Here is a 113,576-nt window from a genome sequence, read left to right as displayed (position 1 = left end):
TGGCTGCCAGGTCCAATCGCATAGTCAACTCGGTTCGATTTGGTGGGCTGTCCCGAAGCACAGCGTAATCACGTCAAACGAACCGCTCCTTTTTCAGCCTTCAAACCGGCTTAGAAGCTACGCGTGAAGCGCAGGAAGCCGGTCGTGATCTCGCCAATCTGATCAGCGTCGAAGTACTGAATGTAAGCACGAACTTCAAAGTCCGTGACCGGGGTCCAGACCAGTTCGAGTTCTGCCTGCCAGGCGTCGATGCCAGTGCTGATATTCTGGTAGGCAGCTCCGGCAGGGTAATAGAAATCACCAAAATACTGTCCGCCGATCGACGCCGAGAATTCAGGTGTGAACTGCCAACGGAACGAACCGAGGACCGACCATTCGGGCGTTACTGAACAACTTGCAAAGGAAAGTACTCCAAACAGACATTCACCGGTAGCCGTATCGGTTTTGAAGCTCTTGTTGCCGCCATATGCCGTGGCGCCATCGGGAGCATAGTAGCCGTACAGGATGAAGTTACCCGCAGAACCCACGTCCGTCACGAGACCGGCGCCGTAACCGGCGTTGCCTGTGTCGTCGTCATATCCGCCTTTGACAAATACGTTGACCGGGCCGAATGCGCCGCCGATCTTGCCAACGAAGTTCGGCGTCCAGTCGGAATTGTCATTATTCTCAACAGAACCAGCGATATAGAATTTGCCGGTGTTGAAGGTGTAACCGATCTGCTGGCGCTGCTGGTAGCCGTAGCCCATGCCGTCCCAGGAGTGCGAACCGAAGTTCGTCGGGCCGGTGTTGTAGGCGTTCACCCAGTAGGATTCCGAGTAACCCATGAACAGGCCGCCGAGACGGATCCAGCCCTGGTCAACGCTGACAGGACCATCGTCATTGGATCCAAAAGTGCCCTGAAAACGGATACGGGAAGCCAGTTCGCCCCATTCCGTGTCCGAGCGAGCGTCGAAGTTCATGCGAGCGCGCGTGCTGTTTTCCCAGCTGTCGTCATAGCTGGAATCGTAGCTCACATTGGTTGCGCCAACCTGGAACCAGACATAACCACTGATGCGAAGGCAGGTTTCGGTGCCCGGGATGTAGAAGTAGCCGTTGCCGAACGCGTCGCAGACGCGGACATATTCAACGGGCTCAGGCTCGGCAGCGATGATGGCATCGGCTGCGGATGCGCCAGAGGCTGCAAACAGTGCTGCAGCGGAGCCGAGAAGCAGGCTCTTGATTTTCATTTTCTGACCTCCAGTCAGAAAATGGACGCCTGTTTCGATATTTGAATAAACTATTGTTTTTCAATAATTTATCTAATTTCTGGATTCGAAAGAGTAATCTTCTGGCGCATTTTCACACCTGAAACAGGCCCGCCAGGGAACGAAATTGCGCGCGTTCGGGACTGGAATCAGTCGCCAAACGTGTCCTGAAGCCTCAATTGACTTGCGAAATCTCCGAATTCGGTGTCGCCGCGGCTGTCGAACTGAAGGCGCGCGCGGCTGCCTGTCTCGTCCCCGCCAGACCGGCTGGACGTCCCGAACTGGGTCCATACATAACCGCTGACGCGCAGGCACGTGTTCGTCCCCGGAACAGGCGCGTAGCCTTCGCCATAGGATGCGCAGATCCCGTTATCTTCTTCATATTCGAGCGAATCGAGGGAATCGAAGGTCAATTCCTCCTCCGCGAAGGCGCCGGCGCCGTTCAGAAGACCGTACGCCAGAACGGCCGCAGAAAGAGATTTCGCAAACATACCACGCCTTTCGCCGATACCGCCCGTCCGGCAAGACGGGCCTGGTTCCTTGTGAAAGACAATGCGCGGAGATTCTGGTGATTTCAAGTCCAGCAGCCGGATTGGAGGCGTGCGCAACTTAGTGCATCGTCATCCATTCGCGAGCAGAACGCAGCGCGGAAGCGAGTTCGCCCTTGCTCATGGTCTTGGCCAGATCGGCGCGCAATTCCGCAGCTCTCTCCGAGCCCTTGATGGCTGCGATGTTGAACCATTTGTGGGCTGCGACGTAGTCCAGCGGACAGTCGCGACCGATCGCATACATCATTCCCATTTCACAGAAAATATCGGCTTCCGCCTTGCCGCCTGCCACTGCCAGCTGCTGATCGAGCATTTCGTAACGCGCCATCTTCTTATCCCCGTTGGTCCGTTTGTCTTGCCTGTTAAACTTCCGAGAGAGCCCCGGTTTTCGCCGGTTTGTCCGGCGTTTTGTTGATGAGGCGAGTGTGCACGCAGCCGCTGAATCCGGTGTTAAGCAGCATGATTAACCGGGAGAAAACAAAACTCAAACGATTGGTAAATTTGGGTTTTTGTTAAACATCGCAGCGCCCGGCTTTGCGAGGTTTCGCAATGAATTTAATAAAAATGCAGGAATTCGGATCGAAACCCTTTGCTAACCACAGCGAAAGGCGATGTCGTAAAAACTCTTCGTCCCGCTTCCCGATTTGACCGATTGGCAGCCGCCTGAAATCCCGATATCGTCGTCCGCAAGACCGTTAATGTGGAGGAAAAATGATATGTTCAGACGGCTTCTCGTGTGCCTGCTGCTTCCCGGATTGCTGATCGCGTCTTCGGCCATGGCCGCCGATGCGATACAAGGAAACTGGACGACAGAGTCCGGAGAGACGGCGTCGATCGCGCCTTGCGGCGGCGGGAATTTCTGCATCACGCTGAAAACCGGCTCCTATGCAGGCAAGAAGATCGGTACGCTCGCCAACAGCGGCGGCGTCTACAAGGGCAAGATCACGGATCCTTCGGACGACAAGACCTATAGCGGCAAGGCGTCGATTTCCGGCGCCACGCTCAAGATGAGCGGCTGCGTGCTTGCCGGCCTGATTTGCCGCTCCCAGAACTGGAAAAAGCAGTAGACAGAAACCCTCAAGGCAAGGCGCGTCAGCGCCGAGCCCGCTGTCCGAAGAGTACTTTCTGGACTTCCTTGTCATCGGCTAGGTTCGCCTGGCGGCGCTTGTCCTTGCCGACTTCCGTTCCCCTGATCACGGCCGGACGCGCCCGCATTGTCTCGAACCAGCGCTTGAGATTCGGGAACTCGTCGAGATCCTGCCCCTGGCGCTCATAGGGCATGACCCAGCCGATACACGCCATGTCGGCGATCGAGTAGTCGCCGGCCAGGAACTCATGTTCCTTCAGCCGCGTATCCATGACGCCATAGAGACGGTTCACCTCGTTGGTGTATCTGTCGATAGCGTAAGGCACCTTTTCGGGCGCATATTGTCTGAAATGATGAGCCTGGCCGGCCATCGGGCCGAGACCGCCCATCTGCCAGAAAAGCCATTCATCGACGGCGACCCGCGCGCGCTCGTCCGACGGATAGAAGCGGCCGAACTTGCGACCGAGATATTGCAGGATTGCGCCGGATTCGAACACAGATATCGGTTCGCCGCCCGGACCTTCAGGGTCAATGATCGCCGGCATTCTGTTGTTTGGAGCGATCTTCAGGAACTCCGGCTCGAACTGCTCTCCCTTGCCGATATGCACATATTTCACATCGTAGGGACATTCGAGTTCCTCGAGCATGATGGAAATCTTCCAGCCATTCGGAGTAGGCCAGTAATACAGTTCGATCGGACTGGTTTGCTTGGTCATGGGAAGCTCCGCAAATTCTGATGCCAATCACTTAGTGCACCGGAGTGGCTTCGTGAAGCAAGGGGGCGTTACGATCAGAAAAATGAGATGAACGGCGGATGAACGCAATCGTCAGACCGTGTTCATCCGCCGCGTGGAACTTTTGCAACGCTGCAATGATCCGGGGCTGGCCATGGGAACTCTTCTTTCGCGTCATCTTATCGGGCTTGCGGCGGTCTGCCACCTCATCGTCGCGTTGGCGTTCCATTCCGTGCACCGTCCGCCGCAGGAGCGCCACTGGGTTGCGGCTGCACAGCCGTCCCTCGCCATTCCGGTCGCCCGCTCCGGCCCCTTGAAATGCTGCTTAAAAACTGGTCACTGAGACGGTGTTTGTCGTTTAAATGCCATGCCGACCCGACTATATTGGAGCATGGACAAGAGAATCAAACATCACGAACATATCTCGATCATATCGCCTCCGGAGATCCCGGGCGCCTCGTATTCCAATGCGCGGGAAGCGGTCAACGCGATCGAGGCCATCTATAACAGAAACGTCAATTTCCTACGCAAGAAATTCCTCTCGCTGGGCGCCGGCAAGGATTTCGAACTGTGTCGGCATCGCGCCTATTATCCGCAGGTTTCCCTTTCGACCTCGACATTTTCGCAGATCGATTCCCGACTGGCTTTCGGCCATGTTCCGGCTCCGGGAAATTACACCGCGACCATAACCCGTCCCGATCTGTTCAGAACCTATCTGGAAAACCAGCTCGATCTGTTGATCCGAAACCACAACGTTCAGCTGCAGGTTGGCGAATCGGATACGCCGATCCCGCTGCATTTCGCCATGGGCGACGACACCATTGCGGAAGCCGCCATGGCCAATCCGATCACAACGCCGCTGCGTGATCTCTTCGACACGCCGGACCTGACCATCACCAACGACGCCATCGTCAACGGCACCTATGATATAGACAATGCGGACCAGCTTCCGCTTGCCGCCTTCACCGCCCAGCGGGTCGACTATTCGCTGGCGCGCCTGTCGCATTACACAGCCACGCGCGCCGAGCATTTCCAGAACTTCGTTCTGTTCACCAACTACCAGTTCTATATCGATGAATTCCGCGAGCACGCGCGCGAACTGATGCGCAATGGCGGCGGCGGTTACTCGGCGTTCGTGGAACCCGGCAATGTGGAGACCCTCGCCGGCCAGGATTCGTCGACAGATCCGGAAACCGCCGTGCGCATGCCGCAAATGCCCGCCTACCATCTCAAGAAGGAAGGCCATGGCGGCATAACCATGGTCAATATCGGCATCGGTCCGTCTAACGCGAAAACCATTACAGATCATGTCGCGGTGCTGCGGCCCCATGCCTGGCTGATGCTCGGCCATTGCGCCGGACTGCGCAACACCCAGCGGCTCGGCGACTATGTGCTCGCCCACGCCTATGTCCGCGAAGATCACGTTCTGGACGATGATCTGCCGGTCTGGGTGCCGATACCGGCGCTGGCCGAAATTCAGGTGGCGCTGCAGGAAGCCGTCGCAGACGTCACCGGCTTCGAAGGTTACGACCTGAAACGCATCATGCGCACCGGCACCGTGGCCACCATCGACAACAGAAACTGGGAGCTTGTCGACCAGAGCGGTCCGGTGAAACGCCTCTCGCAGTCGCGCGCCATTGCGCTCGACATGGAATCGGCGACCATCGCCGCAAACGGCTTCCGTTTCAGGGTGCCCTACGGCACGCTCCTGTGCATCTCGGACAAGCCGCTGCACGGCGAACTCAAACTGCCAGGCATGGCGACCGAGTTCTACCGAAAGCAGGTCAACCAGCATCTGAAAATCGGAATTCTGGCGCTGGAGAAACTTGCGGAAATGCCGCCGGAGCGTCTGCATTCCCGCAAGCTCAGAAGCTTCTTCGAACCGGCTTTCCAGTAGTTCAGGCTGGCGCGGCGTTGTCCCGCCAGTTCGGATCCAGCCGGCTGATATTGCGGTGACGCCGCCACAGCAGTGCGATCAATATGAGCGCTATGGCGCAGGCGCCTATGCCGATCATCAGCGGGAAACCCGGGTTGATCGACATTGTCGCGCCGCCAATAAAAGACGTTGACCCGGAGCCGATTGTGTAGAGGGCGATCGCCACGCCCATGACCCACCCCTGTTCCGTCCCGTCCACGCTTTGCGAGAACATCGACAGCAACGTCGGGTAGGTGAACGAAAACGCACCAATCAACGGGATAACGAGCACATAGGCGAGCAGCGGCCAGGCATTGACGAGAAGCGCCGCCATCGCGGCGATCATGACGATCGTGGTGATCACGATCACCTGGACCTGGGTTGCCCGCGCGGCGACAGGGCCCACAAGAAACGCACTGACAAATCCCATGGTCACGCCCATGACGATCATGACGGCGCTGTTCTGCACGGTGTCGAAATGGAAGCGCGTAAACAGGAAGTCGCTCATGAAGATGAAGCAGGCGTTGAAGCCCATCACCACAAAGAAGAACACCGGCGCCAGACGTAGCGTGACCGGATGTTTGAGAATTCGCCAGAGCGTTAAAAACACCTCCGAAAGACCGAAATCGATTGCGCGCCGCCTGGCCAGCGTTTCAGAGAAAAACACCGAAATCAGCACTATATTGACCGTAATCAGAAAAATCGCGGTATAGAGCGGCCATTGTAACGAAGCGTATGCGCCCATCACCGCCTTGTCGCTGAAAACGCCGGTAAAGAGCGGGCCTGTCACCATACCGAGCGCGACTGCGCCGCCGATATATCCCATCAACCGCGCCTTCTGCCTGTCGTCATCGCACTGATCGATCAGCGCAGCTTGCGCAATCGGCTGGTTGCCGGCCGTGAAGCCTCCGACAGCTCGACCGATAATGAGAAGCGTCAGGCTGGCGGTCTCAAGCGCCATAACGGTGCAGGCGTAGGCGGCCAATGCGCCGACAAGACAAATCAGGATGCAGATCTTGCGGCCGATATAGTCCGAGAGTTTGGAGATAAAGGCCGCCCCGAAGAACCAGGCTGTAAAAAACAGGCCCAGAACGATGCCGAAACGCATTTCGCGCGAGGCCGCGGACATCGATTTCGGCAGGAAATCCTGGGCCGGATCGAGCAAGATCGAGCTCAGAAGAGGGAACAGAAGCCCCTGCCCCAGAATGTCGATATAGACAACGAACAGGAGCGCCAGTCTCGCCATCAGGTTACGCGGTCCCCTGAAGAGCCTCATCACATCTCGGTGTAGACAGGCCCCTCGCCCCCCTGCGGCGGAACCCAGTTTATGTTCTGGTTGGGATCCTTGATATCACAGGTCTTGCAGTGAACACAGTTCTGCGCGTTGATGACGAAACGCGGTTCTTCCTCGCCTTCCGTGACCCATTCATAGACCGCCGCCGGGCAGTAACGCGATGACGGCCCCGCATAGACTTCGAATTCGGAGTCTTTCTGCAGTTCGGGGTTCTTGACCTGCAGGTGAACCGGTTCGTCTTCCTCGTGATTTGTGTTCGACAGGAAGACTGAAGAGAGCCGGTCGAAGGTCAGCACGCCGTCGGGCTTGGGATAGTCGATCTTCTTGCAGTCCTTCGCAGGCTTCAGGCAGGCATAGTCCGGCTTGCCGTGCTTGAGAGTGCCAAGGAAGGAAAAGCCGCCGAGAAGCGTGTTGACCCACATGTCCAGACCACCCAGCACGACCCCGCCAATGGTGCCGAGTTTCGACCACAACGGCTTGACATTGCGCACGAGTTTCAGGTCCTTGCCGATGTCGCTGTCGCGCCACTCTTCTTCATAGGCCGTGATTTCATCGGATGCGCGGCCGTCCTTCAGCGCCGCTGCGACATGCTCCGCAGCCATCATGCCCGAGAGCACTGCGTTGTGCGATCCCTTGATCCGCGGCACATTGACGAAGCCCGCCGAACAACCGATCAGCGCCCCGCCCGGGAAAGTCAGTTTCGGAACGGATTGCCATCCCCCTTCGGTGATGGCGCGGCCGCCATAGGAGATCCGCTTCGCGCCTTCAAAGGTGGGCGCGATCGCCGGATGCGTCTTGAAGCGCTGGAACTCGCCAAAGGGCGAGAGATACGGATTCTGATAGTTCAAGTGCATCACAAAGCCGACGGCGACCTTGTTGTCTTCGAGATGATACAGGAACGACCCGCCCCCGGTCTTCATGTCGAGCGGCCAGCCGAAACTGTGCTGGACAAGGCCCGGATGATGCTTGTCCTGCGCGACTTCCCAGAGCTCCTTGATGCCGATGCCGAATTTCTGCGGCTCCCGGCCCTTCGCCAGATCGAACCGGCTGATCAACTGCTTGGCGAGCGACCCGCGCACGCCTTCGCCGATCAGAACGTATTTGCCATGCAGCTCCATGCCGCGCGCATAGTTCGGTCCGGGCTTGCCCTCGCGATCCAGCCCCATGTCGCCGGTTGCGACGCCCATCACCGCGCCGTCGTCATTATAGAGCACCTCAGTCGCCGCGAATCCGGGATAGACCTCGACGCCCGCCTCCTCGGCCTTGGCTCCCAGCCAGCGGCATACATTGCCGAGCGAGACGATGTAGTTTCCGTGATTGTTCATCAGCGGCGGCATCATGAAATTCGGCAGGGTGATCGAGCCGGCGGGACCCAGAAACAGAAACTTGTCTTGTTTAACGGGGGTTTTGAAAGGGTGTTCGGGATCGTCGCGCCAGTCCGGCAGAAGCCGGTCCACGCCGACGGGATCGACCACGGCGCCCGACAGGATATGCGCGCCGACCTCGGCGCCCTTTTCCAGGACGACCACCGACATTTCGGGATCCAGTTGCTTGAGACGGATTGCCGCGGACAGGCCCGCGGGACCGGCGCCGACGATGACAACGTCGAACTCCATGCTCTCGCGTTCGGGCAGTTCCATCTCTTCGCTCATATCAGATCCCTCCAAACCACTTTAATCTCGGCCGTCGCCTTACAGGGAATAACCTGCGCGCAAAGCCAGTGCAATTGTTTAGAACCATTCCGTTCTTCAGACATCGATTTACCTTGACGTAAAGGTAAGTCAACATCGACCGCCTGAAAACAGCGCGTTTCCATTGTTCTTCGACAGGCCTCCACCGGAACCCGCGCGCATTCTGTCCACAGTTGGTTCCAATGACACAGTTTGCTTTTCACCGTCCGGTCGCTGCGATAGGATCGCGACATGACGACAAGCAACGAAAAAGCGGCGCAGGCGGGACCAGAGGCCAATCTGGCGACTTTGCTGCGTTTCTACGCCGAATCCGGCGTGGATGCGCTTGTCGGAGGTGAGCCAGTCGACCGTTTTGCAGAATCGGAGAAACCGGAACCGGCTCCGGCGCCCGCCCGCGCGCTGCCGAAAAAGTCCCCGCCTCCCGCTCGCAGCGACCAGCGCGGATCGCAATCGCCGCCGCCGGCGGCGCCCGCGGCCGCAGCCATTCCGGATCAGGCCGCGGTGAACAATGCGCGGGAAACCGCCGCGAAAGCAGCCTCCATCGATGCGCTTCGCGAGGCGCTTCTGGACTTCAACGGCTGCAATCTGCGCTCCGGCGCCCGCAACACCGTTTTTGCGGACGGCAATCCCGCAGCAGACATCATGTTTGTGGGCGAGGCTCCGGGACGCGACGAGGACAGGCAGGGGCTGCCCTTCGTCGGACGCGCCGGACAATTGCTCGACCGTATGCTCGCTGCGATCGACCTGGACCGCGAAAGCGTCTACATCACCAACATGATCCCCTGGCGTCCGCCCGGAAACAGAACGCCTACGCCCTTCGAGATCGAATTGTGCCGGCCGTTCATCGAGCGACATATCGCGCTTGCGAACCCGAAAATCATTGTTTTTCTCGGCAATGTCTCGACCAAGTCGATGCTCAACACCACGCGCGGCATTCTTTCGATCCGCGGCTCCTGGTCGCGCTACAAACCGGGCGACACGCTGGACATACCGGCGCTGCCCACGCTGCACCCCGCCTATCTCCTGCGTAATCCCGCGCACAAGCGCCTGTCCTGGATGGATTTCCTGGCGCTTAAAAAACGCGCTGACGAAATCGCATCACAGCCGGACGAAAGCTGACTCCTGCGGGTCGGAATTTTGCGCGCCTGTCGCAAATTGGGGCGCATGTCGTTTCCAGATGTGAAAGCGTCAGAGGCATCCGCCCGATTCGTCGACAGGGATCCATAATCGACCCGCTGCGAAACCGGAACCTCCACCCGATTTGAACTCAGTTGTTGGCAAGGACTGATCTGATATGGCCCGCAATCTGTTGCCCGTAGCAAGCCTGCTATTGTCCGTATTCTTCATGATGATCGGCGGCGGTCTGGCCGGCTATCTCCTGCCGCTTCGCGCGGTGGGCGAAGGCTGGTCCACATTCCACATCTCGATGATCGCGACGAGCTACTCGCTCTTCTTCACGCTGGGATGCATCGTGGTCCCGCGCATGGTGCTGCGGGTCGGGCATGTGCGCGTCTTCGCGGTGCTGGCGGCGCTCATGTCGATATCGCTGCTCATGCACGCGCTTGTCGTCGAAATTCCCGCCTGGATTCTCATTCGCGGCATCGCAGGGTTTTCGATCGCCGGCGGCTACATGGTGATCGAAAGCTGGCTCAACGAACGGGTGACCAACGACACGCGCGGCGCCGTTTTTTCGGTCTATATGGTCGTGTCCATGATCGGATTGATGGCTGGCCAATACATGGTTCCGCTCGGCAATCCCATGTTGCCGACCCTTTTCATGGTCTGCGCCGTGATCTATGCCATGGCGCTGATCCCGACCGGCCTGTCCAACGCGCAGTCCCCACAGCCGCTGACCCAGGTGTCAATCGATCTGAAGCAGCTCTACCTGACGTCGCCCGCCGCGGTGATCGGCTGTCTGCTTGCAGGCGTCATCGGCGGCAGCTGGCTCAACCTGGCGCCCGTCTATGCGCAACTGAGCGGCCTTTCCACTGCTTCGGGCGCAACCATGCTGGCGCTCGCCATGTTCGGCGGGGCGCTGCTCCAGATTCCGCTCGGCAGGATGTCGGACCGTATGGATCGTCGCTTCGTCATGGCCTTCGCCGGGGGCGTCGGCGCTTTCATGTGCGTTCTCGCGATGCTGTTCGGAACCAGCAACCTTTACGTCTTCTTCGCGATCATGTTCCTGCTCGGAACCGTGCTGTTTCCAATCTACGCCCTGAGCGTCGCCCACGCCAACGATCATGCCGAAGCACATGAATTCGTCATCGTCTCGAGCGGCCTGCTCATCGTTTACGGCGTAGGGACGGTGGTCGGCCCGATGATCTCCGGCGCCCTGATGGATCAGGTGGGCCCCTTCGCGATGTTCATCGTCATAGGCTTGGGCTTCCTGGCCTATGCTCTGCATTCGCTTTATCGCAGCTATCGCAGGGAGCGCGCGACCGAAGAGGAAAGGGTCGAGTTCCAGCCCATACCGGTCACGCGCAACCAGACGCCGCAAACCTACGAACTCGACCCGCGCGTCGACTTCGAGGCGGAGGAGAACGCGGACACGGCGTGAGTGCGCCGCCGAAATCTGTCTCAGCCGTTCGGCGTGTGGAACTTGCGTTCGTTCCTGCGCTCGATGCCGAGCCGGTGTTCGCGAAGGATGATGAATATGCCGGCGGCGACGACGATGCTGGTGCCGACAAGCATCGAAATCTCCGGAATATCCCCGAACAGGAAATAGCCGACGATGATTGCGCCGATGATTGAGGTGTATTCGAACGGCGCGATGGTCGACACTTCCGCGAACCGGTAACTCTGCGTCAGCAATATCTGGCCGATGCCGCCGAAAACGCCGGAGGCAATCAGCAGCCACAGGGTGGTCATGTCCAGCGCCACCCAGCCGAAGGGAAGCGTGGCCAGCGACAACAGCGACGCCGACAGGGAGAAATAAAGCACGATCGTCGGCGTTCTTTCGGTCTGGATCAACCTGCGCACGAGAATTGAAACGAAACCGGCGAGAACCGCCGAAACAAGCGTGACAATAACGCCGAGCGCCTGTCCGTCCTCCCAATCGCCGTCGAACAGGGTCAGTTTCGACCAGGAAATGACCACGACCCCGACCAGGCCGACTGCAACCGCCGACCAGCGATAGACCCTGATGGTCTCGCCCAGAAAGATCGCGGCCAGCACCACCATGATCAGGGGCCTGGCGTAGCCGAGCGCCACGGCGTCAGGCAACGGCAGAAGCACGATGCCGATGAAACTCAGAGCCATGGCGCTGACGCCGATGAGGCCTCGCCAGAAATGTGAAAACAGGTGTTTTGTGTAGAACGCCGTATGGAGCTGTCCGCGCAAGGCAAGATAGACGAGGATCGGGATCATGGCGACCGAAGACCGGAAGAAGACGACCTGCCCGGCCGGCGCCCGGTCACCAACTTCCTTGATGCAGGTCACCATCCCGAGAAAGACCAGAATCGAGGCGATTTTCAGCGCAATTCCCAGAAGAGGATTGGTGTGTGTGGCGTCGTCGAAGACGACCGGCTTCTTGTCCAACAGTGCGAGTCCCGCGAACTCCGGCCCGGCTTCGGCCGGGCGCGGCGAATTGCATTATGCGCCAAAACGAATGTTCCGGGAGGCCAGGCGCGGCTTTCGCGCAGGGAGCTGGCGGATACGCTACCCGAAATCAGCAGGATCGCGACGTGCGCTTTATCCGCCGGCCTGCTGGATCGCCGTCCAGACCCGCAAGGGCGTCGTCGGCATCTCGATATGCCTTATATTGTAGGCGCGGTCCAGCGCGTCGACAACGGCGTTGAGAACAGCCGGACAGGAGCCGATGGTGGCGGCTTCGCCGGCGCCCTTGATGCCCATCGCATTGGTGGTCGACGGGACGTTGCGGGTGGAAAAATCGAAGGACGGCATGTTGTCCGCACGCGGCATCGCGTAATCCATGAAGGACGCCGTCAGAAGCTGTCCGTCCTCGGAATAGATCGCGTGCTCGAAGAGGCACTGGCCAATGCCCTGCACCGCGCCGCCATGGATCTGGCCGAGCAGCAGGACAGGATTCACGATCACGCCGAAATCATCGACAATCGTGTAGTTCACGATTTCGGTGACGCCCGTTTCCGGATCGATTTCCAGTTCGCAGACATGGGTGCCGTTCGGATAGGTGGCCTCGTCCTGCTTGACGTCGCTCATCGCCTTCAGGTCTTCGGGATCCCTGGCCTTGTCCGCGATGTCTTCATAGGACATGCGCCGGTCGGTGCCGACGATGCGGGCCTCGCCGTCGACGAGTTCGATGTCGTCGGGCGCGGCTTCCAGTTCCTCGGCCGCGATCTTGCGCATCTTTTCCGACAGGACTTCGCTTGCGCGGTTCACCGATACGCCGCCCAGCGGAATGGAGCGCGATCCGCCCGTGCCGCCGCCGGCGGCGAGATCCTTCGTGTCGCCCTGCTTGACCTTGATCTTGTCGAAATCGATGCCGATCTTTTCGGCGATGAACTGGCTGTAGGCGGTGATGTGCCCCTGCCCGTTCGCCTGCGTGCCGATATGCAGGGTGATCGTACCGTCCTTGCCGAGCTCCATGAAGGCCGGTTCCGAGCCCGCGAAGGCGCAAGCCTCCACATAGGTGGAAAAGCCAAACCCGCGGATACGGCCGCGGCTCTTCGCCTCCTCGGCGCGCGCCTCGAAGCCCGCCCGGTCGGCGCGCTCCATCGCGGCGTCCATATGGCCCGCGAATTCGCCGACGTCATAGAGACGGCCGGCGGCTGTGCGATAGGGAAACTGTTCCGGCTTGATGAAGTTGCGCCGCCTGATTTCCGTCGGATCCATTCCGATTTCGCGCGCGCAGGCGTCTACGAGCCGCTCGAGCAGGAGCGCGGCCTCCGGCCGTCCCGCTCCGCGGTAGGCGTCCACCGATACGGTGTTCGTGTAGACCGCCTCGATTGTCATGTCGTGGGTCTGGATATCGTAGACGCCGGTCGCCATGATCGCGCCCAGCGTCGGCACGAACGGGCCGAATCCGCTGAGATAGGCGCCGAGATTGGCCTTGACGTCGATCTTCAGCGCCTTGAAGCGACCTTCGGAATCAAGGGCCATCGAGGCCTTGACCAGATTGTCGCGGCCATGAAAATCGACCGCGAAGTGTTCCGAGCGATCCGACACCCATTTTACCGGCTTGCCGAGTTTTTTGGACGCTTCCAGAACAAGCGGATATTCCCGGAACACATGAACGCGCGTGCCGAAACCGCCGCCCACGTCACCGGTGACCACCCGCAAGTGGTCCTTTTCCATGGGAAACGTGAAGGAGGAAAGCGAGTTCTGAATATGATGGACGCCCTGGGTGCCGGTCCACAACGTGGCGTTTTCCTTCGCTTCGTCCCATTCGGCGACGGCCGCGCGCGGCTCCATATAGTTCGCCACGAGGCGCGTGTTTTCGAATTCGATTTCAGTGACGTGATCGGCCTCTGCAAAAGCCTTCTCCGTCGCTTCCGCATCGCCCTGGTGATAGAGATAGACGCGGTTCGTTCCAAGCTCCGGCCACACCAGCGCAGCGTCTTCCTTTAGCGCTTCGCCAGTCGTTGCAACAGCTTCCTCATCCTGCCAGTCGATTTCTATCAGTTCGGCGGCGTCCTGCGCCTGCTGATGGCTGTCAGCGACCACGAACGCAACGGCGTCGCCGACGAAGCGCACCCGGTCCTCGCAAAGCACCGGACATTCCCGCACTTCATGCGCGGTGCCGTCGGCCTGGGTGACGCCGGCGTGACATTTGAGCGGGCCGAGATGGCCGAGATCGGCTGCGGTCAGGATCAGACGCACGCCCTCGGACGCAGCGGCTTCCTCCATGGATTCTATTGTAAAGGTCGCGCTCGCATATGGAGAGCGCACCACATAGCCGAACAACTGGCCGTCGGGATTGACGTCGTCGCTGTAGTTTCCAATTCCCCGAACCAGGGAATCGTCTTCCTTCCGAAGCGCAGAAGCGCCTACGCCGAATTTCGGTGTGACAGCATTCATGGAGAAACCTGTATCTGATTGTGGCGAGCCGACTGGTCGCAGATTGCATGGACAGAGTATAGGACGCAATCGCCGCCTTGTCATCTTTGCAGATAATCAATAACCAGACTGCGAAACAGTCGAGGCGCCGGACGCATCTCCAGAGCGCCTCTTGATGACAGGCGTACAAGGACGGAACGACCATGACCATAGCAATTCCTCAAAACGAAATCCGCCTTGAAGATTATCGGCCGACCGACTTCGTCCTGTTGACCGTGGACCTGGCTTTCGATCTGGACCCGCAAAGGACAATTGTCACGAGCACGATCGCGATGGCGCGTCGTGAGGGCGTCGACCGCGAGGCGCCGCTGACGCTCGACGGCGACGAACTCGAGTTCGTTTCGCTGAAGATCAACGGCGTTGACGCCGAACCGCACGCTGTCACGCCGGACCGGCTGGAAATACGCGGCCTGCCGGCAACAGGTGAATTCACCCTCGAAATCGTCACGGCCATCGCGCCGGCCTCGAACACCAAGCTCATGGGCCTCTATAGCACCAATGGCGTCTACTGCACCCAGTGCGAAGCGGAAGGCTTCCGCCGAATCACCTATTTCCTGGACCGGCCGGACGCGCTTGCCGTCTACACGACGACGATCCGCGCCGACGCCAAGGCTGCGCCGCTGCTTCTGTCCAACGGCAATCCGGTCGACAGCGGCGTGCTTGGCGATGGCCGCCATTTCGTCGCCTGGAATGATCCGCATCCGAAGCCAAGCTACCTCTTCGCCCTGGTCGCCGGCGATCTCGGCGTTGTCGAAGACGATTTCACCACCGCATCGGGCCGCAAGGTCAAGCTCGCCATCTATGTCGAACACGGCAAGGAAGAGCGCGCCGCCTACGCCATGGACGCGCTGAAGCGCTCCATGCGGTGGGACGAGGAGCGCTTCGGCCGCGAATACGACCTCGACATCTTCATGATTGTCGCCGTGTCGGATTTCAACATGGGCGCGATGGAGAACAAGGGGCTGAACGTCTTCAACGACAAATACGTCCTTGCCGATCCTGACACGGCGACCGACGCCGACTACGCCAATATCGAGGCGATCATCGCCCACGAATATTTCCACAACTGGACCGGCAACCGCATCACCTGCCGCGACTGGTTCCAGCTCTGCCTGAAGGAAGGGCTGACAGTCTACCGGGATCACGAATTCTCCGCCGACATGCGCTCGCGCGCCGTCAAGCGCATCGCCGAAGTCCGGCTGCTGAAGGCGCACCAGTTTCCCGAGGACAACGGCCCCCTCGCCCATCCTGTGCGACCGCGCAAATACAGCGAGATCAACAATTTCTACACGGCGACCGTCTACGAGAAGGGATCGGAAGTCGTTCGCATGATCGAAACCCTGCTCGGCCGGGACGACTTCAAGAAGGGGATGGATCTCTATTTCGAGCGCCATGACGGCGACGCCGCGACCATCGAGGATTTCGTCGCCTGCTTCGCCGAGGTCTCCGGCAAGAACCTCGACCAGTTTTTCCTCTGGTATGAACAGGCCGGAACGCCCGAAATCACAGTCGCCTCGCAATACGAGCCGTCGACGCAGACCCTGCGGCTGGAACTGGAACAATCGATACCGCCGACGCCAGGCCAGTCATCGAAGCAGCCGATGCACATTCCGTTGCGCGTCGGCCTTTTCGAAAGCAACGGCGAGCCGGCCAGCCCCAGGGCGATCGAGGGCATCGAGGCCGACGGCGATGTTCTGAATTTGCGCGAGCGCACTCACACGGTGCGCATCACGGGCGTCAAAAGCCGGCCGGCGATTTCCGTCAACCGCAGCTTTTCGGCGCCGGTCAATGTCAGGCAGCAGCAATCCGACCGCGAGCTCGCCCAACTCGCCCGCATCGAAACCGACCTGTTTTCGCGCTGGCAGGCGCTCAATGACCTGGCGATGCGCCATCTCGTCAGCGCGACGCAAAAGGCGGAATCCGGCGAGGCCGCGTCGGCGAACCGCGAACTGACGGATTGCCTCTGCGCCGTGCTCGCCGACCGCACTCTGGAGCCGGCTTTCCGGGCTCACGCGATCACGCTGCCCGGCGAAACCGATATCGCCCGCGAAATCGGCAATGACATCAACCCGGACGCCATCCACGAAGCGCGCGAGGCGCTCGTCGCGCAGATCGCGTCACATGGTCGGGACCTCTTCGAAGAGATCGCCGCCGAAACCCGGCCCGCCGGAGACTATTCGCCCGATGCGGCAAGCGCCGGAGACCGCGCGCTTTATCTCGCCTGCATGTCACATCTGGCTGTCGCGTCCGGCGATCCGTCAGGCCCCCTTTCGCTGTATCGATCGGCCGACAACATGACGCTGCTGAGCGGAGCGCTGGCGATGCTGGCGCATCGCTTTCCGCGGTCGCCGGAGGCGGAGGAAGCGCTCGCCGATTTTGAGGCGCGCTACCGCGACAATCCCCTCGTCATCGACAAGTGGCTGACCGTTCAGGCGACAATTCCCGGAGCCGACGCCCTGTCGCGCGTGAAGACGCTTATGGACAAGCCGCATTTCCAGCTGTCCAATCCGAACCGCGTGCGGTCGCTGATCGGCACCTATGCAAGCGGCAATCCGACCGGCTTCAATCGCGCCGACGGCGCGGGATACGATTTCCTCGCCGGGATCGTCATCGATCTCGATCCGCTCAATCCCCAGGTGGCGGCGCGGCTGTTGACGGCGATGCGTTCCTGGCGGTCGCTGGAAGCGGCCCGGCGTGAAAAGGCGCTTGACACGCTGCGAAAGATCGCTCGCGTCGAAAAACTTTCGACCGACGTGCGCGACATCGTCGACCGGATGATCGGCGACGACTAGAGGCGTTTTCTCAAGCCGGCGGAACCTCCCGATTGTGGATTTCCACCCAAATGGAACTGCCTAGAGTCCTGAGACTCCACGCGGAATCCGAATTTCGCGTGCAAAAATATATGGTTAAAAAAGATTTAACTTTAGGGCTGGACAAGGCGAATCACCTTTGATTCATTAGGGTAGATTCGGAAAAGCGGTATCCGGATCACTTGAAGCCAAAAGGTGGATTTGATGGCGGAAGCGCGAAGCGGTAGCGCTGCTGACGGGGAGAATCTGTTCCAGTTTGCGGGAGCGCAAGGTTGGAACCCGGATCTCGCCGGGCCGGCCAAACTCTTCGCCAAGCCGGCCTATGGTCGCCTGATCAAGGCCGAACCCTATCTCAGAAAATCCATTCCCGTTCTCATCGTGGCCTTTCTGCTGATCGTCGCGGCGGCGCGCTTTCTCGATCTGCTGCAGGACCGCAGCGAGATCGAGGACACGGCGCGACAGGCGACGGCACTGACAGCGCTCGCCGGATCGGCGGCGCTTGCGACATCGCCCGACCAGGATTCTCTCAAATATCGCTGGCGCGCCGAAAGCCATCTCGCCGACAGCCTGCCGCCGGACCTGTTGCACGACGGGCGGTTCCTGGTGGTCGCCAGCCAACGCGGCGACGTCTACGCGGCGACCGCAAATGGCGGTGAATTCGTCGGACGGCGCATCGACATGCTTCTGCGCGATGCGCCGCAGTTGCGGATCTTCGGAACCCGCGCCGGCGTGCACATGCTGTCCGTCGACGGCGACGAGTATTATGCGGCCGTTTCCACCAACGAGCTTGGACTGATCGCAGCCTTTACGCCGGTGGCGATGGTGCTCAAGCCATGGAAGCAGCAGGTGTCGCTGAACGTGACACTGTTTGCAGCGACCTCCAGCATCCTGCTTGTCATCCTTTACGCCTATTTCACGCAGGCGTCCCGCGCCCGCGACGCCGACGAGATCTATCTCGAAGCGCATCACCGGGTGGACACGGCGCTGTCGCGCGGCCGGTGCGGCCTGTGGGACTGGGACCTCGACATGGGCCGGATCTACTGGTCGGCCTCGATGTACGAAATTCTCGGGCTGCCGCCACGCGACTGCGTGCTGGACTTCGAGGACGTCCAGGCGATGATGCATCCCGAGGACGAGAGCCTTTACGATATTGTCGCGGCGATCGAGACCGGCGAAAGCAACCAGATCGACCAGATGTTCCGCATGCGCCATGCAGAAGGCCGCTACATACTGATGCGCGCCCGGGCGCAGGTGACGCAAAGCGCCTCCTCGCTGCACGTGATCGGCATCGCCATGGACGTTACCGAACAGCATCGGCTGGTGCAGCGCACGGCTGAAGCCGATCAACGTCTGTTCGACGCCGTCGAAAGCACGTCGGAAGCCTTCGTTCTGTGGGATCGCGACAAGCGGCTCGTCATGTGCAACACCAAGTACCAGAGCATTTTCGACTTGCCGGACGAGGTCGTCGTTCCGGGAACGGATCAGGACGTGGTGCTCGCCTCGGCCCGGCGTCCGGTAGTGGAGCAGCGCGTCGCCGCCTCTGAGCACGGCGAAAGCGCCAGAAGCATGGTCGTGCAGCTTGCCGACGGCCGCTGGCTTCAGATCAACCAGCGCAACACCCGCGACGGCGGGTCGGTCTCCGTCGGCACGGACATCACCCAACTGAAGCGGCATCAGGACCGCCTGAAGGAATCCGAACGCCGGCTGATGGCGACGATCGGCGATCTGTCGTCCTCTCAGTCGCGGCTGAAAGAAAAGGCAGGAGAACTCTCCGAGCTCAATGCCAAGTTTCTGGCGGAAAAGGACCGCGCCGAAGCCGCCAACAAGGCGAAATCGGAGTTCCTGGCCAACATGTCGCATGAGCTGCGCACCCCGCTCAACGCCATCATCGGATTTTCAGAGATCCTGCAGAACCGGATGTTCGGTCCGCTCGGCTCGGAAAAATACGGAGAATACGCCGACGACATCCACAGCAGCGGCAAACATCTGCTCGGCGTCATCAACGACATTCTCGACATGTCCAAGATCGAGGCCGGACGGCTTCGTCTGGACCAGGAGACCATTGACATCGCGCCGCTGATCGACGAGACGCTGCGGCTGATCGCGATCCAGGCTGAAAACAAGTCGATCACCATCAAGTCGAATATAGCGGAAGGACTTGCGCTGTTCGCCGATCGACGCGCCATCAAGCAAATCCTGCTCAATCTCCTGTCCAACGCGCTCAAATTTTCCGACGAAGGCGGCCGCATCACCGTGCGCGCGCGCCGTCACAAGGACGCCGTCACGCTGACCATCGAGGACAAGGGCATCGGCATTCCGGCCGCCGCCCTGCGCAAGATCGGCCAGCCCTTCGAACAGGTGCAGAACCAGTTTTCCAAGAGCAAGGGCGGATCGGGTCTTGGCCTCGCCATCTCGCGGGCGCTGACCGAACTGCATGACGGCGCCATGAAGATCCGCTCGAAACCCGGCGTCGGCACCATAGTCTCACTGCGCCTGCCGACCGGAAAAGACGCCTGATTTTCTTGCTTTCGACTTTGCCCTGCGGCTCTACTTAGCCCCCTGATCCAGCGGATCGGGGGCGCCTTTTTCACCCGTCAGGCTCAGTTGGGCGCCGACGGAACGCAGCGCCGCTTTTCCTCCCTGCTTTGCCGGCTTATCGCCATTTTCTGATTACAAGGGTCGCCACACGCAGAATTGCTCGGCTGCGCTCTCGAACTGTCGGCAGGGATAACCTAACTATCGATTTGCCAACAACGTCCAAATCATGCTCATTTCCCTGTAACGCAAGGGCTATTGGAACTTGGAAGTAACGAATGAAATTCCGGACGCTCCGGTCACCGGGGCGGCGCGATCAAGGTGGTTCTACGGCGCGGTCGCAATCTCGCTGCTGGTCCACGTTGTTCTTGCGATCGTTGTGCTTCAACTGATCCACCGCGAGCATGATCCGGAGATCGAGGCCGTGATGGTCGACCTCGTTCCGCCTCCGCAAGCGGAAGCGGAAGAGCCGGAACTTGAGTTGCCCGAGGATTTCACGGCCGAAGCCCCGCCGCCGGAGCCGGCGCCTCCCGCTGTGGAAGAAGTCGATGAAGAACAGGAAATGGCCCAGTCGGCGCAATCCATGCCGGTGTTGAAGCCGGTCACCGAGTTCGGCGAAACCGACAGCGGACCTCTGATCAATCGCGATGGCGTCGCAAAGCAGCAACAAGGCGAACCGGAGGCCGACACTGGCGCCTCGGAGATGGATGGTCCCGCCGAGACGCAGACCGCGGCCAGCGAGACCAGCGACGAGGCCGTCGACTCGCCGAAAGAACAGGCTATGGACCTGCCGGAGCTCTCCGAACCCGTGGCAGAGCCTGAACTTGCCGCGGACTCCGGCGACGCCGTTGAAAGGATTATCGCTGAAGAGCAAAGACTTGCTCTTGTTGCGCCCGAGGCGGAGACGGCCCCGCAAACGGCGACGGCCAGCGGCGACGCCGCCGGAACGCCGGACGACCTGCCGCACGCCGAGGAGCTTTACTCAGACACCATGCTCGAAAGCCCGCGCGTCCAGACTGCGATGAACGGCATGTCGCGCTCGGAGCGGGCGAACCTGCTCTGCGTGACGGAAATGCGCGGGCAGTTGATGGCGAGCAGTCCGCCCTATCCGCCGGAGATGCTTCCCTCATTCAACCTTCCCCAGGGCACGGTGCTTGCGCCGGATCAGGCCGCGTTTCGAAGCCAGGGGCAATGGTATGACTTCGCTTTTCGATGCGAAGTGAATGAGGAGGTCACGAAAGTGGTGAACTTCAGCTACCGCGTTGGCGCGCCGATACCGCGCGATCAGTGGTCGGCGCGCGGCTTTCCGAGTTTTTGACAATACGCCGCTGGACCCGAAGAACGGACGCCCTGGCGTCACCATTGCAAGCGGACATTAGAGGTCCGGAACGCAGTCAATATATGCGGCGTCACCAGCGCCGGGTGAACGGGGGCTTTTCATCGCTGGTCAGAAATCGAACGGTACGGGAAATTCGAGCATCCGCAGGCGGCGCTAGGCGCTTCTTGCCGGCGCGGCGCTCATGATCGGAGCGGCCCTGCCCGCCATTTCCTCCCATCCCGTATCGGCGCAAACGGCGCAGCAGCCGATCTCGGTTTCTGCAGGATCGCTGACGCGGGCGCTCAACGTCCTGCTCGCCGGAACGAATGTCACCGCCAGCTTCGCCGCCGACGATCAGGTTGCGCCGGAAATGGAAGGCGCGCATACGTGAAATCCACCCGACCAGGCCCCCTGCTCGTTCTGCGGGATTGACCATATCGCTGCAGCCGGAATTGGAATCAAGCGTGACTTTTGCAATCATCCTGGCTAGTGAACAGGATGCAACCTCTTCGAGTTTGTCTCGCCGCTGTTGTGATCCAGCCAACGGGAGGAGCAGGGCATGGCGCAGGAAACCGAATTGAAACCGGAATTTCTGGTCAAGGACGAGGAAGACCTGAGATCCCTCTTCCCGCCAACCCACGCAATTGCCGTGGAGAAATGCCAGAAGCGGTTGGACAGGCACGCCAGGGATTTCCTGGCCCGCTCGCCATTTCTTTGCATCGGAACCCAATCGCCGGACGGCGCAGCCGATGTCAGTCCCCGCGGCGATCCAAGGGGTTTTGTGAAAGTTCTCGATGACAGGACCTTGTTGATCCCGGATCGGCCCGGAAACAACCGTCTGGACACCCAATCAAACATTCTGGCCAATCCCGCCGTCGGACTGCTGTTCATGATTCCGGGATTCGACGACACGCTGCGTGTGAACGGGAAAGCGAGAATCACCCGAGACCCGATCTGCTTGCCTTGATGGCGGTGAAGGATCGAACACCGACGATCGCGATCGTCGTTACCGTCGAAGAGGTGTTCCTCCATTGCGCCAAGGCGTTTCGACGTTCGAAGCTGTGGGACCCGAATGAGTTGCAGGATCGCAGCGAAATGCCGTCCTTGCCGAAAATGATCCTCGACCTGACATCCGGAGCGCCCGACGACCCGGAGGAGATGAACAGGATCGACGCCGATCTGGAGGTCGAATACCGCAAGTCGATGTATTGACCTAACCGGTCTCCTCATCCTCCGGCTCCGGAAGCGCATGGTCGAAAATCTCTCCTACGTCTACGGTTCTTGACTTGCTCGACCAGGCGCCGGGCGTGAAGTCCACCAGCCCGCAACTATCGCGCGGATGGCATGCCAAGGCATTCACAATCGTAAAAGAGCTAACGATGACGCAGTCCGAAACCTCGATCAGCAAGTTTCTGAGTTACGTCCGTCGCCACAAGCCTGATGCCGTCGGGCTCGAACTCGACCCCGAAGGGTGGGCCTATATCGACGAGTTGATTGCGAAATCCGACATCCCGATCACGCGAGATCAGCTGCTGGACGTCGTCGCAAAAAGCGACAAGCAGAGATTTGCGCTCTCGGCGGACGGGCTTTTCATTCGAGCCAATCAAGGCCACTCGATCAAAGTCGATCTCGGCCTTCAACCACTCGCGCCGCCGGAGTTTCTGTTTCATGGAACAGCGACCCGCTTTCTCCACAGCATCATGAAACACGGCGTTCTGCCCCGGAACCGTCAATACGTTCACCTGTCGGGCGACCGCGAAACGGCGGTCAAAGTTGGCCAAAGGCACGGCAAGCCTGTCGTGCTGACCATCCCGGCTTTGAAAATGCATCAGCAGGGCGCGCAATTCTTCCAGGCCCGAAACGGCGTCTGGTTAACAAACGAAATTGCGCCGCAATACCTCGAACCAGCCGCAACCTGATCTCCATTGGCGACCATCACCAAGTCCTCAAGCGCGCCAAAGCTGGCGCCTGAAATTTGCACTTCCGGAATTGAATTTTGCGACCATATGCTGTAGCAGGACGGCAGTGTTCAACCGAACCTGATGTCGGTATTCCGGCATAATTTCATGAAATCGAAAATCACTGCTCCCGAAGCCGTGTGCGCGCAATTCGAAGAATGGCGTGCTCCGCGGCGAGGCAAATCCAATCCTGAAAACCAAACAAATGACGTGTGGCGCTGGCTTGTCGACAATCCGGTATGGCCTCTCCGTGCACATCAGGCTGTCGGGGCGCCGCAAAAGAATTACCCGACCTGGTGCTTCAGTCGCTACGGACAATCGGAAACCTGTCTACCGAACGGTTCAGTCGTCTACATAGGCGGAGAACACGAGGACAGCTACGATCCGGATTTTTATATCTATAATGACGTTGTGGTGGTTCGTCCCGACACCTCTGTCGAGATTTTTGGGTATCCGACGGACGTGTTTCCGCCGACCGATTTTCACAGCGCAACCCTGGTAGATCAATCCATCTACATCATCGGCGGCCTCAGATATCCGGAAGACAGGGATTACAGAAACACACTGGTCTATCGCCTCGACCTGACGGACTTCAGCATCCGCCTGACACCTACACAGGGCAATCCGCCTTGCTGGCTATACAAGCACAAGGCGATGTTCGATCCTGATGCAGGCAAGATCATTTGCACTGAAGGGGTATCGACCCACCAACAGACACAAATGGATGTCGAAAACCTGACAACCTGGGAGTTCGCGCTCCAAACGCGGTCTTGTGTTGAAAAGGACACAAAGCCTTATCGGCGCTGGTTATTGGTCAGGAACGACGGGTCATGCAATACGTTGTGGCAAATTAGTGTGATCGCTAAAGCCAGTCGTTCTCTACGACAATCCAGCTTGGCCGAAAAATATCTTCGGAACTTTGAGGAGCGAGGGCACACCGTTGACCCAGAACTGTATTTCTCCCGATTTCGGCCACCCATCCCACACGTAAAAATTGATCGAAATGCCGATCAGCACACTGTCAGAAGCCACCGAATTCTCGTGGACGGCGTCGTCGTTAGATACGTGGAAAATTGTTGGCAGATAGTAGTGACCGTTGAAGGCGATTTGAGCAGTGAAAAGCTCGAATTGTTGAAGCGCCATGGGTTGGACACCTACAGCCGATTGGAAGGCGCGCGATACAAGTGTCTGATTTTGTGACTGATAGAGGCCCGCGCGCAGGCCAGTCCTGACAGAGACTTCAGGCCGGCCTCATCCCGTTTCGGCGTCTTCCCCTCCTTCCGGTTCCGGCAGCGCCTTGTCGAAAATTGCCCTAACATCGGCCTCGGTCTTGAGCACATGGGCTTCCAGCGTCGCGATATCGGGCAGATCGACGACACGCAGCACCAGATCCTCGAGCGCGCCCGGCGCCTTTTCGGGGTCGAACTCGCCGTCGATGCACAGGCGTATGATCTGGGAGAGCTCGGTAAAGGCCTTGAGGGCGGAGACGAGCCGCTCCGCCTCGTCATGACCAATCATGGCAGGCGCAAGCGATTTGATGATGTCGAGCGTTCTCGTCTCGCCGCGATTGAACCTGACCTGTTCGCTCGCCGCCATGAGACGCAGATACTGGGCGATGAATTCAATGTCCATCAGCCCACCCGGCGCAAGCTTGAGGTCCCAGAAGCTCGCGGCTTTCTTTTCCTGCTCGATCCGCATGCGCATTCCGCGCACGTCCGCGGCAATCTCGGCGGCGTCCCGCTTGCGGTCCAGCACCTGGTCGAACACGGCGCGGGCCTGCGCCACGAGCTCCGCATCGCCGCTCACCACGCGCGCCCGCGTCAGCGCCATGTGCTCCCAGGTCCAGGCGCTGTCGCTCTGGTATTTGCGGAACGACTGAATGCTTGTGGCGATCGGCCCCTTGTTGCCGGAGGGTCTCAGGCGCAAATCCACCTCGTAGAGAACGCCTTCGGCCGTCGGAGACGAGAGGGCGGAGGCCAGCCGCTGCGTCAGGCGCGCATAATAGCGCGACGGATCGAGCGGCTTTTCCCCGTCGGAATCGGCGCAGTCCGGATCGTGCGCATAAAGCACGATGATGTCGATGTCGGAGCCGGCCGTCATTTCGCGGCTGCCGAGTTTGCCCATGCCGACGATGGCGGCCTGGCCACCGGAGATCCGGCCGTGCTGATGCTCAAGCTCCAGGCGCACTGCGGCGAAGGCGGCTTCCAGGATCAGGTCGGCAAGGTCGGAAAAGGCCTTGCTCGCCCGGTCCCCGCTGATTGCCCCTGTCAACAGGCGAACGCCGATCAGGAACTTCTGTTCGGAAGCGAAAATGCGCAGCCGGTCGAGAATTTCCTCATAGAGAAAATCTCCCTGCAGGAAGGCGCCGAGCCGGCCGGCAAGATAGGCCCTGTTCGGCAGTTCCGCTAGAAGCTGCGGATCGAGAACGCCGTCGAAGACATGCGGCCTGCGGCTGATGATCTCGGCCAGTCGCGGCGCCGAAGCCATGATGGAGACCAGCAGCGTGCTCAGGTTGGTATTGCTGGAGAGCAGCGAGAAAAGCTGGATGCCCGCCGGAAGGCCCGACAGGAACTTGTCGAAATTCAAAAGCGCCTCGTCGGCGCGCCGGGTCTGCGCAAAGGCTTTCAGCAGCACCGGCATGATTTCCGTCAAATGCTTGCGCGCGCGCTCCGAATGCATGGCCTTGTAACGGCCGTAGTGCCATGTCCGGATAATACGGGAAATGTCGGATGGCCGCTCGAATCCCATCCGGCTTAGCTGCTCGAGCGTGTTCGGATCGTCCCCGTCCCCCGTAAAGACGAGGTTGCCCTCCCCGGTTCCAAGTTCGTGCTCGTGTTCGAACAGTCTGGAATAATGCCTCTCGACGGAAGTCAGCACCTCGTTCATATCGGCGATGAACGGCTCAACGTCTTCATAGCCGGACATCAGCGCAATAATGCGCAAATCCTGGTCGCTTTCCGGCAGGGTGTGGGTTTGCTCGTCGCGGCGCATCTGGATCCGGTTCTCGACGTGACGCAAGAACCAGTAGGCGAAGCGCAACGACTCTTCCGTGCTGTGACCGAGCCACTGGGCGCTGGACAGCGCAGACAGCGCCTCGTCGGTCGAGCGCACGCGCAGATCCGGCGTTCGCCCGCCGGCGATCAGCTGCTGCGTCTGCACGAAGAATTCGATCTCCCGAATCCCGCCGCGACCAAGCTTGATATCGTGACCGCGCACGGCGATCTTGCCGAACCCCTTGTGCGCGTGGATCTGCCGCTTGATGGAGTGGATGTCGGTGATCGTCGCATAGTCCAGATACTTGCGATAGATGAACGGAACCAGTTCGTTGCAGAAGCCCTGCCCCGCTTCGATGTCGCCGGCGACCGGTCGGGCCTTGATGAAGGCCGCCCGCTCCCAGTTCTGTCCCCGGCCCTCGTAATAAAGCAGCGCCGCGCGATACGGCACCGCCAGAGGCGTGGCGCCCGGATCGGGACGCAGCCGCACATCGGTTCGAAACACATAACCGTCCCGCGTGCGCTCCTGCATGATCTTGACCAGGCGACGCACAATCCGGGAAAACACGTCGGAAGACTCGTCAGGATCCCTGACGACGCCGGCTTCCGGATTGAAGATCGCGACGATGTCGATATCCGACGAGTAGTTCAGTTCCTCGGCCCCGAACTTGCCCATGCCGAGCACGAAAAAACCGGAGCGACGCGACGGACGCCTGGGATCGTCAAGCCTCAGCTTGCCCTGGTCATGGGCGGAGAGCAGCGAGAAATCGACCGCGGATTTCAGGGCCGCCGCCGCGAAGCGGCTGAGCCAGATGGTGATCTGGCGCGTGTCGACCGTGCGCGACAGGTCGTACATGCCGGCGAAAAACGAAAAGTCCTGCCTGGACAGACGCAGATCGGACATCAGGCGGGCCTCGTTTACGTCCTCCGCCTTCCAGGCGTTTTGCGCCTCCTCGATGCGCTGGTCGATAAGCGCGCCGGGTTCCGAGTTCAACAGCTGGAGAATGAGCCTTGGCGAGCGCAGCGCGATATCGCGCAGGTATTGCGACAGGGTAAGCGCTGAAAGCACGAACCGGCTGGCGGGCGTATCCTCGACAAGAAAGGCGCCGAGTTCCGGATTGCCGTCGGCGAGCTTAACCAGTTCGTCGCGCAGCGTCTCAAGCTTTTCCTGTGACGCTGGCAGGATGACCGGATCCCGCAGGTCCTTCAACTTGGGAAACGCCGGTCCTCGTAACACGCTGACTGCCTATCTTCTGAATATCATTCTGGCGCGCAAACCCGGCCACTGTTCGTCATCCGGGTCGGCGGCGCCAAACTCAAGTCTGCCCCTGTGCAGCGACATGATAGCTTCGACGAGGCTGAGACCCAACCCGTTTCCGGCAAGGTTTCGACTTTTGTCGAGACGCACGAAACGCTTGACCACCTCCGCGCGGTCCTCCTCCGGGATGCCGGAGCCATTATCGGCGACGGTGACGACGACCGCATCCTCCGCGGTTTCAAGCGAGATCGCAACGCGGGCGTCCGGTTTCCTGACGGCGGAGTATTTGATGGCGTTGTCGACGAGATTGGAAAGCCCCTGCCCGATCAGTTCGCGATTGCCCTCGATCTCGACGCCGTCCTCGATCTCGACCGTCAAAGCCACGCCCGCTTCCTCGGCGACCGGCTCGTAGAGCTCCGCCACGTCGCGGGCGATCTGCGAGAGATCCAGTCGCCCGATCTCCGCGGCCGAAGAACCGGCCTCGACCCGCGAAATCATGAGGAGCGCGTTGAAGGTGCGAATAAGCTGATCCGATTCCTCGACCATTTGCTCAAGCGCCGTTCGGAAATCCTCGATATCCTCGCCGGACGCCATGGCCGCCTCTGCGCGATTGCGAAGCCGGGTCAGCGGCGTCTTCAGGTCATGGGCGATGTTGTCGGAAACCTGGCGCAGGCCTTCGTTCAGGCTTTCGATCCGCGCCATGATTGCGTTGAGCGATTCCGAAAGCCGGTCGAATTCGTCGTTCGATCCCTGGATCGGAAGCCGCTGGCTGAGGTCGCCCGCCAGGATCTTTTCGCTCGCCCGTGACATTCGCTCAATGCGACGCAGGGCGCGGCGGCCGAGGAAAAGCCAGATGACAAGGGCGCCGGCAACCATCATGCCGAGCGCAAGCGCCAGCGAACCGCGCACGAGCGTGCGAAACTGGGTCGGCTCCCTGAGATCGCGCCCGACCAGAAGCCGCATGCCGTTGGGCAACAGAATCACTTCGGCCAGCGCCGTGTGGATCGGGGTTTCGGGCGTCTGGGTGAAGCGTCCATAGGTAAAGGGGGTCTCCGTCCAGCCCTGCTTGTCGAGGACGCCCCCCTGGATGCTCTCCACATTACCGGCGATCACCTGTCCGTTCGGCGCGGCGATGAGGTAGAGATTGGCGCCTGGCTGGCGCGACCGGCGGTCGATATAGCTGATCAACAGCGTAACGCCGCCGGTGCGATAGGCCCGACCAAGCAGCTCCAGTTCCTCATGCACGACTTCCTGGGTCTGGTCGATCATGATCCTCGACGTCAGTCCGGAAATGTAGAAGACCAGGACAAGGGCGCAAATCAGGAATAGCGTGAAATAAAGCGCCGACAGTCTGACGGCGGTCGTTCGCAGCACCATTCCCAAGCGACTCATGACGGAGCGCGCCCTAGCTTTCCGCTTTCAGGATATATCCGGCGCCCCTGACGGTGTGGAGAAGGGGCGTATCGAAATCGCGTTCGATCTTCGAGCGCAGCCGCGAAATATGCACGTCGATGACATTGGTCTGGGGATCGAAATGGTAGTCCCAGACATTTTCGAGCAGCATGGTGCGGGTGACCACCTGGCCGGCGTGCTTCATCAGATATTCCAGCAGCCGGAATTCGCGCGGCTGCAGCAGGATTTTCTGCCCTCCCCGGTGAACTTCGTGGGCAAGGCGATCAAGCTCCAGTTCGCCGACGCGGTAGACCGTGTCGTTGTCGCGGGTTCCCTTGCGCCGTCCGAGCACTTCCACGCGGGCCAGCAGTTCAGAAAAGGAATAGGGTTTGGGCAGATAGTCGTCGCCGCCGGCGCGCAATCCGGTCACGCGGTCGTCGACCTGGCCGAGCGCCGAGAGAATCAGCACCGGCGTGTCGATGGACTTTTCGCGCAGGGCGCTGACGATGGACAGTCCGTCGCGCTTCGGCAACATGCGGTCGATCACCATCACGTCGTAGCTGTTTTCAGTCGCCATGTAGAAGCCGATATCGCCGTCACTGGCGTGATCGGTCACCATGCCCGCTTCATTCAATGCTTTCGTAAGATATGCCGCCGCCTCGAGGTCATCCTCGACAATCAATATTTTCATAGGTGCACCATTGAGCGCTCCGCGCTCCAATATGAATTTCGATAGTGCACAGGATACTTGTTGCATACTCATTCAGCAATCCACACGGGTGTTGCTTTTGCAGATCAAATGGCCTCAACGAGAGGAAGGCAGCGAGCCGATGGGGGGCTCGCTGCCACAGTTTCGAGCGTTTGGTCTGGGGGCGACATGATAGACCGCCCGCCCGAACTGTCAGCCATGCGCAACCGGAAGCGCGACGAAACGGCTGTTGTTTTCGTTACGCAACTGGAACAGCACTGCCTTGCGGCCCTGTTCTCCGGCTTCTTCGACGGCTTTGGCGATATCCTCGACCGAGCCGACCTTCGCGTTGTTGACGGCGACGATGGTGTCGCCCTGCCGCATTCCGCGCTCTGCGGCAGGGCTGTCAGGATCAACAGATGTGATCATGAGTCCTTCGCCTTCTTCCGCCGGCTGAACCGTCAGGCCAAACTCCTCGAGCTCATCGCCCATACTGGATTTACCCGGCGTTTCATCATCGGCAGCGGCTGCTGCAGTTTCCTGCAATTCGCCGATTTCGACCGCAATCGTCTTGCTTCCACCCTGGCGCCAGACGGTGATGTCGGTCTTTTCGCCCGGATCTTCGCTCGCAATCCTGCGGGCGAGATCCTGCGGGCTTTCGACGACTTCGCCGTTGACGGCCGTCACCACGTCGCCGGATTTCAGGCCGGCGCGTTCGGCTGGCGAGTCCTTCTGGGGCTCGGTGATGAGCGCGCCCTTGGCTTCCGCCAGTCCGAGGGACTCAGCAATGTCCGCGGATACCGGCTGGATCTGGACGCCGAGCCAGCCGCGCTCGACATTGCCGTCGTCTATCAGGTCGGTGACGACCTCGTTGGCGAGCGCCGCCGGAATGGCGAAGGCGATGCCGACATTGCCGCCGGACGGCGAGAAGATGGCGGTGTTCACGCCGATAACCTCGCCGCGCAGGTTGAAGGTCGGACCGCCGGAGTTGCCGTGGTTGACAGCGGCGTCCACCTGGATGAAGTCGTCATAGGGGCCTGCGCCGATGTCGCGGCCGCGGCCGGAGACGATGCCGGCGGTGACGGTGCCGCCAAGGCCGAACGGGTTGCCGACGGCCACGACCCAGTCGCCGATGCGCGTCTTGTCGTCACGGGCGAATTCGACATAGGGGAAGTCGCGGTCGCCGCTGACCTTGAGAACCGCGAGATCGGTGCGGGCGTCCTTGCCGATCAGTTCCGCGTCGAGTTCGGTTCCGTCATCGAGAACCACCTCGAATTCGGTTCCCTTGTCGACGACGTGATTGTTGGTGACCAGCAGGCCGTCTTCCGAGATGAAGAAGCCCGAGCCCTGGGCGATTGGCCGGGCGCGCTTGCTCCAGCGATCGTTCTTTTCGTCTTCGTCACGCTGGCTGAACTGCTCCTGGTCATCGCCGAACGGGTTGCCGCGAAACTCCTTGAAGAACTTCTTCATGGGATGATCGTCCGGCAGATTGTCCATGCCGGGAACGCCGAAACCGCCCCGATTTGCAACGGGGCGCAGGTTTGACTTGACGCGCACCGAAACAACAGCCGGGGAAACGGCTTCGACAACGTCCGCGAAACTCGGCAACGCCGCCGGGGCTTCGACCCTGACCGCGTCGGCCCGCGCCTGCTCCAGGAGCGGCGGCACGCCTGCGGCGGCGACGATCGCGCCCAGGCCGAGAACCGCGGTTGACGTCATCAGCTTCTTTTTCGTGGAGGTCTTGAAACCACTCTGTCGCATCTGGAATTCCTCTGCTTGTCGCATATTCGATATGTTAAGCAATATGCGCCACAACATTACGGGAGGCTGGCTGGATCATGAACTTTTGGTAAGGTTCAGGTATTCGGCAAGTAACGATGCCTTCAGAGGCAGAAAAGCATCGCAACCTGGGCTGATGGTTTGACCACAACACCGTCACTGACCCATATTGCTTGTATCGAAAACAAAATGCGGGGCTTGCGCCATGAAGGGGCTTCTGCTGCGGCAGGGCGGGTTTGCCGAAAAGGCAGAATCTCTCGACACCCATATCGACCGGCCCGGCGACTATCTGGAGCTGGCGGAATTCCCGAAACCGAAGCTGGCGCCGGGACAGGTGCTGATCAAGATGCGTCGGGCGACAATCAATCCGTCGGACATCGCCTTCGTGCGTGGGGTCTACGGACAACCGCGCGTCGAGGGAAAGCCGGCCGGGTTTGAAGGCGTGGGCGTCGTCGTCGACGCTGGTCCGGGTTTGTACGGCAATTTTCTCAAAGGCCGCAGGGTGGGTTTCTACGTAACCCCTGACGGATCCGGAACCTGGGCCGAGTATGCGGTGACCCAGGCAATGCTGGCTTTGCCGTTGAAAAAAGGCGTGGCGGATCGTGACGCCGCCGGGCTGGTCGTGAATCCGGTGACGGCGGTGGCCATGCTGGATCTGGTGAAACCCGGAGAGGCTTTTGTCTTCTCCGCCGCCGCCAGCCAGCTGGGCAAGCTGATGGCAGGACTGGCGAAGGACCAGGGCAAGCGCATGATCGCGCTGGTGCGCCGCGAAGCGCCCGTAGCCATGCTCAAAGATCTGGGCGCCGCCTACGCGCTGAACGAAACGGACGCGGATTACGAAGCGGATCTGGCGAGCATTCTGGAGAAAGAAAAGCCGGTCGTCTTCCTCGACGCTGTCGCAGGCGGCAGGAGCGCGCAGACCCACACCATGATGGGCGACCGGGCGCGGTGGGTCATCTACGGCAGACTGGACGACTCGCCAGCCGAGATCCTCGATCCCGGCGCAATGATCTTCAAACGCAAGATGATCGAAGGCTTCTGGACTACGGATTGGGCCGCCAAAACCAGCTTTGTCCAAAAAATGCGGGTGTTCAACGAGGTGCAGAACCGTTTCCGCGACGGGCGCTGGAAAACCGACGTGTCGGTGGAGCTGCCGCTGGAGCAGGCGATTGACCGTCTGCCGCAGGCTTTGGCGCAGCCCGATGGCAAGGTGCAGATCGTCATGCCGGACGGCTGACGGCAATGGCGTCATACGGACGCCCGTTCCCTAAGAGCGCTCAAGCAACGGCATCATCATGGCAAACAGTTCCGCCTGGGATGATATATCGCACTTGGCGTATAATTGTTTCCGAAACACCTTTACGGTTTGTGGACTGACGCCAAGGTGTAATCCGATAGAAGGCGAGGAATGACCTCGCAGAATAAATAGCGCAACCTCGGCCTGGCGCTTGCTCAATTTCACCCCGTGGCGATCCTGCATGGAGCCGATAAGATTGTCGGTAATGGACAGAACATTGATATTTTTCCGGCTTGGCGACTTGGTCAATTTGGCATGCGATTTGAGCAAGGCCATGATCACGGGCTCATGCTGACGCAACTTCTCCTCGTTGCGGTCGCCGAACATCTGATTTGATGAAGAATCCTTTCCTATGGATATGGTGATGGTGGTAAACTCACTGACTGGCAAGACGATTGTGATCTCGTCGATTATCCCGATCCTGCCATAGTACCATTTGAAATATCGACTACGCCGGAAATGATCAGGCGCAACATCCAGCAACCTGTACAATCCGGGGTTTCCCCGATCCAGATGGAATTGATAGATTGGGTCGAGCAGATATGCTGCCGGCAAATACTGATCTTCAACATGTCTGAAAACGTCTGGCCCATGAATCTCCCGAAAGAGAACCAAGGGGACATCTGTTCCATGAAATACGATCACTATGATGTTGTCGTAGTCGATACAACCTCGTAGGTAGCCTGCAATATTGGGGTAGAAGTTCTCATCCCCAATAGAAGAAATCGTTTCTCCCAGACTTTCCCAAGTAAATTCCATCGCTTAATACCCCGATAGGGGTATATACCCCTGAATTAGGCCGTTTGTAAGCTAAACTCATCTATAGGGGGGTATGCCTGAATGCGCTACCCTGAAGCGGCGGAACCCGCCGAACCGATGCAGGGGATCTAGAATGAAGCGAGCTGTGGACCACAGCGCAATGATAATTGCTGGTTATACTACGCCATGGAGCGCGGCGTCGGGACAATCGGTTAGTCTACATCTTTCGTCTGTCGAGCCCGTGCGAACGGTCAATGTGCGTCGTCTGGATTTGCCGTCGCCTCGATCAATGGATTGGCCGATGCAATTCGATAGTGCTTCATGCGCCCACAGAGACTTCAACCAGGGGTCATTTCTGCGGATATCGGCGAATGAAGTCAGGAAGGCCGGTTGCCTCAAGGGCATCAGTTTCGAGTTGCTTCTGACGCAGAATGAGAGTCCACGCACAATCTTGAAGCACGGGCCGCTCAGCCTGCTTCTTAGGAACGGAAAGGTTGTTCTGGAGATAGATTCCATTGAGCTGGAATTACTGCCAGCCACAAAACATTCATGGCTGACGGTAACTGTGGAAAATGATGATGAATGCCTCGCTGTTGAAGTTAGAGGCCATGATGCGCTTTACCCCATTCATTTTCGCAGACGCATCGATGCAGTCTCATGGAAAAATCTGTCACAGGATATTCTTTTCGGATCGGACGGCGAAGACAAATGCCCGACGCTCAACGCAAGGTTCGCCGCAATAAAGCTGCTTACCGAAGACGGCGAAGTTAACTGGACCTTCCCTACCTTGCTGCCGCGAGGGAATATCCTGGATAAAAATCGAATGCTGGTGCTGGAGGTTCTGAACAACCCGACCTTTTGCGTGACCTCGCTTCGATGGGATGGCAGTGGTTTTGATCCTCGAATAGCGCCAACTCACTACGACGCAATCCATTGCCATGACGACGACATGGGCCCGCTGGACTGGCCCGCGTCCGTCATTGCGGAGGTTCCCGCTGCGGCCGAGCCAGGTGTTTATGCGTTCGAAGTCACTTGTGACAGCGGAAAGGAAGACATCGTGTTTTTCGTTTCAACTCGGGAAGCGCGTGCGCCGTTGTTATTTGTAATTCCCACGGCGACCTATCTCGCGTACGCCGACGAGTTTCTGCCTCCACACCTTTATGAATGGCTCTGTGAAGACAGGGGACAACGTTTCGCGGTCGACAACAACTTACGGTCCCTCTACGACTATCACAGTGACCATAGCGGCGTTTCCCTGTGCTCCTACCGCAAACCGAAAGCAACTTTGCGCGCAGACTACCGCTACCCTTTGTGCGGCTGCCCGCATAACCTGCCGGTGGATTTGCATTTCCTGCGCTTTTGTCACGACAACGGCATTGCCGTCGATATCATGACTGATCACGATCTGCATGAGCGCGGCCCCCAATCACTTATGCATTACAAGGCGGTCGTTACAGGCAGCCATCCAGAGTATGTGTCAATGGAGATGGAAGGCGCTCTTCGTGAATTTCTTTCGTCCGGAGGCAGTCTGGCATATCTCGGCGGCAATGGATTCGCCGGAACAGTGGCCTTCCAGGACGACCTGATGGAATTAAGGCGATCGCCGCTTGAGGCTGGCAGAACGTGGGACGGTCCAGTATCGGAGCAGGCGCTCTCGATCACCAATGAGCCCGGCGGATATCTACGTAATCGAGGCAGAGGGGAATTCTCACTCGTCGGAGGCGCCATATCGCTGATGGGGTTCAGCGGCGCCCGCCCCTTCTCCCGAACACCGGCGAGCCACGCTCCGAAACACGCTTGGTTGTTCGAGGGCGTCTCGAATGAGACCTTCGGCGACAGCGGGATGGTCCTCGGCGGCGCCGCCGGATACGAGGTCGACGCGACCGATCCTCACCTCGGAACTTCACCGGGTGTTGTTGTAGTGGCGCGGGCAACCGGGTTTCCAGACGACTTTTTTCATGATCCGACACGCTGGTATCAGGGTGGAGAAGACGAACAGAACAGCAGACGCTGTGCGGAAATGACAATACGTCATCTCGCGGCCGGGGGCCTGATATTCAGCGCCAGTTCGGTCGCGTGGTGCGGCGCGCTGCCTGAAACCGGAGAGATGAACGATGTTGGCGTCATTACGCGCAATCTGCTCGAAAGACTATCGATGGACCGAAGCTAGACTGAATGACAACTGGATCCACAATGCGAAGGAGAACATGCATGTATAAAAAATTGGGAATAACACTCGCGGCCCTGGTGATGGGCACGACAATAACTCACGCTGAACCCGTGAGACTCGGACTGCAGCCCTGGCTTGGCTACGGACCCCTTTGGGTCGCGGAAGAAAAGGGTTTCTTTGATGATAACGGTGTGGAAGTCGAACTGACGACTTTCAATTGGGACCAGGACATGACCGCAGCGCTCGCGAGCGGCAATCTGGACGTAATCGCCAGCGCCACCAACGGCATGATCGCCAATTTCAACCAGGGAGTTGATCAAAAGGGCTTTCTGGTTATGGACCTGTCTTTCGAAGCAGACGCGATCCTTGCCGGGAACGACATCGGATCCATCCCGGAACTCAAAGGAAAAACGGTTGCCTTCGAGACGGGCGCGACGAGCGACTTGCTCATGAACTATGCGCTGAAGGCCAACGGCATGACAATGGAGGACATCGAGCATGTTCCTATGGGAGCATCGGAAGCAGGTCTGGCGCTCATCGCCGGCCGCGTCGACGCTGCGGTGACATATGAGCCCTACATCTCTACGGCTTTGGCCCGGGATGACAATTACAAAGTTATCTACACAGCCGCTGAGAAACCTGGCCTCATCAGTGACATGTTGACTGCTTCCTCCACCTGGATCGAAGAGAATCCAGAAGCGGTGAAAGGCCTGATCAAGTCTTGGGACGATGCGATCAACTTCATCCGTGAGAACCCCGAGGAAGGCGCAGCGATGATCGCGAAGGCCGTCGGAAGTCCGATGGAGGAATTCGAGCCGGCTTTCAAGGGTGTTCGTCTGTACAACGTCGCCGAGAACGTCGAATTCCTGAAGGGTGACTTCCAGGCCACCGTCACCGAAATTGCCGAGATCATGCAGGCAACCAACCCGCAGGAGATCAAGACCATCCCGTCGGCCGATGACCTGTTTGTACTGGACAACCTCTACGAGGTTGCTGGTCAGTAGATATCGAATGGCTGGGGCGTCCCTGGGACGCCCCGGCGACACCAATATGAAAAGCGAAACTGATCAGATGCATTCGCCGCCGAAAACGCCCCGCTGGCATGTACGAGACCTTTTCCGGCTTCGCGCCGATATCCCCAAGCCGATCTTCACCGCCGCAGGAATCGTCGTTCCGGCAATCTTGCTGCTGGTTTGGTGGCTGGTTGCCTACCTCGTCCTCGTCAAACCCTTGTTCCTGCCCAGTCCGGGCGCGATTCTTTCCGAAGGCTGGCGTCAGATTACTGAGGGAATACTCATCGCTGACGCATCCGTCAGCATATATCGCATTGTCATCGGTTGGCTCACCGCAACCGTTGTCGCGGTGCCGGTCGGTATTCTCATGGGGAACTTCAAGATCATCGAAGGCGCTCTTGAGCCCCTGATTTCAACCGTGCGATACATGCCGGTTGTTGCGCTTATTCCACTGTCCATTTTGTGGACCGGCATCGGCGACGGTCAGAAGATTCTAATCCTCTTTCTGGGCACCTTTTTTCAGCAGGTTCTGATGATCATGGACAATGTGAAGAACATCGACATGAACCTGATCCGCGCTGGTCAGACGCTGGGATTCAGCAATCGCGAAATTCTCATGCGCATCATTCTGCCGGCGGCGTCGCCGGCGATCTGGGACACCTTCCGGATCACCATCGGATGGACCTGGACCTATCTGGTTGTCGCGGAACTGGTCGCTGCGAACCAGGGTCTCGGGCGACGAATTATGGATGCGCAGCGCTATCTGGCAACCGACACTATCCTTTTCGGAACCTTGTTTATTGGCGTTCTCGGACTGGTTACGGACCAGATCTTCAAGAGAGTCGGCCGACTGATGTTCCGCTGGAACGAAACGAATCGATGAACACTCAGAAAAACGAGGCGACAGGCGCGCCGAAGGTCGAATTGGACGGCGTGGCAAAGGTGTTCCAGGTTAACCGCGCTCCGTTTGTGGCCATCGAACGGATCGATCTTCGAATCCTTCAGAATGAATTCGTCTCTATCGTAGGCACGTCCGGATGCGGCAAGTCCACACTGCTCAACATGGTCGGCGGACTGGACGAACCCAGTGCGGGAGAAATCAGGATCGACGGCGCGTCCGTACGCGGACCGGGTCGCAATCGCGGTTTTGTCTTTCAGAGCTACAGCCTGTTTGAATGGATGACGGTAGAAGGCAATATCCGCTTTGCATTGGAAAAGAGCGCCATTGCGAAGAGCGAGAAGGCGGAACTTGTCAGACACTATATTCATGCGGTCGGCCTCGCCGGGTTTGAAACGGCGTATCCGAAGCAACTCTCCGGCGGTATGCGCCAGCGTGTGGCCATCGCCCGGGCGCTCGTCTACAAACCTTCCATTTTGCTGATGGATGAACCCTTTGGCGCTCTCGATGCACAGACGCGCGGCATGATGCAGGAGCTTCTGCTGAAGGTCTGGGAAGAGCATAAGGTCACTGTGCTTTTCGTCACCCATGATGTCGATGAGGCTGTTTTCCTGTCCGATCGCGTGATCGTGCTCGCCAGTCGTCCGGGCCGGGTCAAGAGGGACATCGCCATTGACCTCGAGAGGCCTCGCTCCTTCGAGTTGCTGACCGATCCGCGCTTTACCGACTACAAGAGGGAAATCCTCGCCGAAATTCGCGAGGAGACCTTGAAAGTTATGGCTCTGGAACAGCCTTAACGCCGAAACAAACCTCGCGAGATACTGCCGATGACCGAACTGACACCGCCTGCCGGAGACATTGTTCTGCATGAACTCAGCGCCATGTCTCAAAAGCGGCGATCCGCTTTGCTGACGCGCACGGAGGATGACCTGGATCGCTTCATCGAAGGCGCCGCTCCCATCGTCGAAGCCGTGAGACTTAACGGCGACGACGCCATCAAGCATTATGCAACAGCGTTTGACGATGCGGACCTTGAAAAGCACGGGATAGCCGCCAGTGCATCAGAGTTCGACGCGGCTTTCGACGCCCTGGAACCGGATATGATCCGCACGATTGAATACGCTGCGGACAACATCCGCCGCTTTCACGAGGCCCAGCGCCCCGAAGCCATGTGGCTGAAAGAGATGCAACCGGGCGTGCTCGTCGGCGAGCGGTTCACGCCGATAGACAGCGCCGCCGTTTATACCCCGAGGGGAAAAGGGTCGTTTCCGTCCGTTACCCTGATGACTGCGATACCTGCAGTGGTGGCGGGCGTGCCGACTCCGATTGTGTTGACCCCGCCCGGCCCGAACGGCAAGGTCGACGCCGCCACGTTGGTGGCGGCCCGGATCGCCGGTGTAGACAGAGTATACAAGGCGGGCGGCGCGGTAGCGGTAGCGGCAGCGGCTTTCGGAACACAGACTGTGCCGCGTTGCCTGAAGTTCGAGGGACCGGGCAGTCCGTGGATCGTCGCCGCCAAACGCCTGCTTCAAGGACAAATAGCGTCGCGTGTTCCCGCCGGCCCGAGCGAAAGCATCGTACTCGCGGATGGAACGGTCGAGGCGGGAACTGTTGCCCTCGATCTCCTCATCGAAGCCGAGCACGGTGCGGACAGTTCCGCATTCCTGGTAACCTGGTCGAGGGATCTCGCAGAGTCTGTCCGGCAAAAAATCCCACATTTTCTGAAAATGATGGACGCCCGGCGGGCAGGATTCGCGAAGTCCGTTCTCTCCGGCGCGCAAGGCGGCGTTGTTCTGACCGACTCGCCGCAGCAAGCGTACGAATTCGTCAATGCCTATGCGCCCGAGCATCTTCAGATACTTTCTGAGACTCCATTCGATCATATGCCTCATATTCGCAATGCGGCGGAGATCCTGCTCGGCAGGCACGCCCCGGGTTCGATTGCGAACTACGTCATGGGACCAAATGCGGTTCTGCCAACTGCCGGCGCAGCGCGCTACGCCTCACCGCTCGGCGTGCACGACTTCCTCAAGAGCGCTTCCATCGGTCATGTTACGGCGGAAGGTTACAGCAGCATGGCGCCCTACACGAAGCGGTTTGCAGAGTACGAAGGCTTTGACGCTCATGCGAACGCAGTTTCGGAGCTTCGGCAGACGGCGGGACTTGCGAACTGACTCGAAATCAAACTCGTCGCCGAGGTGACACGCTCTCCTCACCGAAATAGGACGGATCCTGTGACGATCTCCAGGATCAATGACCTTTTACCGCCCTGCCCGGGGTTCAATCCGTCAATACCAGCGTCCGAGATATCTGGCTGAGCGGCCCTTTGCGAAAGCGCCGATTACGGCGCCAGCGATTTTACCGCCGATGCCGCGTCCGCCTTGGTTCGCCCGCTTCGCACCGGCAGAGCCGGCGCCGGAATGGCGGGAGATGCGGAACCGGTTGTATTTCCAACCGGCTCCCACTCGCTTGCGCGCGGTCTTCCTAGTCCACGCCATAGGTGGCTGGATCGAGCTTGTCGTAGATCTCCGTGCGGGCCAGCGCCGCCAGTGCGTCCACGTCGGTCCGGTCCACGCCTTCAAGAAGCCCGTCCCAGCGGTCCACCACGGCCTTGAATTCGGTCAGGATTGCCTCCGGGTTTTCAACACCACGCTCTTTCGCGGCGGCGATCAGGGCGGCTTCGTCGGAAGCCACGAACTCGTCCAGCGCGGCCTTCAACGCGTCATCCGGTTCGTAGATCGCCATTCCTTCCGCCTTGGCGTTTTCGATGGCCTTGTCCACGTCGGCGCTGAACTCGACGCGGCCTTTCGCCAGGAAGTAGGCCATCTGATCGAACAGGATGGAGCGTAGCTCGGGCGTCAGTCCCTCCCACAACGACTTGTTGTATCCCCACAGGAATCCCGCATAGTAGTTGCCAATCGCCAGGGTGTTCATCGAATTGATTACGTCGCTGAGGCTGAAGCTGTCGATGGAGTCGCCCGGCGTCACGGCGCAGTCCAGCGAACCGGTGTCCAGGCCGGTGTACATTTCGCTGGACGGGATGGAGACAGGCACGGCGCCAACATACTCCGCAAAGCGCGACCAGGCGCCGCCGGCCATGCGCATCCGCTTGCCCTTGACGTCGGCGAGCGTTTCGACGGGCTTGTTGCAGATCATGTAGTATTCGGAGGTCGAATAACCGCCGCCGAACACGACGCCGTTCTTCTTCCATTCGTCGAGGGCGGCCGGGTTCGTCATGCTGAATTCGGTCGACGCCATCGCCATGACGAACGGGTCCGTATTGTAGAAGGCCATGTTGCCGATCAGGTTTTCGACCGGCAGTTCCGCAGGCGTGTATGTGCCGGCGTGATAGGTAACCTGGGCGACGCCGTCCCTGACGCCTTGCAACGAGGCGTTGGCGGGTATCAGCGAGCCGCCTGAAAAGACGCGGAAATCGATCTCTCCATTGGTCGCTTCCTTCACCTTTTCGGCGAATTCGACATAGGGTCCGCGCACCAGCGAATGGCGCTCGGCGAAAAAGTGGTTGGCGTTGTATTCGTCAGCCAGGGACGGATACGCGACCGAGGCGATCGTCAGTGCAGTGGCTCCTGCCAATAACCTTTTTATGTGCATTGCATGTTCCCCTTTCATTGTGGGTGGGTTAGCCCGCCATCAACGACGGCAGGAAGAGACTGATTGCCGGAAAGGCGATCAGAAGAGCGAGGGTCACCAGGTCCATGGCGATGAACCAGGTTGCGCCGGCGATGATGTCGCCGAGACGAACGCGCCCGGAAAGCGCGCTGTGCAGAACGTAGAGATTCAACCCCACCGGCGGAGTGACGAGACCAATCTCCAGCAGTTTGACCGTGATGATCCCGAACCAGATGAGGTTCACATCGGTGGCTTCGAGAACCGGAAGGATGACCGGCAGCGTCAGCAGCATCAGGCCGATGGAGTCGATGAACATGCCCAGCACGACGTAAAGCGCGGCGATCATGACGATGACGACGATCTTGTTGTCGGATATCGCCAGCATCCCGTCCGACATGAATTGCGGCACGCCGGACAATCCCATGAACCGGGTGAACATGACCGCGCCGATCGTAAGGAAGAAGATCGAAGACGTCGCAACAACGGTCTGGCGAATGGCCTGCCACAGTGCGTCCAGCGTCGCCTGCCGGCGAATGAATGCGATCAGCAGCGCCAGGGCCGCGCCCACCGAGCCGGCCTCGGTTGGCGTGAAGAAGCCGCCGAAGATGCCGCCAAGCACGCCGATGACAAGCACCGGAAAAGGCCATACCGACAGGATCAGTTCGGTGAGGTTCGAGTGGTCCTCGACAATTTCCCGCCTCGGCGCCAGGTCCGGATTGCGGCTGCAGCGCACGGTGATCATCATCATGTATATGGCGGCGGACAGGACGCCCGGAATGAACCCTGCGATGAACAGCTGGCCGATCGACTGTTCGGTGAAAATTCCGTAGAGAACCATGAGGATGGACGGCGGAATGAGCGACCCCAGCGTTCCGGAGGCTGCGACCACGCCGGTCGCAAGTGTCGGGTGATATCCCGCCTTCAGCATTTCAGGCACTGCGATGCGGGACATCGCGGCGGTTGTCGCAATGCTCGAACCCGAAGCGGCCGCGAACATCCCGCAGGCGCCCACCGCGGCCGAGGCCAGTCCACCGGGCACCTTGGCGAGAACAAGCCGCAGCAACTCGAACGCCCCCGCCGTCATGCCGGTGTTGGCGGCGACAAAGCCCATGAACAGGAACATCGGAATTGCGGTCAGCGACCAGTCGCCGATCAGGTTGAAAGGAAGCGCGCTGACGATCCCGAACGCCGCCGTCAGGTTCAGCATGATCCATATGCCGACGAACGAAACGGCCATGAGCGCCACGCCGATCGACATGCGGACAGCCAGCAGCCCGAACAACACAGCGATACCGGTCAATCCTATCGCCAGATTGCTCATGCCGTGTACTCGTGGCTGGATCGGGTCACCGGCATGCCGAGCGCCGCCATCACCATGCGAAGACCGGATGCGATCGCGGCCAGGCCAAATCCCAGCGGAAGCATGCATCTGGCCGGCCACACGATGATTTCGCGATTGCCCATCACGACCTCGCCGACGCGGAAGGCCCGGATCGCGTCCTGGCCGGTCCGCCAGGTCATGACGAGCAATATCGCCATGGCGGCGGCGCAGACCAGCGTCAGGCATATGCGCTGCAGCCAGGCGGGGAAATGATTGAAGGCGAGGTCGACGACGACCTGCTCGTCATCCAGCTCGACCAGCGCCATCGGCAGCATCACGATGGCCACCATGTAGTAATAGGAAGAGATCTCTATCGTGCCTTGTATCGGCGTGTTCCAGATAACCTTCAGGACGACGTCGAGCACGACGTTCGTCATCATGAGGACAACGCCTGCGCCGCCGAACAACATCAGCGCCTGACAGATTTTCCGGAAAGTCTTTTCCAATGACCTACGCGCCTTTCATCGCGTTCACCAGCTGCAGCCGCGCGCTTCTATCGGCCAGATGTCGACCAGCGTGTCGCCGCGCACGATGTGATAGAAATCATAAAGATTTACGGTTGGGTCGCAGTGCGGCGTGACGCAGGTCAGGACATCGCCCGCCGTCAGGTCTTTCTCCCCTGCAGGCAGATGCACCCAGCCGTGTTCGTCCCCCAGAAACTTGTATTCAGTCTCGCGGGAGGCGCCGGAGAAGACCTTCGGGCTCGGGCCGTCCATCGCGAAGGATTTGTAGCCGGCGTCCGTGGTCGCCCTGCCCTCGACGTTCGCGCTGATCACCGTTGTCTGGACGAACAGCGAGGTCGCAAACGGCCCTGCCGTCTGGTCTGGTCTTGTCACTGCGTTGTATTCCACGTCCATGAAGATGTATGAGCCGACCTGGTATTCGTTAAAGACGTCCGCCTCCAGGTCGATATCGTAGGAGCCCGTGCCGCTGCCGGATGAAATCGGCAGTTCCCCGAAAGCCTCGAACATTGCTGCCTTCGTGTCGCCGATCCCCTTGAGGGAGCGTTTCGCCTCGAAGGCGCGTTTTTCCGGGTTTTCGATATGCTGAACGTAGCCGGCATAGCACTGTATCCCGGAAAGCGTGACGCCGGGCTTCGACGTTATATACTTGCCAAGATCGACCGCCGCCGCCGTGTCGCGTGCGCCGGTGCGATTGTTGCCGATGCCGATGTCGACGATCACCGGAACGTCGACGCCGGCTTCGGTCGCCGCAGCGGAAATCAGGTCCACGGCAAGCCTGCTGTCGACCGCAAAGATGAGTTCCTTCAGATCCGGAAGCAATCCGACCAGTCTGCGAACCTTGTAGGCGTCGACGACAGGCGAGGTCAGCAACAGGCTCGGCACGCCCGCTTCGGCGAGCCTGATCGCCTCTCCCGGCTTGGCGCAGCATACGCCGAGCGCTCCGAGCTCGATCTGCTTTTTGGCTATGGTTGCGCATTTATGCGTCTTCGCATGCGGCCGGAGGTTCTGCGGCCGCCCGGAGAAGATGTCGGCCATCGTACGCATATTCCTCTCCATCACGTCGAGATCGATGACGAGCGACGGAGTCGCGAGTTGCGCGCGCGATCCCTCAATGCCGATCAATCGCTGGTTCGGGCCGAGATCCTCAGCGGTATTCCCCATAAATTCGGTTCCTTCTCATGTTAATTGCAAGGCCCGGACGCTAGCGCGCAATAGCCCGTTTCGTCATTTTCTTCTGCAGAAATTCCTCGAGGGCGCCCGGCCCCCCTTCGCGGCCGATCCCGCTGGCCTTCACACCGCCGAAAGGCGTGTCGGCTCCGGCAAGCGCCAGATTGTTGACGCCCACCATGCCGGTGTCGAGACCATCGGCGGCCTGTTCGGCCAAGGCCTGGTCGTTGCACAGGATGTAGCCGCCCAGCCCGTATTCGACGTCATTGGCCATGGCGACGACATCGTCTGTGTCGCCGAACGCCACAATCGGCGCGATCGGCGCAAAGGGCTCCTCCTTCATGATCCGGCTGGTCGGCGCGACATTGGAGAGAACCGTGGGTTCGAAAAAGAAGCCGGTGTTCCGGGCGCCGGGCCTTCGGCCGCCGCAATGCAGGATCGCGCCTTGATCAAGAGCGTCCCTGACCAGCTCTTCCGCCGCATCGAGACGCGACCGGTTGACGAGCGGGCCCATCGTCGTTTCGCTGTCGGTTCCGGGGCCGAGTTTGAGGGATTTCGCGAATGCGACGAGCTCTCCGGTGAATTCATCCGCAATGCGCTCGTGCACGAAAAAGCGGCTTGGCGACACGCACGCCTGTCCGGCGTTGCGAAACTTGACCGCGCCGGCCAGGGAGGCTGCCTCTTTCGGCGAGAAATCGGGATAAACGATGACCGGCGCATGTCCGCCGAGTTCCAGCGTCATGCGTTTCAGCGATGCGGCTGCCATCGGCGCCAGCAATTTGCCGACCCGCGTCGAGCCGGTAAAGGACATGGCCTTTACTTCAGGCGCAGCCAGCCAGTTCCTGGAGACTTCTGACGGCTCGCCGAACACCATGTTGAGCACGCCTGCAGGCAGTCCCGCGTCGTGCAGCGCCTGGACAATCAGCATTGCGATGCCGGGCGCCTCCTCGGAGGGTTTGAGAACCACAGTGCATCCGGCGGCCAGCGCATAGGCTACCTTGGCGGCGATCTGGAGCGCCGGAAAATTCCACGGCGTGAAAGTTGCGACCACGCCGACGGGAAGATGTTCCACGGTGGTGATCGTGCCGGCCGGGCGCGCCGGCACGATCTGACCCGTCAGGCGGGTCGCCTCTTCGGCCGCCCAGTCGAAATGATCGGCGGCCATTCCGATTTCACGCACCGCTTCCGCAACAGGCTTGCCCTGTTCGAGACTGAAAACAGACGCGTGCGCCGAAGCGTTCTCGCGCAGCAGCCGCGCTGTCGTCTTCAGAAGCGCGGCCCTGTCCCAGGCGTGGCTCCGGCGCCACGTTTCGAATGCGCGGGACGCTGCACTCACGGCTTTCTCAAGATCCGCCTCGCGCGCGAGCGGAATGCGTCCGATCACGTCCTCGCTGGCGGGATCGACCACGTCGAGGAGCCGGGCCTCATCCGGAAACTCCCACTTTCCGTCCAGATAAAAGCCGCACGCTGCGTAAAGCTGCTCATTGGGCGTCGCGATTTCGATTCGGTTCATGAGGATAGCCTTTTGTTCTTGACGTGATCGCTGATCTTTTCCGCCATCATGATGGATGTCAGATTTGTGTTGGCGCTGACGATGGACGGCATCGCCGAGGCGTCCACGACCCGCAGCGCATCGACGCCGATGACGCGGCAATCGCTGTCCAGCACCGCGTCGGGGTCTTCGCGCGCGCCTATTCTGCAGGTTCCGCAGGCATGCCATCCGTGGGTGACGTTGCCGCGGACCCAGTCGACAAGCCGGTTTTCGTTTGAAATCAGCGCTGAGAGATCACCCTGGGGCGCTATGATGTGGTCCGTGACGAGCCGTCGGGAAAAGTCGCTCGAATCGATCAGGGCCGCGCCGACGCCGGCGAGCAGCCTGTTCATCGGCGTTGATTTTCCGAGCCGGCGTTCGCGATCCGTATAACTCGCCGCGAACGGCGCCGGAGCGACCGCGCGCAAAGCTTCGTGGCGATACAGTTCGGCGATGAACTTCACCGCGCTCACCAGCCTCGTCAGGTCTCGCTGGTCGTCGAGAAGATTGAGGTCGACGATCGGCTCCCCGTGCGGGTTTCGGCTGTCGAGCCTTGCAGAACCGCGCGAATAGGATTTGTTCACCCAGGCTATCAGCGCGGCGTATTGCTTTCCGATGCTGTGCCAGGCGACCTGATTGGCGCAAAGCAGGTACATGTCCCCTGCCGAGCACCCGTGCAAGCCAGAACTGTAGCGCGCTCCCAGCAACAGGTGCCTGCGCATTCGGGCTGACAATCGCGCCGACGGCACGATGTAGGAGGCGATCCCGACCGTCGGATGGTCCTGCAGATTGGTTCCGACGCCCGGCCGATTGACGCGGATTTCCAGTCCCGCGTTGGACAACATGCTGGCCTCACCGACGCCGGATCGCATGAGCAGCGTCGGTGTGTGCAGGGCGCCGCAGCAAAGGAAGACCTCATCCGCCGTGTGCATCAGTGAGACGTTGTCAAGCCGCGCGACGACGCCCGTCGCCCGACCGCTGTCGATTTCGATCCGCTCGGCGTGCGCATTGCACCTGATGGACAGGTTGGGTCGGCTTCGGACTTCTGAATCGAGATATGCGGCGGCGACCGACACGCGCTGATCATCCCGATTATTGATCGGCATCGGGTAGACGCCAATCTCAGAACCGTCGTTGTGATCTTCGCCATACAGAATACCGGCGTTTTCGATGGCGCGACAGGCGGCTTCGGAGAAACCCGGCCATTCGGCGCGCGGAATGCGGCGCACCGGAAGCCTGCCTTCCGATCCATGTCCGGACCCGCTCATGTCCAGATCACGCTCCAGTTTCCTGAAATAGGGAGCGACGTCTTCCCAGGCCCAGCCAAGCGCGCCAAGGGATTTCCAGTCGTCGAAATCGGAGGGGAGCGCCCGGATGGCCATCATGCCGTTGATGCTGGAACTGCCGCCCATGATACGGCCCTGTTCATAGGCCTTGCTTCCGGCAGCTTCGCCGAGCGCGCCGTTCGCCACCCTCAAACCAGGCCAGTGGTAGGCGGCGTTGTAGTAGGCGTGGTGCGGATAGCTGTCGAGAATGTCAGCCGGCACATGGCCGGGCTTCGTGTCCGGACCGGCTTCGAGCAACAGAACCCTCTTGGTGTGATCTTCCGACAGCCGGCTCGCCAGGACGCAACCGGCCGATCCTGCTCCGACGACAATGTAGTCGAAGTGATCGCCTTTCGCCGCATCGGCGGCGGGAGGGGTCGTGTTGCGATCCGGCATCCGGACAGCGCTCCAAATTAGATGTTCACTATGCGAACAAATGTTCGTATGATGAACATTATGATTTTTCTCATGGAGTTGTCAACATTGCAGTCGCAAAAACGCCAGCCGGGTGATTACGATCGATTTTTCGTATAACTGGACGTCGCTCGCGAATCCGTTCGGGGCGATTGGCGACGCTGCGCGGCGATGAACGACTGGCGTAGTTTGTTGGATGGAGGCGTCAGAATGGCGGAACCAAAGCAGGACCAGAAGGAATGGGTGCGCTCTCTGGAGCGCGGCCTTCACATACTCGAGGCGTTCGACGGCGGGCCGAACGGCATGACTCTGTCCGAGGCCGCAAAGCGCACCGGGCTTTCGCGCGCGACGGCCCGCAGGCTCCTCCATACGCTGACGGGGATGGGCTATCTAAAGTCAGACGGCAACCTGTTCGTTCTACAGCCACGCATCCTCACGCTCAGCCATGCGTTTCTTTCCTCCGTTGCAGTCACCGACCTGATGATGCCGCACATGGAGCAGGTCATAGAGGGCTCGTTGCATGTCTCGTCGTCAGCCTCGGTGCTCGACGACACAGATGTCATTTTCGTGTGCGGCGTGCCGGCGAAAGGCTTCGTGCGCACGTCCATGACAGTCGGGCTTCAGTTTCCGGCGCCACTGACTGCGACCGGCCGCGCAATGATGGCGCAGATGCCGGCCAAGGAAATGGAGGACATTCTGGAGCGCAGCGCGCTCACGCAACTGACGCCAAGGACGATCATCGACAGAAAGCAGCTTCACGACATCATCACGGAAGCGACGAAAATCGGCTATGCGACGAATGACGGCGGCCTCGACCTGACGATCAAGAGCGTTGCGGTGCCGGTCTTCAGCCGCGACAACCACTGTTTCGCCTCGATCAGCATCAGCTGCCACAATATGGATATCGAGCTTGATGAACTCGTCGAGCAATTCCTGCCGCGTCTCAGATCGGCGGCCGACAGCATCTCCAGAAGCTACCCCACATCAGTCATGACGAAGAAAACCAAGGCGGTCTGAGCAGGCGCCGCATCGTCCTACTTGATCCCCGCCCTGAGGAACGCCTGGACGAACTGGCGCTGGAAAACCAGGAACAGGATCAAGAGCGGCGCGATCACCATGATCGTCGCGGCGGAAATCACCGAAATATCCACTCCGTTCTCCGGCGCGGCGAAAATCGACAGCCCCACCGTCAGCGGCCGCGTCGTGTCGGAATTCGTCACGATCAGCGGCCACAGGAAATTGTTCCAGTGGGTGGCGATCGAGACGAGCGCATAGGCGAGATAGGTTGACCGGGCGGCCGGCACGTAGACGCGCCACAGCACGCCCAGCGTGCTGCAGCCCTCGACCCTTGCCGCCTCGTCAAGTTCCTTCGGTACGGATTTGAAGGTCTGCCGCATCAGGAAAATGCCGAATGCGGACGCCATGTAGGGCGCGCCGATGCCGAGAATGCTGTCGAGCAGGCCCAGTTGCGCTGCGACCGCGTAGTTTTCGACGATCAGCACCTCGGGCAGGATGAAAAGTTGCAAGAGCACGAGCACGAAAATCACGTCCTTGCCGGGTATCTCGACCTGCGCGAAGGCGAAACCAGCCAGGGTGCAAAGGAAAAACTGCCCTGCCAGCACGCTGGTGACCAGCAGGAAGGTATTGAGGAAATAGCGCAGCCATGGCGCGCCGTCCCAGGCGGTCCGGAAATTCTCCAGCGTCCAGGGCGCGGCCAGATTGAAGTTGATTGCATCGGTCGGCGCGTGGAACGCCGCCCATCCGGCGAACATCAGCGGAGAGATCCAGACCATCGCCACGAGCAGCGCAAGCGCCGCCTCGGCATGTCTTGCAAGCGCGCTCATTGATAGTGGATCCTTCTGTCGAGCAGCCGAAACTGCAGCGCCGCTACAGCTCCGAGCACGATCAGCACAATGACGGTCATCGCCGCGGCGGCGGGCGCATCGAAGAAAGCGAAGGCGCTCTCCCAGATATAATAGAGGATCAGCTTGGTGCTATTGGAAGGCCCACCCTTCGTCAGGATAAAGAGATGGTCGATCAGCTTCACCGAATTTATCAGCGCGTTCACCAGCACGAAGAGCGTGGTCGGCATCAGGAGCGGCAACACAACGCGGCGCGTATAGGTCCAGCGGCTCGCGCCTTCGATTTCAGCCGCCTCGCGAAGGTCTTCGGGTATGGTCTGGAGCGCTGCGAGGTAGAAGATCATGAAGAAACCGGATTCCTTCCAGACAGTCACCGCGCAGACCGCCCACAGCGCCGTTCCCGGCTGGCCGAGCCAGTTGACCGACGGCGCGCCGAACAACGACAGGATCTGGTCGAGCACGCCGAACCCGGGCGTATAGAAGAACAGCCAGAGGTTCGCCGCCGCGATCATCGGCAGCACCGTCGGCGTAAAATAGGCAGAACGCACAAAACCGCGCGCGGGAATTTTCGAATTCGCCCAGAGCGCCATGACAAGCGCGATGGCGATCGAAATCGGGATCGTCACCGCGGCGTAGAGAATATTGTTGAGCGCCACTTCGCGAAACGTCGGGTCCTCGAACAACCGCGCGTAATTCTCCAGCCCCACGAATTCCGAGGGGTTACGGCGCGTGCCGCGGCTGAACAGGCTCGTCCAGACGGTGGCGATCGAGGGATAGAAGGCGAACGCCGTCAGCATCACCAGCGTCGGCGTCAGAAGAAGCCAGCCGTGGATTGCCCGACGGCGGCGTTCGGAATGATAAAAATCGGTGGCGTTTGCGGTCATTGTCATTGGTTGGACGCGCCGGACCTCGCCCGGCGCGTCCTCGTTCGATCAGCGATAGTTGGACAGCAGGCGGTCGGCCGACTGCTGCGCTTCGCCGAGCGCTTCCTCGGCGGATTTTTCACCGGTCAGCGTCGCCTGGATCGCGTTGTTGAGACCTTCACGCACGCGGGCGGTCTCGAAGGTCGAGAATTCCGCAACGGCGTGTTCAAGCTGGTCGCGCGCAACGAGCGCCGGCGGGAATTCCGCCGTATAGGCCTTCAGCGCTTCCGTTTCGTAAGCCGCCGGAGAAACGCCCATATAGCCGGTCGCGATCGACCATTTGGCGGCCTGTTCAGGGGAAGTCATGAACTTGATCAGTTCGAGAGCGGCCTTGCGCTCCTCTTCAGAAGCGTCCTTGAAAATGTAGAAATTGCCGCCGCCGGTCGGCGAGCCGAGGCGTTCGTTGCCTGGCAGCATGGCGACGCCAAAATCGAACTCGGCGTTGTTCTTCACCGCCGTCAGGTTGCCGGTTGAATGCCACATCATCGCCGTCTCGCCTTCAAGGAAGGCCTGACGCAGGGTGCCCCATTCAACCGTTCCTTCCGGCATCACGCCGTGTTCGGTCGACAGCGACTTCCAGAAGTCCAGCGTCTCGACAACCTTCTCGTCGTCGAACTTGGTGGTCAGGCCGTCGTCCGACATCAGTTCCTTGCCGTTCTGGATCGCGAGCGCCTGGAACATCCAGTAGGGATAGCCGGTGGACGGGATCATCAGTCCATAGTGGTCGTCATTGGTCAGCGCCTTGCCGGTTTCCACCAGTTCGTCCCAGGTCTTGGGCGGATTTTCCGGATCGAGGCCTGCCTCGCGGAACATGTCCTTGTTGTAGTAGGCGACGATGGTCGAGCGCTGGAACGGAACGCCCCAGGTCTGTCCCTCGATGGTTCCGTTGGCCATCAGCGCCGGATAGAAGCTGTCCAGCCAGGCCTTTTCCTCATCGCTTGTGACGACCTCGTCGAATGGCAGGATCAGGTCCTGCTCGATCAGGTCGTAGGCGTCGATGGAGAACATCACGGCCAGTTGCGCCGGATCTCCGGAATTCAGCGCCGCAAGCGCCTTGATGCGCGTGTCGTCGTAGTTGCCGGCGTAAATCGCTTCCACGGAGATGTCCGGGTTCTGCTCCTCGAACTCGGCGACGATGCCGTCGACAACCGCGGTCAGCGGTCCGCCTACGGCGATCGGGTAATACATGGTAAGTTCGGTCTCGGCCTGGGCCGGATTGACAATTGCGGTGGTCGCGGCGAGCATTGCCGCGGCAGTGGTATAGCGAAGCATGGTCTCTTCCTTTCAGTCGGTCACAGATTGTGGATGATGTGCCGTGTGGCTATCACGGGGCTCCGTTTGGCGATGGCTCGCCCCGCAATTCTGCTGCGGGTCCTTTTTGTTTCGCCCTGTGTCGGCGTCAAAAAGGACCCGGTGTTTGGCTGGTAACGTCAATTCGATGGTCTGACCCGGGCGCCAGTCGGCGTGTCCCGTGGCCGAGACGATCAGGCCGCGCGCCGCGTCGTGATCGACAACAATATGCGTCTCCGCTCCCAGATATTCGACCTCTCGGACGAGGCCGATCAGGTCGGCCTTTCCCTCCGTTGCAACGGACAGGTGTTCAGGTCGTATGCCGACCCATGTATCGGGCGCGCCCAGCGCCGCGCCGTCGACCATGGCCATGGGCGGTTCGCCGACAAATTCCGCCGCGAATATGGTTTCGGGCGCAGCATATAGGGCCTGCGGCGAGCCGATCTGCTCCACCCTCCCCTCGCGCATCAGCACGATCGTGTCCGAAAGCGACATCGCCTCGGTCTGGTCATGCGTGACGTAAATCACTGTCAGTCCCAGCCGGCGCTGCAGGGCCTTTATATCCCGGCGCACGGAGTGACGCAGCTTCGCGTCCAGGTTCGACAAGGGTTCGTCCATCAGGCACAGCGGATGCCCGGAGACCACCGCGCGGGCCAGCGCCACCCGTTGTCGCTGGCCGCCGGAAAGCTGCGAGGGTTTGCGCCGCTCCAGCCCCTCCAAGCCCAGCATCGCCGTCGCCTCGGCCAATTTGGCCTCCCGCTCGCGCGCTGGCGCCCGTCGCACCCGCATGCCGAACAGCACGTTCTCGCGAACGGTCAGGTGCGGGAAGAGCGCATAGGACTGGAAAACCATCGACAATCCGCGCCTTGAGGCCTGCACATGGGTCTCGTCACGGCCGGAAATATGCACCGTTCCGCTCTGCGGCGTCTCCAGCCCGGCGATGATCCGCAGCAAGGTCGACTTGCCACACCCGGAAGGGCCGAGAATCGAGACGAAATCGCCTTTGCCCACCTCCAGCGAAACATCTGCAACGCCGCCCCGGCCGTGCCATTGGCGGGTCACGTTGCGCAACGCGACAAAGGGAGCGCCCTGCATGTCAGGCCTCCGCCATCGCGGCGACAACGAGCCGGTCGGCGATCGGCTCCAGAAGCGCCGCATAGGGTTCGCCGGGGCGCGCATCGATAACCACGTTGTCGGCGTCGCCGAGACGTCCTCCGGCTGCGGCGGCCCGGCGCCCGAACTTGCTCTTGTCCGCGACAAGAACCGATTTGCGGCTGTTCGCCCTGATCTGTTCCCGGATGCTCACCTCGGCCAGATGGAAATCGAACAAAGAGCCCTCCTTGTCGATACCCCCCACGCCATAGATGCCGAAATCGGCCTGGTGCGATCCGAACAGATCCATCGACGCCTCGTTCAGAAAATCCCCGTCCGGCAGACGCATCTCGCCGCCGGGAAGAAAAATCCGGTTCGTCGTGTTCTCGGAGAGCGCCATGGCGGCGTTCAGATTGTTGGTGACGACGGTCAGCGATTCCTTGCGTGACAGGGTGCGCGCGATAATGGCTGGCGTGCTGCCGATCGAAATGAACACCGTTGCCCCGTCGAAAACCATGTCGGCGACCGTCTCGGCGATGGCGCGCTTGGCGTCGTAGTTCAGCACGGAGCGCGCGCCGTAAGGCATATTCGCCGTGCCGTCCATGAACTCTGCGCCGCCGTGCAGGCGCCGCAGTTTGGCTTCCTCGCACAGCGCGTTCAGATCGCGGCGAATCGTATGGGCGGACACGCCAAGCTCGCCGGCCAGCCCGTCCACCGTAACCCGACCATGCCGCTGCGCCGCCGCAAGAATTGCCGACCGCCTGTCCATGGGTCCTCCACTGTTTTGCTCATATGAGCAAACCTTCGTGACAACCGGTTGACAGAAACAGCGCCGTCATGTGGAGGAAGCGTCAGAACATCGCCGGACCCTGGCGATCACCGCACCAGGCTGACGCCGCGAACGCCCACCAGTCGCAGAGCGAGCTGTGTGATGATGAGGAACGCGACGACCGTCGCCATGATGCAGACGGCGAAAGCCGCGGCCTGGTTCAGCGCGCCGCGGTCGTCGAGATAGAGAACCGAAACGGCGGCGAGCTGCGTCGACGGCGTTATCAGGAAGATCACCGCCGACAGCGTCACCATGGCGCGCATGAAGAAGAAGACGCCGACGGCCAGCACCGTCGGCCAGATCATCGGCAGCGTCACCCGCCACACTGTTCGAAGCTTCGTTGCGCCCAGCGTCGCGGAGGCCTCGTCGAAGGTCGAGCTGATCTGCTTGATGTTCGTCGTCGCGAGCAGGAAACCCTGGGCGTGGTAGTGATAGACGTTGCACAGCGCGATAATCAGGATCGTGTCGTAGATCCAGTAGACGGGCTGACCCGGCGTATTGAAGGCGAGGATGTAACCAAGCCCCAGCACCATGCCCGGCACCGCTGCGGGAAGGATCGCCAGGAAATACAGGATCCGGCTCGCCCGCATCGGGAAGGCGTGGTTGGCGTAGGCGGCCCCCGTGACGAAGAAGATCGACAACACTGCGGTCACAAGCGCCACATAGATGCTCGTCCACAGCGGCTGGATGCCGTTCTGGACGTCGAACTGGTAGTGGCGCAGCGAGAAACTGAGATTGTAGGGCCAGAGCCTGACGAAGCTGGCGTAGATGACGATCGCGACCAGCGACAGGATCGCCAGCGCCACGACCACCGAATAGACGAACCAGGCGGCGTCGCGCGCGCGGTTCGGCTGGACCACCAGGGGGATCGACTGGGAGGTGAGCGAGGCGAATTGCCGTCGCGCAATCCATTTCTCCCCGATCACGGCGAGCGCCGCCGGCAGCAACAGCAACACGCCGATGACGGCGCCCATCGAGAAGTTCGCCTGCCCCGAGACCTGATTGTAGATCTCGACCGCCAGAACCGAGTAGTTGCCGCCGATGACGACCGCGTTGCCGAAGTCGGTGATGACAATGGTGAAGACGACGAAGGCGGCCGACGCCAGTCCGTAGCGCGTCGCCGGCAGCGTCACCGTGCGGAATATCCGCCAAGCGCCTGCGCCCAGGCTGTCCGCCGATTCGTAGAGTCGCGCATCGGCCACGGCGAGCGCCGTTGACAAAATCAGGAAGGCGTGTGGAAAGGCGTATACCAGGTCAGAAATGAAGATGCCCCAGAACCCGTATATGTCGATCTCGGTGCCGAAGGTGCGATTGACGAACCCGTTGCGGCCGAGAAGGAACTGCAGGCCCAGCGCCTGCACGAGCGATGGTGAGAACACCGGCAACAGGGCGACGATCCTCAGAACGTTCCTGAAGGGCATCGTGGTGCGCTGGACCGCATAGGCGAACCCGTAAGCGAGCGCCAGCGTGGCCAGCGTCACGCTGATCCCGACTTCGAACGTGTTGCCGACGATCGTCACGAAACGCGCGTCGGCGAAGTAATGGACAAAGTTGCCGAAGCCGATGCTTCCGTCCGGCGTCACGAAGGAGTTCTTCAGGATCGCCCAGAGCGGAATCAGCACGAATGTGACAAGAAGCAGGATCGTCGCCATCACCGTGGCGACGCCGAACACACGGTCCGAGTCAAGCAGGCGCGACGTGCGTGAAACCGTCATGGCGATGATGCGGCGAGCCGCCTGACCCGGTCGGCGGGCAGATCGAATGTCACCGTGTCGCCAACCTGCATGCGCCTGCGCCGGCCATGCACCTCGATTTCGAGATCCTGCCCGCCCGCCTCGACGCCGAGCCGCATGGTGTTGCCCAGAAAAGCAACGTTGCGCACGGTTCCGCTATGCGCCCCGCCGTCGGCGACAACGATATGCTCGGGGCGAATCGCAAGCACCGTTTCGCCAGCGGTCTTATCGAGGCCGGCGCAAAGATCGGGCGAACTCAACATGTTGATGCGGCCGATGAATTCGCCGACAAAGCGCGTCGCCGGATCCCAGTAGAGTTCTTCCGCGCTGCCGACCTGTTCGATGCGGCCGCGATTGAGCGCCACGATCCTATCGGCCATCTCCATCGCCTCGTCCTGGTCGTGGGTGACCATGATCGTGGTGATGCCCAACCGCTTTTGCAGTTCGCTGATTTCGCCGCGCAGCGATTCACGCACCTTGGCGTCGAGCGCCGACAAGGGTTCGTCGAGAAGCAGGACGGCGGGTTCAGGAGCCAGAGCGCGCGCCAGCGCGACGCGCTGCTGCATGCCGCCTGACAGCTCGTGCGGATATTTACCGGCGTCCCTGCTCAGATGCACGAGTTCCAGCATCTCGGCCACGCGCGCCTCGATCTTCGCCTCCTGCCATTTTCTGCATTCCAGACCGTAGGCGATGTTCTTCGCCACCGTCATGTTGGGAAACAGCGAATAGGACTGAAAAACGACGCCGAAATTGCGCTTGCGCGCCGGCAGGCCTGCAAGGTCGGTCCCTTCGAGCAGCACTTCGCCGTCGTCCAGCGTCTCCAGGCCGGCGATCAGGCGTAAAAGGGTCGTCTTGCCGCACCCTGACGGGCCGAGAAAGCAGACGAATTCACCCTCGGTGAGGTCGAGATCAACGTGATCCACCGCCACCAGAGAGCCGAAGCGTTTGGTGACGCCGCGCAAGCTCAGGAACATGGCGATCCTCGATGGAAAGGCGGGGGCTGTGCGCCCCCGCTGGTTATCAGTTTTCGTAGCGCTTCTGCCATTCGGCGATGATGCGGTCGCGATTTTCCGCGGCCCAGCCGTAGTCGACTTCGAACAGAACGGTGGAGATGTCGTCCGGCAATCCCGCGCTGGTGAACTTCTCCGGCATGTCGCGACCCTGCATGGTCACGATCGACTTCCACTTGTTGTACTCGGCCTCGGCGTTCTTGGAGACGGTCCAGTCGAGGAACTTCCTGGCGTCTTCCTTGTTCTGCGAGGTCTTCATCAGCGCGTTGGCTTCCAGCTCGTGCCCGGCGCCCTCGCTCGGAATCACCATGGTGATCGGATAGCCTTCGTCGATGTTCTTGATGGCGCGCAGCGCAAATGAAATGCCGATGGTGTTTTCGCCGGCGCTCGCCGCGTTGCACGGCTTGGAGCCGGACTTGATGTACTGGTCCATGTTCTTGTCCAGCGCGTCGAGATAGGCCCAGCCCTCTTCCTCGCCCATCATCTGCAATATCGATGCGACATGCAGATAACCGGTGCCTGAACTCGCCGGGTTCGGCATCACAAGCTTGCCTTCATATTCCGGCTTGGTGAGGTCCTGCCATGACGACGGCATTGGCAGATCGTCCTTTGCCATCTCTTCGTTGTTGACGCAGAATGCGCCCATATACCCGGTGGTGGCGAACCAGTAGCCGTCTGTCGCGGAAACGCGCCGGCACCTTGTCGATGTCCGCCGGCGAATAGGGCTCGAGCATCTCCTTGATGCGGGGGTCGACCATTGACGTCGCCGCCCATCCCCAGATGACGTCGTGCTTTGGATTGTCCGCCTCGGCCAGCATGCGCGCCCTGAGATCGCCTGTCGAAAGACGCAACACGTCCACATTGACGTCCGGCAGATCCGCTTTCATGGCTTCCAGAAACGCCGCCAGTTCGTCTTCTTCATAGGAAGTATAGACAGTAATGTCGCCGGCCTTGGATATTCCCGGAACTGCGGCGACAAGCGTCGCGCCAACAAATACGCCGGCCGCCAACCGACCGATGCTTGTGCGTACGGAATTTGAAATACTGCTTCTGGCCATGGAATGTTCTCCCGTTCGAGGCTTGTTCCCGTTGTTATAAAACTGTCATATTTCTGTCACAAATGACTTATCCGAATTGGGACGGCGGTTCAAGCTGAGCAAACGACATGCACTTGGAGCCTTCCATCGATCCGGCTCCGCCATATGTCCTGCACAGCCCTGTATTCTCGGCTCAGGACCGAGTTAGGCAGTGCGTTGTCCACGGTTTGCGGCTTTCAATTAATTTGGGAAATGCGGCGTTTTTGCTCAGAGCCGCGATCCGGATTGTTGCGGAATGCCCGAAGCGCCGGCCATTCGGCGCTTCGGTCGAGTTATCAGAGGGCGCCTTCGTCGCCCATGAACATCAGCGATGCGCCCCGTCCGTCATTCGACACCAGGCAGCGCCACGGCGCGCCATTGGCGCCGACCCGCATGTACACTGCGCTGTTGGCCTGGGAAAACTCGGAACCAACCACCTGCACGGTTCCGTCCGTCTGCGCATCCAGCGCATCGCGGCAGGCGCTGACCGCCGCGTTGCTTACCGAAGCGTCCATGGTGGTGATGAACGGAGGCCCGGACGGCGAGGCCTGCATGGTTCCGCCGCCGGTGGTTTCAGTGCAGCCGGCAAGTGCCGCAATAGCAGCGACGCCAGTCAAGATCTTGATGATATAAGTCATATTCCTCCCGTTCCTTTTGTTCTTTTCAGTAAAAAAGGTATTTATGCAGAAAAATAAATATCTGGAAACAGTAGATCTAAAAATAAACTAATTACAACAGATCTTAATACTTAACATAGACAATGACCAGATGACACGGCGCGACGGCGGGCAAAGCCGCCGCCGTCCATGTCGCACGTGGTTCCAAATGTCAGGGATCATACGCCGCCATTGACTTCGGCGACCGGAAGATGATGCATGGCGGGCCAGTTCTTCTGAGCCTTGGCCAGCGTTCCAGCCTTGTCTTCCTTGTATTTTGCGAAGGCGACCGCGTTCAGGAAGACGTAAAGCTTGCCGTCGACGATGTCGGCGTAGCGCGGCGCGGCGTCCAGCTTCTTGCCGATGGCGACGCCGAAGGCGCAGAAGCCGCCATATTGCGGCATGTAGCGCTCGGGGTTCGCCTGAAACTGGCTCATCGTCTCTTCGGAAGAGAAGTAATAAGCCACGCCGTCGTGCTCGACAGTGTGTTTCGCATGGCCGGCAGCAACTTCCAGTCCGGTGGCCAGCGCCACCACGTCGTCGCCCCGCAAAGCGACGCCGGCGCCGCTCAGCGTAGTGCCCGTCGAGACATTGTATTCGTCTGCTCCGAAGGCCGGCGCGCCGGCCGATAAGACAGCTGCGAACGCCGTTGCTGTAATAATGTTTCTGATCGTGTTCATTGCATTTTCCTTTCATGATGCGTCGTCGTCGACGCAGGGTTGAGCCTCCTCTTGGCTGTCGAGGGAGGCGGCCGCCGGGTTCAGCGGATTCTTTGACGCGACGTTACGCCGCCGCGCTTGGTTCAGGATGTCGTTGGCGTTATTTGCGCCAGTCTGTTTTCGAGTTCCGCAATCCGCGCATCGCGGTGTGCGATCGCTTCGGCCGCAGCCGCGGCGTCCACGAGCACGGGTATGTGCGCTGGACAGTTGATGTCCCACGTCGCCACCTGGAACAGGATGGCGCGCTCCGCCCGACCGCCCGTCTCGGGCCGGAGGCGGGCGATCAGATCCGGATCGCTTTCAACAACCCGGGCCTTGCCCCAGAACTTCACGCGGTTGCGGGTCGCGTAATCCATCAGGAACAGGAAGGCCGCCGGGTTCTCCGACAGGTTCCCGAGGGTGATGTACTGCCGGTTGCCCGCGAGATCGGCGAAACCGATCGTCCGCTCGTCAAGCGCGCGCATGAAACCGGGCGGCCCTCCCCGATGCTGAATGTATGGCTGACCTTCCCGGTTGGCGGTGCCGAGAAATGCGCTGTTTCGCTGAGCAATAAAATCAATGATCTCCGGGGTCAGCCGATCGGGCCAGCGCCGCCGCTCCGTCATTCGCTGAATTGCCTCGCGGGAGCCGCGCGCCGACTGCTGCTTTCGGACGGCGTCCGAAAAGGCGATGTCTTCCGGGTGCAACCTGTCCATCGTTCAAAGCCCCAGTTCCGAAAGCGACGGATTGTCGTCGGGTCGACGACCCTGCGGCCAGTGAAACAGGCGGTCGCTTTCGGCGATCGGTCGGTCGTTGATGCTGGCGTGGCGCTCGGCCATCAGGCCATTGGCGTCGAACGCCCAGTTTTCGTTTCCATAGGCGCGGAACCAGCGACCCTGCGCATCATGCCATTCATAGGCGAACCGGACGCCGATGCGCTCACCCCCAAACGCCCACAACTCCTTGATCAGGCGATAGTCCTGTTCATGCGTCCATTTGCGTGTGAGAAACGCAACGATCTCGTCGCGACCGGTGATGAATTCGTCCCGGTTACGCCAGCGGCTGGCCGGGCTGTACGCCTGAGCGACCCTTTCGGGGTCGCGGCTGTTCCAGGCGTCTTCGGCAAGGCGCACCTTTTCCAGGGCGGTCTCGTAAGTGAAGGGTGGAAGTGGCGGGCGCATCGTATGGCTCCTTTTTGCAACGCTCGCCATGACGATAGAGGCTTCCATATTTCTACGGCAGATAGTAATATTGGCAACCACCCTTCCAGAAAGTGAGAGATCTTGACTGATCGCCTGCAAGCCATGTCGATCCTTTCTGCGGTCGTCGACGCCGGATCGATTTCCGCCGGAGCGCGCGCACTGCGCATGCCGCTCGCCACCGTCAGCCGTAGGGTGGCGGAACTCGAAACGGAGCTTGGCGCGGAATTGCTGCTGCGTTCGGCGCGTGGGCTGACGCTCACAGACACCGGCGCAGCCTATCTGGAGGCGGCGAGACGGATTCTCGAGGATGTCGCCGAAGCCGAGCGCATCGCCACCGGCGAGTTCAGCAGGCCGAAGGGCACGCTCGCGCTGACGGCTCCGATCGTGTTCGGGCGCCTGCACGTCCTCCCGGTCGTGACCGACTTCCTCAAGGCTCATCCCGACGTGGACGTGCGGCTGGAACAGACCGATCGTCCCGTCAGCCTGCACGAGGAAAATTTCGATCTGGCGGTCAGGATAGGCTCGCTTCCCGACAGCAGCCTCATGGCGCGTCGGCTGGGCTTTGTGCGGCAGGTCGTCTGCGCAAGCCCCGACTATCTCGAGCACAACGCAACGCCTGAACATCCCCGGGACCTGGCGGATCACGACTGTGTCACATTCGGCAATCTGATGTCGCCGAACGCCTGGCGTTTCGGTGAAGGACGCGAGGCGACTGGAGCCGCTATCCGCTCACGACTGGTCGTCAATACGGCGGAAGCAGCCATCGCCGCCGCGGAGGCCAGTCTCGGGATAACGCGAGTTCTTTCGTATCAGATCGCCGACGCGGTGAAACATGGGCGCCTGGTCAGGATACTCACATCGTTCGAGCCCGAACCGTGGCCGGTCAGTTTTGTATATCCACCGCGTAGCCTGGCCCCGCAGAAACTGCGCGCCTTCCTCAGTTTCGCGTCACCGAGGATCACAGAAGCATTGAACCGCTGAGGTCAGCTCTTTACCCTTCATCTGTCGGACCTAGTGTCCAATATCTGAAGTACGCCATAATTTGTAGCGCGCCTGTACTATCATCTAGTAATGGCGCGACGAAGGCACGCATATTGTTCCCACCTATCTTAGACTAGCAAAAGTGAAAATATCTCTTATCGTTAAACTTGCACGCGCGCCAAATTACATGCAAATTTACAAGATGAGATTGTTCTTTATAGCAATATTGTTGCTGTTTTCACTTCCTTCGTTTGCTCAAGAAATGAGGCCGCTGGCTGATGCGTTTCGAACTTCGGCGAAACCTTATCCATTTGTTCGGTGCGGTGGGCTTTACCAAGCCTTCTTGGAATGGACTGGCAAAGAGAGAATGGGAGCTGAAGTTTTCAATCTTTACGAAGCGTCAATGAAGGAATTTCTAGCGGCCGCTGTAATGCAGAGTATTCAGGACGGCATGACTGATAATCTCCAAGTCGCAATTGAATCAAACCTCAGAGATGCTCGTAATATTGCCGATCTCTACCTCTCCAGGTTTGAAAGGAATTATGCTGCTGTAGGGCAGGCGTTCGGTGAAGATCATTTGGTGAGTTCTGATATGATCTTCTGTATGGATTTAAGCCAAAAACCGACACGTTAGCCTGAATGAATACAGTTCTACGGCATTAATATAGATTCCGACGTAATTGGACGAAAAGCTGCTGTGTTTTATTAGTTGTTAGACTGGCAATCTTCCACGTTTGTTTGCACCAACTGATTTGTCTTGGCCGTTTCTCCCGGCTTACTCACCCTCGCCCTTCATCCGCGTCGCAACATGCGATGACGCCTCAAGCGTCCGATGCACCGGACACTTTCCCGCGATCTCGATCATCTTGTCATGCAGTGACGCCGGAATATCCGGATCGATGGAGATCACCCGTTCGAAGCGGTCGATCTTGCCGCCGTTCTCGCGCTGCTGCTGCGTGCAGTCCTCGCAATCCTTCGCATGCATCTTTTTGTGCGACACGTCGACGGTGATGCGGCCGAGATCGAGCTTCTTGTGGTCGGCGTACATGCGCAGCGTCATGGACGTGCAGGCGCCCAGCGCCGCCGAAAGGTAGTCGTAGGGCGACGGGCCGCTGTCCATGCCGCCAACGGATTCCGGTTCGTCGGCGAACAACCGGTGTTGTCCGGCGTGCACGGTGTTCTGGAATTTGCCTTCCCCGGTCTCGCTCACCCGCACAGCCTCGATGTCTTCAAGCCCCTGAGGCGCGTCTGCGGGAAGGTAGCGCGTCGCCCAGGCAGAGATCATCGCCGCGACGAAAGCGGCGTCTTCCTCTTTGCTGATCAGGTGGTCGGCATGATCCAGGGACACGAAGCTCTTCGGATGTTTCGCGGCGGTGAAGATCTTCGTGGCGTTGTCGACGCCGACGATCTCGTCGAACGGCGAATGCATGATCAGAAGCGGTTTCCGCATCGCGGAGATGCGGCGGCCGAGCTCCACCTCTCTTGCATCTTCCACGAACTGCTTCTGTATTAGGAAACTTCGTCCGCCGAGCGTCACTTGCGCCTCGCCGCGCTCCTCGATTTCATCGAGATTGGCGCCGAAATTCTTCAGGACATGCGCGGCGTCCGCCGGCGCCGCGATGGTCGCGACCGCGCGCGCCTCGCGCGCGTCGCTGGCGACGGCCAGCACTGCGGCTCCGCCTAGCGAATGCCCGATCAGCAACGATGGCGCCTGGTAGTTGTCCCGCAGAAAATCCACCGCCGAACGCAGATCGGCGACGTTGGTGGAAAAATTGGTCGAGGCGAATTCGCCGCCGCTTGCGCCAAGGCCGGTGAAATCGAAACGCAGCACGGCGATGCCAAGCCGGGCGAGTTCGGCCGCAATCCGGCGCGCAGCGACGAAATCCTTCGTGCAGGTAAAGCAATGGGCGAACAGCGCATAGGCCCTGATATCGCCATCCGGCGTATCGAGTCTCGCCGCCAGACGCGCGCCTGAATGGCCGTCAAACTCGACCTTAACGGATTTCGACGCCATGTTTCACTCCCTGTATCGTTGCTCGGAGGCTACTCGAACTTTTCTGCGTCGAGCAGCCGGTCGAGTTCGCGTTTCTCATCGTCGGAAAGCAGCGCGCCGGAGGCTGTCGCAGCGCGCCTCCGGATCGAGGCGACCAGCCAGATCAGCCCGATCGCCAGCAATATCGCCGGTGTCGACCAGAGCGCGATCGTCTGTGCCGTGAGCCGGGGTCTCAGCAGCACGAACTCGCCATAGCGCGAGACGACATAGTTGATCACTTCCTCGTCGCTGTCGCCCTCCACAAGGCGCTGACGCACAAGCACCCGCAGATCATGGGCGAGTTCCGCGTCGGAATCGTCGATCGACTGGTTCTGGCAGACAAGACAGCGCAGCCCGGCGGAAATCGCACGCGCGCGCTGTTCCAGCGCCGGATCGTCGAGCATTTCGTCGGGGGTGACGGCGAACGCCTGCCCGGCGGACCCGATCAACAGCAGCAGAACCAGCAGCGCCTGTCGAACAAGCGTCGTCATTCGGCCGGCTCCGGGTACGCTGCAGGCTTTGCCGCGCGGCTTCGGGTGGGCGCGCCGATGCGCAATCGCCGGTCAAGCAACGATATGCAGCCGCCGATCGACATGATCACCGCGCCGAACCAGATGAAGGTGATCCACGATTTCCACCACACCCGCACAACTACGGTTCCGTCCTCGCCCTCGTCCCCAAGAGACACATAAAGCTGGCTGAAGCCGCGCGTCATGATGCCGGCTTCCGTGGTCGGCATACGCCGCGCCGTATAGAGCCGCTTCGCCGATGTGATGTCGCCAATCGCGCGCCCGTCTTTCGTCACCGTAAAGCGCCCCTGCAATTCCGTGAAATTGGGACCGACCGCCGGCTGCAAACCGTCGAAGGCCAGTTCGTAACCGGCGGCTTCGACCACGTCGCCCGGCTTCATGCGGGTGACGAGTTCGGTGGAAAAGACCGTGGAGGCGACGACGCCGATCACCGTTACGCCAAGTCCGAAATGCGCCAGCGCCGTGCCGAAAGCCGAGCGCGGCAGCCCGACGAGGCGGCGCAGGAAGACAGAAGGCGCCGCCCGGCCAAATCCCGCGCGAAGAGCCAGGTCGGTCAGGCTTCCGGCGATCAGCCAGACACCGAGCGCAACGCCGAAGGCGGCGAGCACCGGCGCGCCGGTCGTGAACCAGAGAACCGCCAGCGCGGTGACGAGCGCGAGGCCCGCCGCAAGATAGAGGCGCTGCGTGACCGCCCACAGGTCGCCGCGCTTCCAGGCAAGCAGCGGCCCGAATGGCACGATGAACAGCAGCGGAACCATCAGCGGGCCGAAGGTCAGGTTGAAGAACGGCGCGCCGACGGAAATCTTAGAGCCGGTCAACGATTCCAGCACCAGCGGATAAAGCGTCCCGGTCAGAACCGTCGCCGCCGCCGTCGTCAGGAACAGATTGTTGAGAACCAGCGCGCCCTCGCGCGAAATCGGCGCGAACAGCCCCCCTTGCGAAAGCGTTCCGGCGCGCAGCGCAAAAAGCGTCAGCGCGCCGCCGACGAAGATCGCCAGGATGCACAAAATGAAGATGCCGCGCTGCGGGTCAGTCGCGAAGGAATGTACTGACGTCAGCACGCCGGAGCGCACGAGGAAAGTGCCCAGCAGCGACAGCGAAAATGTCAGGATTGCAAGCAGGATCGTCCAGATTTTCAGCGCCTCCCGCTTTTCCATCACCAGCGCCGAATGCAGCAGCGCAGTGCCCGCGAGCCACGGCATGAAAGAGGCGTTCTCCACGGGATCCCAGAACCACCAGCCGCCCCAGCCAAGCTCGTAATAGGCCCAGTAGGAGCCCATGGCGATGCCGGCGGTCAGCGCTGTCCAGGCGGCCAGCGTCCAGGGCCGCACCCAGCGCGCCCAGGCGGCGTCAATGCGGCCGTTGATCAGCGCCGCGACAGCGAAGGAAAAGCTGATCGAGAAGCCGACATAGCCGAGATAAAGCAGCGGCGGATGGATCGCGAGGCCCGGATCCTGCAGGATGGGGTTGAGGTCCTGCCCTTCCGCCGGCGCCGGCGCCAGCCGCAGAAACGGGTTCGACGTCATCAGGATGAACAGCAGGAAGGCCGTCACGATCCAGGCCTGAACGGCGAGCACCGTGGCCTTGAGTTCCGCCGGCAGGTTGCGTCCGAAACCGGCGACCAGCGCGCTGAACAGCACCAGGATCAGCACCCACAACAGCATCGAGCCTTCGTGATTGCCCCAGACCCCGGAGAACTTGTAGATCAGCGGCTTCAGCGAATGCGAGTTTTCCCAGACGTTTGCGACCGAAAAATCTGACGTCAGATAAGACCAGGTCAGCACGCAGAAGGAAAACAGCACCAGCGCAAGCGTCGCCATTGTCGCGACCGGCGCCATCGCCATCAGGCCCTCGTCGGATCGGCGCACGCCAATGATCGGGACTACCGACTGCAGAATCGCCGCCGCCAGAGCCAGAACGAGGGCGTAATGTCCAAGTTCAATGATCACCTGTCAGTTCCCCTGCCAGACGCCTTGCTCCTTCAGGGAGTCAGCGACTTCCTTGGGCATATAGGTCTCGTCATGTTTTGCAAGCACGCTGTCGGCCAGGAACACCGGATTGCCGGCCTCGAATATCCCCTCGACGACCACGCCCTGCCCTTCCCGGAAAAGATCCGGCAAAATACCGTTATAGACGACCTCGACGGTGTTGGCGGTGTCGGTCACGCCGAAGCTCACCTCCGCGCCTTCCCCCTGATTCACCGATCCGTCCACCACAAGACCGCCAAGCCTGATGCGCTGGTTCGGCGGGGCCGCGCCCTCCGCGATATCCGTCGGAGACTGGAAATAGGCGATCTGGCTGCTGAGCGCGAACATCACCAGCAACACGGCGACGCCGATCACGCAGAGACCGCCTGCGATCAGGGATAGCCGTTTCTGTTTGCGCGTCATTGGACCCGTTCCTCCGGCTGCACGCCCGCTTCGATCGCCGCTTCCTGCAGTTCCCGCATTGCGTCTGTTTCGCCATCGAACGCCGCCAGCGCGCGCTCGAGCGCGCCTTCGGCGTCGCCCGGGCGTCCGAGCACCATGTAGGAGCGGATCAGCCGCTTCCAACCCTGCAGATCGTCAGGTTCGTCGCGCAGCCGCGCGTCGAGCGAGGCGACCATGCCTTCGATCATCTGCCCGCGTTCCTCGTCGGTCATCTCTTCGGCCGCCGCCACGTCTTCCCGCGTTGGGCCGGGCAGCGTCTGCTCGGGAGCCGCGCCGTCCCCGAGTTCGGCCAGTTGCCGCCGTACGGCCGGCAACCAGGAGGCGTCGGCCGGCGCATTGTCAACCATCGCGCGAAACGCGGCCGCCGCTTCCTGCCTTCGTCCTTCCTGGGCCAGACCCAGCGCAAGAAAATAGGCCGAAAAGGGCTCGCCGGGCGCAAATTTCTGAACTTCGCCGAAAGCCGCCTGGGCTTCCGCGGTCACGATGCCGCCGGACTTCGCAAACAACGCCTGTCCGAGCCCAACCTGCCGCTGCGCCGACGATCCGAGCAGCCGTATGGCGTTCGCATAGGCGATTTCGGCGTCGGCGATGCGACCGCTCTCAAGATAGATCGGCGCCAGCACGTCCCAGCCGCGGCCATCGTCGGGATTGCTTGCCAGATAGTCCTCGGCGCGCTTGATCAGCATGGCGAGATCGGCGTTTTCGGGCGTGGCCTGCATGCGCGCCGACAAGGGCAGCGCCGGCGTGCCCGGGCTGCCGAGCGACAAATATCCACCGATGGCGATCAGCGGCAAGGCGATGACAACCACCCATCCGGTGATGCGCGCCGCGCCGCCGCCAGCTTTCCTCGTCGCGTCCGCGCCGCGCGAAGCCTTGATCAGCCGTCGACCCACCTCGGCGCGGGCGTATTCCGCCTCTTCGGCCGATATCAGGCCCGATTCGATATCCCGTTCAATCTCGGACAACTGGTCGCGATAGACCTCGGCGTCGAAATCACGATCCGCAACGCCGCGCGTTTCCCGCCGCATGACCGGAGCGAGCAGAACAATCGCGACAGCGACCGTCATCAGTGCGGCGAATATCCAGAACAGCATCTTGGTTACATAGGGTCCCGTTCTTTGCGAAAACAGGGCTTGCGGCGCGGTGTACCGGTGGGCGGTTTCTCAGCTTACGTTCTCGTCAGCAAGCCGATAACCTAGAATGACTCCAATGAAAAATGCAAAATTGTCGCTGTCGGGGTGAAGCGGTCGCGGCGACCGCTGTCGAAGCGCGTTTGGAAAACGCCAGGCGTCAGCCCAGCGGCGCCCAGTTGCCGTTCTCGTCGCGGCAAGCGGCGCCCCGCGAGGCGGTGCTTGCGCCATTCTGGTTGACGGTGTGATGCAACTGCCGGCAGTGCTGCGAGCCAACGATATAGCTCTGCCCGGCGTAGACTTCGCCGCCGACGCCGTCCTTCTTGCCCTGCCAGGTGATAACCTTTCCGGCCGAATCGAGTTCAAGCGCGCGATATTCGGCCTCCAGCGCCCGCGCCCGGTCGTTCCGGCTCAACGTGGCGGAGACCTGCGGATCGATGATCCCGCCCTGGAACGCGGCGAGCGCCGCGTTGTCACCTTGGCTCTGTGGCCAGAAGGCATTGGGCGCACTCGTCTCGTTCCCGGATGCGGCGCATCCGGAAACGGCGATGATACTGGCGAATACAAGCGGCAATGGCTTCATTGGAAAGGGCCTTCGCATCGACTGACCGGTAAGAGTTGCTCTTTAGACCATCAATGTGGCCGTGTTTTGATCGCGTTCACCGAACCGCAACCGGAAGCGACAGGCGGGCGCGCAATCCGCCAAGCGCGCTGCGCTCCAGCTTGAACGCGCCCTTGTATTCGCCGGCGATCTCGCTGACGATCGAAAGGCCGAGCCCCGTTCCGGGCTTGCTCTCGTCCAGTCGCTTGCCGCGTTTCAGCGCCTCTTCGAGTTGGTCTTCCGGCATGCCGGGGCCGTCGTCGTCGATGAGTATATCCATCAGCGGCCTCTGACCAGAGCCGCTCCTGATCTTCTCGGGCGCTTCTGCTGTAATCGAAACCTTGCCGTTAGCCCACTTTGCGGCGTTTTCCAGCAGATTGCCGAGAATCTCTTCGACATCGTGCTGTTCCATGGCGAGCTGCGGCGCGCCCTCCGGCAGCGCGAGATCGAACTCGGTATCGGGATTAAGCCGGCGCATGACCCGGGTCAGCCGCTCCAGAACCTCGGCGGTGTCAGTTCGTACGAGCAATGAGTTCTGCTGCGCGGCGATGCGCGCCCGGTCGAGATAGTGCTGGACCTGCTGCTGCATCGCCCGCGCCTGTTCGCTGACCAGCGTCGCCTGTTCCGGCTTCATCCCGCGGGTTTCGTTGAGCAGCACGGCGATCGGTGTTTTGAGGGAATGCGCCAGATTGCCGACCTGCATGCGCGCCCGCTCGACGATCCGCTTGTTGTTGTCGATAAGCGCGTTGACCTCCGCCGCCAGCGGAACGATTTCCCTGGGAAAATGGCCGGTCAGCGTCTCTGTCTTGCCCGTTCGGATGTCCTCCAGCGCGCGCTTGACGGCGTCGAGCGGGCGTAGTCCATACAGGATAGCGAAACCGTTGACGAAGACGCTGAGCACACCGAACAGCCCGAGATACAGATAGAGACGATGCGAAAACGCGGCGACGTCGCCATCCACCGCATGCTGGCTTCCCGTTACCCTGAATCGTGCGATCGTGCCGCCTTCCAGCACGATCTCGGTTTCGGCCACGACGATTTCATGGCCGTTGCTGTCAATCGTCGGGTAGAATCGTTCGTATCGCGCGTTGAACGGGATTTCGCCCGCGGAAGGCACGTCGATCTGCAGCGTGCCCATGGATGGAGACGTAAGGCGGTCCGTGTCGTCGCCGTCGACGATATCAGCGATCCAGTAGAGGCCGCTGTCGGGTTGCGAAAACCCGAGATCGCCCAGCTGCACCTCGCCGCCGAGTTGTCCGTCCTCGCCAACCGAGACCGAATTGATGAGATTGTAAAGGCGCGCAAGCAGGACTTCGCGAAAGGCGCGTTCTGCGTTGTTGCGATAGAGCGTCGATATCAGCACGGCGATCACCACCAGGGCGATCACGGCCCAGACGGTCGCGATCGTCAGCACTCGGGCGGTGAGCGACTGCGCCTTGGCGTTATTGTCCGCCATCGGCGGGCGCCTGGATCCGGTAGCCGAGTCCGCGGATCGTCTCGATCATGTCGATGCCGATCTTCTTGCGCAGACGCCCGACGAACACCTCGATGGTGTTGGAATCCCGGTCAAAATCCTGGTCGTAGAGATGTTCCACCAGTTCCGTGCGCGACACCACCTTTCCGACATGGTGCAGCAGATAGGCGAGCAAGCGGAATTCGTGGGAGGTCAGTTTCAGCGCCCTTCCGTCGACGGTCACCTTGGCGCCGCGCGTGTCGAGACGCAGCGGACCGCAGGCGATCTCCGACGACGCAAGGCCGGCGGCGCGGCGTATCAGCGCTCTCAGTCGCGCCAGCACCTCTTCCACGTGGAAGGGCTTGGCGACGTAATCGTCGGCGCCGGCGTCGATGCCGGCGACCTTGTCGCTCCAGCGGTCGCGCGCCGTCAGCATCAGCACCGGCATGGTCCGGTCGTTCTCGCGCCACTCCTCCAGAACAGTGATGCCATCCTTTTCCGGCAGGCCGATATCGAGAATCACGGCGTCATAGGGCTCGGTGTCGCCAAGAAAATGCCCCTCCTCGCCGTCAAAGGCCTTGTCGACGACGTAACCCGCCTCTTCCAGGGCCTCGCAGAGCTGCCGGTTCAGATCCCTGTCATCCTCTACTACAAGTATCCGCATGATTTCTCTTTCGTTGAAACGACCGTCATGCCCCGTCAGGGCCTGACTGTTATGGTCTTCTTGGTGCGGCGTTTGCCGCTCTGATCGCTTGCAAGCACCGTTACCCGGCAGACCACCTGGTTGCCGTTCTTGGCCGTCTGCACCGACAGCAACTGCCCGCCGGTCTGGGCGACCACGCGCGAGGCCGCGCGCGAACAATCGGCGCGGTTCTGTGCAAGAGCCTGTCCTGTAAGGGCGGAAGCGGCGAGCATCGCCGCAATCGCAAAAATCACCCGTCTGTAATGTCTCATAATTGCCCTGCTCGTCTGGCCGGACCTGTGGTCGCGGCCTGAAACTGGTTCTGGTGTACTATAAGCGGGCCGGTTGCGTCCAAGTTTTTCCTGAACGTCCCGCTGTGTTGTCCCCTGTCTACGCGACCTTGGCTGAACTCGACATGAATGGCCGCGATAGATGCATCCTCCACGTCAATGTGTATTATGATGCCGCTTGCGATCAAGGGTCGCAGGCGGGCGGGCAGACGTTCCGGGCAAATCGGTTCTTAAGGCGCACCGCCTTCATCATCGTGTCACGGAAATGTTTTTGGTGAACGGGAATTATCGCTTTTTTCCTACGATCCGTATCAGGAGCTTTTGATGCTGAAATCTTCTTTCGTCCTCGACCGTCGCCATGTTCTGAAGGGCCTTCTCGCCGCAAGCGCCGCGGCAGCCGCTCCCGGTTTCGCTTTCGCCAACACGCAAGCAGACGCCGTGCTTTTCACGATCGCCGACCTGCATGCGCCTTACGCGCGCCTGCCCGCCCTGCTTGAGCAACTGAAGACTTTGCGCGACGACGCTGGCGTTCCCTCGGCCGTTCTCATCAACGGCGACATTTTCGAGCGCGGCAACGTTGTCTGCACACGCTCGGGAGGCCTCGCCGAATGGGCGTTTTTGTCAGCGCTCGCCGCCGAAATGCCGGTGGTGATCAATCTCGGCAACCACGAAGTCGCGATTTATGACGACATGTCGACCTTTGTCGCCAAGGCTGATCAGGCTGGCGTCAGCGTCATCTCGAACCTGCTCGACAAACGCACGGGCCGCTTCTTCGCGCCGGTGTCCGATCGCCTGGGCCTTGGCGGCGTCGACATTTCGCTGCTCGGGCTCGCCGCGACCAATCCCTTTGTTTACCGCAAGCCTGCGCGCGACACGCTGACATTCCTCGACACCGCGCAATTCGTCTCAGACGCGCTGCCGGACGCCGGCGCCGACGCGGACCTCAAGGTCATCATGAGCCATGCCGGCGTCAGCGCCGACAAGACCTTCATCGACAGCCTGCCGGAGAGCTCCGTCATCCAGGGCGCGCATGACCACCTCGATTTCGCGATGAACCACAAGGGCGTCCCCTATTTTCACGGTGCAAGCTGGGGAACCCAGATCGGCGTACTGGAGCTGTTCAAGGGCCCCGACGGCGTGACGACCCGCTACCGCAGCGAGGCGGTGGAGCCGGTCGCCGGCGACGCGGCTCTGGCAGACGTGGTGGCGACCCAGATGAGCGAGCACCTCACCGACGAGGACAAGGAAATCATCGCCGACATTCCGCAGAGTTTCGACGTCCACAACTCGATCCTGCAGGCCACCGAGGCTATGCGGCAGGCGACCGGGGCGGATATCGCCATGATCGGCCACACGACCTTCGGCGCGCCCCTGTCGCAAGGCCCCCTCAGCCGCTTCGATTTCAACGCTTTCGTACGGTTTGGCGGCGGCCTGCAGGTCGCGGAGGTCAGCGGCGATCAGCTTCTGCCCATGCTCGCGCGCGCCAACCAGTTCGCGGCAAAGGATCTTGAAGGCCGCACGGGCGACTATGTGCACGTCGCCGATCACGATATCGACCCGTCGGGCAAATACCGTCTCGCCGTCAACGCCTGGACCGCCATGAACCAGAAAGCCTATCTCGGGACGGAGGATCTGCCGTTCCAGGATGTCGAGGGGCTGGAGCTGAAAGCCGTCATTTCAGACCATCTGGCCAAGACGTTTGGCTAGAACGCTCAGTCCTCGTCCACATCCTCGAACGGCCAGTCGACGATGAAGTCCTCGTAGTCTTCAACGTCCAGGCCCTCTTCCGAAACGGTTCGTCCACGCACCGAAACGCCGGCGGCGTGGACGCTGTCGGGATCGCCGGAAACCAGCGGATGCCACCAATAGAGATCGCGGCCTTCGGCGACCAGCCGATAGCCGCAAGTCGGCGGCAGCCAACTTAGCTGCCGCACGGTCTGCGGCGTCAGGCCGATGCAGTCCGGCACCTCTGACTGGCGATCGTCGTAATTGCTGCAGCGGCAACTGTTCTGGTCGAGCAGCCTGCAGGCGATATTCGTCCAGGCGATTTCGCCGGTGTCCCAGTCTTCAAGCTTGTTGAGACAGCAACGACCACAGCCGTCGCAGAGGCTTTCCCATTGCCTCTGGTCCATGTCTTCAAGCCGTGTTGTCTTCCAGAATGGTTCACTCAACCTTGATTTGTCCTGTTTATACTTCTGCAGGGGTTAATAAATACAATGTGAGAAACCCCATGTTCTTTTCAAACGGGACATGCAATAGACTGGCCGGATTATGGCTTGAGAAACAAGCCTGCCGGAGGCTTCAAACGGGACAAGCAGGGTGCAGGATCCTTTTAACGGCGCCGACAGACCGCGTTCCAGCAGAAAACTGCTGCTGCGCATCGATTCCTGGATCGATTCCACGCTCTGGTCGGCCGGGGCCGGGCTTCTGTCGTTCTGGGATAGATCCAATATCTTCTTCATGCGCTTTCGCATGCGCGGTTTCAAGAGGGCCGTGTTCGAAGTCCTCGGCGAGGCGATGACGCTCGGCACAGCTGGCGCGGTGGTCATGCTGGCGCTCGCCCTCCCGGCCTTCGAACACACCCACGGCAATTGGGCGGAACAGGACGATTTCGCCGTGACGTTCCTCGATCGCTACGGCGCCGAAATCGGCCGCAGGGGCATCATCCACGAGGATTCCGTGCCTGTCGAGGAACTGCCGGATCACGTTATCAACGCGGTTCTGGCGACCGAAGACCGCCGCTTCTTCTTCCATTACGGCATCGACGCCATGGGCCTGGCGCGCGCAATGACCGAAAACGTCAAGGCCAATTCCGTAGTCCAGGGCGGCTCGACGATCACCCAGCAGCTTGCCAAGAACCTGTTTCTGACCAATGAGCGCACGATCACGCGCAAGGTCAACGAGGCGTTTCTCGCGATCTGGCTGGAAGCCAATCTGCCGAAAAAGGAAATTCTGCGCCTCTATCTCGACCGCGCCTATATGGGCGGCGGCACCTTTGGCATCGCGGCCGCGTCGCGCTACTATTTCGGCAAGGACGTCACGGAAGTCACGCTTGCCGAAGCGGCCATGCTCGCCGGCCTGTTCAAGGCCCCTGCCCGCTACGCCCCGCACATCAACCTGCCGGCGGCCCGCGCCCGCGCCAACGAAGTGCTGACCAATATGGTTCAGGGCCGGTTCCTCACCGAGGGCCAGGTCATCGGCGCCCGCCGCAACCCCGCCAACGTCGTCGACCGCGACAGCGCCGACACGCCGGACTATTTCCTCGACTGGTCTTTCGAGGAAGTCAAGAAGATCGCCGGGCGGATGGACCAGCACTCGCTGATCGTGCGCACCACCTTCGATCCCAATCTGCAGCGCTCCGCCGAAGAGGCGCTGGAATCCGGCCTCAGACGCTACGGCAAGCGCTACCGCGTCAACCAGGGCGCCATTGTGATGATCGAGAATGGCGGCGCGGTCCGCGCCATGGTCGGCGGGCGCGATTACGGCGAGAGCCAGTTCAATCGAGCCGCCAATGCGTTGCGGCAGCCGGGATCCTCCTTCAAGGTCTATGTCTACGCGACGGCGATGGAAAACGGCTTCACGCCGGAATCGCGCATCAGCGACGCGCCAATCACCTGGAACGGCTGGTCGCCGCGCAACTACGGACGCGGCTATTCCGGCCGGGTCGATCTCACCCGGGCGCTGGTCAAATCCGTCAATACGATACCGGTCCGTCTCGCCCGCGATCATCTCGGCACCCCGGCGATCGCCGAGACGGCGCGACGTTTTGGTGTGGAATCGCCCGTGCGGACCGACAAGACCATGCCGCTCGGCACGTCGGAGGTGACCGTGCTTGACCAGGCCACGGCCTACGCGGTGTTTCCCGCCGGCGGCATTTCGTCGGACCGGCACGGCATAACCCAGATCATCAACTACGACGGCGAGGTTCTTTACGATCACGCGGTCGACGCGCCGCCGCGCAAGCGGGTGCTTTCTGTCGAGGCGACGCGGTCGATGAACTCAATCCTGGTGCAGATTCCCGAATGGGGAACGGGTCGCCGGGCGAAGCTCGACAATATCCGAACCGCAGGTAAGACCGGCACCACCCAGGCCTATCGCGACGGCTGGTTCATCGGCTTTACTGGCAATTTCACCACTGCAGTGTGGTTTGGGAACGACGATTTCACCACCACAAACCGGATGACCGGGGGTTCGCTGCCGGCCATGACGTTCAAACAGGTCATGACCTACGCGCATCAAGGCATAGAATTGCGGCCGATCCCCTATATCGACGATCCGCTTCCCGACGGCGCGGCGGCGCCGGCGACGGTGGCCGACGCCGGTCTTGAGGGCGAGAACGGCGATATCATCCAGCGGCCGCGCTTCATGTCCAGGGAAACGACCGACATTCTGCGCGCGCTCGTCGAGGATTTCGAGAATGCCCCGCAACTGACCGTCGAACCGCAGCGCTCCGCTGAAGTGAGACGCTGACGAGGGATGTTTCGCGTACCCCTGTCGATAGCAATCGTGCTCGTCATCGCCTTCGCCGGCGCGACGTTCAGCGCTGTCTACGCGCTCAAGGCAACGGTCGGCTTCGGGTCCATCGAGATCGGCGCATGGAAAGCCTGGCCTGTAGCGCACACCAAAAACGCCGACCCTTACGCCAAGGCGCACAGGGCGCGGGCAGGCAAGGTTCTGCTCGCCGGCGCCGAAGGTCTGGTCTTCGTCGCAGACAATGATGATTCAGGGCAGCGCTTGCGCGGGAACTGCAGCTACGTCGTCGGCGGCAAAACGCCGCCGGCCCGCTTCTGGAGCCTGCACATGACCGACGCGGAAGACCGGCTGTACGCCGTCGACGGTCCCTTCCCTTACGCCTTCCATTCGCATGAGGTCACCCGCGACGGCGACGGCCTGTTCACCATCGTCCTCGACCGGACGCCTTCGGCTGGCAACTGGATGGCTATTGACGGCGCGCCGCAACATTTCCGACTTATCCTCACCCTGTTCGACACGCCGACAGCAGGCAGCACGCGGCTGGAAGAGCTGGAAATGCCGAAAATCGAACGTCTGGGCTGCGACGATGCTTAGGGCGCTCTTCCTGCTGCTTGCCGGGCTGGTCGGAGCCGCGCTGCTCCACATCGTCATCATCATGGCGATCCCGCGTTACGCCGATCGCAACGCCTGGAAGCAGATCGAAGCCCTGGGGCCGACGAACTTCTTCCACGTTCTTCCCCCGGGCCGCGAAAGCCTGCTGTCCTACAGCAACCCGTTCGTCCGCAGCGCCATCTGCCGCTTCGATATCTCCGACCAACCGGTGCGCGTGAGTTCGGAAAGCGAAAATCCATACTGGTCGCTGGCGATCTTCAATCCCGCGTCGGACGAGATCTACAGCATGAACGACCGCAGCAGCACGGATCAAGGGCTTGACGTGGTCATTGCAACGCCGCGCCAGATGACGCGCTATCGCAAGAACCTGCCGGACATCCTGACGGACGCCGTGCTGATCGAATATCCCGGCAATGAAGGCTATCTTGCCCTGCGCACGGTCTCGCCCGATCCAAGCTGGGAGGAAATTTCCAGACAGTTCCTGGCCGACGCGGACTGCAGCCCGGCGCCAGAGAGCTGATTTCAGCCCGGAGGCGGCAAAAGAGCGCTGCCGCATTTCCTCGATTCAGCGTGAAAGAGAGAACATAGTTAATAGTTTTATAAAGGTTTTTCTCTAATTTGCGACATCGATAGTACTGCGTATTGGGTGTTGTGTTGGATCGTTTTCGCGACCTTGAGAGAGCCGGCGTATCGGGCAAGAAGGACTCTGCCCTGCTTGCCGCCGTGGCTGGTTACGAAGCCGTCCAGCGACCGGCGGAGCGCGAGAAGGCGCAATTTTCGAAGCTTTTCGTGGCGCTGTTCGAATTCGCGTCCGATGAAGCCCGACGCACTGCCTCGGCGGCTCTCAGCCGCCTTGCAGACGTGCCGCACGACGTCGCGATCACCATCGTTCGCGCTCCCCTCGAAATCTCCGCCCCGTTTCTCGCCTTCGGCCTGTCGCTTCAGGACGACGTGCTCGTCGAGCTCGCCGCCACGCTGGAGCTTTCCAAGGTCAGGGCGATCGCCCGCCGGTCCTTCCTGTCCGCCCCCGTCGAGGACGCCTTGCGCAGCCGCTTCAGGCAGGAGGCCGCGCCGTCGGCCACCGAAGAGCGGGTCCGCACGGAACTCAAGGCCCTGGTCAGCCGACCGTTGCGGGCAAGCGAACTCGCCCTGCCCGAACCGACCGCAGCGCCGGTCGCCGTCGATGCTCTCGTCGAAGCCGCGGCGCTGGGCGATCGCACGCGTTTTTCGAACGCGCTCGCTGATCGGCTGCAGTCAACGGCGGCGCTGGCAGAACGCATCCTGATGGACGGCTCCGGGCGTCAGCTCGCCATGACCCTGCAGGCGCTTGGACTGGGCGACGCTCAGATCATTGCGACGCTTGAAGCGGTCTTTTGGCATCTGCAGACTGTCGAGGGCGACGAAAGCCACGCTGCGCTCCTCCTCGCGGAATGCGACCCTGAAATCAGCCGCCGGAAGGTCACCGCCTGGCGGAACGCCAATCCGCCGCTAAGGGACAACCGCACACGCCACACCCGCCAGGTCATGGAGACGGGCGATCGCCCCTTGCCAACGGCCGATCGCCACCATGCGGCGCCGGTGAGCGGAGCCGCGCCGGCAGCGGACAAGTCCTTCAGTCGGGCATGATATCCAGATAGTTTTCCGGCCGCTCGGTCTCCAGTTCCACGATCCAGAGATCGGGATCGAACCGGGCTTCGCGTTCAAGCAATGCGTCGACATCTTCGTCGGCGACAGCGGACAGGCGCCGCTCGAACACGCGATCCTGCGGCTTTTTCTCGTCGAAAATCGCCTGCGGCGCCGGCGCAAGCAGCGTCGCCGTGCCGTCCCGATGGCGAACGCGAATGAACACCGCCCCCGCCTCGGCTGCGCCACGTCGCTCGATCACGGCGTAATCGCCGTCGCCGAACAGCCGCCGGACAAGCGCGCTGGTCCACACTGCGGTTGTCAGACGCATTAGAGCGCCCCGATTTCCTTGAGCTTCATAAGGACGATTTCGTCCGGAGCGCCGGTAACCGGAAGGTTGTAATGTTTCTGGAAATCGCGGATCGCTTTCGTCGTCTCCTGGCCGGCGACGCCGTCGATCTCGATATCGGCGTAGGCGAGTTTGCTGAGGCCGGTCTGGATATTCTTGACCAGATCGGGAGACGCGGCGGGAATGGGGGCTGGATCCAGCGTCGCGCGGCCAACCTGGCCAGTTTTCTCGCTCGTCGCCTCGATGGTCTCCTCAATCGTCGTCGCGCGAGGCTTGGCCGCCGGCGTCGCGGTTTGCGCCGGCTTCGGACGCGGCGTAGCGACAGAAGTCAGGCTGCGTATGCGCGCATGCACCAGCAATTCGTCGGACACCTTGCCGGTAGCGTCCAGGCTCGCCTGTTTCTGGTAGGCCATGATGGCGTCCCTGGTTTGCGGCCCTAGAATGCCGTCGGGTTCGCCCTCATAGAGACCGAGACGACCGAGCGTCTTCTGCATCTCGGAAATCGGATTTTCGAGTTGCGGACGCGGCGTCGGAATGCTTGCGGTGCGCACCGGGTCCTGCTGTTCGATGCGATAGGTTGCAACCTTGCGGACGGGAACGGGAATATCGTCGCTGTTCGCGACCAGTTTCTGAACCGGCGGCTTGCGCGTGTCGAAAAACGGCGCGGGATGCTCGCCCGGCTGGAACTGGGTCGCATTGACGGTCACGAAGCCAAACGCGACCGCAAACGCAACGGTTCCCGCCGCCAGCGACGGATGCCGGGTAATTGTCTTTCCGGTCGATCCGGCCATCCGTCTGATGAAACCGGCTTCGCTCATTCGTTTATCAGGCCGATTTCGCGTGGCCATAACGCATCTCCCCTGATTTTTCCTCTTTGCCTGCCGAATCCGGCGGCAGGTCCGGCCAACCACCATGTCGGACCCCGTCCCGTGCGGTCAAGGGACCGGCGTTCGGCAGATCGATAGTGACGGTCGTGCCTTGCGCCGCGTCGCTTTCGACGCTGAAACGCCCGTCATGGGCTAACGCCAGGCCCTTCACCAGGTACAGGCCGAGGCCGATTCCCTCGTTCCGGGGATGATTCTGGCGCCGAACCTGAAAGAAAGGATTACCGACCATCGGCAAATCCGTATCCGGTATGCCGTCGCCGGTGTCGCTGACCCTGAAAACGGTCCGGTCTTCCCGGCTCTCGACATCCAGCGTGACCGCGCCGCCAGGCGGCGTGTATTTGAGCGCGTTCGACAGGAGGTTCATTACGATCTGCTCCATCGCGCGCTTCGAAGCGGTCAGTCCCTTGTGACCGCGCGCAACCCGTGCGGTCAAAACAATTTGCTTGTCCTGCGCTGCCGCTTGCACCATCGCCTCGCATGCGCCGACCACCTCGCGCATGTCGACGAGGCCGCATTCGGCTGCATAGTCGCCGCGGTGAAGACGGACTGCGTCCTGCATGTCGTCGAGCACGGTCTGCAGACGCTCTCCCGATTGCGCGACACGCCTGGCGTAATCGGCATCGCTTGCATCGCGCCGCACGTCGCCAAGCACTGCGTTCAGCGGCGTCTTCAGTTCGTCCGCGAGGCTCGCCATAATCCGGATCCGGGCGTCCTCCAGGCCTTCAGCTTCAAACGGCGCCTGCTCCAGTCTCGTATGGCTCTCGAAGCCCGTCATCACGCCGGTCGCATCGCGCCGGGCGGACAGTTCGATCATCACGCGCATGAGTTCGTGCGACGCGTCCGCTTTTCGAAGCCGCACGGCGACTGACGCCGTTCCATCGGCGACGCGTAGGCGGTCGACCGCCTGCAGGAAAGCGATCCGGTCAGAGACATGAATATGATCGATGAAGCGGCTTCCCTTCAGCACGCCAACTGCCTTTTCGACGCCGTCCAGATCTGCCCCGCGCGTATCGAGGAAATGCCCCGCAGCGTCATGAACGCCCGCCAGTCCGGGCAGACGTCTGTTTACGATCTTTCGCGGCTCGGCATGCTGCTCGTCGCCCGCATCGGCTTTCGTCGCGACAGCGCCGGCGCTCCCGAGACCGAGCGCGCGCAACGCTACGTAGAAGGCAAGAACCGCAAGAGCGAAAACGAGAACATAACCATTGCCGGGGCCGTAGGGTCCGGTCCGGGGCGCAAGCAGATGCAGACTTGCCGCGGCGATGATCGTTGCGCTCATGGCGAGCACGGACGCCGTCGCAGTCGAACGCGCGGGCCGCACATCCATTGCTGCCAGAGGCAACGCAAGGGCCCAGAAAAGAAACGGAGAAAACGCGCCTCCTGTCAGCGCGGCGAGCACGGCGACGGCGCCGCCGCACCACAAAAGGGCCGCCATTCCACCGGCAACGGTCCTGCCCGTCTGCAGCACAAAGCCAAGGATGAGAGCGGCGCCGGCCGCCGTCGCCATCAGACCGGCCGCGATGATTTCGCCAAGAGGCAGCATCAGCAGCGCTATTGGCAGGACCGGCAGGCTCGCCAGAATCACGCACAGGAGGCACAGGTTCAGACGCCGGCGGGAATTCCGCTCGTGGTCCTTCCCGCCCGGCAGGTCCGACCAACCGAAAACTGCTCGCAATAGACGCTCGAAACCGGATTGCAATACAGGCATACGCTCTACGTGTGACTCAAAAACACTTGAATTCAGCCCAGAATGACACGGCGTGATTAAGGAATGGATAAGGTAAACACTTAAAGTTTGAACGAATAAACAAGCCCTGAAAGGGATTGTTCATGAATCGCTGCCAGAGCGGAAAGGATCGCGAAACTGGCGTGGTGGATTTGAAGTTCCTTGCAATGTAGCAGCTGCCTCATGCAGGAACTTCAAATCCGTAAACCACACTGGTATCATTTTCTTGCTAGTGCCCTTGTCGAACCAGAAGTTCGATAAATGCGAGCTGCAGGATGTAACGAACTTTAGATTCGGGGCGCTGGCCGGGCAATTTCATGCGTTTTTTGATCAAACTGGCGTTCTGGTTCTCCCTCTGCCTGATGATGATTGCAGAGGACAGGGGCGGTCTGCAATTTTTCGCCAATCCGGCGCCGATTGACGGCGAAGCCATCGAATATGTCCTCAAGGCCCGGGAACTGGCAGGCAACATAACCGCGTTTTGCGCGGAAAATCCCTCGGCCTGCCCCGATATCGCCGACCTTTCGGCAATCGAACTGCCTGAATTCGGCGACGATGAAGACAGCGTCGCCGCGCTGATCCGCGAAGCGCAGGCCGAGGGCGATTGAAGCAGCGGTAAATAATGCTATCTACGGGTCAAAGAACGGTTTCCGCCCGCCAAACAGGGACATGACATGATCGCCTACGAGAAGCTTGTCGAGGACTTCGAATTCCTGGACGACTGGGAAGACAAGTATCGCTATGTCATCGAAATCGGCAGGGACCTCGAAGACATGCCGGAATCCGACAAGACCGACGAGAACAAGGTTCAGGGATGCGTCAGCCAGGTCTGGCTTACCTACGAGGTCGACAAAGCCGACCCGGAAGATCCCGTCATCCGGTTCAAGGGCGATTCGGACGCCCATATCGTGCGCGGCCTCGTCGCCATCATGCTGTCGGCCTATTCCGGCAAACGCGCTTCCGAGATCGTCAAGCTTGACGAGAACGATGTATTCTCGCGGCTTGGCCTTATCGAGAACCTGACGCCGCAGCGCGCCAACGGGTTGCGCGCCATGGTCAAGCGCATCAAGCAGGAAGCAGCCAAAGTCGCCGCCTGACGCCCCCCGCCATCGCGGCAGGGTTCAATTCCACATGTCGCTGAATAGTGTGTTCGCCGCCTTGCCGTTGCGGAATCAAAAAAGCACGCCACCCGAACAAGGACGACGTGCTTTGATTCGGCCCGATCGTTTCGGGCGCGACCGGAAAGGGTGGCTTTACTTGCCGCCCTTGCGTTTCTGGCCAAGTCCCATTTCCTTGGCGAGACGGGACCGCGCTTCGGCATAAGCCGGAGCGACCATGGGATAGTCAGCCGGCAGTCCCCATTTCTCGCGATACTCATCCGGAGTCAGGCTGTAATAGGTCATCAAGTGGCGTTTCAGCGACTTGAACTTCATGCCGTCCTCAAGACAGATGATATAATCGTTCTGTACGGATTTCCGGACAGGAACGGCAGGTTTCGGCCGTTCCGTCGTTGGGTTTTCGCCCGAAGCGGTCGACCCCAACGCCGAATGTACATTAGCGATAAGCCCCGGGAGATCACTCGTTTGCACTACGTTATTGCTCACATACGCTGCAACTACTTCAGCCGTGAGCTCTACCAGGAAATCATCCTTGGTATTCGTTACTACCTCATCCATTTCTTCGCGCCTCAAATATTTTAGTTAAGATTGATACCAAAACCCCATCATTTTCTGGCAGTTTTCACCTTCCAAAAACTTCAGAAGGATTCGTACGATCAGTCACCCGTGGTGCTGATACCATTTGCTAGACGGGATTCAAACTACTAAATCTAGTAAAGTGGCTTTTTTTTGTCGATATTACATGGATACTCAACTTGAACTACACATTAGAAATATTAAAAGCTAATTTAGCATTGTAAAATGTAATAATACACAAAAACGAAACTATAACTCCGAATTACTTTCATTCGCTTTCATTTCATCCGCCACAGACAAGTCGCTCATCCTGTATCCGACAGCGTAGGATGCTTTTGCAAGCAAATGAGCCGAGATTGGGGCCGTAAGCAGAAAGAATATGACGCCGGCGATCGATCGCGACAACGTGCCAATATCATCTGAATAGATGCCGAGCGCTATCAATACTACCCCCGAGCCCAATGTACCAGCCTTTGAAGCAGCATGCATGCGCGTATAGACATCCGGAAACCTGACGAGTCCGAGCGCTGCGATCAGGGAAAATGCGGCCCCGATGATGATCATCACGGCGACCAGCACAGTAAAAAACGCCTCCACTAGTGATTCTCCTTCACGGCCGGCTGTTCTGCTGCGCCTTTACTTTCCTTCGAATTATCGCGTTCGAGAATGAACCGCGCAAACGCCACCGTCGCCAGGAAACCAACCAGGCCCAAAGCGATGGCGATGTCGACAAAAAGCGTATATCCGGTCTTTATGCCGATAACGGCGATGAAGCCGATGGCGACGGCGACGAGCATGTCGAGCGCCAGAACCCTGTCGGGCAGCGTCGGGCCCATGATCACGCGCGCCACCGTCAGGAAAAGCGAGACGCACAGCAATCCGAGGGCGATGAGAATTGCAAAATCGAGGAACTGTTCGGCGCCGCTCATTGGAACGCCTCCTTGATCTTTCTCTCGAAACCGTTGGCGATGTCGCGACGATTTGCCTCAGGGTCCGAGCAGTCGATAGCGTGCACGTAGAGGATCTTCTTGTCATCCGAGACATCGACGGAAAGCGTGCCGGGCGTCAGCGTGATCATGTTGGCGAGCAGAGTGATCTCGATATCGCGTTCGAGGTTCAGATGATAGGCGAATATTCCCGGCTTGACGTCCATATTGGGCTTCAGCACGGTGATCGCCACCTTCACGGCCGACAGCACCAGTTCATAGAGAAACAGCAGCGTCAGGCTCAATATCTTCATGGCGCGCGAGAAGTAGCCGACCGACCCGACCTGCCCGCGGATCAGCGATAGCGCGAAAATGCCAAGAAGAAATCCAAGGGCAAGATTCTGGAAACTGTAGCCGCCTGTAATAGCGGCCCAGGTCAGGGCAAGCAGAACATTTACGAGGAACAAGCTCATTCAGCGCCTCCCGCCGGAAATACCGAGTCTATATAGGCAGCCGGATGAATCAACTGCGAGGCGGCCGTCTGCGACATCTCGAGGAACGGCTCGGGATAAACGCCGAGAAGCACCGCCAGGCCTGTCAGAAGCGCAACCGGCAGATAATCCACCATGGGCTTCAGCCGAACCAGGCTCGCATCGCCGTCGTCGGCCTCTTGCCGCGCCCGCCAGTAGACCAGGATCCAGACCCGCCCGGCTGCGATGGTGGTCAGAAAGCCTGTCAGCAGGATTGCCGCCGCCATCCACCATTCGCCGACATCGAGCGACGCCTTGACGAGAACCGCCTTCGGCCAGAAGCCGGAGAACGGCGGCAAACCCGACACCGCGAACAGAAGCATCAGCGCCAATGCGGCCAGCGGCAGGTGCGAGCGGTAGATGTCAGCCGGTTCGGCCAGTGAAAATCCGCCTGCAATGCGCGCCGTCAGGCCGCAGACGAGATAGAGCGCCGTCATCACGATCATCGAGTGGACAGCGTAGAATATGGTTCCGGAAAGCCCTGCCATGCTGGCGAGCGCGATGCCGGCCAGCATAACGCCGATGCCGGAAATGACGAGATAGCCCAGAAGGCGGCGATAGTCCGTCTGCGCCAGCGCTCCCAGCGCGCCAAACACCATGGTGAGCGCCGCCACGATCGCGATGACCAGGCCGAGCATGTCGCGTTCGGCCGGGAACAGCATGATCAGCACCCGAAGCAGCGCATAGACGCCGACCTTCGTCAAAAGCCCGGCGAAGAGCGCCGACACGACGATCCGCGGCGTGTGGTACGAGGCGGGCAGCCAGAAATTTACCGGAAAGGCCGCGGCCTTCATGCCGAAGGCCATGAAATATATCGCGGTCAAGGTCAGCAACGGCGCGGTTTCGCTCATCTCGGGCGCCTTGCGCATGATGTCCGCCATATTGAGCGTGCCGAAAACGCCGTAGAGATAGCCGGTCGCAATGAGGAACAGCGTCGTGGCGACCAGATTGAGGAAGGCGTATTTGGTGGCGCCGTCGATCTGCCGCGGCTCCGAGCCCAGGATAAGCAGCCCGAAGGACGAGATCAGCAGCACTTCGAACCAGACATAGAGGTTGAAGATATCGCCGGTCAGGAACGCGCCGATCACGCCGGCCATCATCAGGAACAGGAACGGATAGAAGCCGTAGCGTCGCCCGCTATTGTCCACGTCGTCCGCGCCGAAAATACCCGCCGCCAGCGCAATGATCGACGCCACGAATGTCAGCGAAGCGCCCAGAATATCGACGGTGAAGGATATGCCGAAGGGCGGCAGCCAGCGGCCCATCGTCATCGTCACCGTGCCGTTGATCAGCACATGCGCCAGTAGCGCGCCGCAGACGACGACAAGCAGCGAGAGCCCGACGACGGACGCTCCGGCCTGCATCCAGGTCGTCTTGCGCAGCATCATCAATATCGCGCCGGCCGCGATGCACAACGCAACAGGCGCCACCACCAGCCAATCGGCCAGATGAACCGGGACGGTTATCATGGCTGCGGAAAGATCAACCGGGTATGTATCGGGCGACGCCATAAGGTGCTGGTCTTTCGTCAGTATTCGAGCGGAGGCAGCGTCTGCCCACGGGGTTCGGCGAACCGCATTTCATCCGTGTCATCCGTCTCCAGTTCCTGGTAGGCGCGGTAGGTCAGGACCAGAAGAAAGGCGAAGAAGGAAAATGAAATAACGATCGCCGTCAGGATCAGCGCCTGGGGCAGCGGATTGGCCATTATTTCTGCCGTTCCCGCCGGCCCGGTGGCGATGATCGGAGGCGCCTCCGGCGTCAGACGGCCCGAGGTGAAGATCAGCAGGTTGACCGCGTTCCCCAGGACCGCAGCCCCAAGCAGCATCCGGATAATGTGCCTGGACAGGAACAGATAGACGGCGACCGAGAAAAACACGCCGACGAGCAGGGCCATAAGGATTTCCATCAGTCGCGCGACCTCTCTTCGAGTGCGAGCGCCACGGACGTGATCGCCCCGACGACAACGAAATAGACGCCGATGTCGAAAAACAGCACGGTCGACACCGGAACATTTTCCTCGAAAATCGGCACATAGCCCCACAATCCGGTCATGAACGGCACATGGAAGAACACCGACAGCATTCCTGACAGCGTCGCCAGCACCAGACCGAACCCGGCGATGCCCAGCGGGTGGAAATAGATCGCGCGCCGGACAGGCGACACGCCGCAGGCAATGCCGTAGATCGCGAAGGCCGACGCCGCGATCAGCCCGCCAATAAAGCCGCCGCCGGGTTCATTGTGGCCGCGCAGCAGCACGAAGATCGAAAACAGAACCATCAGGCTGGTCAGATAGGGGGCGATTGTCCTGAAAATCAGCGTGTTCATCTGGTCATTTCCCTATTCGGTCGGCTCGTTCGCCGCTATCTCGCCGCGCCGGCTGCCGAAGCGAATCCTGATCAGTGCGTGAATGGCCAGACCGGCGATCAGCACGACCGCGATTTCGCCCCAGGTGTCCGTTCCCCGGAAGTCGACCAGAATGACATTGACGATATTGGCGCCGTGGGCGATCGACAGCGAATACTGCTTGAAGAACTCGGACAGGGTCGGATCGAAGGGAACCTGCACCACGCGCAGCAGCATCAGCACGAAAGCCAGGCCGCAGATGATCGCGATCGTCGCATCGACGATCGTTTCTCGCATTGGCCTGTGATCGGTCGGCAAGAGGCGTAGTCTGGTCATGGCCAGCGCAAGAATGACGACGGAGAGCGTTTCCACCATGAATTGTGTGAACGACAGATCCGGCGCGCCGTAGAGCATGAAGATCAGCGCCACGGCGAAGCCCTGGATCCCGAGCGACACGATCGCCGTCAGCCGGTTCTTCGCCTGCAGCACGGCCAGCAGGCCAATCGCTGCGATGGCCATGATAGCGAGTTCGTAAAACTGGACCTGCGTCGACACCGCAGGCCAGGCTGGCAGCTCTCCGTTCAGCACCATCGGCAGCAGGATCGTCGCGGCGACCAGGATGAAGGTCGCCTTCATGTAGTTTTCCATGCGGCCGGACTGGTGCCAGCCGGTCACCATGAACGACAGTCGCACGATCCCGTTCACGAACTGGTCGAAGCCCCTGTCCGGCCCCCAGCCGATCGCGTCGAGAATGCGCGCCATAAGCGCGCGGGCGCTGCCAAGCACCAGATAAACGATGATGCCGAAGATGATCGTCGCGATGGACAGGAGCAGCGGCGCGCCGAAATGCGGTACGAGCGAAATATAGACCGACACCGTGTCGCCGGCGACGGCCGTAGCCATCGGGCTCGACAGGAAATGATGCGTCAGCGAGGAGAAGAGCGCGGTCAGAAAACTCAGCGCCGCAAGCACGGCGGGTCCAAGCCAGATCAGGATGTGGCTTTCGTGCGGATGATCCGAATCCGCTTTCAGCTTGCCAAGGAAAGGCTTCAAGGCGACGGCGAAGCCAACTGCGAACATCAGTCCGTTTCCGACAAACGCCACAGCTGTCATCAGGAGCGACCAGGACTGCGTCGCGAACAGGCCGAGATAGAGTTCTTCCTTTGCGAGGAAGCCGAACATCGGCCAGATGCCCGCCATCGAGACCGCGGAAACAATGGCGGCGCCGAACGTGATCGGCATGATGCGCATCAGGCCGCCAAGCCTGTTAATATCACGCGTGCCGGCGCTATGATCGATGCTGCCGGCCACCATGAACAAGGCGCCCTTGAACATCGAATGGGCGATGAGATAGAGCACCCCGCCGACGATCGCCATTTCGGTTCCGAAACCTGTCAGCAGCACGAGCAGGCCGAGCGAGGCGACGGTCGTGTAGGCGAGCATGAGCTTCAGGTCGGTCTGGCGAATGGCGAGCAGCGTGCCGACGATCAGCGTCGCGCCGCCGAATATCGGCAGCACCGTCTCCCACGGCGCCGTGTCGCCCAGCACCGGATTGAGACGCATCAGCAGATAGACGCCGGCCTTAACCATCGTCGCCGAATGCAGATAGGCCGACACCGGAGTCGGCGCCTCCATGGCGTTGGGCAGCCAGAAATGCAGCGGAAACTGCGCCGATTTGGTGAAGGCGCCGCCCAGCACCAGCACGAAAATCGCCAGATAGAACGGGCTTTCCCGCAGCAGGTCGCCCGAGCGCAGCAGCAGCGACATTTCCGTCAATCCGGTGACGTTCCAGATCAGCAGCAGTCCGGCGAGCAGCAGCAGGCCGCCTCCCCCTGTCACGATCAGCGCCTGGATCGCCGCCCTGCGCGATGCCGCACGCGTATGGTCGAAACCGATCAGCAGGAAGGACGTGATGGAGGTTAGCTCCCAGTAGACGAAGAACATCAAGAAGCTGTCGGACAGCACGAGCCCCAGCATCGATCCCATGAACATCAGGATGAAAGAGAAGAACCGTCCGAGATTTTCGTTGTTCTTCAGGTAGCCGCCCGAATACAGCACGATCAGCGCGCCAATACCGCTGATCAGCAACGCGAAAGTCAGCGAGAGACCGTCGACATACCAGGAGAAATTGACGTTGAAGGAAGGAACCCACTGGAACCCTCCTGTGACGACGCCGCCATCGGCTATCCTTGGCGCAAAGGATGAAAAATGCACGAAAATCAGCGCCGGAACGAGGGCCAGCGCCCAGGCGGCGTTGTGTTTGAGCAGGCGCGTCAGTGCAGGAGCGAAGAATGCCGCAATGAACGGCGAGAGCATTACAAGAAGCGTGACCCAGGAACTGTCTGCGTTCATGCGCTCTCCGGACGAAGGTGTTTTGTGGATCAGGTTTCCGGCAAAGACCCTGATCGGTTCCCGTAGTTTTGTTTTTACCTGCCCGTATTTAGAGCCCAGCACCTCCCGTCACAAGGTCCATGCCGGGCTATTGCACGGATTTTCCTGCTATTTCTGCATTGGCGACGGCCAATTCGCTCGAAATACGTTATTCAACTCGCCAGCATAATATATTCGTGAGGAATTCCAATCTCTCTTCCCAAGGCGCGGAATTGATTTCCCGCCGCCGCCGGACCATCTATTGGCTGAACTGTTGATTCGCCTTTGGAGCCCGCCAGATGAGCAATACGACCGATATGAAAATTCAAAAGACGGACAAGGAATGGCGTGAAATACTCACGCCTGAGCAGTACCGCGTCACCCGCAAGCACGGTACGGAACGCGCCTTTACCGGTCCCAACTGGGACAACAAGGAACCCGGCGTCTACGCCTGCGTTTGCTGCGGCAAACCGCTGTTCAGTTCGGAAACGAAATTCGAGTCGGGCACCGGCTGGCCAAGCTACTTTGCGCCGATTACTCCGGACGCCGTTACCGAACACAAGGACCGGTCGTTTTTCATGACGCGGACCGAAATCCGCTGCGCCGACTGCGACGCGCATCTGGGCCACGTCTTTCCGGACGGACCGGAGCCGACGGGCCTGAGATACTGCATGAACGGCACGGCGATGACGTTCGACAAGACGGATAGTTGAGACGTCCCGCGCCGCATATGCGGCGCGAAGCAAGTCCTCACATCGGCGCGATGTATTTGCCGTAGACCCAGCCGTTCTGCCAGTCGCCGGTGTTGGTCGGATCGTGCCAGACCTCGCACCAGGTGTAGCGCACCATCTGCCGCTGCTTCCAGTGCGGCAGGCCGGCGATGTTCTTGAGGTCGACGCCGTTCATGCATTTTCCGGTCATCGACAGCGGCGCGCCGTTCGGATAGCCGGCGCGGATCGCCGATTTGCTCGAAGGCCAGGCCCTGACGTTGAGAATGTCGTTCCAGGCGACATCGCTAACCTGCCAGGCCACGAAGGCGTTGGCGTACGCCTGACCCAGCATGGCCGGAATGGAGACAATGAGGACGACGACAGCAATTCTGAACCTGTTCATGGGAACTCCCCCTTGATTGATCGATGCGGCTGATACTACATCCGCCCCCTGAACCGACATTGAAGCCGGCGTTCATCGCCTGTTTATCTTCCGCTCGTCCCTTTTTGATTAGCCTAACGGGACGACATCAATCCAGTTGTTTCGAAAGGACAGCCCATGTTCAAGAACCTGCCAGAGGCGCCCGTGGCCGCAAAAAAGCCCGTGACCGACGAGCGGCACGGCATTTCGCGGACCGACGACTACGCCTGGCTGAGGGCGGACAACTGGCAGCAGGTCTTTCAGGATCCGTCTGTGCTCGATCCGGAAATCAGAGCCTGGCTGGAGGCTGAAAACGACTATCAGAAGGCCGCGATGGCCGATACGGTAGTCCTGCAGAAGGCTCTCTTCGCCGAGATGAAAGGCCGCATCAAGGAAGACGATTCATCGGTGCCGGCGCCGGACGGCCCATACGCCTATGGCAGCCTGTTTGTCACCGGCGGCGAACAGCCCCATTTCTTCCGCACGCCGCGCGACGGCGGCGATCGCGACGTAATGCTGGACGGCGACGCCGAGGCGAAAGGCAGCGACTATTTCCGCCTGTCCGGCGCGTCGCATTCGCCCGACCATGCGCGCATCATCTGGGGCTATGACGACAAGGGTTCGGAATATTACACGCTCAAGGTTCGCGAACTGGCCGACAAGAGCGACCGCGAAGACCGCATCGAGAACACCGGCGGCGGCGGCGCATGGACGCCCGACAGCCAGGCCTTTTTCTACACCCGGCTCGACGACAATCACCGCCCTTCAAAGATTTTCTATCACGAGCTCGGCAAGCCGCAGGCGGAAGACCGGTTGATTTTCGAGGAAAAGGACGCCGGCTTTTTCATGAGCGTCGGCGGCAGCAAGCTCGACGATTTCATCTTTATCAACATCCACGATCACGAAACGTCGGAATATCACATCATTCCGGCCGACGATCCGCTGGCGGAACCGAAACTGGTCGCAGCCCGCGAAACCGGAGTCGAATACGACATGCACGAAGGCGGCGACGTCTTCTACATCCTGACCAACGCCGACGGCGCGAAGGACTTCAAGATCGTCGAGGCGCCGGTCGAAAGCCCGGGCCGCGAAAACTGGCGCGACGTCGTCGCCCATACGCCTGGATCGCTGATCCTCGGCCACGGCGTCTACAAGGACTTTCTGGTCTGGCTGGTGCGCCATGAGGGCCTGCCGCGCATCATGATCCGAAACCGGACGTCCGGCGAGGAACACGCCATCGCCTTCGACGAAGAAGCCTATTCGCTGGGCCTGCAAGGGTCGATGGAATACGACACCGACGTGATCCGCTTCTCCTATTCGTCGATGACGACGCCGAGCGAGCAGTACGACTACAACATGCGCACCCGCGAACGCACCCTGCTGAAGACACAGGAAGTGCCGTCCGGCCATGACAAGGACGACTACGTGACGCGGCGCGTCATGGCGCCCTCGCATGACGGCGCGGAAGTGCCCGTCAGCCTGCTCTACCACAAGGACACGAAGCTGGACGGCTCCGCGCCCTGCCTGCTCTACGGCTACGGCTCCTACGGCATGACGATCCCGGCGAGCTTCAACACCAACTGCCTGTCTCTGGTCGATCGCGGGTTCGTCTACGCCATCGCTCATATTCGCGGCGGCAAGGACAAGGGCTTCGCCTGGTACGAGGACGGCAAGCGTCAGCACAAGAAGAACACCTTCCTCGATTTCATCGCCGTCGCGGAACATCTGGTCAGCGAAGGCTTTACGTCGCCGGAGCGCATAGTCGCGGAAGGCGGCTCGGCCGGCGGCATGCTGATGGGCGCAGTCGCCAACATGGCGCCCGACCGGTTCGGCGCGATCATCGCCGCCGTTCCTTTCGTCGATGTGCTCAACACGATGCTGGACGACACGCTGCCCCTCACCCCGCCCGAATGGCCAGAATGGGGCAATCCGATCGCCTCGAAGGAAGATTACGAATACATCGCCTCCTATTCGCCCTACGACAATGTGAAGGCCGCCGCCTACCCGCCGATCCTGGCGCTCGCGGGCCTCACCGATCCGCGCGTCACCTACTGGGAGCCGGCGAAATGGGTGGCCAGGCTCCGCGACATGAAACAGGGCGATGCGCCGGTGCTTCTGAAGACGAATATGGGCGCCGGCCACGGCGGCGCGTCCGGCCGATTCCAGCGCCTGGAAGAAATCGCCTTCGAATACGCCTTCGCCCTCAAAGTGAACGGTCTATCCACCTGAAAGGTCTGGACCGCAGCCTGTTCACGCGATAACAAGAGTGCAGTTGTCAAGTTAAGGAATAAGTGCTCATGAATACACCGGACACTGCAAGGAAGGGTCGGCGCACGCGCATCGGCGAAGTTGTGCGCGCAACCCGCCTGACGCCGAACATGCAGCGCGTCACCCTTACCGGAGCCGATCTTGAGGATTTTCCGCCCGGCCAGGAAAGCGCCCATATCAAGTTCATACTGCCGGATTCCGGACAGAGCCGCGCCGATTTCCAGGCGATGCTCGACGATGGCCGGAGCAAGGAACTGCGCCGCCGCACATACACGGTGCGCCATCACCGGCCGGACGTGAATGAACTGGACGTCGATTTCGTGGTCCATGAGGGCGGCGGACCGGCCTGCGACTGGGCATTGGCGGCCAAACCCGGCGCTTTCATCGGCATTGGCGGGCCAGGACCCAAAAAGGCGCCCAACGTCGTCGCCGACTGGTACGCCTTCGGCGCCGACATGTCGGCGATCCCGGCGGCCGCCGCCTGTCTGGAGGAACTCCCGGCCGACGCGGTCGGCCACGCCTTCTTCGAGATTCTCAGCGAAGACGACCGGCAGGAAGTAAACGCCCCGGCGGGAATCGAGATCCACTGGCACGTCCATTCGGACGTGCATGCGCCCAACATGAAGCAGCTTGAATTCTTCCGGTCGCTCGACTGGTCGAAGGGCAAGGCCGGCGTCTTCGTCGCCGGCGAAGGCAACTGCATCCTGGCGCTGCGCAAATATCTGCGCGAGGATCTCGGCCTCGACAAGCGCGAAATGTATCTCAGTTCCTACTGGATCATCGGCCTCGCAGAAGACGAACACCAGGTCGCCAAGCGCGCCTTCGCTGCGTAATCGCATCAGCGCCAGGCATCGCCGCAAGGAGGCGATGCCTGAAGTCATTCAGAAAGCCCTGGATACAGCTCGAGCAGCTGTCATTCATCTATTTCCGTGCGCCATATGGCCGTGTCGGCTGTCGAGAAATAGGCGTCCCCATAGGCCGTAACGTTGAAAGCGCCGCCCGGTATCGGGAAAAGGGCCACGAATTCACCTTCAGGCGTGTACTGCCGCAGACCATCGCCGGCCGCTACAAACAGGTGGCCGTCGGACGTACGGGTGATGAATCCGTCCGGAATGCCGACGGGAACCGACAGAAGCGTTCTGATTTCCCCAATTCGGTCGGGCGCAAGCAGCGGAGCCGCCAGTATGTGGTGCGTGCTGTCGGCGTCGTATGGATGTCGGCCGTCGATCGCGTCGGTGTCCCCGATATAGAGTATGTTTTCGTCGGGCAACAGCGCGAGACCATGCGGGCGGGCGGACTCGGTGGTCAGTCGCACGGTGCGTCCATTGGTCGGATCATGCGCGTAAACAGCCATTGGAACGACGGGATCGTGCTTGAAACCCTGATTGTAGCCGTAGTCCGGGTCGCTGAAGTAGATCCAGCCATTCTTCGCCTCAATCGCCTTGTTCGGCGAGTTCAGCGGCTTGCCCTCGAAATCGTCGACGAGCACCGTTCTTCCACCGTCTGCCAGTGATATGCGGGTGATGGCGGCCGGCGTTTCGCGGGTTCCCTGCTCGGCGACCAGAAGCGCCTCGCCATCGCGCGTCAACCACATGCCGTTGGCCATATTGCTCCGCTCGACAAAAGTCTCGACCTCTCCTGTTTCGAGATCCACGAAACGGATCGATATGAATGTGTCGGAAGCCCCGAAGTCCGGCTTCGATGTAAAATACAGGCGATTTTGATGCGGAACGATCACCGGTCCCTCATGGGCGTCGGTTTCAACGAAGATTTCGTGCGTCTGATCCGTCTCGCCGGCGATCACCGTTTCTGTCGCAAACAGTGTCGATGCGAAGATGACGGCGATCACAAGGCGCCAGGACCTGTATTGCGATCCCCGGCGTTGAAATAACGGTGTCATTTGCGCCCCCCGTGATGGCCGGCGGGCATTACGCCGCCCTTTCCGTCAGACAGCACGAATTCGATAATCTGCATCATGCCCTGGTCCTCGTGATCGAGGATATGACAGTGCATCACCGCCTGTCCGATATAGCGGCGATAGGTTGTCCTGACCCTGATCTTATAGGTCGTATCGCCAGATTTGGCCGGGTTTTTCACCCAGATCGTATCCTTCCAGACGCCCTTCAGACCACGAAACTGTGGATCGATCGTTCCCGTGTAATTGTCGATCGCATCCGGTCCCGAGACATCGCGCCCATCCGGATCAAGCACCTCCACGATCTGGAATGGATTGGTGTGGATGTGATGCGGATGACCGTCCCAAGTCGTCGACAGCACCCAGTCCTCGACTGCTCCAAGCGTCAGATAGCGCACATCCGCCGGATCGAAGACCTTTCCGTTTATTTCGTAGCGAACCGGGTTGGTGGTCAGATCGATGTTGTAGACGACTTCCTGCAGGCCATCGATTTCTTCCTCAAGCAGGCTGTTGTGGGGGCTGAACCGCGTAAGACGAAGCCCATCCTGCAAATCGGCGACGATGTCGTCACCAATCTCCCCGGCAATATTGGCTTTGGCCGCAGCGACGAGAACGGATCTGAGCGTCTCCGCTCCAGTCGGCGCGGTGTCTCCATCCGCGACGTCAACCACCGCAATCACCCGCGGCGGCGCCGCCTGGTCCTGCGAGAGCCCTTCGCCCGGTCCATCTTCCCCGTCCAGGACGCAGTAGCGTCCGGGCTCAGGAAAAGCGACGAGAGCGTCCCAGCGGTAACCCGGCTGCATTACGACGTCCGGACTTTCTCGCACCCGGTCCATCGTCAACCCGTCGGCGGCGACCAGAAAAACCGGAATATCCGACCCGATACAATGTTCGTCGATAAAGGCGGTCATATCGGAGGCGCTGACATTGCGCGGTTCGGGCGCTCCCTCCCGCATCTTGTGGATTTCAAGCTTGACGGTGTCACGCACGCCGGCGTGGATCATCCGCCAGCGTTCGAATACGCCGGTCTTGTCCACGCGAATGGTCGGAACGACCACCCCGTTGATCGAGGTGTGGCGAAGAGATTCCAGCCATACGCCGCCGCCGAACTGGTTTGGCGGCGCGGGCCCCAGATAATGCTCGACTCCGCCAACGTCGCCGTTGTCGCAGATCCACGCGCCTTTCGCGTCGTCCGCAGGTTCGGTCTTGATCCGTCCATCCGCGTCCCGACAGGCATAGGCGAGCTGCTGGAAAACGAGGATGCGTTCGCGAAACGGCAGCGCGTCCGTCGGCTTCAGAAGCAGATCGAGATCTCCTGAAGCCTCCCGCGTTGGCGCCCGCTCGCCACGAACGATCAGCGCGCCGCCCATTCCGCTGGACACTTGCAGCGCAGTCGAGCCATGCAGGTGCGGATGATACCAGAACGTTCCTGCCGGGTGATCGCCAGGGATGGCGTATTCATGGTCGAACGACATTCCCGGACGAAAGGTCAGCAACACGTTGTCGCTGTTTCCGGCAGGGCTTACAAACAGGCCATGGGTATGGAGATTGGTGCTGTTGAAGCAGTGCGGAATGTTGATATTCGACGGCATCGCTTCGCAACTGGGATCATCCGCCGGAAGCTGGTTCTCCAGATGAACCCGAAGCGTATCTCCTGGCCGGACTTCGATCGTGGGTCCGACAAGTCCCTCGGCTTCAACGCCCGGCGACAGGTAGGATCGCAACCGGACATTGTCGCTTTTCTGAGAATTGGGATTCCAGATCTCGCCATCGCGATAGGCGACAGTCAGTCCGAGCGACACATCCTGGCGACCCGATGTCCCTGGATCCGGCGCCCGCGCTGCAACCGGGGGATCCACCAGATCGACCGCGCCGGACGGTCCTGCCTGCGCCGCGACGCCAATGAGCGCAAGCGCCGGGAGGAAAAAGCTTTGTTGCAATCTGGATCGCATGGGCGTCCCCCACCTTTTGTTTTGAACCTGCGCCGGAACCCTTGCCCGGACTATTGTATTGGAGGTTCCGGAACAGGATCGACCCCGCATACACGCGCCGAACATGACGGAAGATCCGGCGTTGCGATCAACGTCTCGTTGCCTTGTGTCGCAGCAGATCCGCCAGTGCGGCACGCGCCAGTGAAGATATCCCTGTTTCGATAAGGGGCGGTGTATCCATCGCTCAGCGTTTCCAGAAACGCCACCAGCTGGTCTTCTTCGCGGTCGCTCAGACCCAGATCGCCGATCGTCTTGTCGACATTGTTTGGCACTTCCGGCGTCGGCCAGCAATCGACCTTTTCGGTTGTGCCCGCCGGACAGTGCCCGGATGTCACCGGATAGGCGTATTTGTCTCTGGTGTTGTAGAAATGGACGAGCTGCTTCAGGCTCTTGATATAACCATTGTGGAAAAAGCTTTTCTGGAAATAGGGAACGGGATCGCCATTCGCATCGACCCGCCCCGCCTCCGTCGTCGGACAGCTTGTTGGCGTCAGCGCCGCATTGCGGGCCGTCACTGTCTGAAAGGCTCCGTCAAATTCCGGCGCGAGGTCAATCCAGTCGGCGTTCGGGTTCACGCCGTTCACGCTCCGCAGGAAGTTCCCCATGCCCAGATCGCGATGTCCGAAGCCGGCGGGATTCGGCGTGAAGCCGTAGCCATCCGCAGTGTCCTCGTAGAAGAGCGGCAGACGCGGATTGAGAGGAAGGCCGATATTGACATAGGTCTTGTCCGTAAACAGCGGTGCAAGGTCCACATTGCCGCCGGTGTCGGCCGCACCGTCTGCGAGCAAAGATGATCGTCCGTCGAGATGGCAGGAATTGCAGTTTCCCTTGCCGCTGAACAGGTCGTAACCTGCTTTCTCGTCCTGCGTCATAGTGTAATCACCCGCCAGAAAGGCGTCGAATTTCGACGTGAAAGGGCTGACACCCGGGCCGGACTGATAAAACGACAAAGACTGTCCCCAGTGGTCAAAGGCGTTGTCAGCCTTCAGTCTGTCGTCAGTGCTGAGCTTCACGGGCGTCATGTCTGAGCCGAAACGCTCGGCGCCAGCGGGCGTCGTGCATATGTCCTCCACATCGGAAGGCCATGCGATGTCGAGCGAGCCTTCGCCCCAGACCAAATCGAACAGCTCACGAAAGTCTGACTGGTCGATCCGGTACACGATACAGGCGATGTCCGGCATCCCCATCTCGCCGGCGCTGACCGGAGGGTCAGTCGCCTGTTCGGCGTTCGGGTTCTGCAACAGCAAGCCAGTGGCGCGGCCGTCCCAGAAATTGCCGCCGTAGAAATCCTGCTGAGTCGCATTGTACTGCAGCACGGAAAAAAGCGGCGCATAGGTGTAGCGCATCGGAATACGGTCAACGCTGCGAAAATGCGTTGAGCCCGGATATGCGGACATTGTCAGATTCACCGACTGGCTCGATCCTGAAAAGCCTGAATACGGCATATGGCAGAAGGCGCAGGCCTGGTTGCCGCCAACTGAAATGCTTTCGTCATAATTCAAGAGTTCGCCCAGCAGGCTCACGGCCTTGTAGCCGGTGTCGCCAAGAACCAGGGGATTGCCGTCTTGTTTCGGCGCATCCATCGCCATCCATTCCGCGATTGCGCGCTGGTAGGCGACCGCCACCTCGCCGCGGACACGCTCGATTTCGGACTTGATATCCGCCGGCAGGATACCGGGCGGATAAGGCATGTAGACCTTTGAGCTACCGCCTTTTGAGGTTGCCGGCTGATCGGCGGCGTAGGCGCACTGAAGAAGTGCGAGGATTGCCAGCAGTCCCACAGCTTTGCTGCCGACACGCCTTTGTAATGTCAGTTCGCGGCGTTCTTGCTTGTCCAAGGCAGTCACCCCCTGTCGCGTATCTTGTTGCTCAAAACCGCCAACGCTCCGAAAGCCTTATCGGTATTGCTACCGTAACAGCAACCCAGTGTAGAGCATATGTGAGGCATATCACAATGAAGTTGTACAAACATCTCAAATGAGAAATGCGCAAATTCTGTATTCCGTCACAAATTCATCAATGAGTAGATTGCTTACCCAAAACACTGGAGGCGATGCTTGACCAACTCATGGAGCGGTTTTAAGTGACAAAAACCAATAGTAGAATTATTACTCTCAAAAAAACGAGAAATTGCATTGGAGGACACAGTGACTGCTCTTGTACGCTTCATCTGTTTTGCAGTTCTTTTTTTGGGGATCGCAGTCAACGCGGAAACAGCTCAATCGAATGATCGGCTCACCATCGGCGTTTCCTACGATATCCCTGGCATGGGCTATAAAAACCCTGAAACCGGTGAGATCGAAGGATTCGAGCCGGACGTCGCCAGGGCTATAACGGAAAAAATACTCGGCGCCCCCGACCGCGTTGACTTCGTGCAGGTCCTCGACAAAGACCGTATCCAGGCGCTCCAGGACGGGACCGTGCAAATGGTTGTCTCACAGCTGACCATAACGCCGGACAGGGCTGCGCAGGTGGACTTTTCCGAGCCATATTATGTCACCGGAGAAGGTCTGCTCGTGCCCTCGGACAGCGGCATTTCGAGCTTCGAGGACCTTGCGGGCAAGCGCATCGCGGCAACCGCCGGCTCCCTCTCGCTAAGACGCATGTGAGCGTCCCTTCCCTCGCTTCCCGGTGCGACACTGGTGATCACCCCAACGAGCAGCGATACGCTTGTCGCCGTCCAGAACGACAAGGCAGACGCCGCGTCCAACGATCTGATCGACTTGAAGTTCCTGCAAGCCGCTTCGGCTCATCCCGATCGATATGACCTGATTGATATCGGTGCGCACTTTCAGCCGAAACCATTCGGCGTCGCCGTAAAGAAAGGCGACAGTGCGCTGGTGGACAGTATCAACAAGGCGATTGCGGAGCTGAAATCGAGCGGCGAGATCGACAGATTGCTCAACAAGGCTGTTGAGGATGTAAAGCAGTAATCCGTTTCACCGCGATATCGAAGATTTCCCGAACGATTTCGGCGCTTTGCGCCGGCAGTGCCCAGCTGAACGATGCCTTGCAATATTCGCCGATCGGAACGTTTTGACTTTCTGCCGACCGCAAGCCGCCGGTCGCTTGTGCACTAATTCTCGACCCACGGCGCGATGTAAAATGTTGGTTTCGCGCTCTCCGCGCACCGGTTGTCAAGCCTGCGTCCGGGATTGTTGATGAATGCAACGCCCATGTCGATGGCGCATTCCTGATAGACAATGGCCCCGTGGCCAGCCTCGGGAATGATGAAGGCCTGGCCGTTCGACAACGTCCTGACCGCTTCTTCGGCCCAGCTTGCTGCCGTTTGCGTGTCCCATGTACTGCCCAATGACAGCGTCGGGATGTCGCTGACGACCGGATCGTGGAACCCGGCGCGAGGCTTTGCTTCGAACTGTTCGCATTTTTCGAAGAAATCGGCTGCCCCCGCATCCCATTGCGTTGGACCCAATTGCGGATAATCCAGAGATCTGGTGAGCTCCCGGTAGTTCTCAATCGAATTGTAGGGCAGGTCTTCCTGACAAGCGTAGATCGTCAGATGGGCGTCCGAAACAAATTGCTTCTCAGTGCGACCAACAGAGGTGCGAACCATGTCAAACGAAGTGTTGACCTCCTCCTCCGTCATGGCGCTGATCAATGCCGACAAGCGCTGTTGTCCGTCGCCTTCAAAATGCTTGCGCACGAAATCCTGCAGGCGTTCTTTCGACGGTTCGGCATTCTGCAATGCTGCAAGATCCATGAGGGCCGCAATCGCGCGGGATCTGTCGGCAAAGATCGGGGTGCTGGCCTTGATCAGCTCCGCATCGAACAGTTCGGCAAGAGGACCAAGTTCGCGATGACGGCGCAGGACGCCCTTCAACTCGTCGATGGCCAGATCCATTGCCTCGCTGCTATCGCTGAACAAGCCGGTATTGGCGAGCGCGATCTGGAGGATTCGTTCCTGCTCGTCGTTCAGTCTCGCAACTTTGGCCGCCGCGCTCACCTCCTCTGCGCCCGGTCGCTCGAACGCGATGTGCGGTTTCCCGTCAACCAGCTTGAATTTGTCGAGAACCATCGTCAATGTCGGCATGTCGCCGCCATTGACGATCTCGTAGATCATCGCCGGAATGTAGGCGGTGTAGCTTGCGTACTGGTAGTTGCCGTTGCGGAGGGAGAAAATTAGGCCAACGTAAAATGGCGGCATAGGCTCCCCATCGATGATCACTTCGCCGGCAGCGGCCCTGGCATAGGCTTCCGTGATCTTTTCGCCGAGATCCGGATAGGCCTTGTTGCAGGACTCGTCCGCCTTGCATTCTTCCACAAGAGTGATCATCGCCTCGTTTTGCGGAACGGCCAGCGTGTCGTAGAGGTGAACGGATGGCGGCGCTACGCCATCCAGCACAACTGCGCGCAGTCCTTCGGGATGCTGCCGCATGACTTCGAGCGACAGTTTCGTACCATAGGAAATGCCGTAGAGATTGAACGTTTCGTAGCCGAGCGTCCTGACGATCGCCGCCACGTCACGGGCATTCTGTTCGGTGTTGTAATATTCCAGGCCGATACCGGCGGTGCGCAGTTCCTCGATGCATTGGCCAAATGGGTCTTGCCCGTTTTCACCCTGCGTTTGCCCGGAGTCCTCTGTTGCAATTCCGATGATATCGATGATGTTGGCCGTCATCGCGTCATAGCAGTCGCTGGAGCGCGCTGACAGGCCGGCCGCACGCTGGTCGAACATGACGATGTCGCGATTGGCGCGCCATTTGTCAAAGAGCTCGGCAAACTTTTCAAGACCACCAAGAAGCCCGGCGCCCGGGCCGCCGTGCAAATGCACCAGAGGATCAGGTTCCGGATATAGGGAATGCGACTTCAGCACAGTGAAGACGATATCGATTGTGTTCTCGCCGGGCGTCGCGTGGTTCTCGGGTACTTTCACCGTACCGCAAATGATTGTCTTTCCCTCGATCTCATACCGTCCGATCGGTCTGGGACAAGCCGTTACGGCTACCGGAAAGGCCGGATCGGAGCCGCCGTTCTCCAGACCGGGAAAGGCCGTCGTGTCGTCCGGGCCGCCGACGAGCGCCAGCAACAGGACGATTATCTTGTCATATTCGGAGAGAATGAACATGTCGGTCCTCGTGCTACTATGATCGGATGTGAAAGGTGCGAGTTACTTTCTATTGGCGACGTTTGGTCCGGCGGGCGCCGCCAAAAACCATTCGGTGTGCATGTCACTCCTCCCCTTTCCGCCCCCGGCCTAAACCTGATTTAGCCGGTATCGGCAGAACTCGCGCCCGCTGCGAATATCGAGACAGCGAACATCATCCAGTCGTTGACGATATGGGCTCCTGTGGAGACCAGGATGTTCTTGGTGATGATATACGGCAAAAGCAGCACAATCCGTGCGACGCCGACGCCCATAAGCGTTTGGGGAACGTTCCAATCATATGTCGGCAAGTGCGCGGCCGCGAAGATGATCGCAACGAGCAATGTCGCGATGATCACTGCAGTCTTCCGGCTGAAGGAACGCCGCGCAACAAGCCAATATAGAATTGCAAGGAACGGCAGGATCGACATCACCTCTTCGCCGAAGAGCTGGATTGCGGTTCGAGCAAGGAACAGAACAAGGGCGCCGCCGCTCTGCGTGGCCGCGGAACCGACCGCATCATTGGCGGACGTCTCCATCACGCCGATCATGATGGAACCGACGACGAACGTGATGGCGATATTGAGAATGGCAAAACCAACCATCCAGAATCCGTCTCGAACCCTCAGAGGCCTGAAAATGGCAGTCCAGGCGCCCCCGGATACGAAGGCAAGTGCCGCCAGAGGGAGGACGCAATAAAGGACAGCAGGCACAAAATTGCTTACTGACCCGCGCAGAAATGGCGGCGGAAAAATGAGCGCGGCGAAGCCAACTGCGACGCCAAGCATCACGAGCCACCATTGAGCGCTCGTCAAGGCAACCGGAGCCCCCCTGTAGAAAGGAAAATCATCGCCTTTACGCTCAATCCGGAAGTAGCTTCCAGCCAAGCTCGCATCGCCAGACCCACCGGGCATCAGATAGGATCCTTGTTCCCGGTTAATAGTGAGATCTAAAAGAATATCATACTCTGATATGATGCGATATCCGGCACGCAGAAATATCCATAGTTGAAACGGGAAGTTTCATGCTGTTTTATTTCGATCCAGCGCCTGATGATTTATGTGATATTCGGAATGAGGCCAGGAAAACGTGGAGAATGTGAATTCTGGAATTCTATTCTTATTTCGCGTAAGTTATTGGCTAAACGCTATACTATTGTTTATCGCATCCGGTCTGATAACTGCGAGCTTCTTCATCGCTGACCGGCCTCCGTCTTCTCCATCCTTCTGGTCCATCGGCGTCGTTGTCAGCAGCATCCTCGTGGCGGTTGGACTTCTCGTGCTGGGAATCCAGCGGCGGACTGCTGCAATCGCGCAACTGCTTCCAGAGGGGAAAGACGCGACCGGTATCACCGTCCAGCTACGATTTCTGTTGATCTATCTGACGATCGGCGGATTTGCGTTATGTATTGTAATGGTGGTGATCGTCTTCGCGGTAGTCTCGCGAGTTGCGGAAGGGTTCGCCGTGTTTGGTTGAACGACGAGAGTGTGGGAAGACCTGCCGCGCGTCTTGTTTCAACAAAATCTCAGACCCAACGCCAGACCTCTTCCGTGAGTGAGCGCTCGCACCTAGAAGTCGATCGACGCTTCGAAGCCGAACACCGCTGCGTCGGGAATCCCGCCGCCATTCGGCCTGAACACGTACTGGAAATCCGGCGTGATATAGGTGGATTTCGAAATCTGGAACCGGTGATTGATTTCCAGAACGGTCTCGGCGCTTTGCCCCGGCAGGTCCTCGCTGAACGATCCAACATAGAGTGCGACGGCTGTAACATCGTTCTCGCGCCCGTCGAACAATCCCGTGTAATAGGCGCCGCCATAGATGCTGAAGGGCAGCGTGTTGATCTGCTGGTCTGGAGCAACGACCACCGTCGCCCAGGCCGTCAGCCCCTGGTTTCCGTTGCCGCCGGCTTCGCGGTAGAGCATCTGCTCGGCGATGGCGTAGAAACCGTAATTGCCCGACTTCGTGCGCGTCGAATCCGAAAGATACGCATAGTCGCTGCTGTCATAGACGCCGCCGAGCACATAGCGGCCCCGCAGCCAGCTTGAAGAACTGTCCTGATTGGTCGAAACGCCGATCTGGGCGAGATACAGCACGCCGTCCTGCGGATTGAACCGGAAGTCCACGCCGTGCATGTCGTCGTCCTGAACGGAAGGGTCCGCATTGTAGGCGCCGGCCACAACCGAAACGTTGTCCGTCGTCGCCAGCTTCACCCGCGCGCCCCACTGCGTGTACGGAGGCGTTGTAAACGACGGAAAGTTCTCGAGTATGCCCGTCGGATTTCCGTTCACCGCGGCGCTGACGTAATAGTCGTAACTGTCGGCTGTGGCGAAATCGTCGCCGGCGGCGAGCCGTCCCACGGCGATCTGCAGCCTGTCATGGAACAGGGACTGTTCGAAATAGAGCTGATCGAGACGGGCGACGGCCCCGGCGAAAGCCTCCGCGACGCCGAAGATGTTTCCGATCGCGTCGACCGACAGATCGCGTCCCTGCTGTATCGAGGCGCCGGCGTAAAGCGTCAGCCCCTTGATGTCGAAGAGTTTCTCGAAGTCGAAGACGACCGATCCGTAGAGACCCGATGCATAGGCGGTTTCCTGACTCGTCCCGCCGGTCGGATTGCCCAGCAGATCGCCGGTGTAATTCAGCGAGAATGTCACGCCCTGATCCTCGAGCCGCGTTCTTGCGCCACCCCAGTCTCCCGTCGCCGTCTCCCACTCCAACCAGTCCGTTTCGGTCGGCTGAGCATCCTGGGCGACCGCTCCACTGCAAAGGCACGCAGCGATGGCGCCGACAATCAGCCGCATTCCGACGGTTCCGGTCACGGAGTGCTCTTTCATGGCGGCGGTCCTCGCCCCTGTATGCAATCGGAAAACGAGTCTTGAAACTGGCGCTTGAAGACATCAGACTAATTATAACGATGACACCGGTCAATGTTTCCACAACTCATGATTGTTAACGGGAAGCCATCTGAGCAACAATGAGGCGAGCCTCGGCTGGGACACACCGCCCTTGAGGCCTGTCAGCCGTCCGCCCGACAGCAGACGGCTCCTGACGTCATTCACCGGCAAGGCGAAGCCGTTTCCTCACACGAACTGGACAGCGACGGAGCCGAGCGGACCGAAGTCGGCGTGCAGCGTGTCGCCCTTGCTCGCCCAGACCGGACGGGTAAACGAGCCTGAAAGCATCAGCTGCCCAGGCTCGAGCGTCGTTCCGAAAGGTCCAAGCTTGTTGGCGAGCCAGGCGATCGCCATCGCCGGATGTCCAAGCACGCCCGCAGCAATGCCGGTCTCCTCGATTTCCGAATTGCGATAGAAAATCGCGCCGACCCAGCGCAGGTCCACGTCCTCCGGCCGCACCGGACGACCACCGAGAACGATGCCGGCCGCCGCGCCGTTGTCGGCCACCGTGTCGAAGATCTTGCGCGGCTCCGTCACCCGCGCGTCGATGATCTCGATCGACGGCACGACCCATTCGGTCGCCCGCATGACGTCGACGAGGCCGACGCCTGGCCCTTTCAGCGGCTCCTTCAGAATGAAGGTGAGCTCCGGCTCGACGCGGGGCACGCAAAATGTCTCGAACGCCACCTTCGCGCCGTCCTGCAGCACGAGATCGTCGAACAGATAGCCGTAATCCGGCTCATCGATCTTCGAGGACGCCTGCATCGCCTTGGACGTGAGACCAATCTTGTGACCGACGATCTTGCGTCCCTGCCGCACCCGTTCTTCGGCGACGCCGGAGGATATCGCATAGGAATCCTCGATTTCGATGTCGGGAAACATTTCCGACGGGCGACGTCCCTGCACCTTCGTGCGATGACTTTCCAGGAGGGAGGCGATCGCCTCCGCGCGCTGTTCTTCACTTAGCATGCTGACCTCGGAGCTTTATGCAGACATTTCGAAGCTCGGAATAGAGTTCGATCGTTGAGACCGCAAGCGGAACGGCGAAGACAGGTTTTGTCAATAGCCGTCGGGATGCCCGGGAATGGCCTTGAGGTAAGCCGCGACCGCCTCTCGGTCGGAAGCCGGCAATTCGGCGAAATTCTTTTGCACGGCCACCATGGAGCCGCCGACGGAATCGAAATCAGGCGTGAAGCCGCTTTCCAGATAGTAGGCGATGTCGGCGGCGCTCCACGACGCCACGCCGCCGTCCGGCGTGATGTTGGGAATGACGCCCGGACCGTCGGGATTCGGGGCGCCGGAAAGCCAGGCGGCGCGTTTCAGTCCGCCGATCATGTCCCGCGGCGTGTGGCATTCGCCGCAATGGCCCGCCCCCTCGACGAGATACTGGCCGCGCGCGACCTGTTCGTCGGCGCCGGCGAGGTCAACCACCGGCCCATCCTTGAGATAGAGCATTTTCCACAGTCCCAGGCCGCGGCGAATGTTGAAGGGAAACGGAAGGTCATGCCCGAGCGAAGCCTCGCTGCTGGCGGGCAAGGTCTGCATATAGGCGAACAGGTCGTTCAGGTCCGCCATCGTCATGCGGGTGTAGGACGTATAGGGAAAGGACGGGTAGAGATGTTCGCCGCGCGCGCCGACGCCGGCTTTCATCGCGTTGGCGAAATCGGCGAAGCTCCAGCCGCCAATTCCCGCGTTCGGATCGCTGGAGATGTTCGGCGCATGGAACACGCCGAAATCGCTTTCGATCGCAAGCCCGCCGCTCAGGATCAGCTTGTCCTCGCCTTCGGCGTCAGGCGCGGCGTGGCAGGATGTGCAGCCGCCGGCGAGAAACACCTGGCGGCCGCGTTCCGGATCCGGGTCGGAAAGACCGTCGAAGGCCGATTGCGGGAGTGGGCCGGGAGCGCTCAGAAACCAGAGAACGACGGCGGCGATAACCGCCAGCACAATCAGGCTTCCGATAATTTTGCGCATACAAACTCCCGAATCAATTCAGACCCTGATCAGCTGTTCTTCAGGCGATAGGTTTCATGGCAGGACGCGCAGTTCTTGCCCACCATACCCAATTTCGCGCCAAGCTCGCTGGCGTCGTCGCCGATGCTGTCTGCGGCTGAGGCTGCGTCCGCCTTCAGTTTCGCAACACGAGCGTCGAAATCATCGCGGTTGGTCCAGATATCGGGATGCGCCTCGGTGTCGAATCCCGTTTCCGATCCTTCCGGAAACTGCTGACCGAACTTCTCGGCTGATTCTGATATAGTGGTAAAGGCCTGCTTTGCGGCGGCGGCGTCATATTCCGCCTCCCCCTTGGCCATTTTGGCGAGCGACCCCATGGCGCCCCCGATCTGTTTCATCGTCATCTGCCGTTCTTCCTGCGGTTCCGCGGCATAGGCGATGGTAGCCGTGGTCATCGATACGGCTAGGATAAGAGCAATCCCTGACTTCATGTCGCACTCCTTCTTGGCGATTAGAATTGTTACAATATCGACAGTTATCGCCAAGGAAACTCACACTTTTTTGAAGGGACGAAATAAACGCCGGCAAAACGGACTGCGACACGCCGGCGCTACCTCCTCTTTCTTTCGGGGACAGCACGGAATTTGATCGAATCACTGATTGAACACGCCTGTCGGGATGTATAGGTAGACTATCGCTTAATGAAACTGGACCTTTACATGCTCGACAACGGACGGCGGCAACCGAACTATTCCGAAAACACGAACGACGGCGAAGAAAAGCTGGAAATCGGTTCTTGGTACGATGTGTATGACTGGTCGCTGAAGCTGGCGCCGCCGAAGATCGGTCCCTGGGTCACTGAATGCCACTCCATGACCAAGACGCTTGAAGCCAGTTACAATGGCGACGTCAAGGTCGATCTCCTGTCCGAGCGCCTTGACGAAACTTTGCCCTCCGAACGCAAGATACTCGGCGAGAACGTCAAAGAGGGACGGATAAGAGAAGTCATCCTGAAAATACGCGATCTGCCGGTGCTGACCGCCCGCACTGTCATTCCGGTCGCAACCTTTGACGAGATGCAGAAGACCTTCGTGGAACTCGGCACGAGGCCGCTCGGCAACGTCCTGTTCGAGCTCAAGGACGTCCGCCGCAAAACGGCCGAAATCGCGGCGCTCGATTTCGACTACCCGCTGCTCGGCTCCATCCGGGAACGGTGCGGATTCACCGACGCCGACATTCCTTTCTGGGGACGGCGCAACCTGTTCTCGCTGAGCGGCCTGCCCCTGCTCCTGACCGAAATCTTCCTGCCGCCGTCCTTCGCAGAAGGCGCCGACATTCCCGATCCGGTGATCAGGGAAGAATTCCGCCGTCCGATTCCGCTGCAGCGGGACTGATACAAGCGGCCCACCCCTGCCCCTGATGGCGGCCGGTGAGCCGTCATCCATGCGCCCGCGTCGAGACGCGGGCTATATTTTCGTGACCGTCAACCGCCATTCGCCCACGCGATTGCGTCTGCGCCGGCCGGCAACGGGCTCGGGCAATCGGGATCGGTCGCCGCCCGCCAGATTGCTTCCGCAACATCCTGCGGTTCGGTCGTTGGCCCCTCGGGCGCCGCGCGCATGCGGGCCAAAATGCTCTCGGCGAAATCCGCATAAGGTTCGGGAAAACCGCCCTCGTCCTTCATGCGCGCCTGGGCGGTTTGTGAAAACCGCGTCGTCATTGCGCGCCCGGGCAAAACGGTGCAGGCGCGGATATCGAAAGCCGCGAGTTCGATGGCGACCGATTCCGTGAAGGCGTTGATAGCCGCCTTGCTGGCTGTGTAGATCGAGAGCAGCGGCAGGGACTTCAGCGTCACGCTTGACGAGACGTTGACGAAGACGCCTGATTTTTTTGCCCGGAACTGTGGCAGGACCGCCTGCATCATGGCCATCACACCGAAGGTGTTGGTCTCGAAAATCTCACGGATGGTGGCGAGAGGCGTGCCTTCCAGCGCATTCATCCAGCCAATTCCGGCGTTGTTGACGAGAACGTCGATCTCGCCCGCTTCCGTCACTGCGTTCTCTATGCTTTCACTATCGGTGACATCAAGCCGCAGCAGCCGCAAGCCGTCCGCCGCCGGAAGGACGGCCGGATCGGGATTGCGCATCGTGGCGACGACAGTCCATCCCCGATCGAGAAAATGACGCGCGGTCTCCAGGCCGAATCCCGAAGAACAGCCGGTAATCATGACAGTATTCATTGTGTGACCCTTTCACTGGACAACGATAACGCGTCGGAATATGGACACACGGGATCGGACTATCTATAATTTATAGTCCATGATTCATTATAATTAATCCTGATGCCTGACCCACTCGCCGATATTATCACGATGCTTCAGCCGCACGCGCCGATCTCCAAGCTGGTTCTGGCTTCGGGACGATGGCGGGTGAGCCGCACCGAGGTCAGACAGGTCTATTACTGCATGATGCTCGCGGGTTCGGCGCGTCTTGCCGTAGAACACAAATCGCCGGTCATTCTGGAACCAGGCGATTTCGCGTTGGTTCCCGCAGCGTTCAATTTCGAGATGTCGAGCATAGAACCGCCGGTCAAGGGCGAACAGTCGGTTCGGGTCCGCCAGGCCGACGGCAGTTTCCGTGTCGGATCTTTAACGGAAACAGCGGACACCCAGTCGCTCGTCGGTCATTGCGTGTTCGGCTCGCCGGATGCGGCTCTTCTCGTCTCTCTCCTGCCAGATCTGGTTGTTGTCCGGGGCGAAGACCGGCTCGCCATGCTGACCAGGCTCGTGGCGGAAGAAGTCCACTCCGCGCGATCGGCGCGCGACGTCGTGCTTGAACATCTGCTACAGGTGCTTTTGATCGAGGCGCTGCGTTCCTCTCCGGACGCGACGGCGGCGCCAGGTCTGCTTCGGGGGCTGGCGGACGAGCGCCTGGCGCCGGCGCTGAGAATGATGCATGCCGCGCCGGACCAGAACTGGACAGTTGCGAAACTCGCGCGGGAGGCAGGCCTCAGCCGCTCCGCCTTCTTCGCCCGTTTCAGCAGACAGGTTGGCGCACCGCCGATGGACTATCTGGTGTCCTGGCGAATGACGATGGCCAAGCAGCTGCTTCGTAACGGCCAAAAGAGCGTTTCGGAAGTCGCCGCCCAAATCGGCTACGGCTCTGCAAGCGCCTTCAGCTTTGCCTTTTCACGTCAGGTCGGCCAGCCTCCCGGTCATTACGCAAAGTCCGGGGAAGCTCCACCCGCCCCGTAATTCCCCTCACCGCCCGAAGCCGGAAGCAAACAATTACAGCATGTCTTCAATTTGCTTCGAAAGCGGTCGGATATCTCCGCTAAAACTTCGTACCATTGCGGCCAGAAACAGTGCGGGTTGAAGCATATCCTCGTTTAGGTCATATCCGGCGTTGCGAGCCAGCATCGTCAGGAAAACAAGTTGAACGCGCCCATTGCCTTCTCGAAAAGGATGAATGGCGTTGATTTCCGATAAGAACCATGCCGCGTCTTCGGCGAACCTGCTTTTTGCGCCAGCTTCGGTAAAGTGGTTACGCTCGGCGAGATGAGCGAACAAATCATTGGCCTGCGCTTCGATGTGCTCAGGATAGCAGAACCAGTTCTGCCCTTTGCCGGTTCTTATGGTTCGGATTTCACCGGCCCAGTCATAAACATCCTGAAAGAAGTGATGATGGACGGCTCGATAGTGTTCGAAATCAAGAGCTCCATTTGGCAGTTCTTCCTCGGCCCGTGAGGCGAACATCAGATTTTCAAATTGCTCAAGATCTTCCTGAACGGTGATCCCCGCTTTGTTTTTAAGCACTTGTGTGCCCGGATAACAGAGCGGATCGTCGAGTAAGTTGTATCGGACCACCGCTAGCTTTTCTTGAAAGCCATTGTAATTGCAGTGCGATAGGCGTCGCCGCTCTGTCCGCCTGAAGCGGCTTTTTTGGCAATCCTATGGGCGCTTTGGCTGGTTTCTATGCCTTCCACAGCAGCAAACTTGGCAGCCTTCTGCAAGCCGATTGCTTTCGTCAGAGTATTGCCTTTGACAGAGGACCGAAACTTTTTTTGTTTTTCAGACATGTCCCCACTCTATCATGTTTCCGGCAGAGCTACATCTGTGTTTGAGCTCAAATCCCCTCACCGCCCAAAACCCGACGCATAGGGCAGCCAGGTCGCAAGGCCGGGAACGAGGATCAGCAGCGCCAGACCGGCGAGCATCAGGAATACGTAGGGATAGGTCCCGCGGACGATCTCGCCGAGCGAAGCGTCGGTGATCCCCTTCAGCACGAACAGGTTCATGCCCACTGGCGGGGTGATCAGCGCCAGCTCCAGGTTGATCATCAACAGCACCCCGTACCAGATGAGGTCGATGTCGAATGCGACCATGGTCGGCAGCAGGATCGGCGTGGTGATCAGAATGATGGCGATGGTCTCGAAGAACATCCCCATGATGAAGATCACGGCCATGACGGCGAGAATGAAGCCGAGCGGTCCAAGCCCCATCTGCGTGACCGCCTCCGTCACCCCGACCGGCAGCCGGATGATGGTGATTGCGTGGCCGAACATCGCCGCGCCCGCGATGATCATGAACATCATCACCGAGGTGCGCATCGAGCGGTACGCGCATTCGATGAGGTCCCGAAGGCCGAAATTCCGATACGCGAACACGGCCACCAGCAGCGCGTAGAGCACGCCGACGGCGGCGGCTTCCGTGGCCGTGAATATTCCGAAATAGATGCCGCCCAGCACCACCGGCGGCGTCATCACCGCCCAGAAGGAGCGGCCGAGCGCCCGTGCGACCTTCGGCCAGCCCACCCATTGCGGCGTCCCTTCATGCTTCTGCGCGCCGGCGCGCGCCAGGCAGTAGAGCGAGAAGATCAGCGCCAGCAGCAGTCCCGGTATGATGCCGGCCAGAAACAGCGCTCCGATCGAGACCTCGGAGACGATGGCGTAGAGGATCATCGGGCCGGACGGCGGGATGAGGATGCCGAGCGTGCCGCCGGCCGCCACCACGCCGAGCGCATCGCGCTCGGGATAGCCGAACCGCTTCATCTGTGGAATGGCGCTCGATCCGATGGAGAGCGCCGTCGCGACCGAAGATCCGGAAATCGCCGCGAAGATCGTGCAGGAGAGCACCGTCGCGATGCCGAGGCCGCCGCGGACATGGCCGATCACGGCGTTCGCCATGTCGTAGAGATCGTCGATCACCTTTGCCCGCACCATGATCTGCGCCATGAAGACGAAGAGCGGGATCGTCGCCAGAACCGGCTTGTCCAGCGCCGCGAACACCGTGTCGGCGACGCTCGACACGCTGCCTTCGAAGATCAGCAGAATAGCCGTCGCCGCAAGGCCCAGCGCCGCGAACACCGGAATGCCTGTGACGAGCAGGACGATCAGCCCTGCGAAGACCAGCGCCATCGTCATGGGGCGGTCCGCCGCAATGCGAGGTCGCCGAGCCGCGCCAGCGCCATCAGCGCCAGCAGAACGGAGCCGACGAGCAGCGGCGTCTGCGGTATCCAGCTTGGTATCGGAAAATTGCCGGTCGTGTAGGAACCGAAGGAGCGGGCGAATGCGATCGCTTCCCAGGCGCTTACGGCGATCACCACGGCGACGGCGAGAACCGCGAGATCGAACAGCGCCCGCAGCAGGATCGCGCCGCGTCCCTTGACCCGCGAAGACACGATGTCCATCGCGATATGGTCGTTCTGCCGATAGGCTTCGGCCGCGCCGAAAAGGATCATTGCGATCAGGAGCCATCCGGTCGTCTCGTCGCCCCACAACAGCGGCCGGCCGAAGAAATAGCGTTGCGCCACGGCGTAGATCACCACCGCGAAGACGACAAGCAACAGGGCCGCGCTCACGGCCCCGAAAAACCGCACGACGAAACCCGTCGCGCGCAGGAAGAGCGGGGCCCGGTCGTCGGCCCCGCTATCCCCCTGGCTGATCATTGATTGATCTGGCCGATGAGATCCAGCAGCTTCTGGCTGTCGGGATCGTTGGCGACGAAGGTTTCCTCGTAGGCCGGTCGCATGATCGCTTCCAGCGCGGCAATTTCGTCGTCCGTCGCGATATGGACGTTGACGCCCTTCTCGCGCAGTTCGTCCGGCGCAGCCGCGCCTGCCGCCTCGGAGGCCTCGATGGCCCAGAGCGCCGCCTTCTTGCCAGCTTCGTCAACCGCCGCCTTCTGGCTGTCGGAAAGACCGTCATACCAGGCCGGGTTCACGTAGCCGTGGAAGTAGACCGAGATCACAGGCAGGACGTTGAAATTGTCCTGAACCTCGTAATATTTGCGGGACACGGCGGCGGCGACGTCCGTCAGGCCGCCATCGATGACGCCGGTTGCGAGCGACTGGTAGACTTCTGATCCGGGCATCGACACGGGCGCCGCGCCCAGCGCTTCCAGCGAGGCGTTGAAGGCGGGATCAAGCCCGCGGATCTTCATGCCCTCGAAATCTTCCGGCGCCACCAGCGGTTTGCCCTTGGAGGTGAACACCGAGGTGTTGGTGGTAAACAGCCAGACGACGTTGCGCACGCCCTTTTCCAGAAGCTTGTCGGACAGGAAGCCGGCGGCTTCCGAATCCGGCCAGGCGCGCCACAGATCAAGATCGCCGAAGGCGAACGGCGTGGTCGTCACGCCCATGATCGGCAGGGTCTTGCCCCACTGGAAGTTCACGGAGAAGGCGCAGTCGATGTCGCCCTTGGCGGTCGACACGATGTTTTCCTTGGCGCCGACCAGGCTGTTGGCGCCGAAGATCTGCACGTCGATCTCGCCGTTGGACCCGGTTTCGACTTCCTCGGCCCAGCGGTCGATCACCTTGGCGATGTGGTGGCCGGGCGGCAACTGGTGGCTGCAGCGCATTGTCTGCTCTGCGGCGTAGCCGGCGCCGGCCAGTCCAAGCGACAGGCCTGCAGTCGCGAGTGCGAGTTTCATTGCGTTCATGGTTTCCTCCCTTTGTGGATCAAGTAAATTGCCAGCGGACGCCGGGCGGAACGCCGGCGCGCGCGAGATGGCCGTGCAACGGCTCTCCGGGCATTTCAGCTTCGGCTATGGCGCGTACCCTTGAAAGCGCGCCTATGTCAATACCGGTCGCCAGGCCTCTGGTTTCACACAGAAAAACGAGATCCTCGAAGACCACGTTTCCGGTCGCTCCGGGTGCAAAGGGACAGCCGCCAAGCCCTCCCAGAGACCCGTCCAGAATCCGCGCGCCGGCGTCGAGCGCGGCCGAAGCGTTGGCGATGCCCATGCCGCGCGTGTCATGCAGGTGCACGATATAGGGCCTGTCGCCGCAGACCCGCGCGACGGCCCTGCACATCCGTTCGACCTGCAAGGGCCCGGCAAATCCGACCGTGTCGGCGACGCCCACCAGATCGGCGCCGGCCTCGAGGCATTGTTCGACCAGCCGCAGAACCTCGTCCGGCTCCACTTCGCCGGCGATCGAACATCCGAACGCCATCGATATGCCGACATTGACGATCTTGTTTTCGGCGTGCGCGCGTCCGGCGGCAAGCCGCACTAGATCGACGGCGCTTTCACGCGAGCGGTTCATGTTCGCCCGGCTGTGTTCTTCGGTCGCCGAGACGACGCAGACCAATTCGTCCACATCGGTCGCGATCGCATCCTCCACGCCGCGCTCGTTCATCGTCAGCGCTGCCGAGGTCGCGCCGTCCAGCGCGGCGACGCAATCGATGAGTTCCCTCACATCGGCGAATTGCGGCATGCGGGCCGCCGGCAGAAACGAGCCGACCTCGAAATGGCGAACGCCGGCGCAATATTCCTCGTCGATCCAGGCCGCCTTCGCCTCTGTCGAGGGAAAATGCTTCACCAGTTGCAGCCCGTCGCGCAGGCCCACCTCGCGCAGCGATACGCGGTCGGTCGGATAGATTGTGCGGGCGTCGGTCATGCCGCGTCCTTCTTGCCCTGCGCGGCCGCGACTTCTTGCGCAGTCAGGCCGAGAGCAGACAGCACCGCGTCGGTATCCCGTCCGATTTCCGCCAGATCCGGATTGTCCGGCCCCGGCGTATTACCGTCGACCTCGTATGGCAACGCCGGCGCGCGGAAACTCTGCCCGTCGGGCATGGTGGTGGTCAAAAGCCCGCCGGGCCTGTTCACATGCGTATCGTCGAACATTTCTGCCGGCCGGTTGATCGGCGAGAACGGCAGTCCCGCATCCTCGAAAGCCTTTACCAGGTCGTCATAGCGGCGGCCGGCGATGGCTTCGGCGAAAATCGGAAGGGTCCAGGAACGGTTGTCGATCTGGTCCATGCGCGATTGCAGGCGCGGATCGTCCAGAAGCTGCTCCAGCCCGAGGATCCGGCACAGCTTCTCCCACTGGTGCTCGGTCACCGCGCCCACGAAGATCTGCCGTCCGTGATCGGTGTCGAAAATGTCATAGACCGGCCAGCTGAAATCGCGTTCGGGCATCGGCGGCGCCTCCCTGCCCTCAATTTCGTACTGCACCATATGCTGGGCGACGAGCAGCAGCGAATTTTCGAACAAACCGATGCGGATCGCGTGGCCCTCGCCGTCTTTCTGGCGCTGCATCAGCGCGCCCAGCACCGACAGCGCGCCGAACAGACCGGCCATGATGTCGTTGGCCGACGAACCGATCCGCAGCGGCCGGCCGGTCGGGCCGGTCATGTAGGCGAGACCCGTCATCATCTGCACGACCTCGTCCAGCGCCGTGCGGTCCTGGTACGGCCCGTGCAGGAACCCCTTGCAGGAGGCTACGATCAGCTTCGGATACTTGGCCCTCAGCATGTCGGGCGCAAATCCCATTTTTTGAAGCGACACGTCGCGAAAGTTCTCGACAAACACATCCGCCGTCGCCAGCAGCTTGTCGAGCGCCGCGCGTCCGGCTTCTGTCCCAAGATCGAGCGCGACCGATTTCTTGCCGCGATTGAAGGTCGGAAAGAAACCCCGGCCCATGCCGGTCAGGCTGCGGGTCTTGTCGCCCTCCGGCGG

General features: G+C 60.3%; 106 protein-coding genes and 1 pseudogene (1 of these 107 only partly in view). 35 read left to right on the top strand and 72 right to left on the bottom strand.

Annotated features, from left to right (window positions below; genetic code table 11):
• Positions 1–110: 110 nt before the first annotated feature.
• From K1W69_RS20085 to K1W69_RS20075, 3 genes are all read right to left on the bottom strand, one after another.
• Positions 111–1,226, bottom strand: a complete 1,116-nt coding sequence (locus tag K1W69_RS20085; protein ID WP_220230232.1) for a porin — start codon at positions 1,224–1,226, stop codon at positions 111–113.
• Between the two features lie 167 nt (positions 1,227–1,393).
• Positions 1,394–1,735, bottom strand: a complete 342-nt coding sequence (locus K1W69_RS20080) for a porin (RefSeq protein WP_220230231.1) — start codon at positions 1,733–1,735, stop codon at positions 1,394–1,396.
• 118 nt (positions 1,736–1,853) lie between these two features.
• Positions 1,854–2,120 carry a sel1 repeat family protein gene (locus tag K1W69_RS20075; protein ID WP_220230230.1) on the bottom strand — a complete coding sequence of 89 codons (267 nt, stop codon included), beginning with the start codon at positions 2,118–2,120 and terminating at the stop codon, positions 1,854–1,856.
• Between the two features lie 388 nt (positions 2,121–2,508).
• Between K1W69_RS20075 and K1W69_RS20070 the strand changes: the two genes are divergently transcribed.
• Positions 2,509–2,859: a DUF2147 domain-containing protein gene (locus K1W69_RS20070; protein WP_220230229.1), complete on the top strand. Its 351-nt coding sequence runs from the start codon at positions 2,509–2,511 to the stop codon at positions 2,857–2,859.
• A 25-nt stretch (positions 2,860–2,884) separates the two neighbouring features.
• Here the strand turns inward: K1W69_RS20070 and K1W69_RS20065 are convergent, their stop codons facing one another.
• Positions 2,885–3,595, bottom strand: coding sequence for a glutathione S-transferase N-terminal domain-containing protein (locus K1W69_RS20065; protein ID WP_220230228.1), 711 nt, complete (start codon positions 3,593–3,595; stop codon positions 2,885–2,887).
• Between the two features lie 31 nt (positions 3,596–3,626).
• Positions 3,627–3,842, bottom strand: coding sequence for a hypothetical protein (locus K1W69_RS20060; protein WP_220230227.1), 216 nt, complete (start codon positions 3,840–3,842; stop codon positions 3,627–3,629).
• Between the two features lie 162 nt (positions 3,843–4,004).
• On the opposite strand from K1W69_RS20060, the gene K1W69_RS20055 reads away from it, so the two are divergent.
• The gene (locus K1W69_RS20055) at positions 4,005–5,510 is read left to right on the top strand and encodes an AMP nucleosidase (RefSeq protein ID WP_220230226.1); all 1,506 of its coding nucleotides are present in this window, start codon (positions 4,005–4,007) and stop codon (positions 5,508–5,510) included.
• 1 nt (position 5,511) lies between these two features.
• Here K1W69_RS20055 and K1W69_RS20050 read toward each other — a convergent pair whose 3' ends face one another.
• Positions 5,512–6,804: an MFS transporter gene (locus tag K1W69_RS20050; RefSeq protein ID WP_220230225.1), complete on the bottom strand. Its 1,293-nt coding sequence runs from the start codon at positions 6,802–6,804 to the stop codon at positions 5,512–5,514.
• Positions 6,804–8,474, bottom strand: coding sequence for an electron transfer flavoprotein-ubiquinone oxidoreductase (locus K1W69_RS20045; RefSeq protein ID WP_220230224.1), 1,671 nt, complete (start codon positions 8,472–8,474; stop codon positions 6,804–6,806). Before K1W69_RS20045 ends, K1W69_RS20050 begins: the two co-directional genes overlap by 1 nt.
• A 270-nt stretch (positions 8,475–8,744) precedes the next feature.
• Here K1W69_RS20045 and K1W69_RS20040 point away from each other — a divergent pair, with 270 nt between their 5' ends.
• Both K1W69_RS20040 and K1W69_RS20035 read left to right on the top strand, forming a co-directional pair.
• Complete coding sequence (locus K1W69_RS20040) at positions 8,745–9,632, top strand: uracil-DNA glycosylase (RefSeq protein ID WP_220230223.1); 888 nt, start codon at positions 8,745–8,747, stop codon at positions 9,630–9,632.
• Between the two features lie 175 nt (positions 9,633–9,807).
• A complete protein-coding gene (locus K1W69_RS20035) occupies positions 9,808–11,070 on the top strand; it encodes an MFS transporter (protein ID WP_220230222.1) in 1,263 nt (420 codons plus the stop codon).
• A 20-nt stretch (positions 11,071–11,090) separates the two neighbouring features.
• On the opposite strand, the gene K1W69_RS20030 is transcribed toward K1W69_RS20035, so the two are convergent.
• Complete coding sequence (locus tag K1W69_RS20030; protein WP_258571230.1) at positions 11,091–12,050, bottom strand: DMT family transporter; 960 nt, start codon at positions 12,048–12,050, stop codon at positions 11,091–11,093.
• Between the two features lie 153 nt (positions 12,051–12,203).
• Positions 12,204–14,510, bottom strand: a complete 2,307-nt coding sequence (locus K1W69_RS20025; RefSeq protein ID WP_220230221.1) for a xanthine dehydrogenase family protein molybdopterin-binding subunit — start codon at positions 14,508–14,510, stop codon at positions 12,204–12,206.
• Positions 14,511–14,692: 182 nt separating this feature from the next.
• Here K1W69_RS20025 and pepN point away from each other — a divergent pair, with 182 nt between their 5' ends.
• From pepN to K1W69_RS19990, 7 genes and pseudogenes are all read left to right on the top strand, one after another.
• Positions 14,693–17,341, top strand: coding sequence for an aminopeptidase N (gene pepN / locus K1W69_RS20020; protein ID WP_220230220.1), 2,649 nt, complete (start codon positions 14,693–14,695; stop codon positions 17,339–17,341).
• Between the two features lie 213 nt (positions 17,342–17,554).
• Complete coding sequence (locus K1W69_RS20015) at positions 17,555–19,876, top strand: PAS domain-containing sensor histidine kinase (protein ID WP_220230219.1); 2,322 nt, start codon at positions 17,555–17,557, stop codon at positions 19,874–19,876.
• Between the two features lie 283 nt (positions 19,877–20,159).
• Entirely contained in the window at positions 20,160–21,212 is a 1,053-nt protein-coding gene (locus K1W69_RS20010; RefSeq protein ID WP_220230218.1) for a DUF930 domain-containing protein, read from the top strand.
• Positions 21,213–21,414: 202 nt separating this feature from the next.
• A complete protein-coding gene (locus tag K1W69_RS20005; RefSeq protein WP_220230217.1) occupies positions 21,415–21,603 on the top strand; it encodes a hypothetical protein in 189 nt (62 codons plus the stop codon).
• Between the two features lie 168 nt (positions 21,604–21,771).
• Positions 21,772–22,424 (top strand): annotated as a pseudogene (locus K1W69_RS20000) (pyridoxamine 5'-phosphate oxidase family protein).
• A gap of 167 nt (positions 22,425–22,591) precedes the next feature.
• Positions 22,592–23,131, top strand: a complete 540-nt coding sequence (locus K1W69_RS19995) for an RNA 2'-phosphotransferase (protein WP_220230216.1) — start codon at positions 22,592–22,594, stop codon at positions 23,129–23,131.
• Positions 23,132–23,278: 147 nt separating this feature from the next.
• Positions 23,279–24,370 (top strand): hypothetical protein, encoded by a 1,092-nt coding sequence (locus K1W69_RS19990; RefSeq protein WP_220230215.1) that lies wholly within the window; start codon positions 23,279–23,281, stop codon positions 24,368–24,370.
• 51 nt (positions 24,371–24,421) lie between these two features.
• On the opposite strand, the gene K1W69_RS19985 is transcribed toward K1W69_RS19990, so the two are convergent.
• The 4 genes from K1W69_RS19985 to K1W69_RS19970 form a co-directional block, all read right to left on the bottom strand.
• Positions 24,422–27,400: a bifunctional [glutamine synthetase] adenylyltransferase/[glutamine synthetase]-adenylyl-L-tyrosine phosphorylase gene (locus K1W69_RS19985; protein WP_370688279.1), complete on the bottom strand. Its 2,979-nt coding sequence runs from the start codon at positions 27,398–27,400 to the stop codon at positions 24,422–24,424.
• A 9-nt stretch (positions 27,401–27,409) separates the two neighbouring features.
• Positions 27,410–28,813 carry a sensor histidine kinase gene (locus tag K1W69_RS19980; RefSeq protein WP_220230214.1) on the bottom strand — a complete coding sequence of 468 codons (1,404 nt, stop codon included), beginning with the start codon at positions 28,811–28,813 and terminating at the stop codon, positions 27,410–27,412.
• 13 nt (positions 28,814–28,826) lie between these two features.
• On the bottom strand, positions 28,827–29,576 hold the full coding sequence (locus K1W69_RS19975) for a response regulator transcription factor (protein ID WP_502793610.1): 750 nt from the start codon (positions 29,574–29,576) through the stop codon (positions 28,827–28,829).
• A gap of 138 nt (positions 29,577–29,714) precedes the next feature.
• Positions 29,715–31,262, bottom strand: a complete 1,548-nt coding sequence (locus K1W69_RS19970; protein ID WP_220230212.1) for a Do family serine endopeptidase — start codon at positions 31,260–31,262, stop codon at positions 29,715–29,717.
• Between the two features lie 223 nt (positions 31,263–31,485).
• On the opposite strand from K1W69_RS19970, the gene K1W69_RS19965 reads away from it, so the two are divergent.
• On the top strand, positions 31,486–32,517 hold the full coding sequence (locus K1W69_RS19965) for an alcohol dehydrogenase catalytic domain-containing protein (RefSeq protein WP_220230211.1): 1,032 nt from the start codon (positions 31,486–31,488) through the stop codon (positions 32,515–32,517).
• A gap of 30 nt (positions 32,518–32,547) precedes the next feature.
• Here the strand turns inward: K1W69_RS19965 and K1W69_RS19960 are convergent, their stop codons facing one another.
• Positions 32,548–33,336: a helix-turn-helix transcriptional regulator gene (locus K1W69_RS19960; protein WP_220230210.1), complete on the bottom strand. Its 789-nt coding sequence runs from the start codon at positions 33,334–33,336 to the stop codon at positions 32,548–32,550.
• 301 nt (positions 33,337–33,637) lie between these two features.
• Between K1W69_RS19960 and K1W69_RS19955 the strand changes: the two genes are divergently transcribed.
• The 5 genes from K1W69_RS19955 to hisD are packed head-to-tail and all read left to right on the top strand — an operon-like array spanning position 33,638 to position 39,591.
• A complete protein-coding gene (locus K1W69_RS19955) occupies positions 33,638–35,506 on the top strand; it encodes a N,N-dimethylformamidase beta subunit family domain-containing protein (protein WP_258571228.1) in 1,869 nt (622 codons plus the stop codon).
• A 41-nt stretch (positions 35,507–35,547) separates the two neighbouring features.
• Positions 35,548–36,510 (top strand): ABC transporter substrate-binding protein, encoded by a 963-nt coding sequence (locus K1W69_RS19950; protein WP_220230208.1) that lies wholly within the window; start codon positions 35,548–35,550, stop codon positions 36,508–36,510.
• Positions 36,511–36,556: 46 nt separating this feature from the next.
• A complete protein-coding gene (locus K1W69_RS19945) occupies positions 36,557–37,402 on the top strand; it encodes an ABC transporter permease (RefSeq protein ID WP_220230207.1) in 846 nt (281 codons plus the stop codon).
• Positions 37,399–38,214, top strand: coding sequence for an ABC transporter ATP-binding protein (locus K1W69_RS19940; protein WP_220230206.1), 816 nt, complete (start codon positions 37,399–37,401; stop codon positions 38,212–38,214). Before K1W69_RS19945 ends, K1W69_RS19940 begins: the two co-directional genes overlap by 4 nt.
• Positions 38,215–38,244: 30 nt before the next feature.
• Positions 38,245–39,591, top strand: a complete 1,347-nt coding sequence (gene hisD / locus K1W69_RS19935; RefSeq protein WP_220230205.1) for a histidinol dehydrogenase — start codon at positions 38,245–38,247, stop codon at positions 39,589–39,591.
• A 310-nt stretch (positions 39,592–39,901) separates the two neighbouring features.
• Here hisD and K1W69_RS19930 read toward each other — a convergent pair whose 3' ends face one another.
• From K1W69_RS19930 to K1W69_RS19905, 6 genes are read right to left on the bottom strand one after another with little or no spacing between them, the layout of a single operon-like run.
• Positions 39,902–41,029 carry a C4-dicarboxylate TRAP transporter substrate-binding protein gene (locus K1W69_RS19930; RefSeq protein WP_220230204.1) on the bottom strand — a complete coding sequence of 376 codons (1,128 nt, stop codon included), beginning with the start codon at positions 41,027–41,029 and terminating at the stop codon, positions 39,902–39,904.
• Between the two features lie 28 nt (positions 41,030–41,057).
• A complete protein-coding gene (locus K1W69_RS19925; RefSeq protein ID WP_220230203.1) occupies positions 41,058–42,368 on the bottom strand; it encodes a TRAP transporter large permease in 1,311 nt (436 codons plus the stop codon).
• Positions 42,365–42,874, bottom strand: coding sequence for a TRAP transporter small permease (locus tag K1W69_RS19920; protein ID WP_220230202.1), 510 nt, complete (start codon positions 42,872–42,874; stop codon positions 42,365–42,367). The genes K1W69_RS19925 and K1W69_RS19920 overlap by 4 nt, the downstream gene beginning before the upstream one ends.
• Positions 42,875–42,898: 24 nt before the next feature.
• The gene (locus K1W69_RS19915; protein ID WP_220230201.1) at positions 42,899–44,053 is read right to left on the bottom strand and encodes a DSD1 family PLP-dependent enzyme; all 1,155 of its coding nucleotides are present in this window, start codon (positions 44,051–44,053) and stop codon (positions 42,899–42,901) included.
• 40 nt (positions 44,054–44,093) lie between these two features.
• Complete coding sequence (locus K1W69_RS19910; RefSeq protein ID WP_220230200.1) at positions 44,094–45,572, bottom strand: NAD-dependent succinate-semialdehyde dehydrogenase; 1,479 nt, start codon at positions 45,570–45,572, stop codon at positions 44,094–44,096.
• Positions 45,569–47,311, bottom strand: coding sequence for a GMC family oxidoreductase (locus tag K1W69_RS19905; RefSeq protein WP_220230199.1), 1,743 nt, complete (start codon positions 47,309–47,311; stop codon positions 45,569–45,571). Before K1W69_RS19905 ends, K1W69_RS19910 begins: the two co-directional genes overlap by 4 nt.
• A 228-nt stretch (positions 47,312–47,539) precedes the next feature.
• Between K1W69_RS19905 and K1W69_RS19900 the strand changes: the two genes are divergently transcribed.
• Positions 47,540–48,346, top strand: a complete 807-nt coding sequence (locus K1W69_RS19900; protein WP_220230198.1) for an IclR family transcriptional regulator domain-containing protein — start codon at positions 47,540–47,542, stop codon at positions 48,344–48,346.
• Positions 48,347–48,363: 17 nt separating this feature from the next.
• Here K1W69_RS19900 and K1W69_RS19895 read toward each other — a convergent pair whose 3' ends face one another.
• The 13 genes from K1W69_RS19895 to K1W69_RS19840 all read right to left on the bottom strand — a co-directional run bounded on the left by K1W69_RS19895 (position 48,364) and on the right by K1W69_RS19840 (position 59,679).
• Positions 48,364–49,173, bottom strand: a complete 810-nt coding sequence (locus K1W69_RS19895; protein ID WP_220230197.1) for a carbohydrate ABC transporter permease — start codon at positions 49,171–49,173, stop codon at positions 48,364–48,366.
• Positions 49,170–50,075, bottom strand: coding sequence for a carbohydrate ABC transporter permease (locus K1W69_RS19890; protein WP_220230582.1), 906 nt, complete (start codon positions 50,073–50,075; stop codon positions 49,170–49,172). The genes K1W69_RS19895 and K1W69_RS19890 overlap by 4 nt, the downstream gene beginning before the upstream one ends.
• A gap of 48 nt (positions 50,076–50,123) precedes the next feature.
• Positions 50,124–51,386 (bottom strand): ABC transporter substrate-binding protein, encoded by a 1,263-nt coding sequence (locus K1W69_RS19885; protein ID WP_220230196.1) that lies wholly within the window; start codon positions 51,384–51,386, stop codon positions 50,124–50,126.
• Between the two features lie 12 nt (positions 51,387–51,398).
• Positions 51,399–52,499 carry an ABC transporter ATP-binding protein gene (locus K1W69_RS19880; protein ID WP_220230195.1) on the bottom strand — a complete coding sequence of 367 codons (1,101 nt, stop codon included), beginning with the start codon at positions 52,497–52,499 and terminating at the stop codon, positions 51,399–51,401.
• 1 nt (position 52,500) lies between these two features.
• Positions 52,501–53,265 (bottom strand): DeoR/GlpR family DNA-binding transcription regulator, encoded by a 765-nt coding sequence (locus K1W69_RS19875; protein WP_220230194.1) that lies wholly within the window; start codon positions 53,263–53,265, stop codon positions 52,501–52,503.
• Between the two features lie 107 nt (positions 53,266–53,372).
• Positions 53,373–55,040, bottom strand: a complete 1,668-nt coding sequence (locus tag K1W69_RS19870) for an ABC transporter permease subunit (protein WP_220230193.1) — start codon at positions 55,038–55,040, stop codon at positions 53,373–53,375.
• The gene (locus K1W69_RS19865; RefSeq protein WP_220230192.1) at positions 55,037–56,032 is read right to left on the bottom strand and encodes an ABC transporter ATP-binding protein; all 996 of its coding nucleotides are present in this window, start codon (positions 56,030–56,032) and stop codon (positions 55,037–55,039) included. The genes K1W69_RS19870 and K1W69_RS19865 overlap by 4 nt, the downstream gene beginning before the upstream one ends.
• Positions 56,033–56,078: 46 nt before the next feature.
• A complete protein-coding gene (locus K1W69_RS27145) occupies positions 56,079–56,714 on the bottom strand; it encodes an extracellular solute-binding protein (protein WP_258571226.1) in 636 nt (211 codons plus the stop codon).
• On the bottom strand, positions 56,623–57,126 hold the full coding sequence (locus tag K1W69_RS27140; RefSeq protein ID WP_258571225.1) for a type 2 periplasmic-binding domain-containing protein: 504 nt from the start codon (positions 57,124–57,126) through the stop codon (positions 56,623–56,625). The genes K1W69_RS27145 and K1W69_RS27140 overlap by 92 nt, the downstream gene beginning before the upstream one ends.
• Before the next feature lie 314 nt (positions 57,127–57,440).
• The gene (locus K1W69_RS19855) at positions 57,441–57,782 is read right to left on the bottom strand and encodes a hypothetical protein (protein ID WP_220230191.1); all 342 of its coding nucleotides are present in this window, start codon (positions 57,780–57,782) and stop codon (positions 57,441–57,443) included.
• 197 nt (positions 57,783–57,979) lie between these two features.
• Complete coding sequence (locus K1W69_RS19850) at positions 57,980–58,480, bottom strand: YHS domain-containing (seleno)protein (RefSeq protein WP_220230190.1); 501 nt, start codon at positions 58,478–58,480, stop codon at positions 57,980–57,982.
• Between the two features lie 122 nt (positions 58,481–58,602).
• Positions 58,603–59,214 carry a pyridoxamine 5'-phosphate oxidase family protein gene (locus tag K1W69_RS19845; RefSeq protein WP_220230189.1) on the bottom strand — a complete coding sequence of 204 codons (612 nt, stop codon included), beginning with the start codon at positions 59,212–59,214 and terminating at the stop codon, positions 58,603–58,605.
• 3 nt (positions 59,215–59,217) lie between these two features.
• Complete coding sequence (locus K1W69_RS19840) at positions 59,218–59,679, bottom strand: nuclear transport factor 2 family protein (protein WP_220230188.1); 462 nt, start codon at positions 59,677–59,679, stop codon at positions 59,218–59,220.
• A gap of 123 nt (positions 59,680–59,802) precedes the next feature.
• On the opposite strand from K1W69_RS19840, the gene K1W69_RS19835 reads away from it, so the two are divergent.
• Both K1W69_RS19835 and K1W69_RS19830 read left to right on the top strand, forming a co-directional pair.
• Positions 59,803–60,681 carry a LysR family transcriptional regulator gene (locus tag K1W69_RS19835; RefSeq protein ID WP_220230581.1) on the top strand — a complete coding sequence of 293 codons (879 nt, stop codon included), beginning with the start codon at positions 59,803–59,805 and terminating at the stop codon, positions 60,679–60,681.
• A gap of 142 nt (positions 60,682–60,823) precedes the next feature.
• A complete protein-coding gene (locus K1W69_RS19830) occupies positions 60,824–61,315 on the top strand; it encodes a hypothetical protein (RefSeq protein ID WP_220230187.1) in 492 nt (163 codons plus the stop codon).
• Between the two features lie 141 nt (positions 61,316–61,456).
• Here the strand turns inward: K1W69_RS19830 and K1W69_RS19825 are convergent, their stop codons facing one another.
• The 9 genes from K1W69_RS19825 to K1W69_RS19785 all read right to left on the bottom strand — a co-directional run bounded on the left by K1W69_RS19825 (position 61,457) and on the right by K1W69_RS19785 (position 69,810).
• The gene (locus K1W69_RS19825; RefSeq protein ID WP_220230186.1) at positions 61,457–62,695 is read right to left on the bottom strand and encodes a bifunctional alpha/beta hydrolase/OsmC family protein; all 1,239 of its coding nucleotides are present in this window, start codon (positions 62,693–62,695) and stop codon (positions 61,457–61,459) included.
• Positions 62,696–62,724: 29 nt separating this feature from the next.
• Positions 62,725–63,204: a cytochrome c-type biogenesis protein gene (locus tag K1W69_RS19820; protein WP_220230185.1), complete on the bottom strand. Its 480-nt coding sequence runs from the start codon at positions 63,202–63,204 to the stop codon at positions 62,725–62,727.
• A complete protein-coding gene (locus K1W69_RS19815; protein WP_220230184.1) occupies positions 63,201–65,192 on the bottom strand; it encodes a heme lyase CcmF/NrfE family subunit in 1,992 nt (663 codons plus the stop codon). Before K1W69_RS19815 ends, K1W69_RS19820 begins: the two co-directional genes overlap by 4 nt.
• Before the next feature lie 3 nt (positions 65,193–65,195).
• Positions 65,196–65,633 (bottom strand): cytochrome c maturation protein CcmE, encoded by a 438-nt coding sequence (gene ccmE, locus K1W69_RS19810; RefSeq protein ID WP_220230183.1) that lies wholly within the window; start codon positions 65,631–65,633, stop codon positions 65,196–65,198.
• On the bottom strand, positions 65,630–66,766 hold the full coding sequence (ccmI, locus tag K1W69_RS19805) for a c-type cytochrome biogenesis protein CcmI (RefSeq protein ID WP_258571224.1): 1,137 nt from the start codon (positions 66,764–66,766) through the stop codon (positions 65,630–65,632). The genes ccmE and ccmI overlap by 4 nt, the downstream gene beginning before the upstream one ends.
• Before the next feature lie 196 nt (positions 66,767–66,962).
• Entirely contained in the window at positions 66,963–67,385 is a 423-nt protein-coding gene (locus K1W69_RS19800; RefSeq protein WP_220230181.1) for an RT0821/Lpp0805 family surface protein, read from the bottom strand.
• Positions 67,386–67,461: 76 nt separating this feature from the next.
• On the bottom strand, positions 67,462–68,859 hold the full coding sequence (locus tag K1W69_RS19795; RefSeq protein WP_220230180.1) for an ATP-binding protein: 1,398 nt from the start codon (positions 68,857–68,859) through the stop codon (positions 67,462–67,464).
• The gene (locus tag K1W69_RS19790; RefSeq protein WP_220230179.1) at positions 68,846–69,520 is read right to left on the bottom strand and encodes a response regulator transcription factor; all 675 of its coding nucleotides are present in this window, start codon (positions 69,518–69,520) and stop codon (positions 68,846–68,848) included. The genes K1W69_RS19795 and K1W69_RS19790 overlap by 14 nt, the downstream gene beginning before the upstream one ends.
• A 35-nt stretch (positions 69,521–69,555) precedes the next feature.
• Positions 69,556–69,810, bottom strand: coding sequence for a hypothetical protein (locus tag K1W69_RS19785; protein ID WP_220230178.1), 255 nt, complete (start codon positions 69,808–69,810; stop codon positions 69,556–69,558).
• A 342-nt stretch (positions 69,811–70,152) separates the two neighbouring features.
• Here K1W69_RS19785 and K1W69_RS19780 point away from each other — a divergent pair, with 342 nt between their 5' ends.
• Positions 70,153–71,535 (top strand): metallophosphoesterase, encoded by a 1,383-nt coding sequence (locus tag K1W69_RS19780; protein WP_220230177.1) that lies wholly within the window; start codon positions 70,153–70,155, stop codon positions 71,533–71,535.
• A 5-nt stretch (positions 71,536–71,540) separates the two neighbouring features.
• On the opposite strand, the gene K1W69_RS19775 is transcribed toward K1W69_RS19780, so the two are convergent.
• Complete coding sequence (locus K1W69_RS19775; RefSeq protein WP_220230176.1) at positions 71,541–71,999, bottom strand: YcgN family cysteine cluster protein; 459 nt, start codon at positions 71,997–71,999, stop codon at positions 71,541–71,543.
• Between the two features lie 148 nt (positions 72,000–72,147).
• Between K1W69_RS19775 and K1W69_RS19770 the strand changes: the two genes are divergently transcribed.
• From K1W69_RS19770 to K1W69_RS19755, 4 genes are all read left to right on the top strand, one after another.
• Positions 72,148–74,298, top strand: a complete 2,151-nt coding sequence (locus K1W69_RS19770; RefSeq protein ID WP_220230175.1) for a transglycosylase domain-containing protein — start codon at positions 72,148–72,150, stop codon at positions 74,296–74,298.
• Between the two features lie 6 nt (positions 74,299–74,304).
• On the top strand, positions 74,305–74,895 hold the full coding sequence (locus K1W69_RS19765; protein ID WP_220230174.1) for a DUF1214 domain-containing protein: 591 nt from the start codon (positions 74,305–74,307) through the stop codon (positions 74,893–74,895).
• Positions 74,888–75,433: a DUF1254 domain-containing protein gene (locus K1W69_RS19760; RefSeq protein WP_220230173.1), complete on the top strand. Its 546-nt coding sequence runs from the start codon at positions 74,888–74,890 to the stop codon at positions 75,431–75,433. The genes K1W69_RS19765 and K1W69_RS19760 overlap by 8 nt, the downstream gene beginning before the upstream one ends.
• A 134-nt stretch (positions 75,434–75,567) precedes the next feature.
• Positions 75,568–76,539 carry a hypothetical protein gene (locus K1W69_RS19755; protein ID WP_220230172.1) on the top strand — a complete coding sequence of 324 codons (972 nt, stop codon included), beginning with the start codon at positions 75,568–75,570 and terminating at the stop codon, positions 76,537–76,539.
• Here the strand turns inward: K1W69_RS19755 and K1W69_RS19750 are convergent.
• From K1W69_RS19750 to K1W69_RS19740, 3 genes are read right to left on the bottom strand one after another with little or no spacing between them, the layout of a single operon-like run.
• Entirely contained in the window at positions 76,526–76,867 is a 342-nt protein-coding gene (locus tag K1W69_RS19750) for a DUF1491 family protein (RefSeq protein ID WP_220230171.1), read from the bottom strand. The two genes, K1W69_RS19755 and K1W69_RS19750, sit on opposite strands and share 14 nt — an antisense overlap.
• Positions 76,867–77,703 carry a peptidoglycan-binding domain-containing protein gene (locus K1W69_RS19745; protein ID WP_220230170.1) on the bottom strand — a complete coding sequence of 279 codons (837 nt, stop codon included), beginning with the start codon at positions 77,701–77,703 and terminating at the stop codon, positions 76,867–76,869. Before K1W69_RS19745 ends, K1W69_RS19750 begins: the two co-directional genes overlap by 1 nt.
• Positions 77,704–77,710: 7 nt before the next feature.
• Positions 77,711–79,480 (bottom strand): sensor histidine kinase, encoded by a 1,770-nt coding sequence (locus K1W69_RS19740; RefSeq protein ID WP_220230169.1) that lies wholly within the window; start codon positions 79,478–79,480, stop codon positions 77,711–77,713.
• Positions 79,481–79,815: 335 nt separating this feature from the next.
• Here K1W69_RS19740 and K1W69_RS19735 point away from each other — a divergent pair, with 335 nt between their 5' ends.
• Together K1W69_RS19735 and K1W69_RS19730 are read left to right on the top strand one after the other, a co-directional pair.
• Positions 79,816–80,106 (top strand): hypothetical protein, encoded by a 291-nt coding sequence (locus tag K1W69_RS19735; RefSeq protein ID WP_220230168.1) that lies wholly within the window; start codon positions 79,816–79,818, stop codon positions 80,104–80,106.
• Between the two features lie 66 nt (positions 80,107–80,172).
• Positions 80,173–80,595 (top strand): SufE family protein, encoded by a 423-nt coding sequence (locus K1W69_RS19730; protein WP_220230167.1) that lies wholly within the window; start codon positions 80,173–80,175, stop codon positions 80,593–80,595.
• Between the two features lie 156 nt (positions 80,596–80,751).
• Here the strand turns inward: K1W69_RS19730 and K1W69_RS19725 are convergent, their stop codons facing one another.
• From K1W69_RS19725 to K1W69_RS19690, 8 genes are all read right to left on the bottom strand, one after another.
• Positions 80,752–81,174, bottom strand: coding sequence for a Ros/MucR family transcriptional regulator (locus K1W69_RS19725; RefSeq protein ID WP_220230166.1), 423 nt, complete (start codon positions 81,172–81,174; stop codon positions 80,752–80,754).
• Between the two features lie 267 nt (positions 81,175–81,441).
• Positions 81,442–81,789 (bottom strand): monovalent cation/H(+) antiporter subunit G, encoded by a 348-nt coding sequence (mnhG, locus tag K1W69_RS19720; RefSeq protein ID WP_370688278.1) that lies wholly within the window; start codon positions 81,787–81,789, stop codon positions 81,442–81,444.
• Entirely contained in the window at positions 81,789–82,121 is a 333-nt protein-coding gene (locus K1W69_RS19715) for a cation:proton antiporter (protein ID WP_220230165.1), read from the bottom strand. The genes mnhG and K1W69_RS19715 overlap by 1 nt, the downstream gene beginning before the upstream one ends.
• Positions 82,118–82,591, bottom strand: coding sequence for a Na+/H+ antiporter subunit E (locus K1W69_RS19710; protein ID WP_220230164.1), 474 nt, complete (start codon positions 82,589–82,591; stop codon positions 82,118–82,120). Before K1W69_RS19710 ends, K1W69_RS19715 begins: the two co-directional genes overlap by 4 nt.
• Positions 82,588–84,159 carry a Na+/H+ antiporter subunit D gene (locus K1W69_RS19705; protein WP_220230163.1) on the bottom strand — a complete coding sequence of 524 codons (1,572 nt, stop codon included), beginning with the start codon at positions 84,157–84,159 and terminating at the stop codon, positions 82,588–82,590. The genes K1W69_RS19710 and K1W69_RS19705 overlap by 4 nt, the downstream gene beginning before the upstream one ends.
• Before the next feature lie 17 nt (positions 84,160–84,176).
• Positions 84,177–84,554 (bottom strand): Na+/H+ antiporter subunit C, encoded by a 378-nt coding sequence (locus tag K1W69_RS19700; RefSeq protein WP_220230162.1) that lies wholly within the window; start codon positions 84,552–84,554, stop codon positions 84,177–84,179.
• Positions 84,554–84,973, bottom strand: a complete 420-nt coding sequence (locus K1W69_RS19695) for a Na+/H+ antiporter subunit B (protein WP_220230161.1) — start codon at positions 84,971–84,973, stop codon at positions 84,554–84,556. The genes K1W69_RS19700 and K1W69_RS19695 overlap by 1 nt, the downstream gene beginning before the upstream one ends.
• Before the next feature lie 12 nt (positions 84,974–84,985).
• Positions 84,986–87,343, bottom strand: a complete 2,358-nt coding sequence (locus K1W69_RS19690; protein ID WP_220230160.1) for a putative monovalent cation/H+ antiporter subunit A — start codon at positions 87,341–87,343, stop codon at positions 84,986–84,988.
• Positions 87,344–87,660: 317 nt separating this feature from the next.
• Here K1W69_RS19690 and msrB point away from each other — a divergent pair, with 317 nt between their 5' ends.
• Entirely contained in the window at positions 87,661–88,074 is a 414-nt protein-coding gene (gene msrB, locus K1W69_RS19685) for a peptide-methionine (R)-S-oxide reductase MsrB (RefSeq protein WP_220230159.1), read from the top strand.
• A 37-nt stretch (positions 88,075–88,111) separates the two neighbouring features.
• Here msrB and K1W69_RS19680 read toward each other — a convergent pair whose 3' ends face one another.
• Entirely contained in the window at positions 88,112–88,474 is a 363-nt protein-coding gene (locus K1W69_RS19680; RefSeq protein ID WP_220230158.1) for an SH3 domain-containing protein, read from the bottom strand.
• Positions 88,475–88,630: 156 nt separating this feature from the next.
• Here K1W69_RS19680 and K1W69_RS19675 point away from each other — a divergent pair, with 156 nt between their 5' ends.
• Together K1W69_RS19675 and K1W69_RS19670 are read left to right on the top strand one after the other, a co-directional pair.
• On the top strand, positions 88,631–90,721 hold the full coding sequence (locus tag K1W69_RS19675; protein ID WP_220230157.1) for a S9 family peptidase: 2,091 nt from the start codon (positions 88,631–88,633) through the stop codon (positions 90,719–90,721).
• Between the two features lie 68 nt (positions 90,722–90,789).
• Complete coding sequence (locus K1W69_RS19670; protein WP_220230156.1) at positions 90,790–91,593, top strand: siderophore-interacting protein; 804 nt, start codon at positions 90,790–90,792, stop codon at positions 91,591–91,593.
• An 80-nt stretch (positions 91,594–91,673) separates the two neighbouring features.
• Here the strand turns inward: K1W69_RS19670 and K1W69_RS19665 are convergent, their stop codons facing one another.
• Genes K1W69_RS19665 through K1W69_RS19655 form a run of 3 tightly spaced genes read right to left on the bottom strand, consistent with a single transcriptional unit; the run spans position 91,674 to position 96,504 of the window.
• Complete coding sequence (locus K1W69_RS19665; RefSeq protein WP_220230155.1) at positions 91,674–92,660, bottom strand: SMP-30/gluconolactonase/LRE family protein; 987 nt, start codon at positions 92,658–92,660, stop codon at positions 91,674–91,676.
• Positions 92,657–94,627 (bottom strand): multicopper oxidase family protein, encoded by a 1,971-nt coding sequence (locus tag K1W69_RS19660; RefSeq protein ID WP_220230154.1) that lies wholly within the window; start codon positions 94,625–94,627, stop codon positions 92,657–92,659. The genes K1W69_RS19665 and K1W69_RS19660 overlap by 4 nt, the downstream gene beginning before the upstream one ends.
• A gap of 50 nt (positions 94,628–94,677) precedes the next feature.
• Positions 94,678–96,504: a cytochrome-c peroxidase gene (locus K1W69_RS19655; RefSeq protein ID WP_220230153.1), complete on the bottom strand. Its 1,827-nt coding sequence runs from the start codon at positions 96,502–96,504 to the stop codon at positions 94,678–94,680.
• 309 nt (positions 96,505–96,813) lie between these two features.
• On the opposite strand from K1W69_RS19655, the gene K1W69_RS27520 reads away from it, so the two are divergent.
• Positions 96,814–97,275 carry a transporter substrate-binding domain-containing protein gene (locus K1W69_RS27520; protein WP_220230152.1) on the top strand — a complete coding sequence of 154 codons (462 nt, stop codon included), beginning with the start codon at positions 96,814–96,816 and terminating at the stop codon, positions 97,273–97,275.
• Positions 97,276–97,308: 33 nt separating this feature from the next.
• Positions 97,309–97,599: a transporter substrate-binding domain-containing protein gene (locus tag K1W69_RS27515; RefSeq protein ID WP_220230151.1), complete on the top strand. Its 291-nt coding sequence runs from the start codon at positions 97,309–97,311 to the stop codon at positions 97,597–97,599.
• A 143-nt stretch (positions 97,600–97,742) separates the two neighbouring features.
• On the opposite strand, the gene K1W69_RS19640 is transcribed toward K1W69_RS27515, so the two are convergent.
• Positions 97,743–99,752, bottom strand: coding sequence for an alpha/beta hydrolase (locus tag K1W69_RS19640; protein ID WP_220230150.1), 2,010 nt, complete (start codon positions 99,750–99,752; stop codon positions 97,743–97,745).
• Positions 99,753–99,892: 140 nt separating this feature from the next.
• On the bottom strand, positions 99,893–100,375 hold the full coding sequence (locus K1W69_RS19635) for a CPBP family intramembrane glutamic endopeptidase (protein WP_220230149.1): 483 nt from the start codon (positions 100,373–100,375) through the stop codon (positions 99,893–99,895).
• Positions 100,376–100,925: 550 nt separating this feature from the next.
• Here K1W69_RS19635 and K1W69_RS19630 point away from each other — a divergent pair.
• On the top strand, positions 100,926–101,246 hold the full coding sequence (locus tag K1W69_RS19630) for a hypothetical protein (RefSeq protein WP_220230148.1): 321 nt from the start codon (positions 100,926–100,928) through the stop codon (positions 101,244–101,246).
• Positions 101,247–101,338: 92 nt separating this feature from the next.
• On the opposite strand, the gene K1W69_RS19625 is transcribed toward K1W69_RS19630, so the two are convergent.
• The 4 genes from K1W69_RS19625 to K1W69_RS19610 form a co-directional block, all read right to left on the bottom strand.
• On the bottom strand, positions 101,339–102,607 hold the full coding sequence (locus K1W69_RS19625) for a carbohydrate porin (RefSeq protein ID WP_258571223.1): 1,269 nt from the start codon (positions 102,605–102,607) through the stop codon (positions 101,339–101,341).
• A 246-nt stretch (positions 102,608–102,853) separates the two neighbouring features.
• Positions 102,854–103,636, bottom strand: coding sequence for a fumarylacetoacetate hydrolase family protein (locus K1W69_RS19620; protein WP_220230147.1), 783 nt, complete (start codon positions 103,634–103,636; stop codon positions 102,854–102,856).
• Positions 103,637–103,726: 90 nt separating this feature from the next.
• A complete protein-coding gene (locus tag K1W69_RS19615) occupies positions 103,727–104,638 on the bottom strand; it encodes a cytochrome c (protein ID WP_220230146.1) in 912 nt (303 codons plus the stop codon).
• A 29-nt stretch (positions 104,639–104,667) separates the two neighbouring features.
• Positions 104,668–105,108 carry a c-type cytochrome gene (locus tag K1W69_RS19610; protein ID WP_220230145.1) on the bottom strand — a complete coding sequence of 147 codons (441 nt, stop codon included), beginning with the start codon at positions 105,106–105,108 and terminating at the stop codon, positions 104,668–104,670.
• Between the two features lie 210 nt (positions 105,109–105,318).
• Here K1W69_RS19610 and K1W69_RS19605 point away from each other — a divergent pair, with 210 nt between their 5' ends.
• Positions 105,319–106,011, top strand: coding sequence for a chorismate--pyruvate lyase family protein (locus K1W69_RS19605; RefSeq protein ID WP_220230144.1), 693 nt, complete (start codon positions 105,319–105,321; stop codon positions 106,009–106,011).
• Between the two features lie 89 nt (positions 106,012–106,100).
• Here K1W69_RS19605 and K1W69_RS19600 read toward each other — a convergent pair whose 3' ends face one another.
• The gene (locus tag K1W69_RS19600; RefSeq protein ID WP_220230143.1) at positions 106,101–106,856 is read right to left on the bottom strand and encodes an SDR family oxidoreductase; all 756 of its coding nucleotides are present in this window, start codon (positions 106,854–106,856) and stop codon (positions 106,101–106,103) included.
• 102 nt (positions 106,857–106,958) lie between these two features.
• Between K1W69_RS19600 and K1W69_RS19595 the strand changes: the two genes are divergently transcribed.
• Positions 106,959–107,870, top strand: coding sequence for an AraC family transcriptional regulator (locus tag K1W69_RS19595; protein WP_220230142.1), 912 nt, complete (start codon positions 106,959–106,961; stop codon positions 107,868–107,870).
• 33 nt (positions 107,871–107,903) lie between these two features.
• Here K1W69_RS19595 and K1W69_RS19590 read toward each other — a convergent pair whose 3' ends face one another.
• The 7 genes in view from K1W69_RS19590 to K1W69_RS19560 are tightly spaced (at most 57 nt apart) and all read right to left on the bottom strand, a layout consistent with a single transcriptional unit that may run on beyond the window.
• The gene (locus K1W69_RS19590) at positions 107,904–108,482 is read right to left on the bottom strand and encodes a Fic/DOC family protein (RefSeq protein ID WP_220230141.1); all 579 of its coding nucleotides are present in this window, start codon (positions 108,480–108,482) and stop codon (positions 107,904–107,906) included.
• Between the two features lie 2 nt (positions 108,483–108,484).
• Positions 108,485–108,694, bottom strand: a complete 210-nt coding sequence (locus tag K1W69_RS19585) for a hypothetical protein (protein WP_220230140.1) — start codon at positions 108,692–108,694, stop codon at positions 108,485–108,487.
• A gap of 57 nt (positions 108,695–108,751) precedes the next feature.
• Positions 108,752–110,038, bottom strand: coding sequence for a TRAP transporter large permease (locus tag K1W69_RS19580; protein WP_220230139.1), 1,287 nt, complete (start codon positions 110,036–110,038; stop codon positions 108,752–108,754).
• Complete coding sequence (locus K1W69_RS19575; RefSeq protein ID WP_220230138.1) at positions 110,035–110,562, bottom strand: TRAP transporter small permease; 528 nt, start codon at positions 110,560–110,562, stop codon at positions 110,035–110,037. Before K1W69_RS19575 ends, K1W69_RS19580 begins: the two co-directional genes overlap by 4 nt.
• Positions 110,559–111,545, bottom strand: a complete 987-nt coding sequence (gene dctP, locus K1W69_RS19570; protein ID WP_220230137.1) for a TRAP transporter substrate-binding protein DctP — start codon at positions 111,543–111,545, stop codon at positions 110,559–110,561. Before dctP ends, K1W69_RS19575 begins: the two co-directional genes overlap by 4 nt.
• A 28-nt stretch (positions 111,546–111,573) precedes the next feature.
• Complete coding sequence (locus K1W69_RS19565) at positions 111,574–112,515, bottom strand: hydroxymethylglutaryl-CoA lyase (RefSeq protein ID WP_220230136.1); 942 nt, start codon at positions 112,513–112,515, stop codon at positions 111,574–111,576.
• A protein-coding gene (locus K1W69_RS19560) for a CaiB/BaiF CoA transferase family protein (RefSeq protein WP_220230135.1) crosses the window boundary here: on the bottom strand, positions 112,512–113,576 show its 3' portion. It continues 120 nt past the right edge of the window; the window shows 1,065 of its 1,185 coding nt (coding positions 121–1,185); its start codon lies off the right edge, out of view; the stop codon is at positions 112,512–112,514. Before K1W69_RS19560 ends, K1W69_RS19565 begins: the two co-directional genes overlap by 4 nt.

It is taken from the genome of Flavimaribacter sediminis, from assembly GCF_019492055.1.
Classification (GTDB): Bacteria; Pseudomonadota; Alphaproteobacteria; order Rhizobiales; family Rhizobiaceae; genus Flavimaribacter; species Flavimaribacter sediminis.
The sequence above is the reverse complement of the archived record's forward strand: the minus strand, read 5'-3'. Positions and strand labels throughout refer to the sequence as shown.

Excerpts from the sequence above, each read along its gene's own strand:
- K1W69_RS20085 (WP_220230232.1), bottom strand. The coding sequence starts at position 1,226 with ATGAAAATCAAGAGCCTGCTTCTCGGCTCCGCTGCAGCACTGTTTGCA.
- K1W69_RS20080 (WP_220230231.1), bottom strand. The coding sequence starts at position 1,735 with ATGTTTGCGAAATCTCTTTCTGCGGCCGTTCTGGCGTACGGTCTTCTG.
- K1W69_RS20075 (WP_220230230.1), bottom strand. The coding sequence starts at position 2,120 with ATGGCGCGTTACGAAATGCTCGATCAGCAGCTGGCAGTGGCAGGCGGC.
- K1W69_RS20070 (WP_220230229.1), top strand. The coding sequence starts at position 2,509 with ATGTTCAGACGGCTTCTCGTGTGCCTGCTGCTTCCCGGATTGCTGATC.
- K1W69_RS20065 (WP_220230228.1), bottom strand. The coding sequence starts at position 3,595 with ATGACCAAGCAAACCAGTCCGATCGAACTGTATTACTGGCCTACTCCG.
- K1W69_RS20060 (WP_220230227.1), bottom strand. The coding sequence starts at position 3,842 with ATGGAACGCCAACGCGACGATGAGGTGGCAGACCGCCGCAAGCCCGAT.
- K1W69_RS20055 (WP_220230226.1), top strand. The coding sequence starts at position 4,005 with ATGGACAAGAGAATCAAACATCACGAACATATCTCGATCATATCGCCT.
- K1W69_RS20050 (WP_220230225.1), bottom strand. The coding sequence starts at position 6,804 with ATGAGGCTCTTCAGGGGACCGCGTAACCTGATGGCGAGACTGGCGCTC.
- K1W69_RS20045 (WP_220230224.1), bottom strand. The coding sequence starts at position 8,474 with ATGAGCGAAGAGATGGAACTGCCCGAACGCGAGAGCATGGAGTTCGAC.
- K1W69_RS20040 (WP_220230223.1), top strand. The coding sequence starts at position 8,745 with ATGACGACAAGCAACGAAAAAGCGGCGCAGGCGGGACCAGAGGCCAAT.
- K1W69_RS20035 (WP_220230222.1), top strand. The coding sequence starts at position 9,808 with ATGGCCCGCAATCTGTTGCCCGTAGCAAGCCTGCTATTGTCCGTATTC.
- K1W69_RS20025 (WP_220230221.1), bottom strand. The coding sequence starts at position 14,510 with ATGAATGCTGTCACACCGAAATTCGGCGTAGGCGCTTCTGCGCTTCGG.
- pepN (WP_220230220.1), top strand. The coding sequence starts at position 14,693 with ATGACCATAGCAATTCCTCAAAACGAAATCCGCCTTGAAGATTATCGG.
- K1W69_RS20005 (WP_220230217.1), top strand. The coding sequence starts at position 21,415 with ATGATCGGAGCGGCCCTGCCCGCCATTTCCTCCCATCCCGTATCGGCG.
- K1W69_RS19995 (WP_220230216.1), top strand. The coding sequence starts at position 22,592 with ATGACGCAGTCCGAAACCTCGATCAGCAAGTTTCTGAGTTACGTCCGT.
- K1W69_RS19990 (WP_220230215.1), top strand. The coding sequence starts at position 23,279 with ATGAAATCGAAAATCACTGCTCCCGAAGCCGTGTGCGCGCAATTCGAA.
- K1W69_RS19980 (WP_220230214.1), bottom strand. The coding sequence starts at position 28,813 with ATGAGTCGCTTGGGAATGGTGCTGCGAACGACCGCCGTCAGACTGTCG.
- K1W69_RS19975 (WP_502793610.1), bottom strand. The coding sequence starts at position 29,576 with ATGAGTATGCAACAAGTATCCTGTGCACTATCGAAATTCATATTGGAG.
- K1W69_RS19970 (WP_220230212.1), bottom strand. The coding sequence starts at position 31,262 with ATGCGACAGAGTGGTTTCAAGACCTCCACGAAAAAGAAGCTGATGACG.
- K1W69_RS19965 (WP_220230211.1), top strand. The coding sequence starts at position 31,486 with ATGAAGGGGCTTCTGCTGCGGCAGGGCGGGTTTGCCGAAAAGGCAGAA.
- K1W69_RS19960 (WP_220230210.1), bottom strand. The coding sequence starts at position 33,336 with ATGGAATTTACTTGGGAAAGTCTGGGAGAAACGATTTCTTCTATTGGG.
- K1W69_RS19955 (WP_258571228.1), top strand. The coding sequence starts at position 33,638 with ATGCAATTCGATAGTGCTTCATGCGCCCACAGAGACTTCAACCAGGGG.
- K1W69_RS19950 (WP_220230208.1), top strand. The coding sequence starts at position 35,548 with ATGTATAAAAAATTGGGAATAACACTCGCGGCCCTGGTGATGGGCACG.
- K1W69_RS19945 (WP_220230207.1), top strand. The coding sequence starts at position 36,557 with ATGAAAAGCGAAACTGATCAGATGCATTCGCCGCCGAAAACGCCCCGC.
- K1W69_RS19940 (WP_220230206.1), top strand. The coding sequence starts at position 37,399 with ATGAACACTCAGAAAAACGAGGCGACAGGCGCGCCGAAGGTCGAATTG.
- hisD (WP_220230205.1), top strand. The coding sequence starts at position 38,245 with ATGACCGAACTGACACCGCCTGCCGGAGACATTGTTCTGCATGAACTC.
- K1W69_RS19930 (WP_220230204.1), bottom strand. The coding sequence starts at position 41,029 with ATGCACATAAAAAGGTTATTGGCAGGAGCCACTGCACTGACGATCGCC.
- K1W69_RS19925 (WP_220230203.1), bottom strand. The coding sequence starts at position 42,368 with ATGAGCAATCTGGCGATAGGATTGACCGGTATCGCTGTGTTGTTCGGG.
- K1W69_RS19915 (WP_220230201.1), bottom strand. The coding sequence starts at position 44,053 with ATGGGGAATACCGCTGAGGATCTCGGCCCGAACCAGCGATTGATCGGC.
- K1W69_RS19910 (WP_220230200.1), bottom strand. The coding sequence starts at position 45,572 with ATGAACCGAATCGAAATCGCGACGCCCAATGAGCAGCTTTACGCAGCG.
- K1W69_RS19905 (WP_220230199.1), bottom strand. The coding sequence starts at position 47,311 with ATGCCGGATCGCAACACGACCCCTCCCGCCGCCGATGCGGCGAAAGGC.
- K1W69_RS19900 (WP_220230198.1), top strand. The coding sequence starts at position 47,540 with ATGGCGGAACCAAAGCAGGACCAGAAGGAATGGGTGCGCTCTCTGGAG.
- K1W69_RS19895 (WP_220230197.1), bottom strand. The coding sequence starts at position 49,173 with ATGAGCGCGCTTGCAAGACATGCCGAGGCGGCGCTTGCGCTGCTCGTG.
- K1W69_RS19890 (WP_220230582.1), bottom strand. The coding sequence starts at position 50,075 with ATGACCGCAAACGCCACCGATTTTTATCATTCCGAACGCCGCCGTCGG.
- K1W69_RS19885 (WP_220230196.1), bottom strand. The coding sequence starts at position 51,386 with ATGCTTCGCTATACCACTGCCGCGGCAATGCTCGCCGCGACCACCGCA.
- K1W69_RS19880 (WP_220230195.1), bottom strand. The coding sequence starts at position 52,499 with ATGCAGGGCGCTCCCTTTGTCGCGTTGCGCAACGTGACCCGCCAATGG.
- K1W69_RS19875 (WP_220230194.1), bottom strand. The coding sequence starts at position 53,265 with ATGGACAGGCGGTCGGCAATTCTTGCGGCGGCGCAGCGGCATGGTCGG.
- K1W69_RS19870 (WP_220230193.1), bottom strand. The coding sequence starts at position 55,040 with ATGACGGTTTCACGCACGTCGCGCCTGCTTGACTCGGACCGTGTGTTC.
- K1W69_RS19865 (WP_220230192.1), bottom strand. The coding sequence starts at position 56,032 with ATGTTCCTGAGCTTGCGCGGCGTCACCAAACGCTTCGGCTCTCTGGTG.
- K1W69_RS27145 (WP_258571226.1), bottom strand. The coding sequence starts at position 56,714 with ATGGGCGCATTCTGCGTCAACAACGAAGAGATGGCAAAGGACGATCTG.
- K1W69_RS27140 (WP_258571225.1), bottom strand. The coding sequence starts at position 57,126 with ATGGCCAGAAGCAGTATTTCAAATTCCGTACGCACAAGCATCGGTCGG.
- K1W69_RS19855 (WP_220230191.1), bottom strand. The coding sequence starts at position 57,782 with ATGACTTATATCATCAAGATCTTGACTGGCGTCGCTGCTATTGCGGCA.
- K1W69_RS19850 (WP_220230190.1), bottom strand. The coding sequence starts at position 58,480 with ATGAACACGATCAGAAACATTATTACAGCAACGGCGTTCGCAGCTGTC.
- K1W69_RS19845 (WP_220230189.1), bottom strand. The coding sequence starts at position 59,214 with ATGGACAGGTTGCACCCGGAAGACATCGCCTTTTCGGACGCCGTCCGA.
- K1W69_RS19840 (WP_220230188.1), bottom strand. The coding sequence starts at position 59,679 with ATGCGCCCGCCACTTCCACCCTTCACTTACGAGACCGCCCTGGAAAAG.
- K1W69_RS19835 (WP_220230581.1), top strand. The coding sequence starts at position 59,803 with ATGTCGATCCTTTCTGCGGTCGTCGACGCCGGATCGATTTCCGCCGGA.
- K1W69_RS19825 (WP_220230186.1), bottom strand. The coding sequence starts at position 62,695 with ATGGCGTCGAAATCCGTTAAGGTCGAGTTTGACGGCCATTCAGGCGCG.
- K1W69_RS19820 (WP_220230185.1), bottom strand. The coding sequence starts at position 63,204 with ATGACGACGCTTGTTCGACAGGCGCTGCTGGTTCTGCTGCTGTTGATC.
- ccmE (WP_220230183.1), bottom strand. The coding sequence starts at position 65,633 with ATGACGCGCAAACAGAAACGGCTATCCCTGATCGCAGGCGGTCTCTGC.
- ccmI (WP_258571224.1), bottom strand. The coding sequence starts at position 66,766 with ATGCTGTTCTGGATATTCGCCGCACTGATGACGGTCGCTGTCGCGATT.
- K1W69_RS19800 (WP_220230181.1), bottom strand. The coding sequence starts at position 67,385 with ATGAAGCCATTGCCGCTTGTATTCGCCAGTATCATCGCCGTTTCCGGA.
- K1W69_RS19795 (WP_220230180.1), bottom strand. The coding sequence starts at position 68,859 with ATGGCGGACAATAACGCCAAGGCGCAGTCGCTCACCGCCCGAGTGCTG.
- K1W69_RS19790 (WP_220230179.1), bottom strand. The coding sequence starts at position 69,520 with ATGCGGATACTTGTAGTAGAGGATGACAGGGATCTGAACCGGCAGCTC.
- K1W69_RS19785 (WP_220230178.1), bottom strand. The coding sequence starts at position 69,810 with ATGAGACATTACAGACGGGTGATTTTTGCGATTGCGGCGATGCTCGCC.
- K1W69_RS19780 (WP_220230177.1), top strand. The coding sequence starts at position 70,153 with ATGCTGAAATCTTCTTTCGTCCTCGACCGTCGCCATGTTCTGAAGGGC.
- K1W69_RS19765 (WP_220230174.1), top strand. The coding sequence starts at position 74,305 with ATGTTTCGCGTACCCCTGTCGATAGCAATCGTGCTCGTCATCGCCTTC.
- K1W69_RS19760 (WP_220230173.1), top strand. The coding sequence starts at position 74,888 with ATGCTTAGGGCGCTCTTCCTGCTGCTTGCCGGGCTGGTCGGAGCCGCG.
- K1W69_RS19750 (WP_220230171.1), bottom strand. The coding sequence starts at position 76,867 with ATGCGTCTGACAACCGCAGTGTGGACCAGCGCGCTTGTCCGGCGGCTG.
- K1W69_RS19745 (WP_220230170.1), bottom strand. The coding sequence starts at position 77,703 with ATGAGCGAAGCCGGTTTCATCAGACGGATGGCCGGATCGACCGGAAAG.
- K1W69_RS19740 (WP_220230169.1), bottom strand. The coding sequence starts at position 79,480 with ATGCCTGTATTGCAATCCGGTTTCGAGCGTCTATTGCGAGCAGTTTTC.
- K1W69_RS19735 (WP_220230168.1), top strand. The coding sequence starts at position 79,816 with ATGCGTTTTTTGATCAAACTGGCGTTCTGGTTCTCCCTCTGCCTGATG.
- K1W69_RS19730 (WP_220230167.1), top strand. The coding sequence starts at position 80,173 with ATGATCGCCTACGAGAAGCTTGTCGAGGACTTCGAATTCCTGGACGAC.
- K1W69_RS19725 (WP_220230166.1), bottom strand. The coding sequence starts at position 81,174 with ATGGATGAGGTAGTAACGAATACCAAGGATGATTTCCTGGTAGAGCTC.
- K1W69_RS19715 (WP_220230165.1), bottom strand. The coding sequence starts at position 82,121 with ATGAGCGGCGCCGAACAGTTCCTCGATTTTGCAATTCTCATCGCCCTC.
- K1W69_RS19710 (WP_220230164.1), bottom strand. The coding sequence starts at position 82,591 with ATGAGCTTGTTCCTCGTAAATGTTCTGCTTGCCCTGACCTGGGCCGCT.
- K1W69_RS19705 (WP_220230163.1), bottom strand. The coding sequence starts at position 84,159 with ATGGCGTCGCCCGATACATACCCGGTTGATCTTTCCGCAGCCATGATA.
- K1W69_RS19700 (WP_220230162.1), bottom strand. The coding sequence starts at position 84,554 with ATGGAAATCCTTATGGCCCTGCTCGTCGGCGTGTTTTTCTCGGTCGCC.
- K1W69_RS19695 (WP_220230161.1), bottom strand. The coding sequence starts at position 84,973 with ATGAACACGCTGATTTTCAGGACAATCGCCCCCTATCTGACCAGCCTG.
- K1W69_RS19690 (WP_220230160.1), bottom strand. The coding sequence starts at position 87,343 with ATGAACGCAGACAGTTCCTGGGTCACGCTTCTTGTAATGCTCTCGCCG.
- msrB (WP_220230159.1), top strand. The coding sequence starts at position 87,661 with ATGAGCAATACGACCGATATGAAAATTCAAAAGACGGACAAGGAATGG.
- K1W69_RS19680 (WP_220230158.1), bottom strand. The coding sequence starts at position 88,474 with ATGAACAGGTTCAGAATTGCTGTCGTCGTCCTCATTGTCTCCATTCCG.
- K1W69_RS19675 (WP_220230157.1), top strand. The coding sequence starts at position 88,631 with ATGTTCAAGAACCTGCCAGAGGCGCCCGTGGCCGCAAAAAAGCCCGTG.
- K1W69_RS19670 (WP_220230156.1), top strand. The coding sequence starts at position 90,790 with ATGAATACACCGGACACTGCAAGGAAGGGTCGGCGCACGCGCATCGGC.
- K1W69_RS19665 (WP_220230155.1), bottom strand. The coding sequence starts at position 92,660 with ATGACACCGTTATTTCAACGCCGGGGATCGCAATACAGGTCCTGGCGC.
- K1W69_RS19660 (WP_220230154.1), bottom strand. The coding sequence starts at position 94,627 with ATGCGATCCAGATTGCAACAAAGCTTTTTCCTCCCGGCGCTTGCGCTC.
- K1W69_RS19640 (WP_220230150.1), bottom strand. The coding sequence starts at position 99,752 with ATGTTCATTCTCTCCGAATATGACAAGATAATCGTCCTGTTGCTGGCG.
- K1W69_RS19635 (WP_220230149.1), bottom strand. The coding sequence starts at position 100,375 with ATGGTTGGTTTTGCCATTCTCAATATCGCCATCACGTTCGTCGTCGGT.
- K1W69_RS19625 (WP_258571223.1), bottom strand. The coding sequence starts at position 102,607 with ATGAAAGAGCACTCCGTGACCGGAACCGTCGGAATGCGGCTGATTGTC.
- K1W69_RS19620 (WP_220230147.1), bottom strand. The coding sequence starts at position 103,636 with ATGCTAAGTGAAGAACAGCGCGCGGAGGCGATCGCCTCCCTCCTGGAA.
- K1W69_RS19615 (WP_220230146.1), bottom strand. The coding sequence starts at position 104,638 with ATGCGCAAAATTATCGGAAGCCTGATTGTGCTGGCGGTTATCGCCGCC.
- K1W69_RS19610 (WP_220230145.1), bottom strand. The coding sequence starts at position 105,108 with ATGAAGTCAGGGATTGCTCTTATCCTAGCCGTATCGATGACCACGGCT.
- K1W69_RS19605 (WP_220230144.1), top strand. The coding sequence starts at position 105,319 with ATGAAACTGGACCTTTACATGCTCGACAACGGACGGCGGCAACCGAAC.
- K1W69_RS19600 (WP_220230143.1), bottom strand. The coding sequence starts at position 106,856 with ATGAATACTGTCATGATTACCGGCTGTTCTTCGGGATTCGGCCTGGAG.
- K1W69_RS19595 (WP_220230142.1), top strand. The coding sequence starts at position 106,959 with ATGCCTGACCCACTCGCCGATATTATCACGATGCTTCAGCCGCACGCG.
- K1W69_RS19585 (WP_220230140.1), bottom strand. The coding sequence starts at position 108,694 with ATGTCTGAAAAACAAAAAAAGTTTCGGTCCTCTGTCAAAGGCAATACT.
- K1W69_RS19580 (WP_220230139.1), bottom strand. The coding sequence starts at position 110,038 with ATGACGATGGCGCTGGTCTTCGCAGGGCTGATCGTCCTGCTCGTCACA.
- K1W69_RS19575 (WP_220230138.1), bottom strand. The coding sequence starts at position 110,562 with ATGATCAGCCAGGGGGATAGCGGGGCCGACGACCGGGCCCCGCTCTTC.
- dctP (WP_220230137.1), bottom strand. The coding sequence starts at position 111,545 with ATGAAACTCGCACTCGCGACTGCAGGCCTGTCGCTTGGACTGGCCGGC.
- K1W69_RS19565 (WP_220230136.1), bottom strand. The coding sequence starts at position 112,515 with ATGACCGACGCCCGCACAATCTATCCGACCGACCGCGTATCGCTGCGC.